The sequence below is a fragment of the Sphingobacterium sp. GVS05A genome, from assembly GCF_019969845.1.
Lineage (GTDB): Bacteria > Bacteroidota > Bacteroidia > Sphingobacteriales > Sphingobacteriaceae > Sphingobacterium.
This window is the reverse complement of record NZ_JAHXYR010000001.1, coordinates 807,398-922,740: the sequence shown is the minus strand read 5'-3', so window position 1 is coordinate 922,740 and position 115,343 is coordinate 807,398. Positions and strand designations below refer to the sequence as shown.

Annotated in this window: 100 protein-coding genes, 3 tRNA genes and 1 riboswitch (2 of these 104 running past the window's edge); of the genes, 52 read left to right on the top strand and 51 right to left on the bottom strand. The window is 40.8% G+C overall.

All coding sequences use genetic code 11. The annotated features are described in order from the left end of the window. The 8 genes from LC454_RS03970 to LC454_RS03935 form a co-directional block, all read left to right on the top strand. Window positions 1–2,206, top strand: the 3' portion of a protein-coding gene (locus tag LC454_RS03970; RefSeq protein ID WP_223579776.1) for a hypothetical protein. It extends 170 nt beyond the left edge of the window; 2,206 of the gene's 2,376 nt are visible here — the last part of the coding sequence; the start codon falls outside the window, past its left edge; its stop codon occupies window positions 2,204–2,206. 721 nt (window positions 2,207–2,927) lie between these two features. After that, the gene (locus tag LC454_RS03965) at window positions 2,928–3,770 is read left to right on the top strand and encodes a DUF3347 domain-containing protein (protein WP_223579772.1); all 843 of its coding nucleotides are present in this window, start codon (window positions 2,928–2,930) and stop codon (window positions 3,768–3,770) included. Between the two features lie 287 nt (window positions 3,771–4,057). After that, complete coding sequence (locus LC454_RS03960; RefSeq protein ID WP_223579769.1) at window positions 4,058–4,990, top strand: TIGR01777 family oxidoreductase; 933 nt, start codon at window positions 4,058–4,060, stop codon at window positions 4,988–4,990. Between the two features lie 58 nt (window positions 4,991–5,048). Next, entirely contained in the window at window positions 5,049–5,909 is an 861-nt protein-coding gene (locus LC454_RS03955; protein ID WP_223579766.1) for a fumarylacetoacetate hydrolase family protein, read from the top strand. 165 nt (window positions 5,910–6,074) lie between these two features. Beyond that, window positions 6,075–7,094, top strand: coding sequence for a methionine ABC transporter ATP-binding protein (locus LC454_RS03950; RefSeq protein ID WP_223579764.1), 1,020 nt, complete (start codon window positions 6,075–6,077; stop codon window positions 7,092–7,094). After that, on the top strand, window positions 7,087–7,740 hold the full coding sequence (gene metI / locus LC454_RS03945) for a methionine ABC transporter permease MetI (protein WP_223579762.1): 654 nt from the start codon (window positions 7,087–7,089) through the stop codon (window positions 7,738–7,740). The genes LC454_RS03950 and metI overlap by 8 nt, the downstream gene beginning before the upstream one ends. 103 nt (window positions 7,741–7,843) lie before the next feature. Beyond that, window positions 7,844–8,704, top strand: coding sequence for a methionine ABC transporter substrate-binding lipoprotein MetQ (gene metQ / locus LC454_RS03940; protein WP_279634401.1), 861 nt, complete (start codon window positions 7,844–7,846; stop codon window positions 8,702–8,704). A gap of 11 nt (window positions 8,705–8,715) precedes the next feature. Next, window positions 8,716–9,096: a YchJ family protein gene (locus LC454_RS03935; RefSeq protein ID WP_223579760.1), complete on the top strand. Its 381-nt coding sequence runs from the start codon at window positions 8,716–8,718 to the stop codon at window positions 9,094–9,096. An 81-nt stretch (window positions 9,097–9,177) separates the two neighbouring features. On the opposite strand, the gene LC454_RS03930 is transcribed toward LC454_RS03935, so the two are convergent. Both LC454_RS03930 and LC454_RS03925 read right to left on the bottom strand, forming a co-directional pair. Then, window positions 9,178–10,614, bottom strand: a complete 1,437-nt coding sequence (locus LC454_RS03930) for a dicarboxylate/amino acid:cation symporter (RefSeq protein WP_120258056.1) — start codon at window positions 10,612–10,614, stop codon at window positions 9,178–9,180. Window positions 10,615–10,789: 175 nt separating this feature from the next. Then, window positions 10,790–11,140, bottom strand: coding sequence for a 4Fe-4S dicluster domain-containing protein (locus tag LC454_RS03925; protein ID WP_046672889.1), 351 nt, complete (start codon window positions 11,138–11,140; stop codon window positions 10,790–10,792). A 157-nt stretch (window positions 11,141–11,297) separates the two neighbouring features. On the opposite strand from LC454_RS03925, the gene LC454_RS03920 reads away from it, so the two are divergent. The 6 genes from LC454_RS03920 to LC454_RS03895 all read left to right on the top strand — a co-directional run bounded on the left by LC454_RS03920 (window position 11,298) and on the right by LC454_RS03895 (window position 16,031). Next, window positions 11,298–12,311, top strand: coding sequence for an acyl-CoA reductase (locus LC454_RS03920; RefSeq protein WP_223579758.1), 1,014 nt, complete (start codon window positions 11,298–11,300; stop codon window positions 12,309–12,311). A gap of 55 nt (window positions 12,312–12,366) precedes the next feature. Next, entirely contained in the window at window positions 12,367–12,570 is a 204-nt protein-coding gene (locus LC454_RS03915) for a hypothetical protein (protein WP_046672891.1), read from the top strand. Between the two features lie 5 nt (window positions 12,571–12,575). After that, window positions 12,576–13,256 (top strand): cell division ATP-binding protein FtsE, encoded by a 681-nt coding sequence (locus LC454_RS03910; protein WP_120258059.1) that lies wholly within the window; start codon window positions 12,576–12,578, stop codon window positions 13,254–13,256. A 158-nt stretch (window positions 13,257–13,414) separates the two neighbouring features. Next, a complete protein-coding gene (locus tag LC454_RS03905; RefSeq protein WP_120258060.1) occupies window positions 13,415–13,963 on the top strand; it encodes a nucleotide exchange factor GrpE in 549 nt (182 codons plus the stop codon). Between the two features lie 10 nt (window positions 13,964–13,973). Next, the gene (gene dnaJ / locus LC454_RS03900; RefSeq protein ID WP_223579756.1) at window positions 13,974–15,131 is read left to right on the top strand and encodes a molecular chaperone DnaJ; all 1,158 of its coding nucleotides are present in this window, start codon (window positions 13,974–13,976) and stop codon (window positions 15,129–15,131) included. Window positions 15,132–15,443: 312 nt separating this feature from the next. Beyond that, a complete protein-coding gene (locus LC454_RS03895; protein ID WP_223579754.1) occupies window positions 15,444–16,031 on the top strand; it encodes a porin family protein in 588 nt (195 codons plus the stop codon). A 68-nt stretch (window positions 16,032–16,099) separates the two neighbouring features. On the opposite strand, the gene LC454_RS03890 is transcribed toward LC454_RS03895, so the two are convergent. Next, complete coding sequence (locus LC454_RS03890; protein WP_223579752.1) at window positions 16,100–16,873, bottom strand: C40 family peptidase; 774 nt, start codon at window positions 16,871–16,873, stop codon at window positions 16,100–16,102. 73 nt (window positions 16,874–16,946) lie between these two features. Here LC454_RS03890 and LC454_RS03885 point away from each other — a divergent pair, with 73 nt between their 5' ends. Continuing rightward, window positions 16,947–17,420, top strand: a complete 474-nt coding sequence (locus LC454_RS03885; RefSeq protein ID WP_223579739.1) for a universal stress protein — start codon at window positions 16,947–16,949, stop codon at window positions 17,418–17,420. A 90-nt stretch (window positions 17,421–17,510) separates the two neighbouring features. Here the strand turns inward: LC454_RS03885 and LC454_RS03880 are convergent, their stop codons facing one another. From LC454_RS03880 to LC454_RS03855, 6 genes are read right to left on the bottom strand one after another with little or no spacing between them, the layout of a single operon-like run. After that, the gene (locus LC454_RS03880) at window positions 17,511–18,686 is read right to left on the bottom strand and encodes an RsmB/NOP family class I SAM-dependent RNA methyltransferase (protein ID WP_223579737.1); all 1,176 of its coding nucleotides are present in this window, start codon (window positions 18,684–18,686) and stop codon (window positions 17,511–17,513) included. A gap of 7 nt (window positions 18,687–18,693) precedes the next feature. Next, the gene (locus LC454_RS03875) at window positions 18,694–19,977 is read right to left on the bottom strand and encodes an ABC transporter substrate-binding protein (protein WP_223579735.1); all 1,284 of its coding nucleotides are present in this window, start codon (window positions 19,975–19,977) and stop codon (window positions 18,694–18,696) included. After that, window positions 19,934–21,484: a glutamine-hydrolyzing GMP synthase gene (guaA, locus tag LC454_RS03870; RefSeq protein ID WP_223579733.1), complete on the bottom strand. Its 1,551-nt coding sequence runs from the start codon at window positions 21,482–21,484 to the stop codon at window positions 19,934–19,936. The genes LC454_RS03875 and guaA overlap by 44 nt, the downstream gene beginning before the upstream one ends. Before the next feature lie 42 nt (window positions 21,485–21,526). Next, window positions 21,527–22,363 carry an orotidine-5'-phosphate decarboxylase gene (gene pyrF, locus LC454_RS03865; RefSeq protein ID WP_223579731.1) on the bottom strand — a complete coding sequence of 279 codons (837 nt, stop codon included), beginning with the start codon at window positions 22,361–22,363 and terminating at the stop codon, window positions 21,527–21,529. 19 nt (window positions 22,364–22,382) lie between these two features. Then, window positions 22,383–22,976 carry a TlpA family protein disulfide reductase gene (locus LC454_RS03860; RefSeq protein ID WP_223579729.1) on the bottom strand — a complete coding sequence of 198 codons (594 nt, stop codon included), beginning with the start codon at window positions 22,974–22,976 and terminating at the stop codon, window positions 22,383–22,385. A gap of 19 nt (window positions 22,977–22,995) precedes the next feature. Further along, the gene (locus tag LC454_RS03855; protein ID WP_223579727.1) at window positions 22,996–23,739 is read right to left on the bottom strand and encodes an RluA family pseudouridine synthase; all 744 of its coding nucleotides are present in this window, start codon (window positions 23,737–23,739) and stop codon (window positions 22,996–22,998) included. Between the two features lie 83 nt (window positions 23,740–23,822). On the opposite strand from LC454_RS03855, the gene panB reads away from it, so the two are divergent. From panB to LC454_RS03825, 6 genes are all read left to right on the top strand, one after another. Continuing rightward, a complete protein-coding gene (gene panB / locus LC454_RS03850) occupies window positions 23,823–24,638 on the top strand; it encodes a 3-methyl-2-oxobutanoate hydroxymethyltransferase (RefSeq protein ID WP_223579717.1) in 816 nt (271 codons plus the stop codon). A 10-nt stretch (window positions 24,639–24,648) separates the two neighbouring features. Then, window positions 24,649–25,251: a hypothetical protein gene (locus tag LC454_RS03845; RefSeq protein ID WP_223579715.1), complete on the top strand. Its 603-nt coding sequence runs from the start codon at window positions 24,649–24,651 to the stop codon at window positions 25,249–25,251. A gap of 85 nt (window positions 25,252–25,336) precedes the next feature. Then, on the top strand, window positions 25,337–25,492 hold the full coding sequence (locus LC454_RS03840) for a 30S ribosomal protein THX (protein ID WP_223579713.1): 156 nt from the start codon (window positions 25,337–25,339) through the stop codon (window positions 25,490–25,492). Between the two features lie 185 nt (window positions 25,493–25,677). Next, window positions 25,678–26,739, top strand: a complete 1,062-nt coding sequence (locus tag LC454_RS03835) for an efflux RND transporter periplasmic adaptor subunit (RefSeq protein ID WP_223579711.1) — start codon at window positions 25,678–25,680, stop codon at window positions 26,737–26,739. Window positions 26,740–26,745: 6 nt separating this feature from the next. Then, window positions 26,746–29,829 carry an efflux RND transporter permease subunit gene (locus LC454_RS03830; RefSeq protein ID WP_223579709.1) on the top strand — a complete coding sequence of 1,028 codons (3,084 nt, stop codon included), beginning with the start codon at window positions 26,746–26,748 and terminating at the stop codon, window positions 29,827–29,829. A 7-nt stretch (window positions 29,830–29,836) separates the two neighbouring features. Continuing rightward, complete coding sequence (locus LC454_RS03825) at window positions 29,837–31,138, top strand: TolC family protein (RefSeq protein ID WP_223579707.1); 1,302 nt, start codon at window positions 29,837–29,839, stop codon at window positions 31,136–31,138. A 118-nt stretch (window positions 31,139–31,256) separates the two neighbouring features. Here LC454_RS03825 and LC454_RS03820 read toward each other — a convergent pair whose 3' ends face one another. Beyond that, a complete protein-coding gene (locus LC454_RS03820) occupies window positions 31,257–31,523 on the bottom strand; it encodes a hypothetical protein (RefSeq protein WP_223579705.1) in 267 nt (88 codons plus the stop codon). Between the two features lie 323 nt (window positions 31,524–31,846). Between LC454_RS03820 and LC454_RS03815 the strand changes: the two genes are divergently transcribed. Next, window positions 31,847–32,572 (top strand): acyl-[acyl-carrier-protein] thioesterase, encoded by a 726-nt coding sequence (locus LC454_RS03815; RefSeq protein ID WP_223579696.1) that lies wholly within the window; start codon window positions 31,847–31,849, stop codon window positions 32,570–32,572. A gap of 58 nt (window positions 32,573–32,630) precedes the next feature. Here the strand turns inward: LC454_RS03815 and LC454_RS03810 are convergent, their stop codons facing one another. The 16 genes from LC454_RS03810 to LC454_RS03735 form a co-directional block, all read right to left on the bottom strand. Next, window positions 32,631–33,260: a gluconate 2-dehydrogenase subunit 3 family protein gene (locus tag LC454_RS03810; protein WP_223579694.1), complete on the bottom strand. Its 630-nt coding sequence runs from the start codon at window positions 33,258–33,260 to the stop codon at window positions 32,631–32,633. Between the two features lie 19 nt (window positions 33,261–33,279). Then, entirely contained in the window at window positions 33,280–34,713 is a 1,434-nt protein-coding gene (locus tag LC454_RS03805; protein WP_223579691.1) for a Gfo/Idh/MocA family protein, read from the bottom strand. A 19-nt stretch (window positions 34,714–34,732) separates the two neighbouring features. Further along, a complete protein-coding gene (locus LC454_RS03800) occupies window positions 34,733–36,418 on the bottom strand; it encodes a GMC oxidoreductase (RefSeq protein ID WP_223579688.1) in 1,686 nt (561 codons plus the stop codon). A 42-nt stretch (window positions 36,419–36,460) separates the two neighbouring features. After that, complete coding sequence (locus LC454_RS03795; RefSeq protein ID WP_120259249.1) at window positions 36,461–37,705, bottom strand: MFS transporter; 1,245 nt, start codon at window positions 37,703–37,705, stop codon at window positions 36,461–36,463. 94 nt (window positions 37,706–37,799) lie between these two features. Continuing rightward, a complete protein-coding gene (locus LC454_RS03790; protein ID WP_223579685.1) occupies window positions 37,800–38,723 on the bottom strand; it encodes a hydroxypyruvate isomerase family protein in 924 nt (307 codons plus the stop codon). Between the two features lie 15 nt (window positions 38,724–38,738). Further along, complete coding sequence (locus tag LC454_RS03785) at window positions 38,739–39,761, bottom strand: FAD:protein FMN transferase (protein WP_223579671.1); 1,023 nt, start codon at window positions 39,759–39,761, stop codon at window positions 38,739–38,741. Window positions 39,762–39,774: 13 nt separating this feature from the next. Then, window positions 39,775–41,088: a Gfo/Idh/MocA family oxidoreductase gene (locus tag LC454_RS03780; RefSeq protein ID WP_223579650.1), complete on the bottom strand. Its 1,314-nt coding sequence runs from the start codon at window positions 41,086–41,088 to the stop codon at window positions 39,775–39,777. 28 nt (window positions 41,089–41,116) lie between these two features. Next, complete coding sequence (locus LC454_RS03775) at window positions 41,117–42,085, bottom strand: formylglycine-generating enzyme family protein (RefSeq protein ID WP_223579648.1); 969 nt, start codon at window positions 42,083–42,085, stop codon at window positions 41,117–41,119. Between the two features lie 240 nt (window positions 42,086–42,325). Further along, window positions 42,326–42,916 carry a hypothetical protein gene (locus LC454_RS03770; RefSeq protein ID WP_120258085.1) on the bottom strand — a complete coding sequence of 197 codons (591 nt, stop codon included), beginning with the start codon at window positions 42,914–42,916 and terminating at the stop codon, window positions 42,326–42,328. Window positions 42,917–42,921: 5 nt separating this feature from the next. Next, complete coding sequence (locus LC454_RS03765) at window positions 42,922–43,665, bottom strand: hypothetical protein (protein ID WP_223579646.1); 744 nt, start codon at window positions 43,663–43,665, stop codon at window positions 42,922–42,924. A gap of 291 nt (window positions 43,666–43,956) precedes the next feature. Then, complete coding sequence (gene rpmA, locus LC454_RS03760) at window positions 43,957–44,220, bottom strand: 50S ribosomal protein L27 (protein ID WP_046672918.1); 264 nt, start codon at window positions 44,218–44,220, stop codon at window positions 43,957–43,959. A gap of 43 nt (window positions 44,221–44,263) precedes the next feature. After that, window positions 44,264–44,575, bottom strand: coding sequence for a 50S ribosomal protein L21 (gene rplU, locus LC454_RS03755; RefSeq protein ID WP_028068281.1), 312 nt, complete (start codon window positions 44,573–44,575; stop codon window positions 44,264–44,266). Between the two features lie 148 nt (window positions 44,576–44,723). Beyond that, window positions 44,724–46,766 carry a M13 family metallopeptidase gene (locus LC454_RS03750; protein ID WP_223579643.1) on the bottom strand — a complete coding sequence of 681 codons (2,043 nt, stop codon included), beginning with the start codon at window positions 46,764–46,766 and terminating at the stop codon, window positions 44,724–44,726. Window positions 46,767–46,834: 68 nt separating this feature from the next. Next, window positions 46,835–48,343, bottom strand: a complete 1,509-nt coding sequence (locus LC454_RS03745) for a carbon-nitrogen hydrolase family protein (RefSeq protein ID WP_223579640.1) — start codon at window positions 48,341–48,343, stop codon at window positions 46,835–46,837. A 151-nt stretch (window positions 48,344–48,494) separates the two neighbouring features. Next, entirely contained in the window at window positions 48,495–48,836 is a 342-nt protein-coding gene (locus LC454_RS03740) for a DUF3467 domain-containing protein (RefSeq protein ID WP_223579637.1), read from the bottom strand. A gap of 36 nt (window positions 48,837–48,872) precedes the next feature. Next, entirely contained in the window at window positions 48,873–49,991 is a 1,119-nt protein-coding gene (locus LC454_RS03735) for a M42 family metallopeptidase (protein WP_120258090.1), read from the bottom strand. Window positions 49,992–50,153: 162 nt separating this feature from the next. On the opposite strand from LC454_RS03735, the gene lgt reads away from it, so the two are divergent. From lgt to LC454_RS03715, 4 genes are all read left to right on the top strand, one after another. Then, window positions 50,154–50,969 (top strand): prolipoprotein diacylglyceryl transferase, encoded by an 816-nt coding sequence (gene lgt / locus LC454_RS03730; RefSeq protein ID WP_223579634.1) that lies wholly within the window; start codon window positions 50,154–50,156, stop codon window positions 50,967–50,969. A gap of 661 nt (window positions 50,970–51,630) precedes the next feature. Further along, on the top strand, window positions 51,631–52,821 hold the full coding sequence (gene trpB, locus LC454_RS03725; RefSeq protein ID WP_223579630.1) for a tryptophan synthase subunit beta: 1,191 nt from the start codon (window positions 51,631–51,633) through the stop codon (window positions 52,819–52,821). Between the two features lie 116 nt (window positions 52,822–52,937). Then, complete coding sequence (locus LC454_RS03720; RefSeq protein WP_223579627.1) at window positions 52,938–53,480, top strand: murein L,D-transpeptidase family protein; 543 nt, start codon at window positions 52,938–52,940, stop codon at window positions 53,478–53,480. A 162-nt stretch (window positions 53,481–53,642) separates the two neighbouring features. Further along, on the top strand, window positions 53,643–54,215 hold the full coding sequence (locus LC454_RS03715) for a helix-turn-helix domain-containing protein (RefSeq protein WP_120258092.1): 573 nt from the start codon (window positions 53,643–53,645) through the stop codon (window positions 54,213–54,215). Between the two features lie 85 nt (window positions 54,216–54,300). Here LC454_RS03715 and LC454_RS03710 read toward each other — a convergent pair whose 3' ends face one another. The 7 genes from LC454_RS03710 to LC454_RS03680 all read right to left on the bottom strand — a co-directional run bounded on the left by LC454_RS03710 (window position 54,301) and on the right by LC454_RS03680 (window position 65,573). Continuing rightward, window positions 54,301–56,481, bottom strand: coding sequence for a DUF4954 family protein (locus tag LC454_RS03710; protein WP_223579624.1), 2,181 nt, complete (start codon window positions 56,479–56,481; stop codon window positions 54,301–54,303). Window positions 56,482–56,489: 8 nt separating this feature from the next. Further along, window positions 56,490–58,331: a glutamine--fructose-6-phosphate transaminase (isomerizing) gene (gene glmS, locus LC454_RS03705; protein WP_223579621.1), complete on the bottom strand. Its 1,842-nt coding sequence runs from the start codon at window positions 58,329–58,331 to the stop codon at window positions 56,490–56,492. Window positions 58,332–58,481: 150 nt separating this feature from the next. After that, a complete protein-coding gene (locus LC454_RS03700) occupies window positions 58,482–61,622 on the bottom strand; it encodes an efflux RND transporter permease subunit (RefSeq protein ID WP_223579618.1) in 3,141 nt (1,046 codons plus the stop codon). 65 nt (window positions 61,623–61,687) lie between these two features. Next, complete coding sequence (locus LC454_RS03695) at window positions 61,688–62,743, bottom strand: efflux RND transporter periplasmic adaptor subunit (RefSeq protein ID WP_223579604.1); 1,056 nt, start codon at window positions 62,741–62,743, stop codon at window positions 61,688–61,690. A 14-nt stretch (window positions 62,744–62,757) separates the two neighbouring features. Further along, window positions 62,758–64,101: a TolC family protein gene (locus LC454_RS03690; RefSeq protein WP_223579602.1), complete on the bottom strand. Its 1,344-nt coding sequence runs from the start codon at window positions 64,099–64,101 to the stop codon at window positions 62,758–62,760. A 28-nt stretch (window positions 64,102–64,129) separates the two neighbouring features. Further along, window positions 64,130–64,729: a TetR/AcrR family transcriptional regulator gene (locus LC454_RS03685; RefSeq protein WP_120258098.1), complete on the bottom strand. Its 600-nt coding sequence runs from the start codon at window positions 64,727–64,729 to the stop codon at window positions 64,130–64,132. Between the two features lie 172 nt (window positions 64,730–64,901). Then, complete coding sequence (locus LC454_RS03680; protein ID WP_120258099.1) at window positions 64,902–65,573, bottom strand: NUDIX hydrolase; 672 nt, start codon at window positions 65,571–65,573, stop codon at window positions 64,902–64,904. 185 nt (window positions 65,574–65,758) lie between these two features. Between LC454_RS03680 and pfkA the strand changes: the two genes are divergently transcribed. The 6 genes from pfkA to LC454_RS03650 all read left to right on the top strand — a co-directional run bounded on the left by pfkA (window position 65,759) and on the right by LC454_RS03650 (window position 69,073). Continuing rightward, window positions 65,759–66,736: a 6-phosphofructokinase gene (gene pfkA, locus LC454_RS03675; RefSeq protein ID WP_410528652.1), complete on the top strand. Its 978-nt coding sequence runs from the start codon at window positions 65,759–65,761 to the stop codon at window positions 66,734–66,736. 18 nt (window positions 66,737–66,754) lie between these two features. Then, window positions 66,755–67,606, top strand: a complete 852-nt coding sequence (locus LC454_RS03670) for a hypothetical protein (protein WP_223579600.1) — start codon at window positions 66,755–66,757, stop codon at window positions 67,604–67,606. A 4-nt stretch (window positions 67,607–67,610) separates the two neighbouring features. Continuing rightward, window positions 67,611–68,609, top strand: coding sequence for a type I glyceraldehyde-3-phosphate dehydrogenase (gap, locus tag LC454_RS03665; RefSeq protein ID WP_223579598.1), 999 nt, complete (start codon window positions 67,611–67,613; stop codon window positions 68,607–68,609). A 176-nt stretch (window positions 68,610–68,785) separates the two neighbouring features. Beyond that, window positions 68,786–68,858 (top strand) — tRNA-Phe (locus LC454_RS03660). Between the two features lie 52 nt (window positions 68,859–68,910). Then, a tRNA-Gly gene (locus LC454_RS03655) sits at window positions 68,911–68,983 on the top strand. Between the two features lie 5 nt (window positions 68,984–68,988). Next, window positions 68,989–69,073, top strand: a tRNA-Leu gene (locus LC454_RS03650). Window positions 69,074–69,116: 43 nt separating this feature from the next. Here the strand turns inward: LC454_RS03650 and LC454_RS03645 are convergent. Beyond that, on the bottom strand, window positions 69,117–70,070 hold the full coding sequence (locus LC454_RS03645) for a hypothetical protein (protein ID WP_223579596.1): 954 nt from the start codon (window positions 70,068–70,070) through the stop codon (window positions 69,117–69,119). A gap of 126 nt (window positions 70,071–70,196) precedes the next feature. Here LC454_RS03645 and LC454_RS03640 point away from each other — a divergent pair, with 126 nt between their 5' ends. From LC454_RS03640 to LC454_RS03625, 4 genes are read left to right on the top strand one after another with little or no spacing between them, the layout of a single operon-like run. Continuing rightward, window positions 70,197–71,414: a hydroxymethylglutaryl-CoA reductase gene (locus LC454_RS03640; protein ID WP_223579594.1), complete on the top strand. Its 1,218-nt coding sequence runs from the start codon at window positions 70,197–70,199 to the stop codon at window positions 71,412–71,414. A 1-nt stretch (window position 71,415) separates the two neighbouring features. Further along, the gene (locus LC454_RS03635; RefSeq protein ID WP_223579592.1) at window positions 71,416–71,997 is read left to right on the top strand and encodes a CDP-alcohol phosphatidyltransferase family protein; all 582 of its coding nucleotides are present in this window, start codon (window positions 71,416–71,418) and stop codon (window positions 71,995–71,997) included. A 2-nt stretch (window positions 71,998–71,999) separates the two neighbouring features. Next, window positions 72,000–72,710: a phosphatidate cytidylyltransferase gene (locus LC454_RS03630; protein ID WP_223579589.1), complete on the top strand. Its 711-nt coding sequence runs from the start codon at window positions 72,000–72,002 to the stop codon at window positions 72,708–72,710. Window positions 72,711–72,762: 52 nt separating this feature from the next. After that, window positions 72,763–73,434, top strand: a complete 672-nt coding sequence (locus LC454_RS03625; protein WP_223579586.1) for a diacylglycerol/polyprenol kinase family protein — start codon at window positions 72,763–72,765, stop codon at window positions 73,432–73,434. Between the two features lie 251 nt (window positions 73,435–73,685). Here LC454_RS03625 and LC454_RS03620 read toward each other — a convergent pair whose 3' ends face one another. Beyond that, complete coding sequence (locus tag LC454_RS03620) at window positions 73,686–76,325, bottom strand: alpha-L-rhamnosidase (protein ID WP_223579583.1); 2,640 nt, start codon at window positions 76,323–76,325, stop codon at window positions 73,686–73,688. A 235-nt stretch (window positions 76,326–76,560) separates the two neighbouring features. Continuing rightward, window positions 76,561–76,656, top strand: a riboswitch (TPP riboswitch). Window positions 76,657–76,716: 60 nt separating this feature from the next. Between LC454_RS03620 and thiS the strand changes: the two genes are divergently transcribed. The 8 genes from thiS (at window position 76,717) to LC454_RS03580 (ending at window position 83,971) form a co-directional block, all read left to right on the top strand. Beyond that, window positions 76,717–76,923 carry a sulfur carrier protein ThiS gene (gene thiS / locus LC454_RS03615; protein WP_223579580.1) on the top strand — a complete coding sequence of 69 codons (207 nt, stop codon included), beginning with the start codon at window positions 76,717–76,719 and terminating at the stop codon, window positions 76,921–76,923. A 47-nt stretch (window positions 76,924–76,970) separates the two neighbouring features. Further along, entirely contained in the window at window positions 76,971–78,785 is a 1,815-nt protein-coding gene (gene thiC, locus LC454_RS03610) for a phosphomethylpyrimidine synthase ThiC (protein WP_223579577.1), read from the top strand. Further along, window positions 78,782–79,396, top strand: coding sequence for a thiamine phosphate synthase (locus LC454_RS03605; protein ID WP_223579573.1), 615 nt, complete (start codon window positions 78,782–78,784; stop codon window positions 79,394–79,396). Before thiC ends, LC454_RS03605 begins: the two co-directional genes overlap by 4 nt. After that, on the top strand, window positions 79,345–79,980 hold the full coding sequence (thiE, locus tag LC454_RS03600; RefSeq protein ID WP_223579570.1) for a thiamine phosphate synthase: 636 nt from the start codon (window positions 79,345–79,347) through the stop codon (window positions 79,978–79,980). The genes LC454_RS03605 and thiE overlap by 52 nt, the downstream gene beginning before the upstream one ends. After that, entirely contained in the window at window positions 79,977–80,747 is a 771-nt protein-coding gene (locus LC454_RS03595; protein ID WP_223579562.1) for a thiazole synthase, read from the top strand. Before thiE ends, LC454_RS03595 begins: the two co-directional genes overlap by 4 nt. 9 nt (window positions 80,748–80,756) lie before the next feature. Further along, window positions 80,757–81,881, top strand: coding sequence for a 2-iminoacetate synthase ThiH (gene thiH / locus LC454_RS03590; RefSeq protein WP_223579559.1), 1,125 nt, complete (start codon window positions 80,757–80,759; stop codon window positions 81,879–81,881). A 4-nt stretch (window positions 81,882–81,885) separates the two neighbouring features. Further along, entirely contained in the window at window positions 81,886–82,596 is a 711-nt protein-coding gene (locus tag LC454_RS03585) for a HesA/MoeB/ThiF family protein (protein ID WP_223579556.1), read from the top strand. Window positions 82,597–82,729: 133 nt separating this feature from the next. Then, window positions 82,730–83,971: a YaiO family outer membrane beta-barrel protein gene (locus LC454_RS03580; RefSeq protein ID WP_223579553.1), complete on the top strand. Its 1,242-nt coding sequence runs from the start codon at window positions 82,730–82,732 to the stop codon at window positions 83,969–83,971. Here the strand turns inward: LC454_RS03580 and LC454_RS03575 are convergent. The 9 genes from LC454_RS03575 to LC454_RS03535 form a co-directional block, all read right to left on the bottom strand. Next, window positions 83,968–87,390, bottom strand: a complete 3,423-nt coding sequence (locus LC454_RS03575) for a sulfatase-like hydrolase/transferase (RefSeq protein ID WP_223579550.1) — start codon at window positions 87,388–87,390, stop codon at window positions 83,968–83,970. The genes LC454_RS03580 and LC454_RS03575 overlap by 4 nt on opposite strands. Beyond that, a complete protein-coding gene (locus LC454_RS03570; RefSeq protein ID WP_223579547.1) occupies window positions 87,384–88,451 on the bottom strand; it encodes a hypothetical protein in 1,068 nt (355 codons plus the stop codon). Before LC454_RS03570 ends, LC454_RS03575 begins: the two co-directional genes overlap by 7 nt. Before the next feature lie 9 nt (window positions 88,452–88,460). Then, entirely contained in the window at window positions 88,461–88,817 is a 357-nt protein-coding gene (locus LC454_RS03565) for a response regulator transcription factor (protein WP_223579544.1), read from the bottom strand. 4 nt (window positions 88,818–88,821) lie between these two features. Beyond that, window positions 88,822–92,736, bottom strand: coding sequence for a response regulator (locus LC454_RS03560; protein WP_223579541.1), 3,915 nt, complete (start codon window positions 92,734–92,736; stop codon window positions 88,822–88,824). A 334-nt stretch (window positions 92,737–93,070) separates the two neighbouring features. Continuing rightward, a complete protein-coding gene (locus tag LC454_RS03555) occupies window positions 93,071–94,225 on the bottom strand; it encodes a TIGR03364 family FAD-dependent oxidoreductase (RefSeq protein WP_223579538.1) in 1,155 nt (384 codons plus the stop codon). 18 nt (window positions 94,226–94,243) lie between these two features. Next, window positions 94,244–95,584 (bottom strand): DUF5690 family protein, encoded by a 1,341-nt coding sequence (locus LC454_RS03550; RefSeq protein ID WP_223579522.1) that lies wholly within the window; start codon window positions 95,582–95,584, stop codon window positions 94,244–94,246. A gap of 187 nt (window positions 95,585–95,771) precedes the next feature. Further along, complete coding sequence (locus tag LC454_RS03545; protein WP_223579520.1) at window positions 95,772–96,350, bottom strand: helix-turn-helix domain-containing protein; 579 nt, start codon at window positions 96,348–96,350, stop codon at window positions 95,772–95,774. A 143-nt stretch (window positions 96,351–96,493) separates the two neighbouring features. Continuing rightward, window positions 96,494–97,318: a glycoside hydrolase family 16 protein gene (locus tag LC454_RS03540; RefSeq protein WP_223579516.1), complete on the bottom strand. Its 825-nt coding sequence runs from the start codon at window positions 97,316–97,318 to the stop codon at window positions 96,494–96,496. A 113-nt stretch (window positions 97,319–97,431) separates the two neighbouring features. Further along, window positions 97,432–97,908, bottom strand: a complete 477-nt coding sequence (locus tag LC454_RS03535; protein ID WP_223579513.1) for an ester cyclase — start codon at window positions 97,906–97,908, stop codon at window positions 97,432–97,434. 503 nt (window positions 97,909–98,411) lie between these two features. Between LC454_RS03535 and LC454_RS03530 the strand changes: the two genes are divergently transcribed. From LC454_RS03530 to LC454_RS03520, 3 genes are read left to right on the top strand one after another with little or no spacing between them, the layout of a single operon-like run. Beyond that, window positions 98,412–99,344, top strand: a complete 933-nt coding sequence (locus LC454_RS03530) for a ring-cleaving dioxygenase (RefSeq protein ID WP_223579499.1) — start codon at window positions 98,412–98,414, stop codon at window positions 99,342–99,344. 35 nt (window positions 99,345–99,379) lie between these two features. Beyond that, entirely contained in the window at window positions 99,380–99,679 is a 300-nt protein-coding gene (locus tag LC454_RS03525; protein WP_223579496.1) for a GNAT family N-acetyltransferase, read from the top strand. 11 nt (window positions 99,680–99,690) lie between these two features. After that, window positions 99,691–100,311, top strand: coding sequence for an alpha/beta hydrolase (locus LC454_RS03520; RefSeq protein WP_223579493.1), 621 nt, complete (start codon window positions 99,691–99,693; stop codon window positions 100,309–100,311). Window positions 100,312–100,489: 178 nt separating this feature from the next. On the opposite strand, the gene LC454_RS03515 is transcribed toward LC454_RS03520, so the two are convergent. Continuing rightward, window positions 100,490–101,776, bottom strand: a complete 1,287-nt coding sequence (locus tag LC454_RS03515) for a Gfo/Idh/MocA family protein (protein WP_223579490.1) — start codon at window positions 101,774–101,776, stop codon at window positions 100,490–100,492. 403 nt (window positions 101,777–102,179) lie between these two features. Between LC454_RS03515 and LC454_RS03510 the strand changes: the two genes are divergently transcribed. Further along, a complete protein-coding gene (locus LC454_RS03510; protein ID WP_077434921.1) occupies window positions 102,180–102,371 on the top strand; it encodes a cold-shock protein in 192 nt (63 codons plus the stop codon). Window positions 102,372–102,567: 196 nt separating this feature from the next. Then, the gene (locus LC454_RS03505; protein WP_223579486.1) at window positions 102,568–103,692 is read left to right on the top strand and encodes a DEAD/DEAH box helicase; all 1,125 of its coding nucleotides are present in this window, start codon (window positions 102,568–102,570) and stop codon (window positions 103,690–103,692) included. Between the two features lie 71 nt (window positions 103,693–103,763). On the opposite strand, the gene LC454_RS03500 is transcribed toward LC454_RS03505, so the two are convergent. The 3 genes from LC454_RS03500 to LC454_RS03490 all read right to left on the bottom strand — a co-directional run bounded on the left by LC454_RS03500 (window position 103,764) and on the right by LC454_RS03490 (window position 107,659). Continuing rightward, window positions 103,764–106,034 carry a cation:proton antiporter gene (locus LC454_RS03500; protein WP_223579483.1) on the bottom strand — a complete coding sequence of 757 codons (2,271 nt, stop codon included), beginning with the start codon at window positions 106,032–106,034 and terminating at the stop codon, window positions 103,764–103,766. 175 nt (window positions 106,035–106,209) lie between these two features. After that, window positions 106,210–106,935 carry a LytR/AlgR family response regulator transcription factor gene (locus LC454_RS03495; RefSeq protein ID WP_223579479.1) on the bottom strand — a complete coding sequence of 242 codons (726 nt, stop codon included), beginning with the start codon at window positions 106,933–106,935 and terminating at the stop codon, window positions 106,210–106,212. Next, entirely contained in the window at window positions 106,925–107,659 is a 735-nt protein-coding gene (locus LC454_RS03490) for a histidine kinase (protein WP_223579476.1), read from the bottom strand. The genes LC454_RS03495 and LC454_RS03490 overlap by 11 nt, the downstream gene beginning before the upstream one ends. Window positions 107,660–108,051: 392 nt before the next feature. Between LC454_RS03490 and LC454_RS03485 the strand changes: the two genes are divergently transcribed. Further along, window positions 108,052–108,270: a hypothetical protein gene (locus tag LC454_RS03485; protein ID WP_046672939.1), complete on the top strand. Its 219-nt coding sequence runs from the start codon at window positions 108,052–108,054 to the stop codon at window positions 108,268–108,270. A 96-nt stretch (window positions 108,271–108,366) separates the two neighbouring features. On the opposite strand, the gene LC454_RS03480 is transcribed toward LC454_RS03485, so the two are convergent. Continuing rightward, the gene (locus LC454_RS03480; protein ID WP_223579473.1) at window positions 108,367–109,545 is read right to left on the bottom strand and encodes a thiolase family protein; all 1,179 of its coding nucleotides are present in this window, start codon (window positions 109,543–109,545) and stop codon (window positions 108,367–108,369) included. Between the two features lie 383 nt (window positions 109,546–109,928). Here LC454_RS03480 and LC454_RS03475 point away from each other — a divergent pair, with 383 nt between their 5' ends. Further along, entirely contained in the window at window positions 109,929–111,107 is a 1,179-nt protein-coding gene (locus LC454_RS03475; RefSeq protein ID WP_223579470.1) for an acyl-CoA dehydrogenase family protein, read from the top strand. Between the two features lie 31 nt (window positions 111,108–111,138). After that, window positions 111,139–113,253: a 3-hydroxyacyl-CoA dehydrogenase NAD-binding domain-containing protein gene (locus LC454_RS03470; RefSeq protein ID WP_223579467.1), complete on the top strand. Its 2,115-nt coding sequence runs from the start codon at window positions 111,139–111,141 to the stop codon at window positions 113,251–113,253. A 218-nt stretch (window positions 113,254–113,471) separates the two neighbouring features. Here LC454_RS03470 and LC454_RS03465 read toward each other — a convergent pair whose 3' ends face one another. Both LC454_RS03465 and prpC read right to left on the bottom strand, forming a co-directional pair. Further along, window positions 113,472–114,923 carry a bifunctional 2-methylcitrate dehydratase/aconitate hydratase gene (locus LC454_RS03465; RefSeq protein ID WP_223579464.1) on the bottom strand — a complete coding sequence of 484 codons (1,452 nt, stop codon included), beginning with the start codon at window positions 114,921–114,923 and terminating at the stop codon, window positions 113,472–113,474. A gap of 152 nt (window positions 114,924–115,075) precedes the next feature. Then, window positions 115,076–115,343, bottom strand: the final stretch of a protein-coding gene (gene prpC, locus LC454_RS03460) for a 2-methylcitrate synthase (RefSeq protein ID WP_223579461.1). 884 nt of this gene lie beyond the right edge of the window; 268 of the gene's 1,152 nt are visible here — the last part of the coding sequence; the start codon falls outside the window, past its right edge; it ends in the stop codon at window positions 115,076–115,078.

Here is a 115,343-nt window from a genome sequence, read left to right as displayed (position 1 = left end):
TATCATACAGGAGAAGATGATCCCCTACCTCCAAAAAGCACTACTGGTAGAGCCAGAAAATGAAACAACGCTCTATCACATGCTCAATTATGTCTTAGGCAACCAGGCTAGCTTAGAGCAGATCAATCGTCCAAGAAAACACATCAACGAGAACAACAAAGACCAGTTTATCGGTTATGCCAAAAAGTTGATCGAAATACCTAAAATGACTCCCTATGGTTACGGCTTCCTTGCAGATATTTATGAGAGTCTCCAGGATGACACCGCCCTATTAGCTTTATTGGATGAGGGGATCGGTTATTTCAATGAAACTTTTAAAGACAATCGCGAAGCTGCCGATCAAAATTTCTCCATATTCTGGATGAAAAAAATACACCTTCTGGACCGTACCAAACAGATTTCGGGTACAGCGCTAACCACTTTAATTGGAGAGCAATTTGATCGCTTCGTCAGCGGCAGCGAAATGCAATATGTGGACCTTGCAGAGATCGCTTATGAAAACAAAGAGATAGATCTAGCCTTAAAAGTATTATTAAAACTTATTAAGGGCGAAAATTCAGCTGCCCATATCCATGCAGAACTGGTCAAATGGCATGGTCGCTTTGAAGAGCTTATCGCTGACGGCTATGAAAACCCTGAGGTATTCTATTACCAGCTTATCATTGAACGCAATTATTCCGAAGATATCGGGATACCACTAGATTATTATTATCTACACGCACTAAAACTGATTGACGAATATCCAGACTTATATGCCGGCTACCATTTTACAGCCGCATACCTTTATGACGATGGCCAACATGAAGCTGCGTTACCTTACCTCCAACAATTGGGCGAAAGACAGTGGAATGCAACATCTTGGCGCCGTCTTGTCGAATGTACGTACTTAACAACAGGCATAGTTTATGCGCACGTTCCGACGTTCGATGACTTACCACGCGAGCTCTATAATGAAGCAATTAACCTATCTGACTTTATCGATGAATTAGATAACCTGTCAGCTGAAGACACACTGGCCCTGAGACAGCTTTACCTTGCTGTTTATCGCCAGGCCTATGATGCCTTTGCAGCTTATTTCGAACAGGGAAAATATGAAAGTGATTATTTCGGTGGCAGCCACAATCGTGCAATGAATTGCAATAACCTGGCAATTGCATTAAAGAATGTGGATCTCCTCGAAGAGAGCTATCAAATCGCAACTGAAGGGCTAAACTACTCAGACTTTGAAGAACTACATCAGACGCGAACAGACGCATTGTCGAAATTGGAGGATTATGAACGTTTAAAAGACGCCCTCGCACTATATTTCGACACCTACCAAGTCACTTTGAGCGACCTTGATGAAATGCGCGATGAGGAAATGGAAGAACAATCTACTGAGGATGAATCAGATCTGGTATTTCCAAGTTGCTATCAAATGTTTGTGTATCAGCTTGAAGTGAATTATCATCTGGGACTTTCTTCCGATATACAGGCAGAAGCACAATATCTTCTGGAGCACATCTATCAGTTCTACATCAATCACCCTACGTTAAACGACTATCATTATAGGGATTTTGAGGCCGCTAAAAATGGTGTCGAAGGTATTATTTATGATATCCTTGAGCCTAACGATCGTGATTACCGTATTCACTATTATGCGGATATGGCACAGCAATACCCGCATGAAGCACAACCGCAATATATCCTAATGCAGCTATACAATGAAATATCCGACTATAGCGCTATTGTTACTGCAGCACAAACTTACCTCAAAAATAAAAAGGAATTTATCATCGATGACTTTGATAAAGCAAAAACCTTATATCTGATTATCAAAGGTCATTACTTCCTCGCCGAATTTGGATCAGGTGCAGAAGTATTTCAACATCATGATGCTTGGGTTGCCACCGTCATGGATCCCGAAGATTATGTACTTTGGTTAAAATTCGGAATCATGTTGCTTGCTGAACAGGAAAACCTAGCCGAAGTCAACCGCAATGTAATGATCTTTAACGGCATCTATGCACAAAATGAATGGGGCTATGATGACGACTGTGAATCCGTAAAGTTGGCTGAAGCACTTGTTAATTACAAAACGGGAAACCTAAAAAAAGCACACAGTTTACTCAATGAAGTACTGGCTTATTCAGACCATAGTGCACTAGCAGACGAATATAAAAAGACCTGGAAGAAACCGGGTTTCTTATCAAACTTTAAGTTCTAGCGAGCTCCTCGCCCAACTTAAATAATAACAGAAGCGTAGTAAACCGTTTGATCTGTTTACTACGCTTCTATATAATAACCCCTCCCCTTAATACTCAGATTCTCCGCCCATAACACGCATTTTCCATACTGCAGTCAGGAGCCCTACAAACTCCACACCTGGAATAAGAAACAGCCATCTCGATGGTGGATTTAATACTTATTCAAAAAAAGCTATATTTGAACTGTGGTAGCACTAAAATATCTCATCGGACTAATTCTTTTTCTTGGCTTATGGGCCAAGCCGACTGCGGTATTTCCCTGCCATCAAAGTAAGGCAAAAACCTGTCCTATAGACAGTCAGGATCATGCAAGCAAAAAACATAATTGCTACCAAAAAGCGAAGAAAAAACAGCTATGTCAGCACCACAAGCAATGCCGGGATTGTAGTTGTCATTGCGCATCAGCGACAAGTATATTGGCTGTCTCTCCTCTTCCCGTTCAGCTGCCAAAAATTTCCTTTTCAATCTTTAAAAAATTATATAGTGGTCTATTGTCCGTCTATCTTTCAGATGGCTATTTTTACCCTTGGGTTCCCCCTAAAATAGCCTAGGTAACACAGAGAACGCTTTTTTTGAAAAAGTAAATCTCCCTATTAATTTAAAGCACCTGCCCTATCCCGATCAACGAAAACAGATCGTATTCCGCAGGGATCCATACACGTATTACAACATTTAGAACACATGAGACTTCTCAATAATATCATAACAACCTGCCTTTTAGCTACCAGCTTATATACCTATGCACAGGATAATACCATGACAACCCAAACCGTCAAAATCAGCGGCAATTGTGGGATGTGTAAAAAAACAATAGAAAAAGCCGGAAACTCCGCGGACGCCAAAGTAGATTGGAACGAGGATAACCAGACAGCAAATGTCTCTTTTAATGCCGAAAAAACCTCTCTGGATGCCGTTTTGAAAAAGGTCGCATTGGCGGGTTATGACAATGAAAAATACTTGGCGCCGGCAACGACTTATGCCGACCTGCATGGCTGTTGTCAATATGACAGAACCTTAAATGCCCCTCTGGCCAACCCTGAAAATACGCCTGAAAGCAAAGAAGAAAGCACAAGATCGTCATCTGTCGCTAAGGCAGGCAACTTCCAGCCGATTTATGATCAGTATTTCCAATTGAAAGATGCACTGGTTGCCTCCGATCACAAGACAGTAGCGACAGGTGCTGCAAAACTTTCAGGCCTACTGACGACTTTAAAATCGTCTGACTTAACTACTGCCGAGCAACAAGCATGGAAAGCACAGGCAAACAGCATAACACAGCACAGCAAGGCGCTCCAGGAGGCAAAAGATCTGGCAAAACAACGTGTGGCGTTTGTGTCGCTCTCCGAAGAGGTCTATAAACTGGCAAAAACTTCCAAACCTGCACTCCCAGTTTATCAACAAAAATGCCCCATGTTTAACGGTGGCAAAGGAGCAACTTGGTTGAGCCTCAATAAGGACGTCAAAAATCCATACTATGGCGCCCAGATGCTAACATGTGGAAGTACAATCCAAACGATACAATAAAAGAGACCAATATCTCGAAGAGATCGGTCGCCATACCAAAAGGTTCGTCCGCAACGCAGACGGACCTTTTTTATGACATATCCCATTTGGCCACTCCATCTTGACAGGAAAATATAAATTACCAACGAAATCCTTAAAAACTGATTCTTTTGAAGGATAAACCTTAAATTATACCTTCATTTATTGATTCAAAATAGTATATTAGGAGGAGCATCAAGCTAACCAGACAAAAGATAATTAAGGAGAATAATAAAGATATCGAGATCAAATAAGTTGAGATTTAATCCATGGAAAAAGTAATCATTACAGGAGGAACAGGTGCCATTGGCCTTCATTTGACCAAATTACTGGTCGCCAACTTCTATGAAGTGATCATCTTCACAAGGGATCCAAAGGCTTATCCTCCACAAGCTAACGTTCGGTATGTCCATTGGAATCCCAAAAAACAGGTCATCGACATAAAATCGATCCAGGAAGCGGATTATATCATCAATTTAGCTGGCGCCAACCTCAATGGATCTCGTTGGACCAAGGCTTATCAACAAGAAATTATTTCCAGCCGGGTGGAAAGTGGACAACTGCTTTATCAGACGTTAAAACAGATCCCAAACCAGGTAAAAGCCGTTATATCAGCATCCGCAACGGGCTGGTATGGCGCCGATGATAGTTATCAGAAAAAGCCCTTCGAAGAGGGAGATCCCCAGGGTGGTGATTTTTTATCCTGGGTCTGCAATCTTTGGGAAGACAGTGTAAAACCCATTGAAACCTTAGGAAAAAGACTCGTTGTCTTCCGATTCGGTGTGGTGATCAGTAAAGACCAAGGGTTATTGAAAGAAGTCAACCAATTGCTACGTTTTCGGGTCAACCCTATTCTGGGCTCAGGCAAACAGATGTTAAGTTGGATCCACATGGAAGACCTCGCCCGAATGCTGCTATTTGCGATACAAAACAATCCCCTCGCGGGTGTATACAATGCCTGTTCCTCCGATCCGATGTCCCTTGGACAGTTTACCAAACGTATTGCTAGGCGGCGGTACGGAATATTCTACATACCTTTTCCTGTCCCCGCATTCTTGATTAAGCTGCTTCTTGGAAAAAAAGGACAGGAAATGGTTCTTAATGGCACATGGGTGAGTAATAAAAAGATACTTCAGGAAAAGTTTCCCTTTAAGTACCCGACTTTGGACAATAATTGTATAGATAATTTACACATCGGTTAATTGTTAATTCGCCTTAATTTCGCCCCTTTTCGGGACAAAATCCGTATATTTGCGGCTTATGAAGATTTTTAGATATGGCGCAAAGGGCTCCGAAAAAGCGGGAGTCATTTTAAATGAAAAGAAATATGATGTTTCAGAAGGAAATTTTCAATATAACCGTGATTTCTTTGCAAATACGGCAAATTTGGAGAAACTTCAAGTATATGTAGAACAGAATCGTGAAAGTCTAAAAGAGATCGGTGCGGATGAACGTATCGGCACTCCTTTGGAAGCTCCCTCCAAAATTCTTTGTGTTGGACTCAACTTCGACGATCACGTTAAGGAAACCAAATTGCAGCAAGCAGCAGAACCTATTGTTTTCATGAAATCTGTTTCGGCATTTAACGGTCCTTTCGATGGTATTACACTACCTAAAAACTCCGTGAAATCCGATTGGGAAACCGAACTTGCTATCGTTATAGGTAAGAAAGCTTCCTATGTTAGTGAAGAAGAGGCCCTGGATTATGTTTTTGGCTATGTACTACATAACGACGTAACTGAACGGGAGTTTCAGATCGAAAGAGGCGGTACCTGGGACAAAGGTAAAGGTTGTGATACTTTCGCTCCTATCGGTCCTTTTATCGCTACAAAAGATGAAATTCAAGATGTCGATAATATGAGAATTTGGCTTAAATTAAATGGCGATCTGATGCAAGATGGCAACACAAGCGATTTTATCTATCGTGTTCCAAAGCTTATATCGTATTTAAGTCAGTTCATGTCCCTACTTCCGGGTGACATCATCTCAACAGGCTCACCAGCCGGTTCGGGTATGGGAAAATCCCCGCAACGCTTCCTTCGCGATGGCGATATTATTGAATACGGTATCGAAGGACTTGGATCAGGGAAACAAGTGATATCTGCTCACTCCCTATCCTAACATCCTGCCGATATAGATCGATCTTTCCTGTCTTTATTTTTTACCCGGAAAGATCGGTTTACGGCTTTTTTTTCGTCATTTCATTGTAATTTATCAACCGCATTTGTGTACATTTATATCGACATCCACTTTGTTAACATAAATGCATAAATCCCTATAGGGTCAATGATTCAACTAAACAACATATCTAAATCATTCGAGGTTAAATCCAAACGAATAGATGCATTGAAGAGTCTCACCCTATCCATTGGCAAGGGTGAAATATTTGGCGTTATCGGGGCTTCGGGTGCCGGCAAAAGCACATTGATTCGTTGTGTCAATCTCTTGGAAAGACCGGACACAGGTCAAGTCATTATTGAGAATGAGGATCTGATGTCGATGTCTTCCAAAGATTTAATGATGAAACGAAGAAATATAGGAATGATCTTCCAACATTTCAATCTCTTGTCGTCACTAACAGTCTCTGAGAACATATCTTTTCCATTACAACTGGAAGGTAAATCGAAGGCATTTATCCGTCAAAAAGTTTCGGAGCTGCTAAGCCTGGTTGGACTGGAAGATAAAGCGGAGAGTTATCCGGCAAATCTATCCGGAGGACAGAAACAACGGGTCGCTATAGCTCGTGCACTGGCAAATGACCCCCATATCCTACTCTGTGACGAGGCCACCAGCGCCCTGGATCCAGCAACGACAAAATCTATCCTCACCTTATTAAAAAAAATCAATAAGCAACTTGGACTGACCATCTTATTAATCACCCATGAAATGGATGTGATCAAAAGGATATGTGATCAAGTAGCCGTATTGGATCAGGGAACTTTAATTGAGAGCGGTTCTGTTGAAACCATTTTCGCAAATCCGCAGCAGGAAACTACCAAAAACTTTATCCAATCTTCTTTGCAGGTAGATATCCCCTTAGGTTTTCAGGAGCGGTTAAAAGACAGTGGCAATCCACTTGTCGAGATTTACATGACCTCCAGTGAAGATTCTATTCCGTTTATACAACAATTGGAACGCCAATATCAGGTCAAAACAAATATTATTACCGCACAGATCGATTACATTGGCGAAATGAAGTTTGGTGTTATATTAGCCGAATTGTCAGGTGATACCGACAACATAACGGCGAGTCTCTCCTATTTAAAAGAACAGCATCCGCAAACTAAAATATTAGGTTATGTCTGATCAAGTACTAGATTTACTATTATCAGGAACACTCGAAACATTAATGATGACTTTCCTGTCAGGTTTCTTTGGTTTTGTGCTCGGACTTCCGCTTGGAATCTACTTATTCTTGACCAGAAAACATCAGCTGTTGGAAAACAAAACTATGCACCAGATTGTTTCCTTGCTGGTGAACGTGTTCAGATCTATTCCATTCATTATTCTCATTGTATGGATGATTCCATTTACACGTCAGCTTGTAGGAACATCCATCGGTATGTCAGCAGCATTGGTCCCTTTAAGCATTGGCGCAGCTCCTTTTATTGCGCGATTGGTAGAAAACAGCTTATTGGAGATCCCCCACGGATTAATTGAAGCTGCCAGAGCCATGGGCGCGAGTACACAGCAGGTGGTCTTTAAAGTGTTGCTTCCGGAGGCATTACCCTCACTGGTAAACAATGCGACAATAACGTTGATTACACTTGTAGGTTATTCGGCTATGGGTGGTGCTGTTGGGGCCGGCGGACTAGGACAGATTGGCTACCAATACGGCTATGTTGGTTATGATACCTTCATCATGAATGCTGTCCTTATTTTATTAATTTTAATTGTATTCCTGTTGCAATATACAGGCGATTACATATCTAAAAAAGTAAACCATCGTTAACATTAATTGTATCATATGAAACCATCATGATTTATTCGATCATACTATGGAGTGAATAATCGAACAAAGCGAACTCATGAATGCCGCTTAAAACATACACTCGATGAATAAATCTGATAGCTTCATCACAACTGAAAAACAAATTAAACAGATGAAAAAATTGAACTATGCATTTGCAATTCTAGCCTTTAGTCTGACGACTATTGTAGCTTGTAACAACAGGGAAAAGAAAGAAAACACCCTTAAAGTTGGTGTGGTGACGGGTCCTGAAAAGGAACTTGCGGAGACGGCTAAGAAAGTTGCAAAAGAAAAGTTCAATCTGGATGTGGAACTGGTTGCCTTCAATGATTACGTCGTTCCCAATGAAGCCCTGAATCAAGGGGATATCGATGTGAATGTATTCCAACATCAACCGTATCTTCAGGAACAATCCAAACAACGCGGTTTCACCAAACTGACCATTGTGGGAAATACATTTGTATTCCCGATTGTCGCCTATTCCAAAAAGATCAAAACCATCACCGAACTTCAGCCAGGTGCCACTATCGCTATCCCAAATGACCCAACAAACGGCGGGCGTTCGCTGTTACTTCTTCAGCGTGAGGGAATCATTGGTTTAAAAGAAAATGTTGGCATACAACCAAAAGTAACAGACATTGTAAGCAACCCAAAACAGGTTAAAATCATCGAAATGGAAGCCCCTCAGCTACCTCGCGTACTTGACGACCCTCAGGTTGTTGTTGCGATCATTAATAACAGCTTTGCTTCACAGGCTGGATTGGATCCTGAAAAACAAGGTTTATTTACCGAGGATAAAGAATCTCCATATGTCAATTTAATTGTTGCACGGGCAGATAATAAAAATGATGAAAAAGTACAGCAGTTTATACAATCCTATCAATCACCGGAGGTAGAAGCAACAGCAAAGAAAGTATTTAAAAACGGAGCCATAAAAGGCTGGTAACCCCAGAAAGCATGATAGCAGCAACTCATTCATGCCCATGTGGTTCGGGTACAACTTTTGGCGAATGCTGCCTACAAATTCATAGCACCCATGCCAAGGCAACAACAGCCGAAGCGCTTATGCGAGCTCGCTACAGCGCTTTTGCCGTGGGAAACATTGACTTTTTGTATAACACATTCCACCCTACAACAAGAAGATTCCAAAATAAGAATGCTATTGAGCAATGGGCTAAGGAAAATAAATGGATGCAGTTAAGTATCCTGAAAGCTACCTTTTCAACAGTGGAATTTGAAGCCCATTATCTGGATGCAACAATGGAAGTACAGATCCATCATGAAAAATCTACATTTAAACAGCAAGGTAACCTTTGGTATTATGTAGATGGACGATAAGTTTCTGGCTTCAATCCCAAAAAAAAGCTGCTCCAATACATTATGTATTGGAGCAGCTTTTTTATAAGGTGATTGGCTTTATTAAACCAATTCTTCCGTATCTTCTCGATAAGGTGCTTCTTCATCAAACTCACCCTCCCATTTGGCGACAACGACCGTTGCAAGACAGTTACCAACAACGTTAACAGAAGTACGCGCCATGTCCATCAACTCGTCAATACCCAAAATAGCTGCGATAACAAAGGTTGGCAGACCGAACTGATCAGCTGTTGCTATTAGGATAATTAATGAAGCACGTGGCACGGCTGCTACCCCCTTAGAGGTAATCATTAATGTGAAAGCAATCATGAGCTGTTGTCCAAACGTCAAGTGAATACCAGCTGCCTGCGCAACAAAAATTGCGGCCAATGATAAATAAAGAGATGTTCCATCCAGATTGAAGCTATAACCAGTTGGGATAACAAATGAAACGATTTTACGCGGCACGCCAAATTTCTCCATTGCACTCATGGCTTTAGGCAAAGCAGCATCCGAACTTGTCGTTGCAAAAGCAATAGATACCGGCTCCTTGATCGCATTGATAAAACGCTTGACAGGAATCTTTAAATAAAGTGCAACAGGAAGCAACACCAGCGTCAAAAAGCAAAACAAGGCAAAATACAAGGTTGCCAACAGCATAAATAAGTTTTTCAAAATATCAACACCGAGATGTCCCACGGTGTATGCCATTGCTGCTCCCACCCCAACCGGAGCAAAATACATGATGATGTTTGTGAATTTAAACATCGTCTCAGACATACTTTCGGTAAAATCCACCAGAGGCTTCCGCTTCTTCTCATCGACCATCGCTAGGCCGATTCCGAATAACACCGAAAATACAACAATTTGTAATACCTGATTGTCAGCAACTGACTTTACGATATTCTCAGGAAAAAGATCACGGACGAATGCAGTGAATTTATAAACTGGATGTACATTATCCGGAAGGGATTTCAATACATGCTCGTCCATACTTTCTTTAGGCACTGGCAGCTCTTCATGTGGCATATGAGCAACATCTACACCTACCCCTGCCTTTGTCAGATTGATTGCACCTAAACCAATAAAAATAGCACAGGTCGTTGCACAAAAGAAATACAACATGGACTTCCAGGCCATACGTCCTACTTGCTTCAAGTCAGAGTGCCCTGCGATACCATAGACAAGCGTTGCAAAAAGAATAGGTCCAACAATGGTCTTTACCAATTTGATGAAACCTTTACTCAGCGGTTGCAGGGAAATTGCTAGATTGGGAAAATCCAGTCCAACAAAAATGCCCAGGATCATACATGTTAAAATCCATGTGGTCAAATTTTTCTTATAAAGCGCATTTACAACCAAAACGGTGGCAACTATCCAACGGACAGCCATTAGAAATTCATGCGAAAAGCCCACAACTTTAAATTCGTACAATACTGCAATGATACAAGCTAATGTAACTGTAATGAGGGTGATTAACCCTATTTTGGTTTTTAACATTTAAAAGATTTTAATGGTCAAAAGAACAAAAATAAAAAAATACTATGCTTTTGCAAATATTATTATTTAAATAGCCCAACTTTCGCAACAAAATACCGATTTAACAAAAGCTATCGTGCAAAAAAAAAGCAGGATAATTTCTTACCCTGCTCTATATTTTAACGGAATGAAAAAATTATTCCGCGTGTAACCAAGCTTTTTTCGCTAATAGCTCATCATTGGACTCACGTACATCTTCGTCATCCACACAACAATCTACCGGACAAACAGCAGCGCATTGTGGTTCATCATGAAAACCTACACATTCTGTACATTTATCCGAAACAATATAATAAACTTCATTTGAGATCGCTTCCTGTGATTCATTCGCATCAAGCGTAACGCCATCACCAAAATCTATAACACCGTCCAAAGCAGTCCCATCTGAGAATTTCCAAGTTACACCAGCATCGTATATTGCATTATTTGGGCATTCCGGTTCGCAAGCACCACAGTTAATGCATTCGTCTGTAATTTTAATCGCCATTTATAACCTCACAATTATGATAAATAAACTATTTTTGCATTATCAATATGAAAACAAAGTCTGATTGTACAATAAGGCTAGTTGATTCACGTTGATTAATGTTAACAGCACAAATATAACACAAATTTGTGTATTCATCTTTTAAAAATTTAATATTTTGACAAAGCAACAACGAATAAATGCGTTTGTAAAACTGGGTGAACTATTGAAAAAGCAACCTGAAGATCTTACTCAGATCATTCAACTGGCGCAACATAAAAACCCTTGGTATACCGTAAAAAATGTCGAAAGTGCCCTTCACGCGATTTTATCCAACTTAACAGAAGAGAAGCTCAATCATTGGCTATACAACTACCCGGATCTCGAATCTACTAAAACCGTAGGTTTGATTCTCGCTGGAAATATTCCGTTGGTTGGTTTTCATGATATCCTTTGTGTATTAATCAGCGGATTTAAAGCAAAAATTAAAGTTTCCTCGGATGACGCAGGTTTAACAACTTATGTACTCAATAGTTTAAAACAAATCGAACCCGCTTTTGGAGCAGCTTTTGAAATTGTTGATAAACTCAAAGGCTTCGACTTGGTCATTGCCACTGGCTCAAACAATACAGCCCGTTATTTTGACTATTATTTTGGCACAAAACCCCACATTATCCGACGGAATAGAAATAGTGTTGCTGTCATTACAGGACAGGAATCCTCAGCACAAATGAAGGCCTTAGGTCACGATATCTTTGATTACTTCGGCCTTGGCTGCCGCTCAGTTTCCAAACTTTTTACTCCAAAAGATTATGCCGTAGCACATTTTTTTGAAGGAATAGCAGATTTTAAAGATGTATCCGAACACTATAAATACAATAATAATTACGACTACAATAAATCCATCTATCTGATCAATGGAGACAAGCATTTTGATAATGGGTTTCTGTTACTCAAACAGGATGAGCGTATGGCCTCTCCACTATCCGTGGTTTATTACGAGGAATACAATCGTCTTGAAGATGTCGAAAACGAGCTGAATCAGCAAGCTGAAAATATTCAGTGTGTTGTCTCCGAAGTCCAATTGAACATACAGTCACCGGTCTTTCATTTTGGAGAAAGTCAATGTCCGGCCCTGGATGATTATGCAGATGGCATAAATACGCTGGACTTTTTATTTGCAAACCAGTAAGCTTCCGGTAAATTCATAGTAAAGAAATTGCATTAAAAATACTAACTTTGAAATCATGTATATCATTAAAGTAAAAGGTGTCGCCAAAATTCCCGACTATGTTCAGCTGCGAGATGATGCCTTCACCTTGTTGGCATATTTTAGAGTAGATCGACCTGACAAATCCCTTGACAAGATCGGATTGGGAGAAAAGGCTGAATATATCATGCAATTGGTAAGAGAAATGCCTTTTGGTCAAATTAAAAAATTAGAGTTTTAACGCCCATGATTGAAAATAAAGTAATTACATTAAAGAACGTTGATATCTTTCAACAGAAACATTTAGTATTATCCAATGTCAATTTAAACATCGGGAAGGGAGAATTCCTCTACCTTATCGGACAGTCTGGCAGCGGAAAAAGTAGTTTATTAAAAATCATCTATGGCGATCTATATATCGGTAATGGTGAGGGAATGATCGCTGGGTTTGACCTCAAGAAACTTCACGAAAATGATGTTCCTTACTTACGCCGGAAATTAGGTATTGTTTTTCAGGACTTTCATTTGTTATCCGACAGAACGATCGAGAAGAACCTCGAGTTTGCGTTAAAGGCTACAGGCTGGAAAGATAAAAAAATGATTGATGGACGTATCTTGGATGTATTGGAAAAAGTTGGACTTCGTTCCAAATTAAAGAAAATGCCCCATGAGCTTTCCGGTGGTGAGCAACAGCGGATTGTAATTGCCCGTGCCCTACTGAATAACCCAGAGATTATCCTTGCGGATGAGCCTACTGGAAATTTGGATCCTGCCACCTCCGAGGAAATTGTCCTATTGTTGCGCGATATCGCCAATTCTGGAACAGCAATTTTAATGGCTACCCACGATTATACAATTATTCGTAATATGCCTTCGCGTATTATCAAAACTGGAGATGGTATCCTACAGGATGATGTCAGCATCTAAACGAAAAACTGACAACTAAAAAGACATTTTTGCAAATTCCGACAAATTGTTAGGCTTTTTTAATAAAATCTGACAAGCTGTCGGAATTTTATTGTTTGGCAAAAACTTTGAGAAAAGAAGATATAGTAAATTTTTGAATCTATTTTAGCATTGAAGATATGAATGAGCAAGATAATTATTATGATGAGAGTCAAGATCAAGTAGAAACTAATTCTTCTGATCAACAAGAGCAGCCTTCGGATAATCAGGTAGAATTGTCTACCGAAGAGAAGTTGGCAGCAGAATTGGCAGAGGCAAAGGATAAATACATTCGTCTTTCTGCTGAATTTGACAATTATAGAAAACGTACAAGCAAAGAACGTGTTGAATTGATTCAATCAGCAGGAAAAGATGTGATCAGTAAATTATTACCTACGTTAGATGATTTTGACCGAGCATTAAATGCGATGGAAACAGCTACAGACGTAGAATCCGTTAAAACAGGGATGGATATTGTCAACAACAAGTTAAGACAAACCTTGTCTCAATTGGGATTAAAAGAAATGGAAACTGCTGGCCAGGCATTTGACCCTGAATTACAGGAAGCTATTACATCTATTCCGGCACCTACAGCAGATTTAAAAAACAAAGTAGTAGACGTAATCGAAAAGGGATACTATTTGGGTGACAAAGTGATTCGTCACGCTAAAGTAGTTATAGGTCAATAATATTAAGACGATGTCAAAAAGAGATTATTACGATATACTTGGTGTCGCGCGTTCAGCGGACGAGAAGGAGATTAAATCATCCTATCGCAAATTAGCGATTAAATATCACCCGGATAAAAACCCTGGGGATCATGAAGCGGAGGAAAAATTTAAGGAGGCTGCTGAGGCATACGATATCTTGAGCAATCCACAAAAACGTCAACGCTATGACCAATTTGGCCATGCTGGTAATTCAGCAAGTGGTGGCTACGGCGGTGGTGGTGGCATGAATATGGATGACATATTTAGCCAGTTTGGTGATATCTTTGGTGGCGGACACCCCTTCGAAAGTTTCTTCGGTGGCGGTGGCGGAGGTCAGCGTGGTGGCCGCCGCGTAGCACGTGGAAGCAACTTGCGTATTAAAGTTAAATTGACTCTTGAAGAAATCGCTAAAGGTGTTGAGAAAAAAGTAAAGGTCAACAAACAAGTTTCCTGTCATAGCTGTGATGGCTCTGGGGCTAAAGACAAATCTTCTTTCCATACCTGTAAGACCTGTGGTGGCTCTGGATCTGTACGCAGAGTAACAAATACCATTCTTGGCCAAATGCAAACCACCAGCACCTGCCCTACCTGTAATGGTGAAGGTGTTGAAATTACCGCGAAATGTACAACCTGTAGAGGTGAAGGATTAGAGCGTGGTGAAGAAACAATCGCAATCAATATCCCTGCCGGCGTAAGCGAAGGAATGCAACTCTCTATGAGTGGCAAAGGAAACGCTGCCCCACGTGGCGGTATACCAGGGGACCTCATTATATTAATCGAGGAGGTTCCACACGAAAGCTTAAAACGTGATGGCCTTAATGTGATCTATGATCTGTATATTAATTTTGTCGATGCCACTTTAGGTACCAGCGTAGAAGTTCCGACAATTGATGGAAAAGCTAAAATAAAAATCGAACCTGGAACACAGGGTGGTAAAATATTGCGTCTGAAAGGAAAAGGTATTCCTGAAGTCAATTCTTACCATAAAGGTGATCAGCTTGTCTACGTTAATATCTGGACACCAAAAGCTGTATCCAACGAGGAAAAAGAACTATTAAATAAACTCAAAGAATCACCAAACTTTAAACCTCAACCAGGTAAAAGTGAAAAATCATTCTTCGAGCGAATCAAAGAATATTTCGATTAAAATCTGTCTTTCAAATACAAAAAAAAGCCATTTGTCTGCTATTGACAAATGGCTTTTTTTTATCTTCTTACTTGAAATTGACAATTAAAAACAAAAAGTCAGCTTAATATCATTATTGTTAAATAGAAACGATAAAAATAAAAATACATCAAATTTTAATCAATTGAAACACTATAATTTACAATAATGACAAAACATCTAGACAATCCAGTGACAAAAAATCAAAATAAGATTTCGATATTTGACTAACAAATTTAAAAAGTCAGGAAGTAATTACTGGCAAATTAAAACAAACTATTAAATAAAAAAGACATGAAAAAAGTTTTACTAACATTGACTGCCATTGCAGGTTTAACAATAGCAGCACAAGCTCAAACTGAACAAGGAAAAATTATGGTTGGTGGTCAACTTGGCTTCGAAACATCAAAAGTGAAAGATACTGACCATAAAAATAATTCATTCTCAATCAACCCAACAGTTGGTTACTTTGTAAGTGACAACTTGGCAATTGGTACTGGAATTGGTTATAACTGGGGAAAAACTGAAACAAGTAAAGATAATAGTGTTAAAAACGATGCTTTTCAGGTATCACCTTTCGCTAGAAAGTACTCTGCAAACGGCCCGGTAAGATTCTTTGCTCAATTATCAGTTCCAATGGCATGGGGTACAACTACAACTGAAGTAAATAACGTAGAGACAAAAAATAAATTCGAATCATATGGTGTGGAACTAGCTCCAGGTTTAGCTTACTTCCCGACAAGCAAAATCGGTATCGAATTAAAAGTCAGAGGTTTGTACTACAACTACAATAAAGATAAAACTCATGACGTTGCAGTAAATACATTTGGTTTGAATGTTAACTCATTAGCGCCAACTTTAGGTGTACAATTCCACTTTTAGTCAATAAGGCGTTTGACAATAGAAAAGGCTATAATTATTTATAGCCTTTTTTTATATGTCCACCTTTATCAATTATACCGTTTAACAATCCGGAGTTTGTGTGTATAACGATTCTGTTCAGCATTAAAAATACCTTCCGTATCCATCCGATCAACACGGACTTTCGCTGAGGCATGGATAATCGTATCGCGATCCAGCATAATCCCTACATGGGTAATCCTTCCTTCGGCATTGTCAAAAAAAGCCAAATCGCCTACTTTTATTTCTGAAATAAAATCTACAGTCTCCCCGATTTCGGCCTGCTGATATGCATCCCTTGGCAGGTTAATCCCAAAGCAACTATAAATCAGTTGAGAAAAACCTGAGCAGTCTATCCCCCATTGGGAGCGTCCACCCCACAAGTATGGCGTATCTTTATAACTCGTGGCGAGTTCAGCAACCCAAGTCTCGAAATCAGACTTGGAAAAGGGATTGACACTGCCTTGGTAAGCCAGATCTAGCTCACCTAAAGTAAACCTATTGGCCTCGTTTAAATAAAGTTTTGTGCCGTGGCATAAATGAAGTCTATTCTCATCATTAAAAAGCAATCCGCCTTCCCTTCCGACCAAACTTGACGTCCCTGCAAAATAGTGTTCAATTTCTACTGGATCAACTACTATAAACTGACCATTCTGGATCCAGCCCAGATAATTGGTTTCCAACATCCTTATCGCTGTCCAGTCAGTCTCAAAATTCAGAATTTCAAATAATTCCCCAAATAACACTTGGGAAACCATCTCACTTCGATGTGCCTGCTCCGAACGCAAAGGAACCAAAGCAAGTGTACAAATACCATATTTCATTGGCCAAATAAAACAAAATTGTCAAATCTATGATTATATATTATAAAACGAAGATAAATTAATTATAGTAGATATGGAGAATACAAATTTAAAATTCAAAAGAATACTCGTTGCAGTCGATGATGCTCCATGTTCAGAGAAAGCCATTCTATATGCTAGAGAAATGGCTCAGGTCTTCAGTGCTTCTGTCGCCCTTGTCACTGTTATCCCCCCGACCTCACCAACAAATTTCGGAGCGGATCCACTATTGGGCCAGCAGCCCATTATCGTACCGGAAGTATCCGAAATGGAACAGGAAAATGCGCAAAAATATCTTGAAAAATTAAGTCGGGAATTTACCGGTTCAGGAGAAGTATATCTTTTCAATCGAATTGGATCAATCAAAGAAGAAATTCTTGCGGCTTCACATGAGTGGTCGGCAGATCTAATTATTATGGGATCGAATGGGAGAAGCGGATTTGATCATTTTATTTCAGGTTCTGTATCTGAATCCGTGATTCGCAAGGCAACCTGTCCTGTATTGGTCATACCAAGCAAATGTGATTAATGGATATGTGATGACGAAATAGTTGGAGATAAAATAAAGCGCCTATTCTTAGAAAAAAAATAGGCGCTCCTATATTTTAGGACAATCTGGTTATTTTTTGATCAACCTGGCAACAAACATGCTATCTGCTCTTTCTGTATAACCTTCCAGACAGCGCATGCTTTCCAGTTCAAATCCTAAATTGTTTAAGATATAGTCAACAACATCTTCGTTCTCTGCTTTAAATACAGAGCAGGTTATATAAACCAGCGGCTTACCTACTTTCACATATCCCGCAACATGGCTAGCGATAGTTTTCTGCAATGCACTAAATTCCTCAATCTTAGACGTTTTAAATTCCCGGATCATTTCCGGTGTACGTCCCCAGGTGCCCGAGCCTGTACAAGGTGCATCTAATAATACCCCATCAAATTTCTCGTTCCCCAATATCGGATAAGGGTCTTTTGTCAGATCCAATATTTTCTTACGGTAATGTTTAATACCAGCATGATCAAATCGCTCGTCCAGGTTACGAAGGATACTCATGCGAAGATCAGACACCAATAAATTAACAGAAGGGCATGCATCCATTAATAAAAGAGATTTACCTCCCGATGCAGCACAAGCATCCCACCAGGATTCTCTATCCTCTGGTTTCATAAATTCAAGCGTACGCTGTGAGGATAAATCCTGTACTTCAAGCAATCCCTCGAAGTTTGAAAAGCGTTGTAAAGAGGTGCCATTGGCCAAAGAGATGGTCTGATCGCTCAATTCACTATAAGGAATCTGATTCTCGTCTAAAATCGCACAAACGACCTTATTTTTACCTCGCTTTACCCGGATATACAAATGGGGCTGAACCAATTGGCTCTTCAAAAATTGTTTGGTATCAATCTGAGACGAAAAATAGCTTGTAAAAGGAAATAGATCTTCACTTTTTAGTAGTCCTTCAGATTCAAGAAAAGCAATCTTCTCATCTAAAGATAAACCCAGCTTATCACTGTAGGTAGGTTCAAGTAGATTGACCAAAGGACTCTCGTTTTCACATAAAAACTCCGCAAGTACCAATCGTCGTTGCTGTGACAACTGTGAAGCTGCTAGCCCCAAGCGGAAATAGTTATAGCACAGACGGGAAGTGGACCTACGATCCGAAGAGCCCATCTGTTTATTCACCTTAAAAAAAGTCGTTAAATACCGCGAAAATGGTTGATCTCCTTCGAAACCATCCATCGCTCGCTCAAAATTACGCATTTGTTGGTAAACACGTTTTTCACTGAATTCAGCCATTCAAAGATTATTTTCTTTCAAATTTCTTGTTGTGATACACCATGATTCCCAAAGCTCTATTGGCATAACCCCACTTCGGATAGAACTCAAATCTATAATCGCTATTCAGTCCCGAGAATTTCTCCTGGGTCATATGGCTTACATAATCAACACCGTATTTATGAAGTAAACGGCCAAAATAAACTGCAGCATCATATCCCTTATAAGAAAACTCAGAAGGATCTACTTTATACAGTGATTTGTAATTTGATATAAACTTTTTCGTATCACCGTCAGAATCATTGGCTAAGCTCGAAGAAGTAACCGTCAAACTATAAAAATCCATGTTTTCAAAATTTTCAAAGGAAAGTTTTGAAAGATTTGGATGGCCATATAGCTTGAATTGATTGCCAGGATTCAAGAAACGTTCATCCATAGCATCCAACAAGCCTTTTACCAAGTTCTTATTAGCGGTTCCGGATACAACATGATTTGTTCCTGTCAGGACCAGACTATTATTGAGCTCGTTTAGGCTCATAACCGTTTTTACCTTTGCCTGTGCATTCGCTTTTGTGACCTCGCTGGCAAAATTAACCAAAAATTGTTTGCTTTCATCATCTCCGGCATCATAGATCAAAATCTGATCTCCATTATAATACTGATCAGCGACATATTTTGCCATTGTTTCGGAATGCGTCCGTATCGATGGTGTCATGGACACCAAGTTTGGAACACTAAATTCCGAAGCCATAGTAGCCGCCAATGGGGACACCTGGAGGACATTTTTATTCGCAAAAGTCTGTGCAAAACTTCTGATTTCCCGTGGGTAAACAGGACCTACAACAAGTGCAGCATCCTTTACCGTAGCTGCTGTTCCCAAAGACGCATTGTAAGCTACATTATCGCGCGAGTCGATGACCTGCAAATCAAACAGCATTCCATCCTTGGCGATCTTGTCTAGACCTGCTTGAAAACCTTGGTAAAAGTCCAATGCCAAAGCAGATCGCTCGACATCTTCAGTAGTCACCGTTTTAGCAATGCTATTTAATTCAAACGGCAAAAGAAGTGCAATTTTATTATTTTTAACCGAATGGCCATTTACATTTTGCACATCGCCTACTTTTACAGCAGGCTTATCTTTCTCACTGCTTGGCTTGGTGACAGCAGTTTGCTGTTCGCCCCGACTAGAAGAGGGCGAACGCAATACGGTGCTTTTTTTGGTTGTACAGCTGGCGAGGCATAATGCCACGAGTGCTGCAACCCATATTTTATTCCCACTCAATCGTAGCGGGTGGTTTTGAACTGATATCATATACAACTCTGTTTATTCCTTTCACATGGTTGATAATTTCATTTGAAATTTTTGCCAACAGGTCATATGGTAGATGTATCCAATCTGCAGTCATTCCGTCAAGAGACCCTACAGCTCTTAAACTCACAACATGCTCGTAAGTACGTTCGTCACCCATTACCCCTACCGAACGCACAGGTAAAAAGATTGTACCAGCTTGCCATACTTTATCATACCATCCTGATTCCTTCAAGTTACTGATAAAGATTGCATCTGCTTCCTGAACAATTCTTACTCTTTCGGCTGTAATATCACCTAAAATACGAATGGCCAAACCAGGACCTGGAAATGGATGTCTGCCTAAAATCGTCTGATCTACCTCTAATGCCTTCCCAACTCTTCTGACTTCGTCTTTAAATAAAGTCTTTAAGGGTTCAACAACTTTCAGTTTCATAAAATCAGGCAAACCGCCGACATTATGGTGTGATTTTATTGTTGCGGAAGGTCCTTTAACCGAAACTGATTCAATGATATCGGGATAGATTGTACCTTGTCCCAACCATTTCGCTTCGATGCCCTCTGGCAATTCTTTTTGAATTTCCTTCGCAGCTTCGTCAAACACATCAATAAAGGAATTACCAATGATCTTACGTTTTTCCTCAGGTTCAGAAACTCCAGCCAAGCGACCATAGAATAGGTCTTTTGCGTTAATTCCCTTAATATTTAAACCCATATTTTTGTAAGAATCCAATACTTGCTCATATTCATCTTTACGAAGCAAGCCATGATCCACAAAAATACAATGTAATTTCTGTCCGATTGCATGGTGTAATAATACTGCGGCAACAGTAGAATCTACACCTCCAGATAAAGCCATGATCACATGGTCATTACCCAACTGCTCTTTCAATGATGCTACAGTAGTCTCCACAAATGCATCTGGAGTCCAGTCTTGCGCACAACCACAGATACCAACAACGAAGTTTTTCAACAAGATAGCACCATCTGTACTATGTGTTACCTCTGGGTGAAACTGTATACCAAAAGTACGTGTTCCTTTAACCTGGTATGCTGCAACACGCACTTTGTCTGTGCTGGCAATGATATCAAAATTTGCCGGTACCTCTTTGATCGTATCGCCATGCGACATCCATACCTGAGACTGCACAGGTACCCCTGCCAATAATTCATTTTCACTATTGACAAATTGCAGATTTGCACGACCATACTCGCGGATTTCAGATGGTAATACATCTCCGCCCGATTGTTGAGCAATGTATTGTGCACCATAACACACGCCTAAAAGTGGGAAACGCTCCTGAATAGCGACAAAATCAATTTGAGGTGCATCCGCTTGTCGAACGGAAAAGGGACTTCCTGAGAATATAACACCTTTCACAGATTCGTCAAAATCTGGCAATTTATTAAACGGGTGTATCTCACAATACACATTTAGTTCTCTGACACGTCTTGCAATTAATTGCGTGTACTGAGACCCGAAGTCTAGAATGATAATTTTTTCTGGCATGCTGCAAAGGTAAGTATTACGAATGAATTATTAAATGTCAAATCAGGAAATAATACCTGCTTTTAACAGTTCAATTTCCATTTCTTTTTGTAGTTTTAGAGCCTCTTCACGTGCGCGTTCCGCAAAATCACGTCCTTTTGAAGCATATATAATTCCTCTTGTGCTGTTGACCAAGAGTCCACAGTCTTTATTCATACCATATTTGCACACATCTTCCAATGAACCACCCTGTGCACCGACGCCCGGTACCAATAGGAAATGTTCTGGAGCATGCTCACGAATTTTAATAAAGCCTTCCCCTCTCGTTGCACCGACCACATACATTAAATTGTCGGTACTGCCCCAGGTATTTACTTTATCAATGACTTGTTCAAATAACTGAAGACCTTCCTTGTTTTCAAAATTCTGAAAATCTAAACTTCCCTCATTAGAGGTCAATGCTAATACAATAGCCCATTTATCTTTGAACTCCAAAAAAGGAGTAACCGAATCTTTCCCCATGTAAGGAGCAATGGTTATGCTATCAAATCCTAAACCGGAATTTGGCTCATCAAAAAAAGCCATGGCATAACGACCTGAAGTATTTCCAATATCACCACGTTTGGCATCAGCAATACTAAAACAATCTTTCGGTAATGCTGCCCAAGTTTTTTGAAGCGACTGCCATCCTTTTAATCCGTAACATTCATAAAAGGCAATATTAGGCTTATAAGCGACACATAGATCAGCTGTAGCATCAATAATTGCTTTATTGAAACTATAGATCGGATGCTCATCATCCAAAAGATGCTCAGGAATCTTAGTAAGGTCTGTGTCCAGTCCGACACATAAAAACGAACGTTTCTCTTTAATTTGATGAATAAGTTCTGCTCTGGTCATGCTAATGTATAGATCGTAATTATTTATTGATTAAATCTTGAATAAAGGTTGCCACATCAGGCGTGGAATAATCTGCCATACCTTCGTGTCGTGTAGCAAGGTTACCCTCCTTGTCCAAAATAACGGTACTTGGTATAGATTCTGAAAGCCATTCTTTGGGAATATCACTGTTCGGATAACTGATCGGCAGGGTTAATTTCTCATTCTTGACGAAAGTAGCAGCCTTCTCTTTATCACCCTCTATCTCCACAATCAGAAAGACAATATTCGGGTTGTCCTTAAATTTATCGTAAAGCACATTAATAGAAGGCATCTCGGCTCGGCATGGCCCACACCATGTTGCCCAGAAGTTGATAAAAACCACCTTGCCTTTTAAATCTGCTACCTGAACGGTTTCGCCCAGATGGTTAACAAAAGAAACGGTGTTGCTGACAGGTTTCGCTCCAGCATCAATCGGCTCGGCAACCCTTTTTGGCACTTCCAATGTCGGTTTAAATAAACCAATTTTCATCAGCATCTGTTGAAAATAGCTCCTACTCGTCGGCCATATTAATAAACCAATGAATAGTACAAATACAACATTTCCGATTATCTTTTTTGTTTTTGGATTCATAAAGAATAATTACGGTAGGTTAAGCGTCAAATTTGTCCAACAATTTGAGCAAAGTCGCGAAGTCTTTTGGATAAGGTGCCTCAAACACCAGCTTCTCACCGTTCAATTCAAACTCCACATGTTTGGCATGTAGGGCAAAACGTTTCATGATCGGTTGCTCCTCCTCATCCTTGGATAAGGTATAGCCTCTTTTCTTTATTTGTGACAAATAAACAGGCTTCCCGCGGTACATGCTATCCCCCACGATGGCAGCGTGCTGCGTTGCCAGGTGGATACGGATCTGGTGCATACGTCCGGTGATCGGTTTACACTCCACTAAGGTGTAATTCTTATAGTATTTAAGCGAATTAAAGATAGTCTCTGCAGGTTTACCATTGGCGCGGTCAATAGAGACACTTTTATTACCCTGATTCAAAATCGGCAAATCAACAACAAGATCTTGGAAAGTGTGTGTACCACCAATGATCGCATGGTAGATCTTGTTGACTCTCCTCCTTTCGAATGCGATGGAAATCGAGCGATAAGTTTCCGGATTTTTCGCAATCAACAAAATACCCGAAGTCTCCTTATCCAAACGATGGCAGACTTGAGCGTCAGCATGATATTTCTTTGCCAAACGGAGAATGTTAATCTCTCCCCCCTCTCTTTCATCCAAAGAAGCAACAAAAGGTGGTTTATTTATAACAATCAAATTTTCATCCTCATGGATTATTAATTCTGAAAATTTGGGAAATTTAAATAGACGGGTTTCATTCTGTATCATTTTACAAAAATACAAAACACAAGGCAGAATATTGGCCAATGTATGATAAAAACCTTACTTTTGGGCATATAATATAAGTTAAGATGTCTGTAAACAAAGAAATAAAACGAGTAAGCACAGCGATGCTACAAGCAATGAAAGACCGTAAAGAGAAGATTTCTATGCTGACGAGCTATGATTACTCCATGGCCAAAATGGTGGATAGCGCTGGTGTGGATGTCATTCTGATCGGAGATTCTGCAGCCAATGTATTCGCTGGTTATGAAACCACCCTGCCAATTACCCTTGACAATATGATCTATCACGCAGCAGCAGTGACCCGGGGTACCGAACGCGCCATGGTCTTAGCAGACTTACCTTTTGGAAGCTATCAAGGCTCAGCCAACGAGGCTTACAATGCTGCTGTTCGCATGATGAAAGAATCCGGTGCCCATGCCTTGAAATTAGAAGGTGGCTTGGAGATCATCGAAAATATCAGAAAAATTATTTCCGGCGGAATTCCCGTTTGTGGACATTTGGGCTTAACGCCACAATCCATTAATAAATTTGGAAATTTTGGTGTACGTGCCAAAGAAGAACAAGAAGCCGCTAAACTTATTGAAGATGCCTTAGCTTTGCAAGAAGCAGGTTGTTTTGCCATCGTATTGGAGAAAATCCCAGCTGCTCTGGCAAAGACAGTAACCGAAAAATTGACCATTCCAACCATTGGAATCGGTGCTGGCGCCGATTGTGATGGGCAGGTGCTTGTGATCAATGACATGCTGGGCATGAATGCCGACTTTAAACCGAAGTTTATGCGGCATTTCGCCAATCTACATGAGCAGATCACTACGGCAGTAAGCAATTATGTAGCTGAAGTCAAGGCAGTGCAATATCCAAACTCTGAAGAACAATACTAAGTAAAGCGCTATGAGATTGTTGATCATAGGACTAATTCTCCTTGTCGCCTATCTGATGCTTCGAAAAAAGTTTAATTTTTTTGAAGCATCAGATACGAATTCCAAAAACTTAAAATCGGGTTTTCAATTGATAGAAGCACCAGCTGCTCTTATTCAATCCACCTTAAAGAAAACAATCTCCAATGTCATTATGGGCCTGGTGCTGATCCTCATCACGGTATTACTCTTTGTCAAAATTAAAATTGTGTTGCTTCTCCTCCCAATTGCCTTCTTTTTAATTGGATACCTCTTTCTTTTCAACAATCACTTCAGCAAGATCAAAAGCCAACAGATTTGGTTTAACGCCAAAACAAATGAAGTTTTTGTTGAACAGCTTAAGGCAGAAAACTATGCTTTTAACATTTTCCAAGATGTACAAGCTGTGCAAAAGATTGAATCTGTCCAAACAACAAGAGGTTTACTCTATGGCTATTATCGGATAAAACTAAAAGATCAGCTCTTGGAAATACCCTATTTGCTCGCTGAAAACAAACCGACCAACAATCTGTTTTTTGATACCCTCACCCAAAACTTTAAAATTGAAACACAGAAAAGAATTTTCCCAATCATTTAACACTTAGCAGATTGCAAATACAAAATAAAAATGGTACATTTAGGTTAATCAAGAATACATTGTTAAAACCAAAATATTTTATACTATGGGAAAAGGTGATATCAAAACCAGAAGAGGAAAAATATCAAATGGTTCTTTTGGAAAAAGAAGGCCACATTTATCGAAAGCTTCCATCAAGCCAAAAGTAGGTGATGCAGCGCCAAAAGAAGTTGAAAAGAAAGCAGCTATAGCGAAAAAATAGTACGCATAAAGCTAGAACATGTTTCTAGCTTTTTTTGTTGCATGTGGTCCCGTTAACGGATATGCGGTCAAATTCATTCTTATCTCGCAGTCTGTATTGTAAAATCCTTTTGACAACCGGTATCATCATTAGAATAAACCTATCTTTATCCGTCAAATCAAAAAACCACATAAGGACTATACCGCATGAATAAAAAAACGACCCTCTACATCATTTTAGCCTGTGCTGTCATTGGAGGGGGATATTTCCTCTTAAATCCAAAAAAAGACAAGAAAGAAAGCGATAAATCTGCTATCAGAAAGGATGCCCCTATCCCTGCACAGGCGATTATTGCAAAGTCATCTGTAGCGGATCGTTCCATCAATTTGTCTGGAAGTATTGATGCCGAAGAAAAGGTGGAGATCAGAAGCGAAGTCAGTGGTCGAATTACAAAAATCTACTTTTCTGAGGGGCAGCGAATCCAACAAGGACAGCCCTTGATCAAGATTGATGATATCGAGCTACAGGCGCAGCTTAAACAGGCGCAAACAACAAATCAGTTAAATGCCGAAAATGAGCGTCGCGCAAAACTTTTGCTCCAAAAGGGCGCGATCAGCCAGGAAGAATTTGATATCGCCAGTGCAGCACTTAAAACTTCGCAGGCCCAGATCCAGCTGATCCAGGCGCAGATTTCCAAAACAACCGTCCGCGCTCCATTTAGCGGAATGATCGGCTTAAGAAATATTTCCGTTGGCGCTATCGTCTCATCCAATACACTGATCGCAAATTTGGTCAAGGACAATTCAGTGAAGATTACCTTCGCTATTCCAGAGAAATACAGTAACGTCGTCAAACTAAACACTCCCATCGAATTTAGTGTTGCCAATGACCCTACAGTCATCAAAGCAAATATCTATGCGATAGAGCCTGAGGTATCGCTGAGTACGCGTACCTTAACTGTTCGTGCGCGGGCAGCAAACGAACAAGGACGCCTTCGCGTAGGCTCTTTTGTCAATGTCATCCTTCCGATCGAAGTGGAAAATGATGCCATTGCTATCCCAACAGAAGCGATCGTTCCGGTCCAAGATGGCAAGAAAGTCTTTATATTACAAAATGGGATGGCTAAAGAAACCAAAGTTGAAACTGGCGCCCGCACCGATAAGGAGATTGTTATCCTATCGGGTATAAGTGCTGGAGATACCGTATTGACAACAGGCGTTCTCGCATTAAAAGATGGAGTGAAGGTTAAAGTATCATTAGCTAACTAACTGTACATGAATTTATCTGCCGTTTTTATTAAGCGTCCTGTGCTAACCATTGTCGTCAACATTACGATTATTCTATTTGGCTACATTGGCTTTAGCTTTCTGGGTGTGCGTGAATACCCTTCTATTGATCCGGCAATCGTATCGGTGCGCACCAACTATGCTGGAGCCAATCCCGATATTATTGAATCCCAGATCACCGAACCTTTAGAGAAAGCAATCAACTCCATCGATGGTATCCGCAACATATCATCCTCCAGCAACCAGGGGTCCAGCAATATCACCATAGAGTTCGATTTAAAGAAAAATCTGGAAGAGGCTGCCAATGACGTCCGCGACAAAGTATCCCAGGCAGTAAGAAGTTTGCCCCAGGATATCGATGCTCCTCCCGTTGTGTCAAAAGCCGATGCGGACTCCGATCCCATCATCACACTCACCTTGCAAAGCGAAACGAGAGATAAACTTTCCTTGAGTGACTATGCCGAAAATGTTATCTCCGAAAGATTACAGACCATCCCCGGCGTCAGTAGCACGCAAATCTATGGTCAAAAACGATATGCCATGCGGCTCTGGCTCAACCCCGACCGGATGGCGGCCTACGGCATTACCGCCTCCGATATCCGTACTGCACTAAATAACCAAAATGTTGAATTGCCTTCTGGTAAAATTGTTGGTAATACCACCGAATTAACTGTAAAAACAGTAGGAAATCTTTCAACACCAGAGCAATTTAACAATATTGTCCTAAAAGCGGATAGCTCACGCTTGGTTAAGTTTATCGACATTGGCCGCGCCGAAATTGACGCAGAAAATTTAGAGACCAAAATGGTCAGTAATGGCAAACAACTAGTCGGCGTTGCCATTATTCCACAGCCAGGTACAAATTACCTTGATATAGCTGACAATTTTTACAAGATGCTCGATCAGATGAAAGAAGATATCCCACAGGATATCAGTATCAATATCGCATCTGACAACACTAAATTCATCAAAAAATCCGTTGTAGAGGTTGCTGAGACCTTACTGATTTCCATCATCCTGGTTACGCTGATCATCTATTTCTTCTTTCGCGACTGGGGAATAGCCTTGCGACCGCTATTGGATATCCCAGTTTCATTGATCGCGACTTTTTTTATCATGTACATTTTTGGCTTTTCGATCAATGTACTTACCCTGCTTGCAATTGTATTGGCCACAGGGCTCGTAGTCGATGATGGGATTGTCGTTACCGAAAACATTTTTAAGAAAGTTGAAGAAGGCATGTCTCCTATTGAAGCTGCGTTAAAGGGCTCAAAGGAGATTTTCTTTGCTGTTATTTCCATTTCCATTACACTTGCTTCTGTTTTCTTACCTGTCATATTTCTGGAGGGATTCGTCGGCCGACTGTTTCGGGAATTCGGTGTGGTCATCGCGTCGGCCGTACTGGTATCAGCCTTTGTTTCACTGACCTTGACACCTATGCTTAATGCTTACCTGATTAAGGGCGGCGGTCACAAAAAGACCCGCTTTTATGAATGGACTGAACCGATGTTTGTAAAAATGAACAAAGGTTACGCCAATTCCCTGGATAAATTCATGAAATTCAAATGGATAAGCTTCCCCATCTTATTGATCTGTTTTGTCATCATTGCGGTGATTTTCTCCTCGATCAAAAAAGAAACAGCTCCTTATGACGACCGGAGTGCCATAATGGTCAATGTTACTGGACCCGAGGGAGCAACCTATGAATACATGGATCGTTATATGCAGGAACTGGATAAACTGGTTTACGATTCGATTCCGGAAAATAAGATCAGTTTGAATATCACCTCTCCGGGTTTTGGAGCGAGTTCTGTCAACTCTGGGCGTATTCGGATGACCCTGGTCGATCCGGAAGAACGCACAAGGTCACAAGATGATGTTGCAAAAGAGCTGACCAAATGGACAAAAAAATACGATGGGGTACGTGTCAATGTATCGCAGACGCCAACCATTTCAATGAACCGTCGAGGCGGTTTACCAGTGCAATATATTATTCAGGCACAAAACTTTGAAAAGCTTCAGGAAAAAATACCGGAATTTATGAATGAGGTGAATAATGATCCGACATTCTCAACAACAGATATCAATCTGAAGTTTAACAAACCCGAACTTCATGTCGAGATCGATCGCTTAAAAGCCTTAAGTATGGGCGTATCTGTACTCGATGTATCCCAATCCCTTCAATTATTGTTAAGCGGTCAGCGTTTTGCTTATTTTATGCGTGATGGCAAGCAATATCAGGTGATTGGGCAGGTTGATAACAATAGACGGGCAACACCAACAGATCTGACCTCAATTTATGTACGCAATAATATCGGACAGCTCATACAACTCGATAATGTTGTCAATGTCAAAGAAGAAAGTAGTCCGCCTCAACTATACCACAATAATCGGTATATGTCTGCGACAGTGTCTGCAGGCTTGGCTCCGGGCATGAGTATGAGTGACGGTATCGCTGCAATGGATCGTATCAAGGAGAAAGTATTGGATCAAAGTTTTACCACTGACCTCAGTGGCGAATCCCGTGATTTCGTCGAAAGTAGTTCCAATACTCTATTTGCTTTTGGATTGGCCCTACTGTTGATCTATTTGATATTAGCAGCTCAGTTTGAAAGCTTCCTAGATCCTTTTATCATCATCCTTACAGTCCCAATGGCTGTCGCCGGTGCACTGATCAGTCTATGGTTATTTGATCAGACCTGGAATATATTCAGCCAGATCGGAACCATTATGTTGATAGGTCTGGTGACGAAAAACGGGATCTTGATTGTTGAATTTGCCAACCAGATGCGGGAAGAAGGTATGGAAAAATTTGAAGCGATCATGCACTCGGCCGAATCACGCTTGCGACCGATCTTAATGACCAGTCTGGCCATTGCACTCGGTGCATTACCCATTGCGATGTCCCTAGGTGCGGCCTCTACGAGCCGTATAGGTATGGGGGTTGTCATCGTCGGTGGTACCATATTCTCGTTGATACTGACCTTGTTTATTATCCCTGCAATTTATTACATGTGGTCAAGACCAAAGAAACACAGACCTGAATTTGATAACATAAAAAGCTACGAATAGATCAGACATGAAGAGAAATGTAATCATAACACTGCTGCTTAGTTTCATCCTAATTCAAGCCCATGCACAACAAATGTTGACGCTAGAAGAAGCATTGACAACCACTTTGAGCAACAACTTTAATATCCTTTTGGCCAAAAATGACAACAAAATAGACATTGAAAACACAAGCCTCGGTAGTGCTGGAATGCTGCCTGCAGTCACCGGAACTTTTAGCAGGAGCAATTCTATCCAAAATTCCCGGCAAGTAAGAAATGACGGGCAGGTGCAGCAGATTTCCAACGCGAAAAACGACAACATGTCCTATGGAGTCAATCTCAACTGGACAGTATTTGACGGATTCGGTATGTTTGCCCGTCGCGATAGGTTCAAAGAAATACAGCGTCAAGGTGAGGCCGAAATCAAATTTGAGGTAATCAGTCAATTGAGTGAAGTTATCGCTACCTATTACGGTTTAGTGCAACAAAAGCGTTTATTGAATGCTTTAGATACGACCATTACCCTGTCTCAATATCGCGTTACCCTAGCCGAGAACCGTTTGGAGATCGGAAAGGGATCTAAATTAGATTTACTGAATGCAAAAGTAGATCTAAATACTGATCAGACCAATTTGCTACGTCAACGGGAGAGTTTCCAAAATACCAAGACCTACCTGAACCAGCTCATGACCCGTGATCTAGGCATAGATTTTCAAGTTGAAGACGAAATGAAATTGGATACCGACCTTAAACTGGGCGATCTGATCCAGATCGCGGATCAACAGAATCCGCAGGTACAGCTCGCGCTTATAAACAGACGAGTTGCCGAACTAAACCTAAAAGCAGTAAAAGCAGAACGTTATCCCAAAATAGGCCTGAATACAGGCTATAACTGGAATGAATCCCACTCCTCATTGGGTTTCTCCACTGAGAACAAAAATAAAGGTCTCAACTATGGCGTTACTGCTTCCCTGAATATCTTTAATGGATTTATTCAAAACAGAAATGAAAGGATTGCCAAATTTCAGGTACAAAGCACCGAAATACAGATCCAACAACAAAAGCAGAGTATACAGGCACAAGTTAGGACACTATTTCAAACCTATATCACTAACATCGAATTAGCGGACGTAGAAAAAAAGAATGAGGAGCTCGCCAAAGAAAATCTAAATATCACCATGGATAAATTCCGTATAGGAACAATCACGACCCTTGAGGTTAGAACGGCGCAACTAAATTATATCAATGCCATGACACGAAGCTATACTGCACAATACGATGCAAAGGTTTCGGAAATACGCCTGAAAGAATTAACAGGAGAAACATATTAGTTTTCATGAATTATTTTGCTGCAAGTGAGCAGCAGAACCAATCTGTTCACATTGGAAATTGACTATTAAAAAAGCTCCTGAAAAATTTCAGGAGCTTTTTTATCGGAAGTCGTTCTTATTAATAGTCAATTGCAATAATAGACCGAAGTGGGATCAATACGCCACTTTTGATCTGGATATATCTATCGGTTAATGACCACACTGTGGTTTCGATACGCTTTGGTCCGGAATCTGTTTGAAAGGCTATTTCAGTCTTGGATTTAAATTCGTTTCCCAACCGAAGGGCCCCTTTCAATTTATCCATAAAACTCGATGACTTATCTTCACTCGCAGGGATAAATTTAAATTGAGGAATTTCCTCTTTAGCTATTAGTTCTCCAACCATAATATTAGCATTTAATGTATAAATTTAATGTTTCGCGTTACACTAGATATAACGTGATAAAGCCAATCTTATTTTATTATTTTATGCCATTGGCTTATTTAAATCTACCTAATCCGATGATAATAATCAATTAAATATTTGAAAACTATCATTTATTTTACAATAAAAAAACGATTAACAGCTTTCCGCTTTTTTGTCTATTTATGCCCAAAAACTGCCCAACAGTTCATATTATCGGAATATCTTAAAATTTTGTCATTTCATTTTGAATTTAAGCCACAAATCAGTCATATTGCCTAATTTTGCAAAAAACTAAACAACAGATGGAAAAATCAGTCTTTGAGAAAAACTGGGAAATTTATTTCACACAATGTTACTCCAATGGTCGTATCCGTTTCTCCGACTTGTCAAATATTCTTCAACTTACTGCTGGCGAACATGCGACCAATGTTGGTTTCGGTTTTAAAGAAATGGCCAAACACAACCAAACTTGGGTGCTCAGTCGAATGCGTATTGAAATCAACAGATTACCCAAATGGATGGACATTGTCCAGGTAAAAACATGGATACAAGAACTGGAAGGTGCGCGCTCTACACGTAATTTCGAAATTTTAGTGAATGGGCAGGTGTATGTCACGGCGACAAGCTATTGGGCGGTAATCAATACCGTAAAAAGAAGTTCCGAAGATCTGGCTATTTCGGCTGCGGGCTTTACAACTTACCCCGATCGCCCTGCAACACAACGACCATTCTCAAAGTTGGATATTTCTCAGCTTGTCAAAAATATAGATCAATATATTGTCAAGTTATCCGACCTTGATATTGTCAATCATGCCAATAATGTCAAATACCTGGATTGGTGTATGGATAGACTCCCAATCGAACTCGTGCTGACCAATCAGATCAAATCGTTGGAGATGAATTACCTCAGAGAACTTCGTTACAATGACACAGTGGACATTAACGGCGATTCAACGGATAAAGGCTATTTTATGACCGTGACAAAACAACAACGTATTCATTTTGCACTGGAAGTAGAAACTAAATAACAATAAAATAAAAAAGGAGGCTTGGGCCTCCTTTTTTATTTTGCGCAAAGCATATGTACTATGCAAATGCCTTGTCTCCTTTTTTGTAAGGAAAGTTCCCGTCATATTTTCCAGGAATTTTGACAAAACGTAATGCTTTTGTACAACCCAATTCTGAGTTAAAGAAACCTGTCAACGTCAATTGCTTAAACATCGTGAACCAGTGTGGTGGATCATTTTCTACGTAATTATACAATTGATTTTGTTTTTCTTTGTTTTTCTCCAGGATGTCCTTTTGATCTTCAGCTTGTTTCTTATTAAACTCATTTGCTTCTTTATCCAAAGCTGCTGCTACCGCTGTGCGATCTGCAGCCGAAAGCTCAAGGAAAGGTTTTCCTTTGACTTCTTTTGCTTTATTATCCAAGCTTGCAAGACCAGTTATAAATGCTTTTTGTTGCTTTTCAGTGTAACAGTCACGGACCATCACAGGAATAAAGCTTCCTACACCAGCTTCTTTCGCTCCAGGAGTAGCTGTCGCAGGTAAAATAGCCTCAGCTAGATCGCCCAACAAATCTGTCGTTTTTGCTTCAAATAAGCCTTCCACATCCTTTGTAGCCGAACGCGTACAGCCTTCCAAAAATAAATTGGCGCCGATAACGGTACCTCCTAAAATCAAGGCAACCCGTTGTAATGCTTCTCTTCTATTCATACTACTAAATATCTTAATTTTAGAAATTATATTTCATTTCCCAACCTTGTCTGTAATTACGTTTGACATACTGATTCACATGATCAAAGTTTGTCACACGCATATTGTCATTATCCCATAACAATTTTAGATTACGTCCTGGATATTTTCCATCTAAACGTAAATCAGCGCCTCTAATTGCTAGGTTAGCCATCAACAAAGCTTCAGTTAATGGGCCAGCAATTTCAAATGGTGAACTTACTTCTTTTTTACCATAACCAGCTTGACAAGCTTCCACCCATTGTGCATAGTGACCTGACTCTTGTCCCGGTACACGTGCATATTTCTGAGCAACTTGATCTTTTCTTGATGTTGGTAACAAACGTGCATTTTGACCGTAAGTATCCGCAAGGATCTTACCTTTGGTACCGACTAACAAGATACCGTTACCACCATCACCGAAGATTTCATTTGGTCCCAGTTCATCCGGACGTGCAGGTTGAATACCGCCATCCATCCAATGTAATGTTACAGGACCATTTGTACGCGGTGTTTTAGGGAATGTTAATGTCGCATGACTTGATGGCGGGCAGCTCTCAGGGAAATAACCACGTTTGAACTCATCCACATAAACAGAACCTACAGTTGCCTGTACATCTTGCACATAAGTCAGACCTAAGGTACTGAAAGGAACTTCCAACAAGTGACACCCCATATCACCCAATGCACCAGTACCGTAATCCCACCAGCCACGCCAGTTGAACGGCACCAATTTATCTACATACTCCTTGTGAGGAGCAGTTCCCAACCAAAGATCCCAATCCAATTCTTTCGGAATTTCAGCCTTACCTGTAGGCCATGCAATACCGGAAGGCCATACTGGACGGTCAGTCCAGCAATATACTGTATGTACATCACCGATTAAACCAGCTTCGTACCATTCACGGACAAAACGTGGCCCATCGTTGGATGCCCCTTGGTTTCCCATCTGGGTTACAACTTTATATTTCTTCGCGGCATGCGTCAGTGCTCTTGCTTCCCAGACATCATGAGTCAATGGTTTCTGAACATAGACGTGCTTGCCCAATTGCATCGCTGCCAAGGCCTGAATCGCATGTTGATGATCTGGAGTAGAAACAGAAACAGCTTCAATGCGTTTATGCTCTTTATCCAACATCTCACGATAATCTTTATAATATTTTGCTTTTGGGTAACGTTTCAACGCACCCGCAGCACGACGATCATCCACGTCACATAAGAAAGCGAGATCCGCTTTACCTGAATCATGAAATGAGTTAATGTCGCTGAACCCTTTACCACCTACACCAATACCAGCTATTTGTAACTTATCACTAGGAGCGGTGAAACCATTTCCTCCTAATACATGACGAGGAACGATCATAAAGGCTGCCGCAGCGGTTGCCGCAGTCTTTAAGAAATCTCTTCTACTCGACTTATTTGAGTTATTTTCCATTGTTATCAATCTTTAGCTATTAGATATTACCTTTTTTCAATTCACTAACTGCATAATCGACCGCACGCGCAGTAAGTGCCATATAAGTAAGTGAAGGGTTCACACAACCAGCAGAAGTCATACATGCACCGTCTGTAACAAATACATTTAATGCATCCCAAACCTGGTTATTACCGTTCAATACAGATGTTTTAGGATCGAGACCCATACGCGCTGTTCCCATTTCATGGATACCTTGGCCAAGTCCATATACGTTGTCATATGTATAGGTATCTTTTACGCCAATACTTTCCAGCATTTCCTTCATTTCATTTTGCATGTCAGCACGCATCTTCAATTCATTATCTTTGATTTCGGCATCAAATGATAATACAGGCAAACCCCATTTATCTTTTTTGCTTTTATCAAGCGTAATTTTATTTTCATGGTACGGTAAGGTTTCTCCGAAAGCCGTAAAGCCCACGTTCCAGTTACCTGGTTCACAGATAGCATCTTTCCATGCACCACCAACTTCCATCTCTGCAACAGCACCAGACCAACGGCCTCTACCTGCAGCACCTTGATAGCCAAATCCACGAACGTAATCACGTTTCTTCGTATCGCCATCAACGTTGACAAAACGTGGCACATATAAGCCTGTTGGACGACGTCCAAAAACATAGCTATCCAAATATCCTTCCACATTACCACCGGCACCACAACGGAAGTGGTGATCCATTAAATTGTGACCAAGCTCTCCACTGCTACTTCCAAGACCACCTTCCCATACGTCGGTAGCTGAGTTCATCAATACCCAAGTCGAATTTAGTGCCGATGCGCACACAAAAATAACCTTAGCAAAGAACTCATAGGTTTTGTTTGTTTCAGCATCAACAATTTCAACACCCTTCGCTTTTTTCGTATTTTTATCGTAGATAATCTTTGTAACAATAGAAAACGGACGTAATGTTAGGTTGTTCGTTTTTTTCGCTGCCGGTAAAGTTGCCGATTGTGTACTAAAATAAGCACCAAAGTTACAACCTAACCAACATTGATTTTGATATTGACAGTTGACACGCCCCTCATGTGGCACGGTGATATTCGCTGTCCGTCCCATAATGAAATGACGCTTGCCACCGTATTGTTTTTTCAATCGTTCAGCCAAATCCTTTTCAACAATATTCATCGGCATTGGCGGCATATAATCACCGTCAGGAAGCGAAGCAACCCCGTCTCTATTCCCAGAGATACCAGCAAATTTTTCCGCATAGCTATACCAAGGTGCAATATCTTTATAACGGATCGGCCAATCTACCCCATGCCCATCTTTCAAGTTAGCCTCGAAATCTAGGTCACCAAGGCGATAAGATTGTCTACCCCACATTAATGATCTACCACCTACATGATACCCACGATACCAATCAAAACGCTTCACCTCTGTATAAGGGCTATCTTTCTCATTCGCCCAAAGGTCAAGGTTCTTTTCGTTCAATGGATAATCTCTGCGCAATACTGGATAATCCTCAATCATTTGCTGGGTACGACCACCAGCATGAGGCCATTCCCATGGCATTTTGTTTGGCGCAGTATAATCCTTAATGTGTTCGATGTTACGACCACGCTCTAGCATAATTGTTTTCAGTCCTTTTTCTGTCAATTCTTTCGCAGCCCATCCACCACTTATCCCAGAACCGATTACAATCGCGTCATAAGTATTTGTTGCCATCTCTCTTCTAATTATTTGTTTTTAAATAGTTATTTTTTCTGTTTAGTGTGCAGCCTTGGCATTATCTACTTTCTCATCTTTAAAGAGAGCTAGAAAGATAAAAAACACCACTGCGGCAATAATTGCGGGAACGACCCAAGTATGATTCCAAAATGCAGCTAAATCTGTTGCTTTCAAATCTTTGTATTTATCACCTACATAACTTGCAACCCAGAACCCGATCAACTGACCTACACCGTAAGTTGCCAATGTTATCAATCCTTGTGCTGCAGATTTGTATTTAATACCAGCTTTGCTATCTGTATAAATCTGTCCCGAAACAAAGAAAAAGTCATAACAGATTCCGTGTAACGCGATACCGATAAGCAGCATGAACGAAAGTTCACCAGCATTGCCATAAGCAAACAATAGATAACGAATCACCCATGCCAACATCCCTACCAAAATCGTCTTCTTGAATCCAAATTTTGTAAAGAAAACCGGAAGCGCCAACAAGAACAAGACCTCTGAAGCTTGACCAATCGTCATCTTACCTGTTGGGTTTTCCAAACCGATTTCTGTCAGAAATAGGTTCGCATTTGAATAATAGAATGCTAAAGGAATACAGATTAATACGGAGGATACAAAAAAGATCAAAAAGTTTTTGTCTTTCAACAATTTGATGGCATCCAGACCAATAATTGATGCAAATGATGGTTTCTCACCTTCATCCAGTTTAACCGGAGGTGTTTTTGGTAAAGCAAAGGAAAATACGCCCAATACCAAAGAAGCTACACCTGACATCAGGAATGTATTCTTCAGTGCACCATCAGAAGCCGCCGCATCCCATTTGAAGATATAGCTAATTGCTAAACCTGCCACAATCCAACCAATTGTTCCCCAGATACGTATAGCCGAAAACTGCTTCTCCGGATTGGTCAATTGACGAAATGATACCGAACTTGCTAAAGCTAATGTTGGCATATACAAAACCATATAAGCCAATACATAAGGATAAAAAGTAGACATATCGGCCGCACCATACATCTGATACATTAATACGGCACCGACCAAGTGCAAAACACCCAAAATACGCTCGGCATTAAAATAACGATCGGCAATCATTCCTACAATAAAGGGAGCGATAATCGCACCCAATGACTGTGTCGAGAATACATTGGCCATTTCGAAATCTGTTGCATGCAGATTCTTACTCAAAAAAGTGCCTAATGTGACAAACCATCCCCCCCAAATAAAAAATTCAAGGAACATCATGAAGGATAGTTTAAATTTTATTGTTGATGAAATCATAAATAAATGGTGTTTTACAATACTACTAATTGGTTTTACCTGCTCAATTTAAGAAATTAAATCTAATTGTCAATAGTACACTATTAAAATATTACAAAAAGCTATCGACCTCACGGTAGGCAGTTACCAATCTGTCTTCTCCCTCTTTACCGGGCTTAGAATTACCATGTTCCATACCCATTATACCCCTATATCCTTTAGTATGAATATGTTTGAAGACATTTTTATAATTGATCTCTCCTGTAGTGGGTTCTTTACGGCCCGGATTATCACCAATTTGAATATAGGCAATTTCATCCCAGCAACGGTTCATGTTAGCAATCAAATCCCCTTCTGTACGTTGCATATGGTAGATATCGTACAATATTTTACAAGAAGGACTATTGACAGCCTTACACATCGCATAGGTTTCATGCGTCTGTTGTAAAAATAATTCCGGCGTATCACTTAGAGTCTCTAGCACCATCACCAGACCATGTGGTTCGAAGATCTCTGCCCCTCTACGCATCGCCTCAAGGATATTGCTGAATTGATTTCCCCAAGGTAATCTCCGTTCATAAAATCCAGGGACTACCGTAAGCCATTTTGCATTACAGCGCTTGGCCGCTTCTACAGACTTATGACAGGTTTCGACAAATTTGTCTAAGAACTCTTTTTTACCTGTCGCTAAGGAAGGCATCCAATTTTGACCGCCATCAACGACAAATACACCCATCGTCATTCCCAATTTAGCCAATAGGTCTCCTACTTTCTTTTGCTCGTCCAATGTACGACCGAGGTAACCGTTATCTTCAATTCCCCTGAAACCCAAATCATGCATATAGCGGATTTCGTCCAGAAAGTTGTCCCCTGCGTGGTTCTTGAACATCCCTTGATGTGGTGCATAATTTAGATTGAATGTCTTTCCTTTATCCATCATATTGGTCGCATTTTGGTTTGTTGAGGCAAATGTATGCCCAGATAATCCGGCTCCAGCGGCCAAAAGGCCACTTTTTATAAAATCAGATCTTTTCATTTTGTTTATAGTTGATTAATTTTTAAATAATTTACCAAATCCATCTGAATAAATCGTCTGAATGGCTTGGTTTTTATTCTTATAAATGACAAAAACTTCCACGTCTTTCAATTTCCTGGCCTTCGCGATAATCTCTGTCGGTTCCATTCCCATAAAGTAGTTGTCCAAAGCATCAGCATCCATGGCAGTTCTGGTATATACAGTAACACTTAATACACTGGTTGTATAAGGGAATCCTGTACCCGGATTGATATGATGCCCTAGTTTTTTATCCTTATATTTAATAAATTTCTCAAAACTACCAGCTGTGGTTAGCGCACCGGAGTTGAGTTGGACAACCGCTGTCATGATATCCTCCTGCTTGTTTTCGTCGGGCTGGACAATCCCAATGGAAAAGCCCTTTTGTCCTGGTGGAGTTCCCGAAGCTCTAATTTCACCACCTACTTCCACCATATAATTGGAAATTCCTTTATGTTCGAGGTAATCAGCCAGCACATCGACGGTATACCCTTGTGCGATACCATTGACATCAATCTTAACCCCCTGCTTTTTCTTGATTAGCTGCTTGCGATTGACTTTAAGATGATGCATGCCTACAAATTGTTTCGCGGCGTAAACTGTTGCCGAATCCGGAGGAACCTGACTTTTTTTAATACCAAAGCCCCAAAGGTTGACCAGTGGGGCAATAGTAATATCGAATTGGCCTTTAGATAGTTTGTTGTATCGGAATGAAGCCGCAATGACATAGGCCATATGCTTATCCATTTCAATCTGCATAACGCTGTCTTGGTTGAACAAGGATATTTTCGAATCCTTGCGATAGATCGACATCGATAGATCGATAACTTTTAAGATGCTATCAATCTCCGACCGCCTGACAAGACTATCTGAAGCGAAATAAGTAACGTGAAACTGCGTGCCTTGTGCGGGGCCTTCCAGGCGAATCTTGCTTAACTTTTTTTGACCAGTTTGTGCCTGTAAACCAAGCGCCCCAATAATAAAAAAGAATATACAGCAGATTTCCCTATTTAGCCCCATCACTGCACTGCTATTATATATAAAGGCTTGTATTTTGACCGGGGTTTGCTACAGCGTAAAAACCCTCTGTATCAGGAAGTAACTTCGGTTTAGCATCCCACGCCAGTACATCTGGCCCCAATTTGATTGTTGATTTCAATGCCTCATCCCATTTGATAACCTTACCTGTATAACAAGCAATACGTCCGATGATCCCCGTTAACGTGCTATAAGCGCCATATTCTGCATTGTCAAACTTATACTCACCTTTAGTGATCGCTTCAAAAAGTTCTTTGTGTTCTTGTTGGTAAGGATTTGGATTACCTTTCGCGTCATGGCGATAGATCTCTTTACCTTTCCAATCATACAATACAGCCTGTCCACCAGCCGAAAGATATACGCGACCTTTTGTCGCCTGAAACTGCTCATCAACGCGATTTTGTATTCCTTCAAAATGTCGACATTGGCTATATACCACACTGTTGTCTGCATAGGTCAGTTCGAGCGCAAAATTATCATAGATTTCGCCGTATTCTTTACCAGTACGGTGTGCTCTACTTCCTGTACCTTGGATCGATACTGGATAAGAACCTTTCACCCAGTTGGCAATGTCAATGTTGTGTACATGTTGCTCAACGATGTGGTCACCACACAACCAGTTGAAATAATACCAGTTACGCATCTGATATTCCATTTCAGATTGTTCTGGTTTACGTGGGCGTACCCATACCCCGCCCGAATTCCAATACACCTGTCCTGAAGTAATATCACCGATTGCGCCGTCATGGATACGCTTGATCGCTTCACGATAGTTGGTCTGATAGCGACGTTGCAAACCGACGACAACATTCAATTTTTTGCGTTTAGCCTCAGCAGCCGCACGTATAACTTGTTGCACACCTGGAATATCAACAGCAACAGGTTTCTCCATAAAAACATGTTTTCCCTGACGGATTGCTTCTTCAAAATGTGTCGGTCTAAACCCTGGAGGCGTCGCTAAAATAACAACATCAGCTAATTTAATAGCCTCTTTATAAGCATCAAATCCTACAAATTTATGGTTATCGCTGACATCGATTTTATCTTGCCATTTCTCTTTAAGCGTATTATATGTACTATCTAAATTATCTTTAAATGCATCAGCCAAAGCAACAACTTTGATGTTCGCTCCTGAGCTTAGGGCGTCAAATGTAGCACCGGTACCTCTACCTCCACAGCCAACTAAAGCCACTTTGATGACATCAGAACCAGCAGCATAGGCTCCGGATAAAGGCAGTGAGCTTAACATGGCACCGCCTGCAACCATGGCAGAAGTTTTAATAAAATCTCTTCTTTCTAGATTTTCCATAACAGTTTTATATTGATTATTTTATTTTTTAAAAATCTTTAATTGGTTTTTTATCATAATAAGCCATAATTTCTTCATGACTAGGTGGATTCAACGGTCGTACTAAACGCATACCGACAAATGGTGCTTCGGGAAACCACCAATTACTTTTTGGAACCTGAGGGTCCAATTGTTTCCAAATTGGGTCTGAGGCTCCACGGGCAGCCGAACGAAGATCTGCTGCAGCATGATCGAACGCTCCACCACGGACAACATGCGGATACAAAGTCGTTGGAACGACAACTGGATTCGTTAACACCTTATCTTTACCTTCAGTATAGCTATCGGCTTTGTATTGGTCATAGGTCCATTCCCCCACATTACCATAAATATCATAAAGGCCCCAAGGATTAGGTTTCTTCTCTCCTACAGCATGCGTTTTTTGCTCCGAATTATCTTTAAACCAGGCATAATCACCTAATTGAGCCTCTTTATCTCCAAAAAAATAAGCGGTCTTAGCCCCGGCACGTGCAGCATATTCCCATTCCGCCTCCGTTGGCAGACGATAGAATACACCTGTACGTACATATAACCATTTACAAAATTGAATCGCATTATAGTGCGTCATGGCAAGTGCAGGATGCCCTTCTTTACCAAAACCAAATGTCATATCAAGGTAGGGTTTCGTGGGTCTGGTGACGGCGTCTATTTCCGGCGCAACCTTACCATCTTTGCTTTTTGCGATTTCGTAATCTTTGTACAAAAAAGGCTCAAACAAATCCCAGGTCACTTCATACTGCCCCATCCAGAACGGATCAAGTTTAACCTCATGTACCGGCTTTTCATCATCCTTCCCGCCAGTGACAGATCCCATTTTGAAGCTTCCGCCCGGGATTGCTACCATTTTAAACGAAAGATTGGTCCCTTCAATGGTCTGCTCATAAGGATCAAACTTCTTTTGAGCAATAGCATGTACCCCGGCAAACAGCAAAACAGGAATTAAGAATCTTTTTAACATATTTAGGTTTCTATTTAAAGACTAAAATATAAAATAAGGTGTATACTTTACACTTTGACATTATAACTTTTTTATTACAGTTTAATTCTTACACAAAGGAACCTTTTGTAATAACGGTTTAGCAAGCAGACTTGCCCATCTCCACAGGGAGGTTAAGGTTAGTCAAAAAAAGTTCCATCAATAAAAAAGGTTTTCCATTCGCATGGGAAACCTTTTTATCTTTTTACTGATCCGTACCCCTTATAGCAGGATTTTTCGGCTCACCGCCTTATCTATGGTAATATATCCAGGATAGAATACCGATTGGCCAGCAATATTGATCGAAGGTTTAATTTTTAACGTAAATATTCCCTTTTTATTCTCGTCGCTGGACATTAAAAAATTTTGCAGATCCGAATTCACCAAAAGATCATAAATATTGGTTGCAATACGTACATTGGCCACAGTAGACTCACCAGGTTCAATTTGCAAGGATTGATTGACAATTCCTTCGACAAGCTGCTGGCCACCATATAGAATGATATATTGAAACTTATTGATGGATGCTTTCTTTAGTGTTGGATTATCTATTTTAAGACGAATTACGGCATCCAAAGGAATATCCTTTCGTAAGTAGGCCAAAGCCAGACTCGGTGCCGCCCCGAGGTCAATCTGATTATTTTTAATCAGACGCTGCAGCGACGTCCCTGCCAATCGAATACTGTCCACTGATTCTACGTCAAACTTACATTTCGCCAAGTTCTCGATCTGTGCTTTTTGTCTATTTACTCCGCATCCGGAAATGAATAAGCCCAAAAAGACCAAACATCCAAATAAAATTTTCTTGCTCATAGCCGCTATTTTCCTCCAAATTTATACAAAACTCCCAGTGTAAACAATGGGTAACCAGCTTTTAAATATGTATTGCTTTTAAAACCGAAAACCATACCATTTGTGTATTGCAACTTCCACCCTTTTCCAAGCCCCATCCTGGTATAAAACACAGGCTCAATAAGCATATTATCTTCTTTCTCGACTGGAAGGCCATCTATCGCAAAGTTCTTCATACGCATATTGCTCAGTCTAATGATTGTACCGTAGTCAATATCATGTCTATTACCAAACAATTTCAGGGCATCCTTCTTTTCCGATGAAAAATTCACCTGCACGAAAATCTTGTCAAAGTCCATGTCTTGTGTCTCCACAATTGCCTGCCCCATCGTTGACGATCTTTTATCAATTACACTTGTGGTCCCTAACCCATAACCACCATATACTTCAAATACCCGATTATTTTTTTTACCAAAACGTGTATAGTAACCTATCCCCGCTTCCCCCATTTTCTGCGCGTAGTCCTTGGTATTGGATCCATTGTCTACATAGGATCCATTAGCAATCACAGCAACGTGATCCGTCACTGCTACACCCAAATTTGCGGATACATTTGCCTTTGTATTTATATTTCCGGAGACATAAACCTCACCAGCTTCTGTAAACATAGGTGCCGAAGGAACATTGGGCATATAGATCGAACTACAGGAATATAGAGAGCAGGCAAACAATCCAGCACACAGACCATATCCAAACTTGTTGTATTTCATAAATCGGTATTTATCTTAAAAACACATATCCTTTATAAAAATTGTACCAAAGCGGTTACATTTAACAGAAAATAACAATTTACCTCATAAATAAAGACCCGTTTTTTTCCCTTATGAGAACATCCACGAGTTTTTCGAACCAGCAAACAACTCTGATCCAATCAGATGGAACATTCCTTGATTTCGGCCGAATCATTGAATCTGTTAAAAATAAAATTTGGCAACAAAAAGTGATATACACAAAAAAAGGCATCAATTGCTTGATGCCTTCTTCAAATATTGTTGCAAACCTTATGCTTGTTCTGTAGGAACTACAGATACATAAGATTTATTGTTAGCTTTTTTACGGAAAACTACTTTACCGTCTACTAGAGCGAACAATGTGTGGTCTTTACCAATACCAACATTTGTGTCAGGATTGTGTTGTGTACCGCGTTGGCGTACGATGATGTTACCAGCGATTGCTTGTTGACCACCGAAGATTTTGATACCTAAACGCTTGCTATGTGACTCACGGCCGTTCTTAGAACTACCCGCACCTTTTTTGTGTGCCATTTCTTTATCTTAATTTAAGACTAATGTCTGATTAAAAATTCAATTATAACGTAATACCAGTGATCTGGATTTTAGAAAATTGTTGACGGTGACCGTTTTTCTTTTTGTAGCCTTTACGACGTTTTTTCTTGAAAACGATAACTTTATCGCCTTTTAAATGAGACAAAATTTTAGCCGAAACTTTTGCACCAGCAACGCTAGGTGTACCAATGGTAAATTTACCACCGTCTTCTGCTAACAATACATTGTCAAATTCAATACTAGCGCCTTCATCTCCTTGTAAACGGTGTACAAAAAGGAACTGGTCTTTTGCAACCTTAAATTGCTGTCCTGCTATATTTACTATTGCGTACATTGTTAATTAATTAAATGTGTTATTAAATGAAGGGCAAAAGTAATTAGTTTTTATCACAATTCAAAGATAAATCTATCTTTTTCCCTTCATTCTTCATCAACCAGTGTGTCTCTCCATCGGAAATAACAGACTAGCAAGTATTAACCTCTTACCAAACTAAAATTCTTTTTTCCGGTGCAACGTACATTTTAGCTGTAGGCTGCACATTAAATGCCTTATAAAATGCTTCCATATTATAGACAGGGCCATTTACACGGAACTGTTCCGGGCTATGTGGATCAACTTTCAAACGTAAACGCATGCGCTCATCGCTGCTTTTCACCCGCCATACCTGTGCAAAACTCAAAAAGAAACGCTGATCACCTGTAAAACCGTCAATCTTATCGTTCCCCTGCCCTTGTTTGGTCAGTTTAAATGCATCATAAGCAATGTTCAATCCACCAATGTCAGCTAGATTCTCCCCAAGGGTTAATTCTCCATTGACATGTTGATTATCCAATAAGGTGAAGCTGCCGTACAATTTCGTTACTTGATTTGCACGTTCGGTAAACTGTTTGGCATCTACTGCTGTCCACCAATCATTCAAATTACCGGCCTTATCATACTGTCTGCCCTGATCATCAAAACCATGTGTCATCTCATGACCTATGACAGCACCAATAGCACCATAGTTGATCGCATCATCCGCATTGGCGTCAAAGAATGGAAATTGTAGGATTCCCGCTGGGAATACAATCTCATTGTAGGGTGGATTATAATAAGCGTTTACGGTAGGTGTTGTCATGAGCCATTCCTTTTTATCAACAGGCTTGCTTATTTTACTGACCATCTCCTTATAAGCATGCTTAGCTGAAGACTGCAGATTCGCATAATACGTATCTTTTGCAACTTCTACATCGCTATAATCTTTCCATTTTTCTGGATAACCGATTTTCTTGACAAAAGCTTCCAATTTTTCGATTGCCTTTTTCTTGGTTTCCGGTGTCATCCAGTCTAATTTCTCGATTCTGGTCTTGTAGACTTTTTGCAAATTATCGACCAATTCCATCATGCGCTGTTTTGCTTCAGGTTTGAAATAGTCATCGACATAAAGTTTACCGACAATCTCACCCAGGTTTTCATCAGCAGAACTAACCATCAACTTCCAACGTTCTTTTTGCTGCTTTTGTCCATTGAGTGTCTTGCCGAATAGTTCAAATTTTGCATCACGAAACTCCTTACTCAGCGCAGTCGCAGAAGCATTTGCCAAATCAGCCTTTAGTTTTGTTTTCCAAATATCTACAGGCTGTGATTTCAACAAATTATTTAAGGCGAGGTAGAACTTAGGTTGCTGTACCAAAATTGTATCAGTCTTCACCTCCAGTCGCCCAAGAATATCTTTCCAATTCAAATTTGGGGTTTGTTTCTGGAAATCCTGAACGGCAAATTTATTATAGTTTTTGATTGGATCCCGCAATTCAACGGGCGTTACATGGGATTTCGCGATTTCCGTTTCCAGTTTTAGTACCTCTTCAGCAGATTTCTGGGCATTTGCTCCCTCACCGATCAATCCAAACATTTTAACCAAATAGGCCACATAAGCTTCCCTGATCTTTTTCGCTTTATCATCCTGATCCAAATAGTAGCTAGCCTCTGGCAGATTCAAACCACCTTGAAAAAATTGAAGTGCATTTTTACTGCTGATCCGATCATCGGCAGCCACATAAAAACTAAAAAGGTCACCATCGCCATCTTTAAATCCATCTGCCGCATAGGCGATCAATTCATCGACAGTTTTCAATGCATTGATTTTCTGAATCGTTCCTTCTATCGGCTTGGCACCAAGTTTATCAATGGTTACGGTATCCATACCGCTCGCATAGAAATCACCAGCTTTCTGTTGATCTGATCCCTTCTTGGCGTTGGACTGAGCAGCATTTTCCAATACTGTTTTTAATTTCTGCAAATTTTCATCTGCTAGAATATAAAATGAGCCCCAGCCCGTTTCGGAAGCCGGTATCTGGGTATTTTTCATCCATGCACCATTCGCATATTGGAAGAAGTTGTCACCAGGATTGACTGTTGTGTCCATGCCAGAAACATCAAAAAAATTGGTTCTGACTTCTTGTGCACCCTCTTTGCTCTTATTGGACTGACATGACAGCATCATTAAGACGATCGAGAGCGTCCCCCATTTGACTTTTTGTATCATACTTTATTAGATTAAAGAATATAATTAAAGCTAAGCATATTTTGAAGCGCTTCAAAAATACAGCGTAATTATTTCAAAAGTTTTACTTCATACAGGTCTTTGCGTCGATCTTTTTTGACTTTTACGGTACCATATTCATGTAGATCACGCAATGCATAAAGATCCACATCAGCGATCAGCACCATTTCGGCATTGGGGGTAGCTTCTGCTTTAATGGCATTATTTGGAAATGCAAAATCAGATGGCGTAAAGACGGCGGATTGCGAATATTGAATATCCATATTATTGACGCGTGGCAAGTTACCCACAGACCCCGCAATGGCCACATAACATTCGTTTTCGATGGCGCGGGCCTGTGCACAGGTTCTGACCCGAATATAACCATTCTGTGTATCGGTCATAAAAGGTACAAATAGGATCTGCATTCCCTGATCGGCCAGAATGCGGCTCAACTCCGGGAACTCGACGTCATAACAGATCAACAGGCCGACTTTCCCACAGTCTGTATCGAATACCTTTACCTCACTTCCCCCGACCATACCATAGTATTTAAATTCATTTGGCGTGATATGAATTTTCTTAAATTCATCCAGTTTACCATTTCGATGACAGAGATAAGAAACATTATAGAGTTTCTTATTTTCCATCAGTGGCATAGATCCTGCAATAATATTCACGTTATAGGAAACCGCAAACTGCTGAATACGATCAATAATATCGGAAGTATGCTGCGCCAATCTTTCCATCGCCAATCGTTCGGGAAGGTCATTGTAAGGGCTCATTAGCGGTGTATTAAAAAACTCTGGAAACATGATAAAATCCGTTCCATAATCACTAACAGTATCCACAAAGAATTCGATCTGGTCATAGAAAGCTTCAATATTATCGAATAAGCGCATCTGCCACTGCACCAGTCCTAAACGGATGGTCTGTTTTGTTGTCGAAATCGAACGGGTCTCCGATTCATAATAAATATTATTCCATTCCAGCAAGGTCGCAAATTCCATCGACTCGGCATCCTCTGGCAGATAATGTTTCAGAATCTTTTTGACATGAAAATCATTGGAAAGTTGAAATGTCAGTGTCGGATCATAGATTTCCTTGCGTTTTACTTTCTCAATATAAACCCTAGGGCTCATTTTGTCCGCATAATTATGGTAATTGGGGATCCGGCCACCAGCAACGATACATTTTAAGTTCATCTGCTCGCATAGCTCTTTTCGTGCATCATACAAACGGCGCCCTAAGCGTAGTGCACGATGTTCTGGATGCACAAATACTTCGATACCATACAAAGTATCTCCGTCATTACTATGTTTGCTGAATTTACCATCGTCAATAATATCATAATAACTATCGTAGATGTTATTCTTTTTAGAATTGAGGATAATAGATAAGGCACAGGCAACGACTTGGCCATCTATCTCCACACATAATTGCCCCTCAGGAAATATTTCAATCAAATCCTGAATATTTTCCTTTGACCAGGTCTCCCCCACACCATCATAAGCTTGCTCCATTGATTTCTTCAAACCAACATAATCCTTCTTTGTCAAGTTGCGCACTTGAATATCCATATAAATCTCCTTTTGAAATAAGTTTTTCTAAAAATAGCAAAAGTCGGGCCCAAGCCCAAACATCCGGGCAGTCCTGTATCCACAAATGGAGACAAAAAAAGGCGCCAATTGTTTTATTGGCGCCTTAATTATCGATAGATTATGCTATTGACTATGCTTGACCTTGAGGAGTTCCGAAAGGAAATGCTACTGTTGGATCACCACCTTGTTGCGGTTGTTCAGCAGCACCCATATCCATTTTAATTGGACCGTTCAATGCTTCGAAACGATTCACGTTATCAACCAATGCACCTAACAAGCGTTTTGCGTGCTCTGGAGTCAAAACGATTCTTGATTTCACTTTTGCTTTTGGCACTCCTGGCATCACACGGATAAAGTCAACCACAAATTCTGTATTAGAGTGAGTGATAATCGCAAGATTTGAGTAGATTCCTTCTGCTACTTCTTCTGTCAACTCAATGCTCAATTCGTTTTGATTTTGGTTATTTTCCATAATAATTCTAAATGTAAGTTAATATAATCCTAAATTTTATTTTGTAAATGTTCTAAAGTCCTGTCCATCCTCGATATTCAACAATGTTTGATAGATCAAACGGATCACATTGTCAACATCTTCTTTATGCACCATCTCAACCGTTGTATGCATATAACGCAACGGCAAAGAAATCAATGCTGAAGGCACCCCGCCATTGCTGTAAGCAAAAGCATCTGTATCTGTCCCTGTATAACGTGAACACGCCTGACGTTGGAATGGGATATTGTTTTCCTCAGCAACTTTAACCAACAGTTTATTCAAATTGACCTGAACTGCTGGAGCATAAGACAATACCGGACCTTTTCCGGAGAATAAATCTCCCTGTGTGATCTTGTTGATCATCGGCGTTTGGGTATCGTGTGTCACATCTGTAACAATGGCAACATTCGGTTTTATGCGGTCTGCAATCATTTCAGCACCACGCAATCCAATCTCTTCCTGCACCGAATTTACGATATATAATCCAAATGGCAATTTCTTTTTATTCTCTTTTAGCAGGCGCGCAACCTCGGCAATCATAAAGCCACCAGCACGATTATCCAGGGCCCGTCCGATATAGTAACGGTCATTCAAGATTGAAAAGGTGTCTTCATAGGTAATCACACACCCCACATGTACCCCCAAGGCTTCTACCTCTTCTTTGCTGCTGCAACCACAATCCAAAAAGATATTTTTTAGGGAAGGATTTTCTTCTTTCTCGCCCGAACGTGTATGAATGGCAGGCCAGCCAAATACCGCCTTAACGATTCCTTTTTCTGTATGAATGTTCACTCGTTTGGAAGGTGCAATCTGATGATCAGAACCACCATTACGCACCACGTAGATCAATCCATCTTTTGTAATGTAATTAACAAACCAGGAGATTTCATCAGCATGTGCTTCGATGACTACTTTATAGCTCGCTTTGGGGTTGATAACACCAACTGCGGTACCATAGTTATCCACGAATGTTTCGTCCACATAAGGTTTCAGATAATCCAGCCATAAACGTTGACCTTCCCATTCAAAACCTGTGGGAGAAGCGTTGTTTATATATTTTTCAAAAAATGAAAGCGAATCTTTTGTCACGACCGCAGTCGTTTTCTGTTCTTTTTTCTTATTCTTTTCAGCCATCTTTTCCTTTTCTATTTACTTTCGTCAAAATATGAAAATTTCAATGAAATGCAAAAGTAAAAATGTTTTTTGGAATATTCCTTTTACATTTAACTTTGATTTTATTGAAAAATAAGATTAAACCTTATCTTTACCATGGTAATTTAAACAGACATAAAATATATGAATTCAATACTAAGTGCTATACATTGGAATATTGATCCCGAGATGTTCAACCTTGGCGCATTTGCCCTCCGTTACTACGCCTTATGTTGGCTCCTCGCTTTTTTTGTTTCCTATGTTATTATGTTGCGTATTTTCAAAAAAGAAGGCCGCTCGCAGGAACAACTGGACCAACTTTCCATCTATATCTTTCTCGGCACGCTGATTGGCGCACGACTTGGTCATTGTCTGTTCTACGATTTTGACTATTATAAAGACCATATTCTGGAAATTTTCCTACCTTTCAAATGGGATAAAAACGGATTCCAGGTCACAGGTTTCGCCGGATTGGCTTCTCATGGGGGGGCTATCGGTATCCTCACAGCACTTTACCTCTTCTGCCGCAAAACAAAAACAGACTTTTTATGGTTGGCAGACCGATTGGTTGTGGTTGTTCCTATTGCTGGTGCGCTGATCCGTATCGGAAATTTTTTCAATTCAGAGATGGTCGGCACCCCTACGGATTTACCTTGGGCAATCATTTTTGACCGTCATGACAACATCCCTCGCCATCCGGGTCAGCTCTATGAAGCCATCGCTTATATTATCATCTTTATTATTATCGGTTCCTTATTCAAGTCAAACCCGAATCGTCAAAAAGGGAAATTATTCGGCATTTTTATGGTCTTGCTATTTGGTGCACGGATGGTACTGGAACATTTTAAAATCGATCAGGAAGATTTTGAGCAAAGCATGCTACTAAATATGGGGCAATTGCTGAGTATACCCTTTATTTTGGTGGGTCTCTATTTTATCTTCCGCAAACCAAAAGCGTAAAACAGGCTGCGATCGACTATTATTCGCAAAACATATATTTAACAAGGCATCTTTTCTGAGAAAAATGCCTTTTTTCATAGTCCTATTCGAAAGCTATGTACGCTTCGTCAATGCTTCGGTTTCTGTTTGACCACAGTAGCTACCTGCTCCTTCACAGCGTCGCATCGTGGTCGTCATGAATCTGTGTTGAGTCCGACATCAGTCCGTGTTGAGTCCGTGTTAAACACGGACTCAACACGGACTGATAGTGTTCGCACTATGCTCAGACCTGCTTCTAGGGGCGAATCAGGCACGAATCAGTCTCAGATAAGGTGCAAACAATTGTCAAATAACGCTTGGAACACGGACTATATAAATAAATTATATATAAGTGAAAATAATAAACAAACATTTATATACAAATACAATTCTTTTGAATAGAAATAAAATATATAAAATATATATTATTTAGCTTTTCTATACAAATAGATAGCATATAATTCTCACTAACATTATATTGAAATTTCTAAAATCGTTGTGATGTGAATGAGCCTGATCCAACTATCTACATCCAATTCATAAACAATATTTTGTTGTTTTTTATCCAAAACCTACAAAGATTGCTATATTTAGGCTTCTATTATTATCAAACATTTTTACAACAAGAAAACTTAAGCCTAAAATGAGTCTAGAAAAGTGTGCATCTGTCGAAGCGAACGAAAACATGCTTCAATACAATGGTAAATATGGCGAGTATGGTGGATCGTTTATCCCACCTGTTTTGGAAAGTCAGTTAAACAAGTTAGCCGAATTTTTCGATAGCCATGTACAGAAAGAAGAATTCCAAAACGAATTTATTTCTATCCTTAAACACTATGTTGGACGTCCATCACCTTTGTATTTTGCCAAGAACCTAAGTGATTATGTTGGTTCTAGGATCTATTTAAAGCGGGAGGATCTAAACCATACTGGTTCACATAAAATAAACAATTGTATCGGTCAGATCTTATTGGCCAAACAAATGGGTGCTACCGAGATCATTGCGGAAACCGGTGCAGGACAACATGGTGTTGCAACAGCCACAGCGGCGGCATTATTAAATATCCCCTGTAAGGTATTTATGGGAGAGATTGATGCTGCCCGTCAGGCGTTGAACGTGAAACGAATGGAACTACTGGGTGCTCAAGTTGTCACGACAAACCTAGGAAGCCGCACACTCAAAGACGCTGTTGATGCAGCCTTGATGTACTATGTAGAAAACCCAACTTCTTATTACCTTTTGGGTTCGCACGTCGGCCCCCATCCTTATCCAAAAATGGTTGGCTATTTTCAGAGCGTTATCGGGAAAGAAGCCAGACAACAGATCCTTGAACAAGAAGGACGTCTTCCAGATAGTATCTTTGCATGTGTAGGCGGTGGATCAAATGCCATTGGATTATTTTCAGGCTTCCTAGAAGACCAGGAAGTTGAAATCAACGGTGGCGAAGGTGGTGGTTCGGGAACATATCCGAAAACGGCTGCGACCCTGTCATTCGGTAAACCAACCGTCTTTCAAGGCACTTATTCCTACTGCCTGGTCGACGATGAAGGCAATCCAATTCCTTCGACCTCGGTGTCTGCAGGACTGGACTATCCGGGTATATCACCCCAACATGCAGCTTTAAAGGACAGCAATAGAGCAAACTATTACCCAGTAACAGATGATGAAGCCATCGCAGCTTATAAACTGCTTTCAAAATTAGAGGGAATTATTCCGGCAATCGAATCATCACATGCTGTTGCATTAGCAGTTAAGCTGCTAAAAGATAAAAATAAACTTGCTATCGTCAATTTATCCGGACGTGGCGACAAGGATGTGGATCGTGAATTTTAACAACTGACCATTTCAAATAGCAATACAAAGTCCCTTATACAGGGACTTTGTATCTTAATTAATATGAATTAGGCACTTGCCAAATACACAAAACAACGATATTAAATATAGACCTTATGAAGCGAAGTAAAAGTCGTAGCAGCTGGCTAAAAGTTGGTATTGCCGTATTCCTCCTATCCATTTTGGCGTTGACGGTCTACAACCGCTATCCAGAATCCCGTTTATCAAAAAATACTGTCATTGACAGGCTTGTGGTGTATAAATCCAAAAGGGCCTTATTGGCTTATGCACACGGAAAATTACTCAAATCCTACCGTATTTCACTCGGTGGAAAGCCCGTAGGTGCAAAAGAAATTGAAGGTGACCTAAAAACTCCAGAGGGATTATATTATATCAACGATAAGAATCAACACAGTGGGTACCATAAAAACTTAGGGGTCTCCTATCCCAATGAGAAGGATATCGCCCATGCTAAAACTCTAGGTAAAACTGCTGGTGGTGATATCAAAATTCATGGACTGCGAAACGGAATGGGCTTCATTGGCAAACTACAACGTTGTGTAGACTGGACCTTCGGTTGCATGGCATTGACCAACACAGAAATTGATGAGATCTACCGCGCTGTTCCCATAGGCACCCCTATTGAGATTAATCCATAGTGTCACTGCTGTACACCTTAGTGATCAAGACATACGGCATCTCAATCATTCCGTTTTACCGCACCAAAACTCTACAACATAAGTCCCAAATCTTACAACAGAATGTCCGATTAATTTGCGATTTTTGGGTTTAGATTTGTAACTTGTATTAAAAAAAATCGAATGAAACTCGCAATAAAGAATATGGTATGCAATAGATGCATCATGGTTGTCGAAAACGAATTGGCCAAGCTTAATCTTCACATTAAACATATTTCTTTAGGACAGGTCGAAATAGAAGAAACGTTGAACAGAGAACAATCGGCACAATTGGCCGAGAGCTTCTCTGCCCTTGGCTTTGAATTGATCGACGACAAGAGAACAGTACTTATTGAACAGGTCAAGCATTTGGTGCTGGATCTAATCCGCAACCAAAATAATAACACCAATCTCAATTTATCAGAAATAATAAGTAATCAAATTTATCACGATTACAACTATATTTCGAATCTATTTTCAGATGTGGAAGGCATGACAATTGAGAAATATTTCATCAGCCAAAAAATCGAATATGTTAAGGAATTATTGGTCTACGACGAATTGACTTTAAGCGAGATCGCCTATCAACTGAATTACTCCAGTGTCGCCTATTTGAGCAATCAATTCAAAAAAGTAACTGGGCTGACTCCAAGTCATTTTAAGCATATCAAGGAGAATAAAAGGAAACCGTTGGATAAGATTCAAGATGCTGGATAACTATCATGCATGCGCTGAATTGATCAGATCATGATTTGGCACCTAAAGATAAAAAAGAAAAGGCTTCCGAGCGGAAGCCTTTCTTTTAAAATTGCCCTTTCAAATTAGCAACCCTTATTTTAAATATCTCTAGTTCTTTTTGCTGTTGATTGATAAAGGAGTTTTCTGTCAATTTCCCAACCACTATATCGCGTTCTTCATCATTGGCATACACCATATTCTTAAACGGATTTTTGTAATCTTTAGCGCGGGATTTATAGATCTGCTCGCCTATCCAGATTCGGTGTCCCAAAGCCTGATCCAACAAAGATACAATTTTATCTCTGGATATTTCCATACCTTCCAAAGTCAGAATTTCAATCAGTGACAATAAGGCATGCTTTCGTTTATCCAATGGATAGTCCTTGCTACGCTCATGATAAAACTCATGAATATCGTCCCAGGAGTCTATCTTTTTGGACTTGATATCATCCAGAAAAATCTGCAATGCAGTACTTTCGATAAGCTGTCCACCGATATTTTCCCAGTTTGTCCGTTGTTCACCGGCAAGGCTCGCAATGATATCATCTAGTGATCGTCCTTCCTCCAATGCATCCATCAAGTGCAAAACACCATAATACTTGATAAATGAACGATAAAGATGATAGGCCTCACCAACTTTTTGAATCACTGTAGGTCGGCGTGAATTTTCCGCTCCGGATAAAACAATCGTCTTATCTTTTAGATCAATATTGTTGGCAAGCAAGGCTCGCCCTGCCACAATGCGTTCCTCCCTTGTCTTATCCTCTTCCTGTTGAAGGCTTTCCGATACTGCAAAGGCAAGTGTTTCCATTCCGGCAAACATCTCATTGACGGTATCAGGAGCCAACATAGCGTACTCAAAATATTGATTTTTAAAATGTCTATTGTCCCGAGCTTCATACTTATTAGCATTACGCACTAAGGCGTACATATTATACATAAACCAATACCCTGGGATAAGTACAAGCCGATCGTGCTGTACATCGTTGCTTACCAACGTAAAAGGCAGTTGGATATCCAGCTCGTGTAAAAAGTCACCCTTTACAATCAAACAGTAAGAGGCAAATCTCGAGTTGTGTTTGAGGCTCACACATAAGCCCGGCCAGAAACCGCGTCCTGCGATAATCTCACCATCAGCTGCCCTAGAATTGTGGTTTGACCCGACAGTAGCCCCAGCCGCCATATTACTTTGCCCCATCACCAATGCGGCACATAGGAATGAATTATTATGGTGTTGTTCATGTGCAGGAAAAATTAGGGAATTGAGCACTTCACAACAGGATATCGTCGAATTATCACCCAGATAAGAATTGATCAACCGCGCGCCATATTTCAGTTGCGAATAAGAGGCCAAAATAAAACGTACCGCTTTGACTCCATAGAATATACGACAACCGTAGCCAATAATACCATTAACCAGCTCACAGCCCTCACCAATTTGGGTATAGGATTCCTGTGATGAGTTAACAGTTACATTCTTCAGCTTATTCACCCCTTTGATGTAGGCATCGGTACCAATCTTCACATTTTTGATCGTGAATGTATTTTTGATAACGCAGCGATCACCGATCTGACTATAATATCCCCGTTGTGTACCGATTTTTTGGTCGGTCAGCTCTTCAAAACGATGTTGTAGCTCCCGATCATGGCGATTTCGTGTCCACAGATAGACATCTGCCGCCTGCATCCCATCAAAAGGATACACCGAGCGTGCACCGTTTTCGTTGCAGAGCTCCAATTGAATACGTTTACCCGATTCTTCACCATCACGTAGAATTCCATTTCCAAATTTAGCGGTGCTACCGGTCTCCATCTCCTTGATTTGACTCAACAGCACTTCATTACCCACAATAAAATAGGATAAATAACCGATATGATGTACAGCCACATCATCGCCAAAATCAGAACTGATAATGGTCGAATGATATAAACCGATGGGAAGTTGCAGGTTACGGTATTCCAAATAGCTGGGGTTGAGATTTCCGATGCGCACCAAACCATAGAATTTACAACCTTGGATTTGCTTGGGATCGAAGACTGCTGACACCTTTACCCTGGACCAGTCGCTCGACCAATTGCCATTGGCGATCAGCTCCTGAATCTCATTTGCTGTAAGGTCACGGTAATCATTGCGTGGATTCTGCTGAAAACGCAGGGTGTACTCATCCTGCCCTTCCCGGAGAAATTCATTTGGGATAAAATCATATCCCAAATGCTCCAAAGGTCTTTTCTTTAACACACTCATACGCCTCCCTATTCTACTGTGACAGATTTGGCGAGATTACGAGGTTTGTCAACATCTAATCCTAACTCCACGCCAATATAATAAGACAATAACTGCAAAGGAACAACAGAGATTAAAGGAGCAATAATCTCATCTGCCTCTGGAATTTCCATAAAGTCATCCGACAGCTCTTCGGAAACGGCGTCACCTCTTGTGACTACAGAAATAATCTTCCCTTTCCTTGCTTTTATCTCCTGGATGTTGGAGACAATCTTTTCATGATAGGCATCCTTCGTTGCGACGAATACAACAGGTAGATTCTCATCGACCAAAGCAATAGGGCCATGTTTCATCTCTGCTGCAGGATAACCTTCGGCATGAATATAAGAGATCTCTTTGAGCTTTAGCGCACCTTCCAGGGCAACCGGGAAGTTATACCCTCTACCAAGAAATAAGAAATCCCTTGCGTCTTTATATTTTTTTGCAATTTGTTGGATCTTTTCGATCTGCGTATCCAATATCCACTCAACCTTTTCAGGAACTGCATGCAATTCCTCCGATAGTTTCAGAAAGCGTTCTTCCGAAATCGTTCCTTTTAAGGCTGCAATTTTTAATGCGATCAGATTTAGGACAGTTAGCTGTGCGGTAAAAGCTTTGGTACTTGCCACACCGATTTCAGGTCCAGCATGTGTATAAGCTCCTGCATCAGAAAGACGGGCGATTGAAGATCCAACGACATTGACGACACCAAGAATGATGGCACCCTGCTTTTTCGCATTTTCCAGCGCCACCAACGTGTCCGCAGTCTCACCACTTTGTGAGATGGCCAAAATTACATCTCCAGGATGGATCACAGGATTCCGGTAACGGAACTCCGAAGCATACTCCACCTCAACATTAATGCGGCATAATTCTTCAATCACATATTCGGCAATCAAGCCAGCATGCCAACTCGTACCACAGGCAACAATGACAATACGATTGGTGCTGCTAATTTCATTCGCATACTTCTCAATTCCACTCAGAATAATTTGCTTCGCTTGCAGATCCAGGCGCCCACGCATCGAATCGTAGATGGTATGGGGCTGTTCGAAGATCTCCTTTAGCATAAAGTGATCGTAACCACCTTTTTCAATAGCCGATAACTCCAGATCCAATTTTTGGATGTACGGTGTAATCCGTTCATTTCCCAAATTCTTGAGGATTAGTTCATCGGGCGTGATAATCGCAAGTTCATAATCATTGATGTAAACAACTTCTTTGGTATAAGCTAACATCGGCGAAGCATCTGAACCCAAGAAATGCTCATTTTTACCTATTCCAATTACCAGGGGACTTCCCTTTCTTGCCGCAATAATCCGATCTGGATGACCAGCCTCCAATACAAGGATCACATACGCACCAACAACCCTTTTTAAGGCAATACGGATCGCCTCCTCCAGGGAGCATTCATTTTGTAACTGGATTTCTTCGATAAAGTTAACGAGCACTTCAGTATCCGTATCACTTTTGAATTGGTAGCCTTTGCTTATTAATTCTGCTTTTAGGGAAGCATAGTTTTCGATGATACCATTATGGATCATTGCAATGCGTCCACTATTTGAATAATGCGGATGGGCATTGCGGTCAGAAGGTTCACCATGGGTGGCCCAACGCGTATGCCCTATTCCTGTTGTTGATTGGAGATCCTGACCGTAAACGAATTCTTCTAGATTCACTACTTTGCCCGTCTTTTTGTAAACATCAACCTGTTCACCTTTGTGCAGTGCCACTCCCGCACTGTCATATCCACGGTATTCTAATTTTTTCAATCCATCAATGACGATACCATACGCCTGACGGTAACCTGTGTATCCTACAATTCCACACATGCTTGTCTCAATTTTAAGTATATATATTTTGTTAATGCGGCCGCAATGTAATAAAAAATATTTACGCAATCGATTGATTAACCTAAAATTAACACAAAAAAAAGGAGGCCAATGACTTAGCCTCCTTTCCTTTGTAAAATTGATTTATGTTTAATGTTCTGCTACATCAACATGATCATAATCCTCTACAATCAATGCCTCATAGTCAGTTTTCTTCTTTTTACCAAAGCGGTCAAAGATCGAATATACGACCGGCACGACAACTAGGGTCAAGAATAGGGACGACAATAGACCACCAATGATAACGATTGCCAGACCTCTGTTCATATCGGCACCATCACCAGTAGCAATGGCAATTGGAATCATACCGAATACCATGGCAATTGTCGTCATCAAGATCGGACGAAGACGGGCATGGTTAGCAGCAACCAGTGCATCGTGTGTACTATCGCCAGCTTCTTTTCGATGGTTCGCAAAATCGACGAGCATGATCGCGTTCTTGGCCACCAGACCAATCAACATGATAATACCCAAGATGGTAAAGATGTTCAACGTCTGGTTACCCAATGCAAGGAACAACAAGGCACCAATAAAGGACAATGGAATGGAGAACAATACCACAAAAGGTGTGATAAAGCTATCATATAGCGCCACCATCACAAGATATACCAAGATAATTGAGGCCAATAATGCAATTCCCAATGTACCGAAACCTTCAGTCTGATTTTCCATGTTACCACCCCAAATGAAAACAATTCCGGGTTTGCGTGGGAGCTTCTCAAATTGAGCCTGCCATTCCTGTGCTACGGTACCCATTGGTCTACCGATTGCCTGACCTTGGATAGATACCGCCGGCGATTTATCGCGACGCTCCAATAAGGTAGGTCCTGAACCATAAGAAACTGTTGCAAATTGTTCCAATGAAATTGAAGCACCTTTATTATTGATAAATTTCAAATCGCGAACATTCTCGATGCTGGCACGACCACTTTCTGTATAGCGAATATTGATATCATACTCATTATCACCCGCTCTATATTTATTGTCTGTATTTCCAGAAAATGCAGTCTGCATCGTCATACCGACTGTGGATACGTTCAGTCCCAAAGACGTCATTTTATCACGGTCAATTTTCACATTGATCTCAGGGTTACCAGCCTCAGAAGTTAACTTCACTCCTGCTGCTCCCGGGATCTTACGCAATTGATCTGCCGCTTTCTCCGCAAATTCCTGTGCATCTTCTACCGAAGAACCGATGATGGTCAACTTCAATGGCGCCTGCTCAGCTCCCATGATACCGACATTTACAGTCTTAATCTTCGCTCCGATCAGCTTGTTTTCCAATTCGCGTTTTAAAGTCGCAGAATATACCTGAGAGTTACCTTCAAAATTCTCCTTATCCAGAATAACGTGGATTTCGGATTTATAACGTGAACCTGTTGTGGAAGCCATACCATCCGAAGACTGTCCTACAGTGGTGATGATTTCTTTGACATCTGGCTTAGATTTGATATAGGCTTCAGCCTTTTGCGTCAATAAGTTGGTCTTTTCCAAAGAAGCATCCTTGTCCAATTCCAATTGGATGAAAAATTCCTTACGGTCTATGCCAGGAAAGAAGTCCGAACCGATATACCCTTTGACCACAAGCATAAAAGAAGCGACCAATAAGCCTACTGCAAGTCCCAATGTTGCCAATTTATTCATCCGGCTTTTTAATGCCCAGACCAACAATCCAGATACCCAATGAGTAAAAGCTGTCAAACCACTTTCAAATCCATGAATTATACGTCCGAAGAAAGAAGTTTTGCTCAAATGCTCCAGTTTTCCGAAACGGGAATATAACCAGGGAACAACTGTAAATGACACAAGCAGGGATAGCAAAGTGGAAATAATTACGGTCACACAAAATTGAGCAAGGATGTTTGCCACCAAACCGGTAGACATCGCAATCGGTAAAAACACCACCACGATAACCAAGGTAATCGCCGTTACGGTAAAACCGATCTCCGAGGCTCCATCAAATGCCGCACGCACTTTATTTTTCCCCATCTCCATGTGACGGTGGATATTCTCGATAACAACGATCGCATCATCCACCAGAATACCGACAACCAGTGATAGCCCCAATAAAGACATCAGGTTTAGGGTATAGCCCATCAGCAGCAACCCAATAAATGTCGCAATCAGTGATAACGGAATCGCAACCATGGTAATCGCAGCATTACGCAAACTCTGCAAGAAGAACAACATGATAAAACCTACCAAGGCAATCGCAATCATCAAGTCATGGATTACGTTATTGGCAGCATTCAATGTAAAGTCAGAAGAGTCATTTGCAACAAGAATTTTGATCTTGTTGCTTGCATAATCTTTTTCCACCTGCCCAATTGTCTTTTTAACACCTTCAGATACCGCTACTGCATTGGCATCCGATTGTTTAAAGACCTGTAACAAGATGGTGTTCTGACGATCCAAACGAGCCACCTTCTCAATTTCTTTGATACCATCCTGCACATCGGCGATATCGCGCAAATAGATCTGTACCCCTGCTGGTGTCGTAATCGGTAGATTACGTAATTCTTCGATCGAAGTTACTTTACCCGCCAAACGGATTGTTGTTCTGTTGTCACGTGTACTTACGTTACCTGTAGGAAAATCAAGATTTGAAGAGGCAACAGTCTGTTGTACCTGAGCGATTGTTAAGCCATAGCCTTCAATTTTCTTAGGATCCACAGAAATCTGAATTTCACGCTCCTCGCCCCCGATCATATCCACTTTGGCTACTCCATTGATCCGTGCGAAAACTGGCTGAATCTTGTTATCTAATAAGTCATACAATTCTTTTTCGGATAAGTTGGACGTTACGGCTAAACTCATGATAGCAACGTCATCCAATGAGAATTTGGACAACGATGGCGTTTTCACATCATCGGGTAGATCGTTGACAACGGCATTGATTTTCCGTTGTGCATCGGTCAGCAGGAAGTTGACGTCAGCCCCGTTATTTAAGGTAATCATCACAATGGATACACCTTCCAGGGAAGTCGACTCTACTTTCTTAATACTCTCCAGCGAGGAAATTGCATCCTCAATTTTTTTGGTCACTGAGCTTTCCACCTCAGCAGGCGATGCCCCTGGATAGACCGTCTGCACCGTGATTACGTTGATCTCAAATTTGGGGACTAACTCGTACCCCAATTGAGTATAGGAAAACAACCCGCCTAATGTCAGTATTATAAATAATACGATAATTATACTGGGACGTTTTATCGATATTTCGGTAATTTTCATTAGAATTATTTGTTTTTAATGGTAATGAAACCACGACTTCATTTGCTACTGTTTTTCAGTATACATTATTTAATAATTTCAACAGGGCTTTGATCAAACAAGTTGATTTGACCCGAAACAATCACTTGATCGCCATTTTGTAGACCACCCAAGATTTCAATGTGATCACCAAAGTTTCTTCCGGATTTCACATTGGTTTCGATTGCTTTACCATTTTTAAGAACGAATATTTTATTATCACTCACACTACCGACAAATGCATTGCGAGGTACGATCAAAGTATTACCGGCAACCCCTTCCCCAAACATTGCTGTACCATACATACCGGCACGCAATTGATTCGATGAGTTATTGACTTCAATTTCTACCGGGAAATTCAAGCTTCCATCAGATTTAGGAGCAATAAATGTTACCTTACCTGTGAATCTTTGGTCTGCATATACACTTGCTGATACATCAACAGACTGACCTACTCGTAACGTAGCCACATTTTTCTCATCAACATTGACACGTAATTTTAATGTTCCAACATTGACGATATCAAAAGCCGCTGCTCCAACAGTCAAATAAGTTCCTGGTTCAATTTTACGTGCATTAACCACACCTGAAACAGATGTCTTAATGGTTACATCACCGGCATTCAATTTTGATGCTCTTAAATTATTTTTAGCGTTTTCAAATTGCAATTTCACCTGATCGAGCTGTTGTTTGGTCACACCACCTGTAGAAAAAGCACTTTCAAAGCGATGTAAGTCCGCCTGTGCATTCGTAAATGCTGCTTGCGCATTAGCTACGTTTACATTCAGCTTGTCACCTTCGATAATTGCGAGGGTTTGCCCAGCACTTACATGGGAACCTTCGTCGACCAACACCTTCACAACTCTACCCGCAGTTTCCGCAGATACGGTGACCTCTTGCTTTGGCGCAAAAGTTCCATTAGCGGTGTAACGTAGGTCCATTGAGCTTACTTTCGCCGTATCAATACGGACGGCAATTGCTGCATTTGTTTTCGCAACCTCAGCTGTTTCCGCTTCGTTTTTCTTTTTATTCTTATTTAACACAAAAAATATTCCTGCAAGACCAGCAGCAATAATAAGTAGGGTAATAATTCCGCGTTTCATATTGTATTAGTCAATTATTCTTTAATTAGTGATTTGAGATTTCCGTTCGCTTTAATCAGTTGGACTTCTGCCACCTTGTAATCAAGCAACGAAGTATTTAAATTGTTTTGCGCGTCAGCATAAGCTTTCTCTGCATCCAATAGATCTGTTAACGTCGCCAAACCATTCTTATAGTTATTATTGGTATCCTCCAACACAGACTTTGCCAAGTCCACGTTCTTTCGGTTCGACTCGATCGTCAAAAGTGTATTTTTGATTTGCACTTTAGAATTTTCCGCAGCCATACTTAGTGCCAATTTTGTATCAGCTATATCGACCTGTAGTTTATCAATATCGATTTGGGCTTGACGTACTTTCGATCTTGTCAAAAAACCATTAAAAATGGGGACAGATAAATTCAGGCCAATACCGGAAAAACTAGACCAATTTACACCCTCAGCTTTTGAAAATAACGGGAATACCGGGCCTAATCCCTGACGTCCATAATTAGCTGTCAACGACAATGTTGGATAGTATTTAGAAATCTCGGCTTTTTTATTGAGCTCCAATAAATCATTTTGCTTTGTTAAAACCTGAATTTCTGTTCTATTTGAAACATCAATCGGATTATAAACCGCATTTAACTCGACGGTTTCAAAAGTAGAGCTTGGCATGGCAATCTGTTCATCCATTGACATACCAATCACAAACTTAAGCGCATTTTCCTTTAGTTGAACTGCATTGATCAACTGTTGTCTGGATGCTTTTAAATTTGTGACCGCTACATTTGTCCGGTCTAAGTCAATTTTCTTTGCCAATCCATTGTTATACAGACCTTCGATCACATCCCTTGTTTTAGTGGTGCTCTCTAAGTTATTTTCAACTGTTTTTAATTGTAATTTTGATTGATAGACATCATAATAACTGTTAGCTACCTTCTCAATTAACTGTTCATCTGTCAATGTCTTATTAATCAAGTAAAATTCGCGAGTAGTTTTCGCTGCTTTTAATCCGGTAAATACAGTCTGATTAAACAATTGTTGATTCAAACTTATCGAATTTGTTGACTGCCATTTTTGTCCGAAAGCGGCCATTACCGTCGTTCCAGGTTGACCAACAAGCTCCCCTGGTAATGCAACTTTTTGGATCATAGGATTGTACGTGATTCCTCCATTAAAAGTGACCTGTGGCAATGCACCTGACTTAACCTCAGCAATCTTATGCTCGGCGTTTACTACATCAAGATTCGCTTTCTTAGCATCGGCCTTATTCTGTAAAGCAAATTTGATCGCATCACTTAGGCTTAATTGCTGCTGTGCATGACTTTGGAAAACCATCGTACCTAATAAAAGGCTGGCTAGTATTCTGATTGTTTTCATTCCTAATTTATTTGTCCTAATTTTATATCTACTTTTTATTTATACCATTAAAAAACAGCTTAGTAGCCAGTTTTTGTTTCTGTAAAACTTCATCAAAACGATCCTGATTTGGAATTCCAGAAATAATATCGGAAATATTGCACATCAGGGATAAACTCTTCATCAGTTCCACATAGATTTCCGCTGTTTCATAGAGATGCTCTTCATTGAGTTCTCCCTTCTCTGCACCTACCTTGAGTATCTCATAGAGCGCCTGTACGTCGCGATTGTGGAGACACTGAAAAAACTCTTGCATCGAAAGTCCTTTAATCCATTCCAGGTTCTCATTCATATGCAACATATAATACTTGCGTACAAAAGCATCCCGTAATTCCAAAATCTTCATGATCAGATCGTAGGTTGTGCCTTTATGCACAGCTACCAACTTCTCCTCCTCTTCCCTGTACTCATCTGTCAAACGTATAATAACATCCCGTATAAGCGCATTCTTCTCCGAGTAATAATAATATAAATTCGCTTTGGTGATTTTTATATCCTCCGCAATCTCATTCATCGTTGTCTTACTAAAACCATAATGCATAAAGCGTCTTATAGCGGCATCAATGATCTGGTCTTTTCTATCTTCCATTCTTCAAAAAACTCCTTTCTACTTTCTGACTTTTATCAAAAATTGTTCAAAAATATAAAAAGTAACTTCTCGTACAAAATATATTTTGAAATCGCTATTAATTTGATATTTAATTGACAACAAAAAAAGGCAAACTTTGGAAGTTTGCCTTTTCTTAATAACTCGGATTTGACTAAAACGCTACAGTATTCTGGAAATGTTTGAGGAATTTTCTTTTGTCCAGTTTATATAACCTCGCGGCCCGATAAGCAACACCAGTCTGCACTTCATCCAACTCCTTCAGAAAGCCATAATTCTGCATTTTCTTTCGAAAATTGCGTTTATCCAATGTTTTATTTAATATGCCTTCATACACCAATTGCAATTGGGTGAGGGTAAATTTTTCAGGTAACAATTCAAAAGCGATCGGTTTGTAAGCTAAACGACGCTGCAATCTTTCCAGGCATAAATCCAAAATCTGCTTATGGTCAAATGCCAATTCTGGAACATTTCTAACAGGAAACCATTTCGCCTGCTTCATGTAGTTTGTAACAGGCTTTGTTTTCAGTTTTGTACTATCAAGCTGGACCAGGGCATAGTAAGCCACTGTCAAAATACGTCCTTTTGGGTGCCGTTTCAAGCCCGCAAAAGAATGCAATTGATCCATAAATACATCCTTCAAACCTGTATTTTCATACAAAATTCTCTTTACGGCATCTTCCATCTCTTCGTCATTATCCACGAAAAAGCCTGGCAATGCCCACCAATCCTTAAAAGGATATTCATTTCTTTCAGCCAAAAGAACCTTTAATTCTCCTTCATGAAAGCCTAATATGACACAGTCTACGGTAAAATTACTATACAAAACTTCTAAATTTATTTATGTGCAATATACTGAGCTAAATTTATTGGCTACTAATCATCGGGTTACCTGTAACAATTATACGCTTCCTAAACGTGATGCGCAAAAAAATAATGAAAAATTTATTCAAAGTGTAGAATATACACTATAAAAATCTTATATTCGTAGAACCTAAAATATAGAGTGTGATAAAAGAAATAAAAAAAATAGGCGTATTAACATCTGGCGGTGACGCCCCCGGCATGAATGCTTGCATCCGTGCAGTTGTCCGTACAGCGCTTCACAAAGGCCTTCAGGTCACTGGAATTTACCAGGGGTATCAGGGTTTGATTGACGCAAATTTCAAAGAAATGGATACCCGCTCTGTGAGCAATATCATACAACGTGGTGGTACAATATTAAAAACAGCACGTTGTCTTGAGTTTAAAACAACTGAAGGGCGAAAAATCGCCTACGACAATTTAAAAGCAGCAGAAATAGATGCGTTGGTGGTGATTGGTGGTGATGGGACTTTTACTGGTGCAAATTTTTTCTCCAAAGAGTTTGAGATTCCCATTGTAGGAATCCCCGGAACGATTGACAACGACCTTTACGGATCTGACTATACCATTGGTTATGATACAGCCAACAATACCGTTATCGAGGCTATTGACAAAATTAGAGATACAGCGGCATCACATGAGCGCCTCTTCTTTGTTGAAGTTATGGGTAGAGATTCAGGATGTATCGCATTAAACGCCGGAATTGCTGGTGGTGCTGAAGCGATCCTGCTTCCAGAAAAAGAGACTGCTATAGATGATTTAATCAGCCACCTGGAAGATGGAGCTATCAAAAAGAAATCTTCTTCCATTGTTATTGTGGCAGAAGGTGATCAAAACGGTGGCGCCTATTATGTCGCAAAAAAAGTAAAGGAAAAATTTGATCATTACGACACGAAAGTTAGTATATTAGGGCATTTACAACGTGGTGGATCTCCAACGAGTTTTGACCGCGTGTTGGCTAGTCGATTGGGTTTTGCTGCCGTTAATGAAATTTTAGCGGGCAATACACGGATCACCGTTGGTCTCCGTGGTAATGAAATCAAAACTACTCCGATCGAGGAAGCTATCAGCAATAAGGAAATTAAACTTAGCCCTGATCTATTGGAAATGGCTGAGATTTTATAATATAAAATAAAGCAGACTATGATAGCAGTAGTATACAGTGGATCTCGATTCTCAGACTGGCGGTTGGCTGACAAAGGCCGGATAACCACCGGGTTTCGCATGAATGGTATCAACCCCTATCTCCAGGATGAACGATCCATACTACAGCATTTAAATAGAAACACCAATTTGATCAATAATGCTGAAAAAATTAAACGTATTTATTTTTTCGGTGCCGGTTCTTCATCAAAAGAACGTAAAGATAAGATCAAAAATGTTTTCGAGCGTTTTTTCGTCAATGCCCGTGTTAAAGTAGACCATGATGTTATTGCTTCTGCTATTTCAACTTTTGGAGATGAAAAAGGGATCGTAGGTATTATCGGAAGTGGGTCGAATGCCGCTTATTATACCGGAAAGAAAATCATTGAGAACAATTATGGTCTGGGCTACATCCTCGCAGACGAAGGGGCTACCAACTGGAATAGTCAGCAATTGCTGAAACATTATATGACAGACACCCTTCCCGTTGATTTGAAGGATAAATTGGAAAAAGAGTTCACCTTAGACAAGAAAAGTATTTTGGAGAAGGTATATATTGCACCTCAACCAACCAACTTTTTAAATTCATTTACCGATTTTGTACTTGAAAATAAGGAGCATTTATTTATCAACCAATTGATCAAAAACGGGCTACGTATTTTTATTAAAACTTATATTAAGCCATTAATGAAAGAGTATCCAGACAGCGATGTGAATTTTACTGGTTCGGTAGCTTTCAATTATGAAAACATCCTGCGAGAAGTAGCAACAGAAGAATTTAATATCAGTATTGGCACCGTGGTCAAGGAGCCGATACATAATTTAATTAAATATTATATCAATAAAAATTAAGAATATGAAAATTGGAATTAACGGATTTGGCCGTATTGGTCGTTTAGCATTCAGAGCTGCTATCAATCGTCCAGAAATTGAAATTGTTGGTATCAATGACTTAGTTGAGCCGGATTATATGGCTTATATGTTGAAATACGATTCAACACATGGTAAATTTGACGGTACTGTTGAAGTTAAAGACGGCAACTTGATCGTGAATGGCAAAACAATCCGTGTAACTGCTGAAAAAGACCCAGCAAACTTGAAATGGAATGAAGTAGGTGCTGAAGTAATCATCGAATCTACAGGTTTCTTCTTGACTCAAGAGTTGGCTCAAAAACACATTGATGCAGGTGCGAAAAAAGTTGTTATGTCAGCTCCAGCAAAAGATGACACACCTACATTCGTAATGGGTGTAAACCACAAAGAATTAAAAGCAGATCAACATATCGTTTCAAATGCATCTTGTACAACAAACTGTTTAGCTCCTATCGCTAAAGTATTAAATGATAAATTCGGTATCGTTGAAGGTTTGATGACTACTGTACACGCTGTAACAGCTACTCAAAAAACTGTGGATGGTCCTTCAGTGAAAGACTGGAGAGGTGGCCGTGGTGCTTACCAAAACATCATCCCTTCTTCTACAGGTGCTGCTAAAGCTGTAGGTTTGGTTCTTCCTGAATTGAAAGGTAAATTAACAGGTATGTCTTTACGTGTTCCTACTGCTGACGTTTCAGTTGTTGACTTAACAGTACGTTTAAATAAAGGTGCTTCTTACGAAGAGATCAAAACTGCCATGAAAGAAGCTTCTGAAGGCGAATTGAAAGGTATCTTGGGTTACACAGAGGATGAGGTCGTTTCTTCAGACTTCTTGGGTGATGCTCGTACATCAATCTTTGATGCTAAAGCTGGAATTTCTTTAAATGATAACTTCGTTAAAGTTGTATCTTGGTATGACAACGAGTGGGGTTATTCTAACAAAATCGTTGATTTAGTATTAGAAGTTGGTAAATTATCTTAATAAGATCCACCTAGACAATATCAAAGGGCTATTCAGATCGAATAGCCCTTTATTTTTTCCACTTAGGAATCAGCGGGTTGGCGTTTAAACGCAAAAAAAAGCACTTTCGCCTTTTGTATTTCAAATAATCCCTCTATATTTGCAGCATCAATAAGGCAAACAGCTACTATTGAAAAGGTGCCATAGCTCAGTTGGTAGAGCAAAGGACTGAAAATCCTTGTGTCGCTGGTTCGAATCCAGCTGGCACCACCGAAAGAGACAGAACGCGATGTGCTGAAATACTTTGAAAAATAATTCCAATGCGAAAATAGCTCAGCTGGTAGAGCACAACCTTGCCAAGGTTGGGGTCGCGAGTTCGAATCTCGTTTTTCGCTCACCTGCCTAGGTGGTGGAACTGGTAGACACGCAGGACTTAAAATCCTGTTCCCGTTAAGGGAGTGCGGGTTCGATTCCCGCCCTAGGTACAAGAAAGCTCATCAGTCGATGGGCTTTTCTTGTTTATATGCCTTAAATTTCATTCACTGCTATTACGCGCGCTTTATAAAGATCTATTTTCTGATAAATCTTGTTAAAAAACATTTTCTTGTCCCGTGTTCCGGCCGTATTTAACAACCTGGAGTTTTTAAGTTGATGCTGATAAAAGGTTGACGCATGCTGGCAAGTGTCTGTATCGTTTGTAATGAAATACCCAAGCATCGTATGGGGAACAAATAGCGATTTTCTGTCCTTGTTTCCAACCAAAACATTATTGTTTAAGATCAATAGCTCGTGGTAATATAGTTGATACTGATCGTTATTTGGAACGCATTTTTTTTCCAATGAAAACACCAGTTCCTTTATCTGGTCACAGAGGATCTTCCCATTGTCAGCTGTCAATAGGCCCGCTTGGGAAAAATACATAATCTGCTGCAGCGTACTATTGATTGTCGTATCATTCCAGATCTCTTTTACCCTGATGGACGAATAATAATCATTCAGTTTTTGCCCCCGATTATCCGTCGGTGTTTTTGACAAAAAAGACTCAAAAGGTACCTCCAACTCATCTGGGCTCAATAAATTGAGCCAAACATACCGCTTAAAACGAGATAATAATCCTGTATTTATCGTATAGAAGATCGGTATATCCTTAGCAGAATAATACAAGGACGTTTCCAGCTTGGGTTTAAATTCTGTTAACGACTTAAAGGAATTCTCTAGGTAATTTGACAGGTCATTGAACGACTGGATTTCCGTTGTCCTTTTCACTAAAACATGATCACTATTCTGAAACATCTTGTCCAAAGAAAGTGAAAAGTGATTCGCCAGTTGTACCGTCTCCTCTATTGAAAATTTACTCTTCATCGAAATCCGCCGATGCGCCGCATCATAGCTAATATCAAGAGCACCTGCTATGGCCTCGATGATAGACTTCGTTGCATCTATTTTTCGTTGTATTTCCTGGATCAGCTTTTCTTGATACATAGGCCTATTGGTTTTGCGATTATCACAAAAATAAAAATATTTTTTATTGTTTACCACAATTTAGAATGCGATTATCACAATAACTTTGGTAAACAAAACAAATAGTCATTTTATTAAAAGCTGAATATGAAAACATTATTGAAAATACCTGCGCGATCTGTTGATCAAACTGAAAACTTATGCACTTTACCCCTTTCATCGGAAATTAGCACCGAAGGAACGCAAAAATTACGAAGCTACCTAAGCGAAAATACGAACCAACAATTTCCTACATTGACCGATACCAACATCGACCTGTCGCTACTAAATGGAAATATTGAGAACTTCATTGGTATGAGTCAAGTTCCAACAGGGATTATTGGTCCATTAAAAGTCCAGGGAACCGCAGCCAACGGTGCATATTATGTTCCATTGGCCACCAGTGAAGGGGCACTGGTCGCATCTTATCATCGTGGAGCTAGAGCATGTTTGTTGGCGGGAGGAATCACATCGATCTGCCTAAAAGAAGGTGTCCAACGAAGTCCGGTATTCAAATTCGAAAACTTAAATGATTTAAGCCTTTTCGTGTCGTGGTTCCTTGCTGAGAAAGACAGTCTTCAAGATATCGTTAAGAAAACAAGTCGCTTTGCAAAATTAACGGACACAAGAATCCAGATCGAAGGCAATCACTTGACCATATCATTTGAATACTTCACCGCAGATGCGGCCGGACAAAATATGGTCACCATCTGTACAGATGCCATCTGCCGCTTTATTGTCGAACTCTGTCCGGTCAAGCCTACGCACTGGTTTATTGAGGGGAACAGTTCCGGCGACAAAAAGGCAACAGCATACTCCTTCAACAACGTTAGAGGTAAGAAAGTAACGGCAGAAATAGAACTATCAGCCAGCATTGTATCGGAAGTACTCAAAACATCATCCGAACTGATGGATAGATACTGGCGCAGCTCCACCATGGGGATCATCCAAAGTGCTGCTATAGGTGCACATGGTCACTATGCCAATGGCCTGGCTGCACTATTTTTAGCTACCGGCCAAGATGTTGCCTGTGTAGCCGAAGCTGCAACCGGCATCACAAGAATGGAATTAAATAAAGATGGTTCGCTATATGCCAGCGTCACCTTGCCGAACCTGATCATAGGAACTGTCGGCGGAGGTACAAACCTCCCAACTCAAAGGGAATGTTTGGAGATCATGGACTGTTACGGAGAAGGAAATTCAATAAAATATGCTGAGATCGCCGCGGCTCTTGTACTTGCCGGAGAACTATCTATTGCTGCGGCCTTGTCAGCCGGTCAGTTTACGAAGGCCCATCAAAAATTCGGCAGAAAAAAAACGGTATAAAATGGAAGCGAAAAAAGAAAATAGATGGAATGTGCCAAATGCACTTTCCACCTACCGCATATTGGCATTACCTTTTATTAGCTATGCCATATTAACTGAAAACAGGGATCTCTTTATAATATTATTATCTATAAGCCTTATAACGGATATCCTCGACGGATTAATCGCCAGACTATTTAAACTTCAAACAAAATTTGGTGCTAAACTAGATTCGGTCGCGGACATAGGGACATACCTGATGGCCTTCATGGGAATGATAAGACTGGAAAAAGCTTTTGTAGCAGCATATAAAGTCGAATTTATCCTGCTTATTGTCTTATGGATCGCACCCCAGGTATATGCACTTATCCGATTTCAACGGTTCCCCAGCTTTCATTTATGGTCTTATAAAATAACTGGCTACCTACAGGGCATATTTATCTTTAGCTACTTCGTTTTCGGATTTCATGCAATCTACTTTCACCTGATGTTAATCGTGAGTTGTCTGGCTTATCTGGAGGAATTAATTCTAGTGATTACCCTACCGAAGCTGCAATCTAATTTGAAGAGCATATTCCTTATCCAACAGCAAAAAGGAGGTTAATAATGTATCTGTTTATTGCGAATATATTGCTATTATTTTTTGGAATAGGTGCTTTAGTGACACTGTATCTCAATAAGGATAGTCAAGCTGATCGAGCCAAAGAACGTTGGTTAAAACTGGGAGTTTATTTTCTGGTACTGGCCCTGGTGTTGTCGTCCATTTATTTTGGACAAATAAAACTTCTGGCTATTTGCATTGGAACAGTCGGTCTTTATGAAATTTTTAAAGCCCAATCATTTTCCAGACAACCAGTTCTTTTCTGCTGTTTTGTGTTATTCATTTACCTCAGTATCCTATTTGCATTCGTTAAGTTCAGCCATCAGATACCAACAGAGCACATATGTTTTGTCTACTTTACAGTCGTCACCTTTGATGGGTTTAGCCAACTTAGCGGTCAACTGTTGGGAAAACGAAAACTGATTCCCAAGATTAGTCCCAACAAAACTTTTGAAGGTTTGATCGCTGGTATAATATTGACAATATCGGCCAGTCTTTTCCTTTTTCATTATATCCATCTCTCAATCGGATCAACAGCATGGACAGCAGTGCTCATCTGCATTTCTGCGCTCATCGGAGATCTCTTAGCTTCTTGGTACAAGCGCAAATGTCAAATTAAGGACTATAGCCGATTAATTCCGGGACATGGTGGGATATTGGATCGCTTCGACAGCTTTATATTCTCCGGAGCAATGTATTGGTTAGTTTATTTATAGCAACGTAAATACCCTAATCTTAAAATAATTGATGAACAAATAATTTATACAGATGAAAAACGACTTATCAAATATGCTCCTATTGGCAATGATCTTTTTGCTTCTATTTGCACTTTCTGAAATATTATACCATCGCTTTAAGATTAGAGTTGAATTCACGAGAAAACTCGTGCATATAGGCACGGGCATTATTTCACTGTTATTCCCTATTTTACTTATAAGTCATTGGTCCGTATTGTTGCTTTGTGGATTATTTGCAGTGATTTTGGTCTTATCCCTAAAATTTAATTTATTGCGATCTATCCATGCAATTGACCGGAAATCCGCAGGTAGTCTAGCCTATCCTGCCGCAGTCTACCTTTGTTTTGTAACTCAGGCCTATCTGGATGATCGCTACATTTTCTATTATCTACCTTTGGCTACCTTAGCGATCTGTGATCCTATGGCCGCATTATCTGGCAAAAAGTGGCCATTGGGACCTTATATAATCTTAGGCGCAAAAAAAACTGTGTTAGGAACTATTGTTTTCTTTATCAGTGCTATTATTGTAAGTTTTTTGATCTGGAAATACACGCATGATTCGAGTCTCGGCTTTCAGGAACTCAGCATAATAACAGCAATTGCGCTGATGGCTACACTCGCTGAAGCACTGAGCAAAGATGGTTATGATAATTTAACCATTCCCATAAGTACAATTGTAGGTTTATATATCTTACTGCCTTAACCTTACCCCTTTTGTTCGTATCAAATGCATACCATATGCGCCAACAGCCAGACAAGAGACAGTCCCGGATCGGACTCTGACCAGACTCAGAACAGGAATTGTCTGGTCAGCATCTGGTCAACATTGGACTTTACTTTGGTCAGCACCGCGGGCGACCCGAATAAGATCCGAAGACAACACAAAGAAATACGAGGCGAATAATAATAGTTTATAGATTTCTTCAACTGTTCAACCGAAGTTAACCAGACCAATTATTTCAACTCCAGATCCATTTGATATTTCCCTGCTTCCAATTGAACTGCGTTGCTATTGCGGATATTCTCAGGCGGATAAAACGTTGCCGTGGCATTTGCCGGTATCTCCACGGTATATTCAACCTTGTTCCCCTTTACTTTCCAACTGGACAGGATATTGCCATAGGGAGACTGATAAGAAATCGAAGACTCCTTGAGTTCCTTCGGAAAAATAGGCTTTAACAAGACATTTTTGAAGCCAGCCTGTGTTGGATCTGGCAGGATACCGCCAATGGATTTAAAAAACCAGCCACCGATCTCACCAAACATCATGTGGTTATCAGAGATATCTCTGGTTGCTTTCAGATCCCAGTTTTCCAGCAATGTGGTCGCCCCATTGACGATCCACCAGCCCCAGGAGGGATAGGTATCCTGTACCGCAACTTTATAGGCTGTCTCCCCATAGCCGTTATCTTTGAGCGCATTCAAAAGTGCTTTTGCCCCCAATACGCCAACATCTAAGTGAAAATTGGTCTCTTCTACCCTGCTATTTAAATTGGCTGCAACTTTGGCTTTCATCGCCTCAGGTACTACGCCCCAATATAAGGGCACACTCAACTCTGTCTGCGTCCCGGTACTATAGATCCCTTTTGAACGATCCAAAAACTTCGCATTGATGGCATCTTTGATCTTCTTGCCCAACATTTCGTATTTCTGCTGATCAGCTGTTTTTCCAAACATTTTTGCGGCGGAGGCCAAAATTGTTGCGTCAACATAAAAATAAACAGATGAGGTAAGTTCGAGATTAGATTGCGATTTGACCGGTACCCAATCCCCCCGACCGAAGGTTGTTAAGCCATTGGGACTGATTCCATCCACGTAATCCACATAACGTTTAATATTGTCATAACATTCAGCTAGCAAGCTGGCATCGCCGTAAAACAAATAAGTTTGCCAAGGAATAATGGCAATGGTGCTTGTCCAGTCTAAACCATTTGCTGTGCCATAGCCCCAACCTCCTGTTGGTATGATATCAGGCAACACGCCGTTTTCCTGCTGTTCGTCCTGATGATCCGCCATCCACTTCTCATAGACAGTGATGCCGTCAAAATTATAATAGGCTGTTTCGATTGCGAGATGACCATCGCCGGTCCAGCCATTTTTCTCCCGTTGCGGACAATCCGTGGGATAGCCCATTAAGTTGGACAGATAGGCATTATTGGTTGCTTCCCATAAACCGTTTATTAAGGTGGATGATGTTTTCAACTGTCCAATGGAACGTACATCGCTATGCATGAAATAAGCCGTAATAGTCGATTCGTCCAATACAATCGGATCGCTGCTGCTCACTTCGACATAGCGAAAGCCTTTATAGCCAAATTTCGCCATAAATTCATCCTCTTTCCTACCACTCAACGTCAAGATGTCGGTCTGAAAGGGTTCCAGTTCTTTATTCCCACGATAATATACATCAATATTGGACAGATCCAAGCGTCCATTTGCCTGCAATCGTTCGCCATGCTTGATTTTGATCACCGTCCCTGCCTTACCACCAATCTTTATCTTTGTCACACCGGCCATATTCTGTCCCATATCAAAGATGTAGGTTTTCTCATCCATCTTTTTCATTAATTTCGGCGAATACGATCGAACCAGGCGGATGGGCACCATCTGTTGGGAAACAATATTTGTAGAAGGTGGGTTCCGATACTGAATGGCATGCCACTGTGAATCGTCAAACTGTGGAGTATCCCATGCCGGCATCTCCAGACGGGCATCATAATGTTCGCCGGTGTAGATATTATTATAACGGATAGGTCCCGCCGCCGTCTTCCATTGTTGGTCTGTAGTTAACGTCTCCTCGCTGCCATCCTGATAGACAATGCGCAGGTTCAAGCAAAATGTGGGACGATTACGCCAAGGGGCTTTATCAAAATCCCATACCGCTAATGGTTGATGATTATACCAACCATTTCCCAATACGACAGCAACGGCATTGTTTCCCTGCTGGATCTGAGGGGTCACATCCTCCACCACATATAGTGTACGTCTATCAAATCGGGTATACATTGGATCCAGACGATGGTCTCCTATTTTTTTGCCATTTATTGAAAGTTCGTAAAGTCCCGCCACAGCAATATAGGCACGGGCAGACTTAATCGGCTTGGTCGTTTTAAATGCTCTTCTGAAATACGGTGCCGCCTGATCGTGAATATCCTGATTATCACTGATCCATTTCCCTTTCCAGTTCTCCATCCCCATCATACCAGTCTCAAATGAAGCGATGGAAGATGTACTTTCACTCGCATTTTTGTCCCAGACACGCACTTTCCAATAGTATTTTGTCTGCCGTTTCAAGCCAGTACCGTTATAATGAATCAACATCGCTGAACTCAGTTGCTTTCCGCTATTCCAGCTATTAGCTTTATTTTTTACCAATGCAAGTGAATCACTGCTTACCAAGATTTGATAAGCAGATTGCTTCGCTCCCTGTCGCTTATCGGCCAGTCGCCAACTTAAGCGGGGATTTGATTTATCCACACCCAGCGGATTCACAAGATGCTCACAGTTCAATTCAATTGGCAGACATTCTTTTTGTTTTTGTGCATACAGCATAGAGCTTACACACAGCATCGTTGTCAGTAAAATTTTCCGCATGTTTAGTTTATACTTCGTTCAGCTTTTTGCGTTTCCCATCGTAGCATTTCGGTTATATCCTGGGTGACAATGCACACATTCAATAGGAATACAAAAAGTGTTAAATTGTTTTAGTTGATTCAAAAACGAATATATCAATTATTATCAAGATAATTAAACTGTACTGTCCTGTTATCCTGCTGATGAAAATTAACAGCAATGTTTTGGATTATTCATCAAAATAATCCTATATTAGTCTCGACTTTAGGGGTGTCCGCATATGCGGGCTGAGATTTTACCCTTATAACCTGATCCAGATCATACTGGCGTAGGGAAAAGTAAGCTATCTTCCAGATACATTACCGTATCTTGTTGTGGCCATTCCTAAAGTTTTACCAAAAAAATAAAAGGAATGGAACTAACAATCAATCATCAAATCCGATTTTTCGACCCTGCGCCGGGCTCTTTAGCCGAACTTTTACAGACGGAACTATCCGGTAAAACCCAAGGTATTGCCGTGGCCCTCAACAACTGCGTTGTTCCCAAAGACAACTGGACCGCAACGGTTTTACAACCCAATGATCATATCCTACTCATAACCGCTACACAAGGCGGATAATATCGTATGGAGCAGATTCAATTCAATATACCTAATTCCCCATTAACATGACAACAGAAAAAATCACACAAACCCCTTTTCCAAATTCGACCAAAATCTTTGTTCCCGGTACACTCTTCCCTATCCAGGTGGCCATGCGTCAGATTTCATTGAGTCCGACCAAATTGAGCAATGGACAGATCGAAGTCAATCCGCCCATCAGTATTTATGACACTTCTGGCCCCTATACAGATGGAACACAAGAGATTGACATCCGTAAAGGACTTCCCCGTCTTCGTGATCAGTGGATCCTGGACCGCGAGGATGTCATACAGCTTGAAGGCATCAGTTCACAATATGGTCAAAAACGTCTCGCAGATACCACATTGGACGAACTTCGGTTTGCTTACAGCCATAAACCTAAAGTTGCTGCACCGGGCAAAAATGTGACGCAATTACATTATGCCAGAAAGGGTATCATTACACCAGAGATGGAGTATGTTGCCATTCGTGAAAACCAACGGATAGAGCAGCTTGCTGATAGTACCCCGGGCATGGATCATCAGCATCCGGGCGAAAATTTCGGTGCCCGAACTGTCGGAAAATATATTACACCAGAGTTTGTCCGTGAGGAGATCGCTGCTGGTAGGGCAATTATCCCCAATAATATCAATCATCCGGAAAGTGAACCGATGATTATCGGTCGTAATTTTCTGGTAAAGATCAATGCCAATATCGGTAATAGTGCAGTGAGTTCAAGTATCGAAGAAGAGGTTGAAAAGGCTGTTTGGGCCTGCCGCTGGGGTGCCGACACGATCATGGACCTGTCTACAGGCAAGAATATCCACGAAACCCGCGAATGGATTATCCGTAACTCACCTGTTCCAATAGGTACAGTTCCGATCTATCAAGCGCTGGAAAAGGTCAAAGGTGTTGCCGAAGATCTCACCTGGGAAATATTTCGGGATACACTGATCGAGCAGGCCGAACAGGGTGTGTCCTACTTCACAATACATGCTGGGGTTCTTTTGCGTTATATCCATTTAACAGCACAGCGGGTGACGGGGATCGTGTCAAGAGGTGGATCCATTATGGCGAAATGGTGTCTTTTCCATCATCAGGAAAACTTCCTTTATACCCATTTTGAAGAGATCTGTCAGATCATGAAACAGTATGATGTTGCTTTTTCGCTTGGTGATGGGTTGCGCCCCGGTGCGATTGCCGATGCCAATGACGCCGCACAATTTGCAGAGCTGGAAACTTTGGGTGAGTTAACCAAGATTGCCTGGCAGCATGATGTACAGGTGATGATCGAAGGACCGGGCCACGTTCCGATGCAGCTTATCAAAGAGAACATGGAAAAACAGCTGGAATGTTGTGACGAGGCTCCATTTTATACCCTTGGTCCGCTGACAACCGATATTGCGCCGGGTTATGACCACATTACTTCCGCTATTGGTGCGGCAATGATCGGCTGGTATGGCTGTGCCATGCTCTGTTATGTAACACCAAAAGAACACCTCGGACTGCCCAATAAAAAAGATGTGAAAGATGGTGTCATCACCTACAAATTGGCTGCGCATGCTGCAGACCTAGCCAAGGGACATCCTGGGGCACAGTATCGCGACAACGCCCTGAGTAAGGCGAGATTTGAATTCCGCTGGGAGGATCAGTTCAACTTGTCATTGGATCCCGACACTGCACGTGAATACCACGACGAAACTTTACCTGCAGACGCTGCCAAAGTAGCACATTTCTGCTCGATGTGTGGCCCAAAATTCTGCTCCATGAAAATTACACAGGAAATCAGGGATAGCGCAGCGCAGGGTATGCTTGAAAAATCACAGGAATTCATCGCCCAAGGAAAGGAAATATATTTATGATCATTGCGTTGACAGCAGCGGAAGAATTCGCTGCAGAACTTCAGACCATACATGCACTGTTTGAACAGGGACTTGATCTTTTGCACTTGCGAAAATATCATTTTTCAGATGAGCAAATGCAGCGATATATAGCATCAATAGATGCTACATATCACGATAAACTGGTTCTGCATTCTCATCCGCAGCTGTCAAATGCACTTCATATTAACAGAATTCATTTAAATGAACATCATCGGCGAAACGGCTCTTTTGATCCGCAGCTGACGAACTGCATCTGCTCGACATCAGTCCATCATATCAATCAGTTTAATGCATTGGACAAATGCTGGAATTATGCCTTTTTAAGTCCATTATTTCCAAGCATTTCCAAAGCAGGTTATGGGCAGCACAATCCTGTACTGGATCAATTACAGTTTCGTTCCAATTTTGATGTTCATTTAATCGGTCTGGGTGGGATAAAAGCTGAGAACTGTCTGCTTTCAATAGAAGCTGGAGCAGATGGAATAGCTTTACTTGGCGCTTTATGGCAAGCCCCCAACCCTATTCAACATTTTATTACATGCAAACAACAACTATGCTCGAAAGACTACAGTATATCTCGCAGGGACTGACACGGACAGAACAGAAGAACAACATCCTAAAGGCATTGGATGCTGGCGCCAGCTGGATCCAAATAAGGTGGAAACAAGCTGACGATCAAGATCTCATTCGGCTTGCACAGCAGATAAAACCGATCTGTGAACAATTCGGAGCCAAATGCATTATCAATGACCATGTGAAGCTTGCCAAGGAACTGGATGTCGATGGGGTACATCTTGGACTAACGGATTGTGGTATCGCCGATGCGCGTCGGCTACTGGGGCCATCCAAAATTATTGGCGGGACAGCAAATAGACTGGAAGATGTGCAAGGTCGAATAACAGAACAATGTGATTACATCGGACTCGGCCCCTATAGACATACCGATACAAAACAAAAGCTCAGTCCATTATTAGGCCTAGCGGGATATGAAAATATCATAAACCAAATCAGTCAACAGGGACTTCCGGCTGTTCCGATTTTCGCCATCGGTGGGATCAGCAGTCTTGAAGACATTCAAAATCTGTTGCAGACAGGAGTTTATGGTGTAGCGGTATCAGGATTGATCACCCAGACACCAAATATTATTTCATCCATTAAAAATCTTTTACCATGAGCACATTACAAATAGCTGACCGCAGCTTTGGGTCCAGATTATTTATGGGGACAGGCAAATTTGGCAATCTGAACGAAATGAGTGCGGCCATTCAGGCTTCTGGCTCACAACTGGTTACCGTTGCACTCAAGCGGATTGATCAGCTTGCTGCACATGACGAATTAATCGCCGCAATTGATCTAACGACAATAGATTTGCTTCCCAATACTTCGGGAGCAAGAACAGCAGAGGAAGCCGTTTTGGCAGCCCAACTTGCCCGAGAGGCTCTTGAAACAAACTGGGTCAAACTGGAAATCCATCCTGATCCGCGCTACCTGTTACCTGACCCGATTGAAACATTACGGGCAACAGAAGCACTGGCAAAATTGGGTTTTGTTGTCATGCCCTATATCCATGCAGATCCTGTGCTCTGCAAACGACTGGAAAATGCCGGGACAGCTGTTGTTATGCCTTTGGGGGCACCCATTGGTAGCAACAAGGGGCTCCGTACATTGGACTTCCTAGAGATCATTATCGAAGAAAGCAATGTACCGGTAGTTGTTGATGCCGGAATTGGCGCCCCTTCCGATGCAGCTAAGGCCATGGAAATCGGTGCTGATGCCGTATTGGTCAATACTGCAATTGCCGTTTCCAATAATCCGCTTTACATGGCAGAAGCCTTTAAAGAGGCCGTCATTGCAGGACGTAAAGCTTATGAAGCTGGTTTGGGCCCTATCAGTTCCCGAGCTGTCAGCTCGAGTCCGTTAACCTCATTTTTATTCGATTAATATAGAGCCATGAACGATTTTAAAGAGATACTTGACCAATACAGCTGGGAAGAAGTCCAAACAAAGATCTATGGCGCCTCGGATCAAGATGTACATCGTGCATTAAACCGGGCGAATTTGACACTCAACGATTTCATGGCACTTATTTCTCCCGCTGCAACCCCTTATCTGGAGCAGATGGCACTTAAAGCACAACAGATCACGCAGCGACGATTTGGCAAGACCATCCAGCTTTATGCGCCTCTGTATCTCAGCAATGAATGTCAGAATATCTGTACCTACTGTGGGTTTAGCATGGACAATAAGATTAGACGAAAAACACTGAACAACACCGAATTATTACTCGAAGCAATGGCACTCAAATCCATGGGTATCAACCATGTATTGCTGGTCAGTGGGGAAGCAAACAAAACGGTGGAAATCAATTATTTCTTAAATGCAATTGAGCTGCTGAAACCTCATTTCTCCCAAATATCGATCGAAGTCCAACCCTTGGAACACGAAGAGTATCAATTATTACAGACTGCTGGGGTATATGCTATTTTAGTCTATCAAGAAACTTATCATCGGGAGGTGTATAAGAAATACCACCCGAAAGGGAAGAAATCCAATTTTGATTATCGTCTTGATACCCCCGACCGCATTGGGCGGGCCGGCATTCATAAAATTGGATTGGGGGTATTACTCGGATTGGAGGATTGGCGTGTAGACAGCTTCTTTACGGCTACCCACATCAGTTATTTGCAAAAACAGTATTGGCAGACCCGGTATTCAATTTCCTTTCCAAGGCTGCGACCAGCCGAAGGCTCTGTAGCACCCAATTTCCACCTCTCGGACAAGCACTTGCTCCAATTGATCTGTGCTTACCGCTTATGGAACGAAAATCTGGAAATTTCAATTTCCACCCGGGAAAATGAAAGCTTCAGGGATCATATCATTCCTATCGGGGTGACAACAATGAGTGCAGCCTCCAAAACAAACCCCGGTGGCTATGTGGTAGATCCACAAGCCCTGGAGCAATTTGAGGTCAGTGACGAGCGGGATATGGAAACCATAAAAAATCAAATCCGGAAAATGGGATATGACCCCGTGATGAAAGATTGGGAAAGCAATTACTCAGGGTTAGTACGTTAGATAGATGAAAGAGGATCTTATTTTCGAACGGTATAGCCGACAGATTTTTATCGAGGAAATCGGTGTTGTGGGGCAACGAAAAATCATGAATTCCAAGGTACTTATTGTGGGTGCTGGTGGATTGGGAAGCCCTGTATTACAATATCTAGCCGCCGCTGGCATCGGTCGTATTGCCTTAGTTGACTTTGACCAGGTAGAATTACATAATTTAAATCGACAAGTGATCCATAGTGAAAAGCAGCTACATGTCAGCAAAACAAAAAGTGCAGCCGATTACATCAAACAATATAATAGTACCATTGACTTTCAACCGATACAGCTGAAACTCGAGGCTGACAATGCAACAGAAGTCTTAGCACCCTATGACATCATTGTGGATTGCTGTGACAACTTTAAGACGCGTTATCTGCTCAATGAAACCTGCATCAGACTGAACAAGCCTTTAGTCTATGGGAGTATATATGGATTTGAAGGGCAATTGGCCGTATTTAATTATCAAGGAAGCAAGCACCTCTTGGACTTGTTCCCAACAGCTCCCTCTCCTGAACAGGTACCCAATTGTGATAAAAATGGTGTACTGGGTCCATTACCGGGGATAATAGGGAGTATGATGGCTATGCAGGTACTCAAAATGGCTGCCGGACTGCCCGTAGACTGTAATCAATTGACTCTTGTCGATACCTATCACTGGCGCTTTACGAAGCTTTCTTTTTAAGATATAACTTAACGAGCTCTCCTATCTGCGGAGAGCTTCTTCTTAAAATTCATTTAAAACAAGCATTGGCAAACAATATTTTCTAATTTTAGTTTATATATTAGCAAGCTAAATGTCAACTATACAATCTGGAATGAAAAAAGTAATCTATCCATTACTATCACTCGCTTTATTACCTTTATTTTCAATTGCCCAAGAGACAAAAATCACCGCTGATGATCTCTTTGCCAAAGCACGTAAGGTCGCTTTTGATTCAAAAGACTATCCACAGGCCATCCAATTATCGAAACAGGCGCTTGTACAGGCACCAGAGTATACCGACATCAGCATCTTTCTGGGGCGTCTTTATACCTGGTCAGACAAGATTGATTCAGCCCGGACGCTCTTTCATGAGCTAGATAAGAAAAATACAAAAGATGAAGACTTCTTTTTAGCTTATGCAGCGCTGGAGTATTGGAATGGCCAGGCTAAGAAAGCAAGCCAGCTGACCGACAAAGGGCTGGGTTTTCACCCGCAATCACAGGATCTCCTGTTGTTGAAAGCCAAGATCAACTATAGCGCCAATCACTATGAGGTCGCCGAAAATGCGGTGCATCAACTCCTAAAAATAGACCAAAAAAATGCGGAAGCACGGTCTTTGGCCAAAAACATTGAGGAATATACCGCTAAAAACGCCATTGGTTTAACCTATAATTTCGTCTATTTTGACAAACAGTTTGACAATAACTGGCATATCGTTGGCTTAAGCTATAAACGTGCTACTCCCATCGGATCTGTGATCTTTAGAACAAATTATGCGAATAAGTTCGCAGAGAACGGTGTACAGTTTGAAATGGAAGCTTATCCACGTCTATCCAAGATATTTTACCTCTATGTTGGAGCAGCTTACTCCAATAATGTAGGCATATTTGCCAAATATCGTACAGGTGTCTCCTTATACGCCAACTTACCACATAGTTTTGAAGGGGAAATCGGATACCGACAGCTTTATTTCAGTGACAATATCTGGATGTATACAGCTTCGGTCGGAAAGTATTACCAAAACTTCTGGTTTAATCTCAGGACATACCTCACACCCGGCGAGAAGAATATTTCCCAATCTTATACCGGCACAGTGCGTTACTATACGAAAGGTGCAAACGATTACTTCGGATTTAGTGCCGGAACAGGTTTGAGCCCCGAGGAAAACCGAAATAATCTATTGGATAATGCACCATACAAATTAAAGACATTCAAAGTAGGTGCTGAGTACAATTTTTCTGTCAAACAAAGTAATCTATTTTCGATCTCCGGCACCTATTATAACCAAGAATTCAGACCAAAAGAAAAAGGAAATCAATTGGATATCATCCTAGGGTATATCCGCAAGTTTTAGTCTTTCTTCAGGGGCCTAAAATAGTTGACATAAACACTGTCTGGTAACAGTCGCTTTTGAGTATAAAACAATTTGTTCTTGCGCTTAAACAATTCAAAGCGCTTGGACAATTCTTCTTTTGCATTATCCGGGGCCATATCTTCATTGAGCGTGCCATCCAGTTGATATAATTGGCCCTCAGAAAGGTGATAATTACCACGCACGAAGTCAATCAGTTGGTTCTTGCTCTGCATCATGGCGATCCCCTCTCCTTTTGCTGATGCACCTTTATCAAGACCCTGACCTATCCAGGTCACTTGAGTTGGAGTTTTTAGGGCAAAACTTTCCCTATAATAAGCCAGTACCGAAGGAGCAATGTCAAAATGGCTCACAAAATTGTGAAAGGTCTTTGCTTCTTTTAGCAGTGGCGAATAAATCAATAGTGGCACATGATAACGGTCTATTTTACTTTGTAAAGGTATCTCCGGCATAGCATGGTCTCCCGTGATAATAAAAATGGTATTCGCAAAATCCGGTCTTTTTTTATATTCCTTAAAAAACTGTGCCATCGCATCGTCCAAATTTAAAACTGAAACAAGCTGTGTACGGTTCTCCAGGGCCCACTTTTTTTGCATCGGAGACAGCTCCATAGATGCGATTCGCTGATCAAATAACTGCTCATAATGGGCTGCATTATTAATTAAAAAAGGATTGTGTGTCGATAGCGTCAGCAGGACATGGAAATAGGGATTCTCCTGCACTTTCTGTACTTCAAGCAATTTGCTAAATACGGCCTGATCTTCATACCCCCAACTTTCGCCTCCTTTTTCCGGTAACTTCTTATAGGGCGGACCAAAAGCCTCCTGGTCAATGAGCCTATCAATTTTGTTATAGTCCATAAATTTTTTCATGAAATCGAAATTAGAATGACCACCATAGAAAAATCCTGTATTAAACCCGTTATGCTTTAGAATGTTGAACAGATTAAAGTTATCCGGCAAGGTATCCTGCTCAAGGAAACCATGCATGGCGAAAGGCAATGAGCCCGTTAATGTAGGCAATACCGAAAATGTCCTTCCCGAGGAGCTCATATTATTATCCCAATACAATGATTGTTTTTTCAACGCACCTATAAATGGCGTAAAGTTGCCGATATAACCATTTTCCGAACTATAGGCATGTCCCAAACCTTCAATAACAAGAATGACCAAATTCGGTGCCTTCGTTGTCTTATTTAAATAGGCTCCCAGGAAATCCTTGGTATCTTCAGTTTTCAGAAAAGGAAATTTACTATTCAGTTCCTTGGGATCCGCATCATCTTGACCGAGTACAGCCAACATTCCGGGATGCTCCATCACATAATTGGATAAATTGGAATCAAAAAAATAACGCCACTTACTTCGACTTGCATTGGCCACAAATTCATCTTTTGCTGAAGCGCTTCCCAAGATTGAAGCCGAAGAAATAAAGCAAGACACAAGGCCTATCAACAAGAAAGCAATCCCCACATAAGCCTTTTTAAAAGTCTGCTTATTGGCTATCCAAAGCGGAACCCAAGCGATCACAATCAGTAATAAAAGTAAAGCGATATTCGTAAAACTCAGCATGCCACTGGCTTCCAAAATCTGTTTCATCTCTTCGGAACTGTAATAAAACATGTCCGCGCCAAGCAGATTTCGCGATTCCGCGAAATACAGAAACAGAATAAATTGAATGACAACGATTGCTGATAATGATACGACCAGCAGAAACTTCGACCAAAAGCTACTGAGAAACTGAAGCAATACATACCCTAGTCCCACACAACCCAGCACCTGAAAGGCAAAGAGCAGGTTGTCTCCAAGAAGGTATTTCCCTGCACCAACATCTGCAAGCTGAGCAAAACGTCGGCCATACCACCACCATTCTATTCCGATGGACAACATGTACAACACAAAGAAAACAGCCATGACCGGACCGATTCCTTGCAATGCTAGATTTAATCGCTTACTCAAGTATTTCCAAACGGACTCATTCGCCTCTTTTTGCTGAAACCCTTGTCTCGTCATTTCGCCCCAACCATGTTGCTTACGAAAGTAATCTACTACCCCCTGCACACCGGCTTTGACAACAATGGGATGAAAATATAAAGGTTCAAGAATGGCGGTTGTAAGCAAGGTTGAGAGATCCCGTTTTTTTGTATAGACCTGATGGCTGACAAGATCAACCAAGATGGCATAGATTGAATAGAGAATTCCAGAAGCGATGACCAGCGCAAATAAGGCAAAGAAGAAGGGCCAGTTGATGATTCCTAGAATAAAAAAGATCACAAAGACAATGTAACCTGTAAATTCAACTAGAGGTCCCAAAAACTCAAAGAAAAACCAGTAAGGCATACTGATCATACCAAAACGACCGTATTTGGGATTAAACATCAGTTTTCGATGCTTCCATAAGGTCTCCATGGTACCTCTCATCCAGCGATTGCGCTGTTTGCGCAGTACCTCTTTTGACTCCGGCACTTCCGTCCAACACAATGGATCCGGAATATTAACGACTTCATAGGCTTGCTTTTGCTCTTCCATATAACGCCGCATACGTACCACGAGCTCCATATCCTCACCCACCGTATTTCTGTCATAACCACCACAAGCCAAAACGATCTGACGATCAAAAGCCCCAAATGCACCAGAAATCAAAATCAATCCAGAAGCCCTGGACCAAGCCATTCGCCCCAAAATAAAGGCACGGATATATTCCAGCGCCTGCGTGCGGCCCAACCAGGACTTCGGAAGATTTACCTCCGTCACAGCCCCATTGACCACATTGCAATTATTTGCCAAACGTATTACGCCACCACAAGCAATGACACGTTTCTCTGTTTGTTCCAAAAAGGGTTTCGCCAATTTTAAGATCGCATCCTGTTCCAGAATACAGTCCACGTCGATACAGACGATATAATCACCAGCAGAAATGTTAACACCAACATTGAGTGCGTCAGCTTTACCGCCATTCTCTTTATCGACAACAATGAGTTTTTTAAAGGCTGGATTTTTACTTTTATAGATTCCCCGAATTACCTTGGTTTCAATATTTCCCTGTACAAAAAAAGAAGTAAGTTCGAGTTCATAAGCCACGATCAATTTTTCCATAGAATCATCCTTACTGCCATCATTCACAATGATAATTTCCAAATTATGGTAATACAAGGATAATAGAGAGCGTACATTCTCGATAATGGTCATCCCCTCATTATAGGCTGGCGCGATCAGGCTAAAGGTGGGTGCATTGGGATTTGTAGCAATAATACTATAATCGGTAAATGCGTTTTTATGTTTATAACGAAAGACTGCTCCATAAGCATATAATCCGATCCACGTATAGATAATAAATACGGCAGCAGAATACAGTAAAAATAGCCAAACTGCAATTTCATAAACAATATGGGAAAATTCTAACATTTTTTCTCTTGCAAAGCGTGTTTAATAATCTGTATGAGTTGGTCGTAGGTATCCGCTGTTCGCGAAATTTCGTGCAAATAGTCTACTTCACCTAGAACGACAAGTACCTCTGCCGCCGAGATTTTAATCGATACCTCAGCATGATTCCACAATTGTTTCTTCAAAAAATCTTCACTTTCCCTGCTCCGGGCCACTTTCATGGATTTAAGGATTTCAAGCTGTACTTCAATTGGCTGTTGATCGAAGCAGGTAATAAACTGTCTAATGGTCGTGTTGTTTTCTATGGCTTGCAGCGTCCGTATAGCTTGTACACGAACAGGTATGGCTGGATGGTCAAGCAAGTCATGGACTGCTGCATACATTGGCATCAATCTAAATTTTCGGATCAGACGCAAGGTAAATATAACGACATAATCATTTGTACTCTTTAACCAACTGTAAAACTGCACATCAGAAAGTTCAGGTATATGATGAATAGAGTACAGGAGTCGCAATTGTTGCCAGTCTGATAGCGGTTTATCAAAATGCTCTAAAAATCCCAGACCTTCATAGCCCTGAAAACTTACCATAGCGTACTGTGCTTCCTGATAAACCGCCGTACGATCATCATTCAGTTTAGCCTTTATCTCCGGAATTGCCGCTTCAACATTCATCGCAGCCAATTCCTGTATACCACCGGCAACGAGGTAGGCTTTTCTTTGCCTTAGCTTTCGCCAAGCCTCATCTTCCAATTTGAATTGATAAAACAGGCCATTGATGGCTTTTTTTGCCGCGCCGGAAAATTTACGGTCCGAAGCAACCAATACATCCAAGAAAAGTGCACGAAATGAAGGTTCCTTGAGATATTTGCCGAATTCCTGATCGTGTTCAGTATTCTTATCAGTCCCCACAATCGTCTCTATAATTTTATACTCGATAATCTGTCTCCAGGAATGTCGATTATGTAAGATCCTATAACTGTAAAAACTGTAGCCCAGCACGGCAATAATCAGCAATAGCACTAGAACTAGGACGGCGATTATTGCTAGGATAAGCTCATGTAGGACGATATGCTGGGACATAATCTAAGTCTATTTATTTGTTAAGCGTTTTATTCTCAGGATAAGCTCGTTTGGACTAAATGGTTTCACCATAAAATCTGAAGCCCCAAGGTCGAAGGCGTCTACAACAACTTCCTCCTGCCCCATACTTGACAGCACAATGACTGGAACTTTCTTTCCAATACGTTTTATCGCAGCAAGAATTTCGATTCCTGAAGCAAATGGCATCATAATATCGGTCACTACCAGATCAAATTCCAATTCTCCGATCTTTTCAATAGCTTCCTGACCATTTCTGGTCAAAACAACTTCGTGTCCTTCTTTTACTAATTTGTGTTCTACGGTGCGCAAAATTAACTCGTCGTCTTCGGCAATTAAAATCAACATACTCTTATTTATTTAAAATTTTTGTAATCAAATCCAAGCCGATCTCCATTTCTGCTTCGATAGCAGTAAAGGCTTTTGACAGATCGGTATCGAAGGAAATGCTGGCTTCCAGCTCTTTGGTTAGTTGAGCCAGCTTAATAAGCCCAGCAGTCGATGAAGTTCCCTTCAATTTATGCAATAGCTCCTTGATAAGCTTCAGATCGTTTTCTTTTTTTGCATCTGCAATCTGCGCCCTCGATGCTGTAATTTCTTTGATGACCAAGTCGAGGAAAAAGGATAAAAATGCGGGATCATCACCCGCCTGTTCATTCAAACGCTGCAGATCCAAATGGGTTGCCAAATCTGCAGCCTCGATCTCCGGTTGTTGAGAAGAATCCATCGATAACATTGCTTGCTGCAAGGCATTAAACAAATCCTGTTGTCGAATAGGTTTAGCTAAAAAGTCAGACATTCCAGCAGCTAAACAGCGCTCTTTTTCACCCGAAACATTCCCGGCAGTGATACCGATAATAGGCGTATCTTGATATTGTTTCATTTGACGGATCTGTTTTGTAGCTTCGATACCATCAACTTCCGGCATTTGCACATCCAGCAGGATAAGATCAAAATTCACTTCCTCACATGCTCGAATCGCCTCGGCTCCATTTGACACCTCTGTCAAAATTGCATCCGGCATAATACTGGCCATCATTCTTAAATTCAATGCCATGTTGACCGCATTATCATCTGCCAACAAAACCTGAATTCCTTTACCATAGACATCCGTAGGTAGGGATAGATTTACTTTTGCCTGTCCGGCCTCTTCTTTATTTTGTTGGATAGCCCTACGCAAGGTTTGATACAGTTCATCCGATTTAATCGGCTTCAGTAGGCAAAACGAGCGTTCTTCCTGTCTAAACGCTGAAATTACTTCGTGCTCCTCAGAAGATGTATGTAATACAATCAACGGAATCCCCTCTCCCTGTTGCCGAAACAGTTCCTTAATCTTTTCAATGGTTTCAAGTCCCGATAAAATAGGCATATGATAATCCATCAAGATCACATCGAAGCGCTCTCCTTTCATCAGCAATTGCAATGCCTCCATACCATTTTCCGCCAATACAGACTCAACCTTTTTATAAGCCAACATGTGTTGTAGGATAACCCGATTGTTGGCATTATCATCCACCACAAGTACCCTATTTAAGGGTAGATCGCCATCTTCCTGCTCCATCATTTCGCAGGATACCTCAATATCAAAGTAGAACGTCGATCCTTTTCCCAGTTGGCTGGTCAAATTCAACTTGCTCCCCATATATTTTAACAAATTATTGGAGATGGTCAGTCCTAGCCCAGTTCCACCGTACCGTTTGCTAACAGAACTGTCTTCCTGCGTAAAAGCATCAAAAATACGTTGCTGTTTTTCCTCAGGAATTCCGATTCCTGTATCGCGCACTTCAAAACGTAGGCTTAACTTGTCGCTATCATGATAAAGGCGACTTATTTTAAACTCGATCTCCCCTTTTTCGGTAAACTTAACCGCATTGCCCAGTAAATTAATAAGGACTTGTTTAATACGGGCTTCGTCAACCCATATAAAAGCCGGCAATCCTTGCTCGATATTCAAAAGCAATTCAACCTCTTTTCGCTGAGCTTGGTATAATACCACATTGATCACCTGATTTGCGATATCGTATACATTATATTTATCGACAAACAGTTCCAGTTTTCCAGATTCAATCTTAGAAAAGTCCAGAATGTCGTTGATGATATTTAATAAACTGTTCCCAGATTCATTAATATAGCCCAAATATTGCATTTGCGTATCATTCAGCGGAGTTTTCAACAATAAATCTGAGAACCCGATCACACCATTTAGTGGTGTCCGGATTTCGTGACTCATATTGGCTAAGAATTCCGATTTGGCTTTACTTGCCAAATCCGCCATTTTTTTTGCATGTTTTAATTCCTCATTTATTTGGACAGATTCCGTGATATTTTGCGTGAAAATAATAATCCCACCGATGCTGCCATCGGTTAGATGCCATGGCCGTACCTCCCAGTTGAAGTGCTGCGGCTCGGCTATTCCGCCGACCTGAATGACTTCATCTATATTCTTATAAGGCATTCCCTGCAACGCATCCTGATAGATTTTTTTTCTTTGATCCGGAATATCCGGAAAAAGTTCAAACAGGTTCTTATTAAGTAATTGACTTTCATCTTTATGAAAGTCTTCAATCCATTGATTGCTCAGCGATACATAATTAAAATCTCGGTCGAACATCGCTACCGATGCAGGCACATAATTTACAAAGGCACGTAACATGGATTCTTTACGTTCCAATTCGAGATACAGGGATTTACTCTTATCAATATCCTGGATAATACCAAATACCCGTTTACAAACATCATTCTCAAATTCAGGAATACCTTTTACCCTGACCCAGATTGTTTCCCCATTCTGTTTTAACAGGCGCAATTCTGTATCATAAGGTTTTCTGCTACGGATCGATTCTTCGAATATATGTCGTAGCGCTATTTGGCTTTCGGGCTCATAAAAACCAATAGCATGCTCAAAATCCGGCGTAAAATTTGGTTCGACACCGTGAATCAATTTTGTTGAGTCGGACCAATACACCTTATTTTCCGCAAGGTTTACTTCCCATCCGCCGACCTGAGCGACAGCATTGGTCTGTTCGAGGATCTGTTTGGTATGCAGCAGATCGTTCTCCAAGCGCATGCGATCGGTCATATTCAATGCTGTACTGACCACATAGGGCTTGCCCTCTTCATCCAATTCGACCATATTATGATAAAGCCAGGAAATATTTTCACCATCCTTTGTCTGTAGAACCATCATGGCAGAATCCTCTTTATTTAGCGCGATGCGTTTTAGGTATTCTTCCACCAATCCTACATGATGTGGTGGGACCAATTTCTTTAGATTGAGTGATTTAACCTCCTGCTGTTCATATTTCAGCACCGCCCGTCCTTTTTCATTGACAGCCAAAATATTTCCTTCCATATCATGCATGCTCATCAAGCCAATTGCATTTTCAAAAAAACTACGGAAACGACGCTCCGAATTTTCCAGCTTCAGTTTTTCCTGCCGCTCCTTTGTGACATTACGACCAAAGGCTAGAATTTCATGATTGATGGCATCGTATTTAAAATGCCATTCAATTATGACCTCACTGCCATCCGCTACAGGTGTCGATGATGTGGATTGAATCCCATACTCTGCATCCACGATCTGTTTTAAATCGGAGGCCAATGTATTTGTATCATCTTGCAATAAACTAAACAGGGGCTTACCCATACTATCTGATCTTGAGATCCCTAATACGCTGGTAAAAGCGGGGTTGACATCTTTGATCTGACAACTTTCATCTAATACACAAATAACATTATTTGTCAATTGGAAGATCTCAGAGAAATATCCAGCCTGTCGCTTTCTTTTCTTTCCAAGGAGAATCTTAGTCACTCCTTTTCCCAATTCTTCCAATAAATGTCGCTGCTTATCAGAAAGTGACTTGGGTTGAAAATCTATCACACAAATGGTTCCCAACACATCACCATCCTCATCCATCAATGGTACTCCAGCATAAAAACGAATATTACCCTCCCGAATCAACGGATTAGCGGATGAACGCGGATCTTGGAAGGTATCCTCAATGACAAGTAGCTCCTTACTTAGAATCGTATACTGGCAAACCGTATTTTTTCTTTCGACCGTATCCAGTTCCATGCCTACACAACTTTGTATACGTTGCGTTTGCTCTTCCATCATGGCAATCAAAGCGGCGGGACAATCGGTAATCAGGCAAGCCGCCTGCGCAAATACATCCAATTCAGGATCTTTCCCTACCCCCATTAACTCATAGGATTTTAATTTCTCAATCCTTCGCCATTCATTTTCAGGGAAATTTTGGTTTGCCATATATTGCTGTTCGTTATTTCTGGTCTATTATGCCTGTGAAGTTAATAAAAACATTGTTTAACACATAACCAATAAGGAAATATCATTGAATTAACCTATCTTAAACAACAATGATCATCCTAAATTGTTGACTTGGATTACAGAAAATCTGCTAACAACAACTGCAAACTGCTATTAGAAATTCTTAATAATTAATTTTCTAAAAATATCAATCCATACCTCTGTCTGACTATTTTTTTTTCCTATATGAACTTCAGATAGAAAGACTAGACCTGTATAAAGACAAGAGGCCTACTATTTCTAGTAGACCTCTTTTACTCAAAAAATAATATTCTTAAAACAGCTTCTCAATACTTTGCTCAGCATATCCGGCACTCGCCGTCATTCCTTTACCACCAATACCGGTGCGCACGTGAATACGCGGACTGATATCAACTTCAAGAATATGATCTTTATGCTGTGAATAGAAGCCTGACCAAGAGGAAGCAATCCAATCTTTCTGCATCGGAATAATACGGTTGGCTTCAGCAATCATGAGTTCGTTAATATAAGTATCAACCGCAAAACCCAATTCATCCAACCGATTACCAGCTGCATACTCATGGGAATCTCCGACAATAATACTACCATCTGTAGCCTGTTTAAATAAAATATGTATTCCATATTTACGCAATTCATTATAATGCTCAGGTACAGGAATAGCGCCAAATGAAGGGCAGTATTCTTCAAAACTTTCATAACGGCGAATCGTCAATCCCGTCAAGATATTTCCCGGCAACTGGATCTGATGCAAAGGCTTCGTACGCATCATTTGCAGTTTACTGATTTCTAAACCACTATCATTAAACAAGGAGCGATACAGGATCTTAAATTCGTAACCATTACAAATAATGATTTTCGCCCCCTCGAATACATCCAGACTGCTTGTTGTTAAACGTGCCAGTGTATTGCAATCTTCACAAGCGATGACTGTTGTGTCATATTTCAGCGTATACTTTTCAAATTTTGCTTGCATAAAAACATGCAGCTGACGAATCATTGTTTCGGGCTCTGCACTCAATTCCTGCTCAAAAACAATAGCCTCTTTGACGTAATCAGCATTCAAGGCAGGATATTTTGCCAGAACTTGTTCTTGGGACCAGAGCGCATGATCATAACCTTTCGTCTGATAATGTGCTGAAAGTTCATGAATAACCTGTACCTCGTCGGCATCCGAAGCGATATAAATACTGCCATTCTTCCGAATGGAAATATCCATTTCCTGCTGAATGGATTGATATATTTCTAATCCCCTTACACCATAATCAAACCACTCTCCCGCCATTCCTGATGGAACAACCTGACCAAAGTTGCGCACAGTAGATCCTACGGGAAAATTATCTTTTTCAAGCTGGAGTACACGCAATCCTTTTTTTAATGCGTGATACGCATGAAAAGTTCCCAGGATCCCCCCTCCAACAACAATTAAATCGTATGTATTTGTTTTCATTCTTTAAAAATATTTGCGTTAACTTATTTGTACTTCGCCACTGGATGCCTGCCAGGGCTGAACCAATTCATCACCTTTTTTCGTTTTCATCTGCTCTTTCTTGCGAACGAAATAAACGAGCGAAAAGATCGCCAGAATAGCGCCTATAATGGATGCAAGATAAACCAGCTGAATAAAATAGGCTCCCCAGGTAACTGAATTTGGCAAAAATTCTTTATTCATTAAAATCAAAAAGCTTCCTAAATAACCAACGGAGTCCGCCATATACATGACAAAACCGATATTACTTTTCATGCGATAGGTTGCGATCATCCGTTCAAAAAAGATGGCGTTATAAGGAATATAAGCCATGTAAAGTCCCAAACCGACCAACAACATCCAACTGAGACCTCCGATCCAGTGCATAGTAAATAAATAGGTGGAAATCCCGGCCGTAAGAAATCCCAAAATAATCATATAATGAATCAGTTTAAATGCTTTAAGATTGTCTTTTACCATAATCAGGCAGCCTATTAAAATTAAGACAATTAATGCTATCGTTCCATCAACTTTCGCAAAAATACCAGCCCCTTTCAGATGAAGCATTTGCCAGATTTCTATCTCGAAATTATCCCGCACATCACGTAAGATCGTCAACATCGTATAAATAATAATGGTTAAAATAATGCCTGGCATAAATACTTTAAAAAAATGTTTGCGCATCGTTGCATCCATTGCCACACGTTCGGTCCGCAAACGCTTATCTTGTGCTGTTGGTCCAGGTGCGTTTTCTAAAATCCAGACACAAAGCATAAAGGGTAAGAAAAAAAGCATTCCTGTCAAAAAAGGCATCCAAAACTCATCAACCTGAAATGTAGACATTAACCAACGACCAACGGTCTTGATAAAACCTGAAGCAAAAATTAGACTCACAGACATGACTGCCCCCATGATTTCTGTATACCGACGTCCTTCGAGGAAACTGAACACCAAGCCCCAGACCATTCCCAACGGAAAACCATTTATAAAAAGAAAAATGACATTCCATGGTTTAGGCACAAGCGCAAAAGCCAACAAACCGGCCCAAGAAATACAGATCAATGCGATCAGGTAACGCCCTCTATGACGCTGCTTGCTTTCGGAGATAAATTTAATTCCGTAGAATTTTGAAACCAAATAACCCAACATCTGAATAATAACCATACAGACTTTATAATCTATACCTAAAATAGATTCATTGGCAAAAGCCGAAGCGGTAAATGATTTCCGGAATGAATACATACTTGTATAACATAAAAATGCTGTAATAGCCAGTAGTATGGCCACCGAACGCTCATCTAATCCCGCTATACGTCTTTTTATTCGCTGGTTCAAATCCATGATTTAGAATTGTTGACGGACCTCATTGTCCGCAATCAAAAGTAAATTCTGGAAATTAACATAATACTAAACTTTTGTTAAGTATTTATAAACAAATATAAATAATCGAACCGATAATTGGGCGCAGAAAAAGAAAGCATCATTGAAATAATCAATGATGCTTTTATAATGCTCCGATAGAATGCTGTTAGCGTTTATTCTCAAAAAAGTAAACAATTAGCATAAGGGCTTTTTCTTTTCCTACATTGCGTGGTGTATGCGACAATCTCCCATTAAAAAAAATGGAATCACCTTCTTCAAGTCTAATCGTTTGGTCCTGGAATACATATTCCACCTGTCCACTGATGATATATTTATATTCATAAGCTTCTGTTTCCACCATTGGACGCTGCGCATCGGGAAGCAATTCCAGCAGCACAATATCCATAGTAGAACTTTCCATTGCGGAGGTATAGATACGTTTATAGTTAAATCCAACAGCATGCTCTTTTTCAAAGGCTGTATAGCTATCTTTTTTTCGAACAACTACTGGCCCCGCATCGAGGTCGGAATTAAAGTCTTTGAAGAATTCATTGAGGTCGACATCCAGCGCGTTAATGATATTAATCAACACCAGCAACGAGGGTATTGTTCGATTGTTTTCAATCTGTGATATCAGGCCCTTACTTACACCAGCTTTATCAGCCACTTCCTGTATCGTTATCCCCTTCTCCTTGCGGATTTCCTTTATTTTATAACTTATCTTAAATATTGTATTATCTTCCATAATTGGGTTCAAAAATAAACATTATTTTCCCGGTCGGTATGTTAAGTTTTTGTCACTTAATTGGTCCATTGGTTACCATTGAATCTCTACACCATGTTAAATAGTGCCCGGGTTATGTATTATAGGTGGTAACCAAAGCCAGCTTATTGATAAACCTTAACCCAGTCCACCCGTATTTCGACAGGTAATTGTTTCTGGTCTACTTTTCCCACCCAGCTACCGCCAAGCTGCTGGTCTATCAACAGGTAAAAAGGCTGATCATAAGGCCACTGGGATGCATCAACACCACTTATTCGTGGATAAGTGAATGTATCCTCGCCATTGAGCTGAAATACAATTCGATCTGGATACCAGCTGATACCATAGACATTATACGCTCCGGCGTTGACTTTAGCTGTCCCCGAATGCTTAGGGTTATCCTTTTGTCCCAAATTCAGGGTATAATGCGAATGGGTTGTCTGATACATAATATCATCAAAATTGAGGTGTTCCATGATATCAATTTCGCCATTTCGAGGGTATTGACCATATTTATCCAACTCTGCCAGCATCCAGATTGCCGGCCAGGCGCCTTGAGCACTCCCCAACTTCGCTCTTATTTCAATACGCCCATATTGAAAGGCAAATTTCCCCTTACTCCATATTCCACCAGTCAGGAAGGGTCTTTCGTCCTTCTGTCTATCCGTATTATTGATACCTTTCAGAATCAATTCCCCTTTCTCCCAACCAAAACAGGCATCATCCAAACTCATGTGCCGGTTCCAGTCTGCCCCACCAGCAGGAATCCGGGTCCACTTGGTCGTATCCAACTTGGGTAATTTAAAATTATCTTCCCATATGAGTTTCCATTTCTTCGTTTCTCGTCCCGGATTCTGTAGGTATACCTGTGGATTTTCCTTTGGATTGTGATGAACACTACAAGCTGATATAAGGATATAAAACAGGCCTGCGCCTAAGATTCGCTTCATTTAGATTAATTATTTTCTATAGTCAATACAAAACTACCCAATTTATTGATAGCGTATTAAATATAAGGCCTTTTTTAAAAAGGAACTAACATTAATATAAAAAACAGTCTTAATTAAAACATCGGATGCTCATTTGCAGATTGTTTTGGCACATCTTGCTGTGCATCCCAATGTTCAACAATCTTTCCATTTTCCAACCGGAAAATATCTATTGTGGAGGTGAGGCTCCCATCAGGGTTTTTATTCTTAATATGGATAAATACAAGGTCACCATCTGAGGCAATACGTTGCACATCTACCTTGGTTTTCGGCTGCCCTTCAAACCACTTTGCAGCTGCGGCTTTAAATGCGGCTGCGCCATCTGCTACTTCAGGATTATGCTGGATATATTCCGGCGCAATATATTTGTCCACTGCCGACAGATCCTTGTCACCGAACATCTGTTGATAAAAGTCCAATACGATCCGCTTATTCTCTTTATTAATGTCTAGCTGGGTCTGATCCTTTTCCCCGGACTTATCATGCTGACTTTTTTGTTGGCATCCGGTAAATAAGAGACATATTAGTGCCGCCAGTATAGTAAAATTCATGTTTTTTTTCATTTTTTTCAAACCGCTATTTTGTACAATAAAGAGCTTATCACAAACACACTTCTTTTTTTATGATATAATAGGTAAACAACATTTAGTCGCAGTATTTTGTTTTGATACGACAATCTTTATGAACTGTTAAAAATAAAAAAGATGGCATGATAATTGAAAATGTTTCGATAGTATAATATTCAGAAATATACATTTCATAAATTTAGGTTAATAATTGGTTAGGTTAGAAACACCTGAAGTCCCCAACTTCAGGTGTTTTTTTTTCTGAAAATATCTGTTTTCTATTGATCAGAAAGAACCTTCAGTTGATTTTCATGGCTGTTGGTGCTTATAAAGAGCATGAAGGTTTTGTTTAAAGACCTCTCCTTTCTAAAAGTTACCAACAAACTAAAACAAAAAGTTCATTTCCTGTTTTTATTAATCTAGTTCAATGATTTTTTTTCTTAGCTGCCGTAATTTTACATCAGTTAAGAAAATAAAAAACAACAACCATGGACAATAACATATTAGGACTGCATCATATTACAGCGATAGCTGATAACGCAAAACGGAATCTCGATTTTTACACCGGTGTACTAGGGCTTCGCCTGGTAAAGAAAACCGTCAATTTTGACGACCCAGGCACCTATCATTTTTACTTCGGTAATGAGCAGGGAGATCCGGGCACTATACTGACCTTTTTCCCTTGGGAAGGTATTGGTAAAGGTAGACAGGGCGCTGGTATGGCTACCCATATCGGTTACGCTGTCCCTGAAGGAAGTCTGGACTTCTGGAAAAATAGGTTAAAAGAACATCAGGTAGCTTTTCAGGAAGACGAAATTTTTGGTGAGAAATTGATTTCATTCACAGATCCTGACGGATTACAAATACAATTTATTGAGCCTTCGACCAAGGATAATAGAAGTGTATGGACCACAGCGCAAATAAAGGACGAAAACGCATTAAAGGGTTTTCATAATATTACACTTTCTCTGAAGGAAGCCGACCCCACTTTACGGGTTTTGACAGATATCTTGGGCTACACTGTACAAGGACAAGAAAACGGACGTTATAGATTGTCTACTGATAGTATCGGGACCGCCAATATTGTGGACATTCTTGCAGACGCCAATTTGTCTTTTGGTCGCAATGCTGCTGGCACCAATCATCATGTCGCCTTTCGTGTAAAAGATGATAATATCTTGATGGACTACCGCGAAAAAGTACTTTCGGCAGGTTTGGATATTACACCAAAGATTAATCGGGACTACTTTTTCTCCCTTTACTTCCGTGAGCCGGGCGGTGTTTTATTCGAGATCGCAACCGACAATCCCGGATTTACCATAGACGAACCTTTGGAAAGTCTAGGGACAGACCTCAAGTTGCCAAAACAATACGAGAACCATCGGTCAGAGATTGAAGCATCACTACCAAAAATAGATTAGGATCAAAGTAAGTTAATATAAAATACAGTAAAACTATGGAAAGAACAGAAATTGTACTGGATAAGAATCAGCGTGGCGAACTTCAATTGTTTTCCGAAGAGACAAAAGCTGGCTTAATGAGCATAGCCATTATCGATGGCAAACTGGTTGTTTACCATACAGAGGTCGACGAAGCATTTGAAGGCAGAGGATTCGCAAAAATACTGTTGGAAAGACTGGTTTCCTATGCTCGGGAAAATACCATGAAGATTGTCCCACTATGCCCTTATGTAAATGCGCAATTCCATCGTCATCCCGACATATATGACGATGTATGGTTTAAGAAAACAGTATAGGAAAAACTATAATGAGTCACTCAAGTAATATTAAAACAGCTGGACACAGTTTAGAAAATACAGAAAAAGCACTGATCATGATTCATGGCCGTGGCGGAAATGCAACGGATATCCTGAGTATGTCTGCTTATCTGAATGTGGGGGATTACGCACTACTTGCACCGCAGGCCGACAATTACACCTGGTATCCACATTCATTTATGGCCCCTGAACAAAGCAATGAACCCTGGTTAAGTTCGGCAATTCAAGTCATTGAAAATACGGTACAACTTGCTTTGGATAAGGGGATCAAGACTGAAAACATCTATTTCTTCGGATTCTCGCAAGGGGCTTGCCTTACGCTTGAATTTCTGGCACAACACGCCAAACGTTATGGTGGCGCTGTTGCCATTATTGGCGGACTTATTGGCGAAGAGATAGATTTAAGTAAGTATAGCGGAGATTTTATGCAAACCCCGATATTTATCGGTACAAGTGATCCCGATTTTCATGTTCCGCTGGAACGCGTCAATGCGACGGTGAAAATGTTGGAAGCACAAAATGCAGACGTTAAACTAGCCGTTTATCCAAATTTCGGTCATTCCATTAATCAGGAAGAGATTACTATTGCCAACCAGTTTGTCTTTCATTAGGCGTCCGCAAAAGCTGTACAACCAACAGTAGGCTATCAATCAGCCCTTTGACGGAAAAGCGATGTATATGCTGACTTTGAACTGCGTTAATTTTAACGGCTCAAAGTCAGCATATTTTTTTAGAAATCATTAACTCCCGATTGGTTGCGGCCTCGATAGCAGGTCTTATCAGCAGCTATCAAACCTTGGGATACTTATACCCATTATGATATACTGAAGCTAAGTATTTATTTGCCTTTTCGTCATTAAAACGTTGTTTTTCCTTATTCCAGTAGAGCTTCTGCCCAGTTCTATAGGCAATATTCCCCATCTGCGAAAAAATAGCAATATGCGCACCGGCTTCAAGCGGGGCATGCAGCAGCCTTGGATTTTTTTGTCGAATAGCATCCACGAAGTTTGCCATATGTTTCTCCAGTCCATTGTCAACGGATGGTCGCAATGCAACGGCCTCCATCCTTCCCTTCTCGGGTATGACTTCCCAACCGTTACGGTTTAAGACTAAGGTTCCATTATTTCCAATAAAGGCAACACCATGGTTACGGTTGTAAGGTCCTAAATCTATTCCTTTGGCATGTTCCCACTGGATATTGAAGTTGTCAAACTCGTAGACCGCAGTCATGGTATCCGGTGTTTCCCCAGCATCATCCGGGAAGGCAAATTTTCCACCCGAAGCCATAATGGATTTCGGATCGGAGACTTTCATGCCCAGCAGAGCATAATCGAGCATATGTACGCCCCAGTCTGTCATCAGACCGCCTGCATAATCCCAAAACCACCTGAAATTAAAATGAAAACGGTTGATATTAAAAGGTCTTTTTGTGGCCGGACCCAACCAGTCCATGTAATGTACTCCCGCAGGAATAGGTGCATCTGGTTCAATAGGAATACTATTTTTCCAGCCCAGGTACGACCAAGCCTTGACCAAACGTATTTTCCCTAGCTTACCTGAATGTACAAAATCAATCGCATCTTTAAAATGCTGTTGGCTCCGCTGCCATTGCCCTACCTGAACAACAGCATTACTTTTCTTTGCTGCCGCCAGCATCAGCTGACATTCCTGAATAGAATTCCCGATAGGTTTTTCGATATAAACGTGCTTCCCCGCCTTCACGGCATCGATCATCTGTAGACAATGCCAGTGATCAGGCGTTCCGATAATTACAGCATCCACATCCGAACTGCTCAACATCTTTTTATAGTCAACATAGCTGGCCACCTTGATATTTCTTTCCTGAAGTTCTTTCACCCTTTTGTTCAAGATTTTTTCATCAACATCACAAAGTGCCGTACAGATTACCCCTTGTTGCTTTAGCAAAGCATTTAGGTCAGACCAGCCCATCCCATTGACCCCGATAACCCCCACTCGAATTGGTTGTTCAAATAGACCGGATGCATGGCTTTTGCCTATGAATGATGCTGCGGCTAAAATACTGGAAGTCCGGATAAAGTCTTTTCTATTCATCATATGTTGGTTTATATGCTCTTGATTTAAGTTTCCGATGAAAATACAAAATTCAATTTAAGCCCTTAACAAAATCATTGTAAAATATATATCGACATTAAAACCAATAAAGATAACCGCCCTGGTAGAGGATCTCCAGGTGAAAGATGACAGAATAAGTTTGTTTCCACTCGTTCATGTTTCCATTGATTCCTGGGGATATGTATCCGGATTCATCTGTTACAGAGCCATATTAAAGACACTTCACTAACTGGCTTTCAACACAATAGAAAAACACGCCCTACACCCCTTGAAGGTTGATTATCATTAAATAAATGTTAAGAAAGAAAAAAAACTTTGTTATTTCAACGAAAAATAAAAGATTAATCATTTATTATCCCTACCTTGCAGGACTTAATTAAAAATAATGAATACAGGTAAAATTAAATTTTTCAATGAAACTAAAGGTTTTGGTTTTATTACACCAGAGGATGGTAGCGCAGACGTTTTCGTACACGTTTCTGCTCTTAAGAACCAAGTATCTGAAGGCGACGTTGTAACTTATGATGTAGAAAGAACTCCAAAAGGAATCAACGCTACAAACGTAAAATTGGCGTAATCCAAAAAATACACTTTCTTGTTAATGGGGTAATTCATAATGATTTATCCCATTTCTTTTTCGTATTCTTCCCTTGTTATTTTCAATACACTTATTCATATTCAGGCGACACAACAATGCCCCTAATCAATCATTGAATAGAATTGAAACAACATAAAGGGTTTTAGTTTAAGCTTATTTTCCTACTTATATTTTAATGGAATTCAAACAACTCAATTTAATTTCTCCTCTTCTCCAAGCAATCTCAGAAACAGGATATACAACCCCTACTGCAATCCAACAAAAAGCTATCCCCGTTATATTAAGCGGTCAGGATCTTATTGGATGCGCACAAACGGGCACCGGAAAGACGGCAGCTTTTGCTTTACCTTTGCTACAGCGTTTGTCTGAGCACAATGCACATGGTAAAACGATGCCTATCCGCGCCTTAATCCTCACACCAACACGTGAACTTGCAATACAGATCGGTGAGAATATCAATTTATATCGCAAACATCTTAAACTAAATTATTGCACCATTTTTGGCGGCGTCAATCAAGACAGACAAGTCAAAGAAATAAAAAAAGGTGTGGATATTTTAGTTGCTACACCGGGTCGTCTATTGGACCTGATGAATCAAAAATTGATTTTTTTGGATAAAATTGAAGTCTTGATCCTTGATGAGGCTGATAATATGCTCGACATGGGCTTTATCCACGATATCAAAAAGATCTTGGCAAAAGTACCGGAAAAAAGACAGACCCTGTTTTTCTCAGCAACAATGCCGCCCAATATTCGCAAATTTGCACATGGTATACTCCACAAACCTGTTGAAGTAGACGTAACTCCAGTGAGTTCAACTGCTGAAAAAGTAAATCAATCGGTTTATTTTATAGAGAAAAAAGAGAAAATAAAACTACTCACAAATCTGCTTAAACAATTTAAGCAAGACCGTACGATTGTATTTTCACGTACAAAACATGGGGCAGATAAAATTGTCAAGTTACTGGCCAAGAATGGCCTTCGTGCTGCAGCAATTCACGGTAATAAATCACAAAATGCACGGCAAAAGGCATTGGGTGAATTTAAAGAAAACCGCCTGAAAATTCTGATCGCGACCGATATCGCCGCACGCGGAATAGATATTGAACAATTACCTATGGTCATCAATTACGACCTACCCAATGTACCGGAAACCTACGTACACCGCATTGGTCGGACAGGTAGAGCGGGTTTAGAAGGTAATGCCATCTCCTTCTGTGATGTCGAAGAAAGACCTTATTTAAGTGATATTGAAAAATTGATCGGATTAAAAATCAAAGTGAATAAGGTAGGAAAATAACTTCCATCCTTATTATATTATATACAAAACGCGCCGCAACTAAATAGTTACGGCGCGTTTTGTATAATCCCTTATTTTTTTCGGTCTGCAAGAAGCAAAGTGGATGGTGTAAGATGGAGCCAGTCCATCTTTTTATTGACAATCTTATGCCAGCAAGGCAAACTAATGAGCATCAGATCTTGTTGCCCCCACAAGTCAACATCGAGATTCTTCTCCTCCATTATTGTCAAATGATTGGGTACAAGTTGCTCCAGATGTCTTAATTTCTCCCGAAAGCTTTCATGGGTACGTAAGATCTGATCAAAATCCCATACTATCACCTGCGCATCCGAATGGTGAATTAATCGCTGTATGAGTGCGCACAGGAATTCATCGCTTTTCAATAGTATCGGGACGATAACACGACGGGCCTTGACAAAGTTTTTGTCAATCAAAATTCCCACCATCGCATTAACTTTGGCATTGATCTGTTGATTTCTGTCGAAGGTAGCAAACGGTGATTCGGCGTTTGTGACCGTATGAAACAATTTCTCCGGATTGATAATCCGCGAGGTGAAATCCAAAAAGCGTCCCAAAAGACTACCTTCATAGATGGATTCACTGACACCCAGCAACAGCAGATCCTGACTTTGTTCATTTGAGGTCTGCACAATTTCACTGTCAATGTCACTGGAAATTTTGAAAATCGTCTGAATAGGTTGTTCCAAATCCTGTGCAACCCGCTTTATTTCCCGAAAACTATCCTGCTCCTGTGTTTCTACTTCATAGTGATGGAGTTCATTGGACGGTTCGATATGCAATGCGGTAATTTCCGCCGTATTTTTTGATTTTAATGTAAGCGCATCTGCGAGATGAAGCAATGAAATCCCGGTATTGCTTTTAGCAAATGATAGGAGGATTTTAAATTTCGATTTATTCTGGATTTCTTCCTGTAACGAGCGTTTCTTGGGTCGGTATAGATAATTGATCAAGTCCAACGAAGGACCGGTCATAAAAGTGGTGATCAATGCCATCACAACCATCATAGAGAATAACTCAGCACTTAATACACCGAGATCGTAACCGATATTCAATACGATCAGTTCCATCAGTCCTCTTGTATTCATCAACGCACCTATACTCAAACTATCCTTCCAGCTCTGTCCGACAAAGCGAGCGGCCAATGCGCTACCGGCAAACTTCCCGATTACGGCGACCAAAATAATCACAATGGTGATCATCCATAGTTGTGGATCATTCAATAGACCGATCTGTGTACGCAACCCTGTATACACAAAAAATAACGGTAATAGCAATAAGGTGGATACATCTTCGATTTTTTCGATAAATGCTGTACGAAAACGGCTGCTTTCGGGCATAATCGCTCCGGCCATAAAAGCACCAAACAGCGCATGTATACCGATTACTTCGGTTGCGTACGCAGATAATAAAAGGACGATAAAAAATATCGCAACAACAGGTTTGTTCAGCCCCTCACGCGTCCCCTTCACTTCCCCTACACGCATCAGAAAGGGCCGTACAATTTTGATCATCAGCAGCACATAAGCAATAGCGAGCGCGATCGTATACAAAGCACTTGCAAAATCGCCGGCCTTCACGATCGCAATCACCACAGCCAAAATACACCAGGCTGTAATATCATCTGCTGCAGCGCAGGTAATGACCATCGACCCAAGTTTACTTTTCTGCAATCCGCGCTCCTGTACGATCCTTGCCAGGACCGGAAAAGCAGTAATACTCATCGAAATACCGATAAACAAACTATACGATAAAAACTCCACATTCGCCGGCGGATGGTACATGTATAAAAAGTAGGCTAAGGAAATTCCCAATGTAAACGGTATAACGATACTCGCATGTGAAATCACCACTGCATCGTGTGCTTTATTTCGCAGCACATTGAGATCCAGTTCCATTCCGATAATAAACATAAACAGGATTAAGCCGATCTGGCTCAGAAACTGTAGGTTGCTCAGGGATTCAACGGGAAACAATGTATGGGAGAATTCAGGGAAATAAAGCCCCAATAAGGAAGGCCCCAATATAATACCGGCAAGCATTTCACCGATCACAACGGGTTGCTTAATCTTGATACATATCCACCCCATTATCCGGGCAGCAATAATAATCGTCACAATCTGTGCTAGCAATATTGCTAATGGATGTTGAAGGCTATGTAATAAGGTCGATTTAAAATCCTGCCAAGCACCCTGGCTTATCTTTTCACCACGGAGCATCTCTTGGCTTTGCAATTGTGCTCCCAAATGGATAACCCAGTACATCACCACGAGCAGCGTACCAATTAAGGTCACATAAAAAATCGTATTCTTGTATTTCTTCATCTTTTTCGCTTTAAATAATATCAGGTGATAACAGCATGTAAAAGTCTATCCCAAAGTCGTCAATGCATCAATTTTGGGAAGAGAACTACAACAAAAATAGAATTCTACAGGAGTTTTAAACCTTACTGTGTAGTAAGAACAAGAAAATATGTAATGAACTCCTCGAATTTTGTAATCAAGCGAATTTTTCGAGGAATGATTTTTTATAAGACTCTCCTAAGCTAAAAAGAATAGCTGCATCCTGCCCATCGACCAGACTGCTGGTGATCACATCAGCTGAAAAGAATTTCACAATTTTCAGCGCGATAATTTCCTTTTTGTTGATACGGATAAAATCCTGTTCCGGCAACAGCGTGAGTAACCTATCGAAGCTGATATTTTTTAATAAAATGGTAGAACCATCCCCCAGGAATACAGTTTTGTCGCGGCTATCTACTTCCGCAATCTGGACATAGTTGATCTGACTGAAGTAAAGTATTGCCTTCCCCTTATTGGTATTGAATTGAGCAAAGGGGGAATACTCGGCTGACCGGCTATTGATAACCTGTTCTACTTTCAATACCGCTTGCTGTAGACGTGACAGCGATATTGGCTTACGCATATAATCCACCGCATTGATATCAAAAGCATCGCTGGCATACTGTTTATAGGCAGTGGAGAAAACGATGGGATAGTCTTCCAATTCCTTCGCGACATCAAACCCATTAAACTGAGGCATTTCAATATCCAAAATACAGAAATCAAAGTTTAAACTTTTATACTCTTTAAGTAAAATGACTGGATCATTAAATGCTTTAACCACCTCCAGACCCGAAATTTGTTCACAAAGCATCTTCAAAAACCGCAAACTCGGCAGCTCATCATCCAGTAAAATGCATTTCAGCGTTTTTTCAATTCTCATACAATCGGATCTGAAGGTAAGCATTATAGACATCATTTTCTACAAAGCGCTTTAATTCGTGCTTATCTGGATAATATAGCATCAGCCGTTCCTCCAATGTCTTACTGCCTATTCCACCTTTGGTTTTATACAAGGGTGAGCGCTTCGATATTTTATTGCTGACAGTCAATTCTAGCAGACCATTGCGAAAGCTAAGTACAATTGAAATAAAAGAGTCAGGATGGTGAAAATCCGCATGCTTAAATGCATTTTCGATGAGGTCTACAGTCATCAATGGCACCAGTGAAGGGCGTTCCAATAATGATTCGTTCAATTCATCAATATCAAATTTAACCCGCATATCAAACAAAGGACTCAACTTTACCTTATTGACTTCAATTAAATTACGGGCAAACTCGATCTCCGCTTTTGGAGATACCAGCTCCTCTTCACTTTCATATAACACATAATCCAACACCATAGCCAGTTTATCCATCGTATAGTAGGTTTGATAAGCGTGGGAAAGGATACCATTGAGCGAATTTTTGAGCAAATGTGGGTTTAATCGATTGCGATGCACATGATCCATCTGCTCATTATCCATCCGTTTAAAAAGTTCCTGATGCCTTCGCTCTTCCGCCCTGAGCTTTTTGTATTTCTGTATTAATAATAAATACAAAATCAACAGGACAACGACTGCTACAAGCAGCAATATGATAATTATATTGGAAAGTTCAGTAGTCATGATTCCGCTCAAACTTAATTAAAATTTTATTAGCAACGAAAAATGAAACAGGATCTAAGTGATCTTCCTTCTATTAGCTGCAGGTTTCTTTCACACAAGTTCTACTTAAATCCGTTAAGAAGATTCCCTTATACAAAACTTGGGTAAACCCGCCTTTCAGCCGACAATACCACTCAAAACACAGCACAAAAAATGCGATTTATTAACTACAAAATTTGCAGGTATTGATTACAAAAATTAACAGTTTCATTACAATTTAGTCACTTTAAACTATTAATTTCAGATTATTCTTCTTATATTGAGAGTATTGTAATTAGCCGATCAAATGATTGTCTACGCTATTTTGGTTAAACCTGCCTGATTTGTTCTAATCGGGCCTAATATGAAACACGATGGAAAAGCTCATTTTCGAAACTAATGCACAACATCCCAGTCTTGTGGACAAGATCAAACAAGCTGTTGAAAAATTAAATGGTATCCATGAATGGAAAATAGATCTGGATTCTATTTACAACCTGTTAACCATTGAAGGCATCCGACTCAATCCGACCGAGATAGAGTCTGAACTTGCACTTCATGGCGTTGAGGCAAGTCGCCTTTATGAGGAATAACCTCAATCAATGTTCTGGCACATTGTCATCAACCAAACAATAGACTTCGTCCAGATAAGTACTTACTTTAAAATAAATACCTATCTGGACAAAGCATTATAGTTTTTTTATAATCATTCCCGAAGCACCACCTCCACCGTTGCAAATTGCAGCAAGGCCGATTGTCCCGCCTTCCTGTTGTAAAATGCTCGTCAAGGTGACGACTATTCTCGCTCCGGAACAACCCAATGGATGACCGAGCGAAACTGCCCCCCCATAGATATTCACTTTACGCATTGGAATATCCAGAATTTTAGCGTTTGCGAGTGCTACAACAGAGAAAGCTTCATTAAATTCAAAATAGTCAATATCATCTTTGGTTAGTCCAGCCTTTTTCAAGACCTTTTCCGTTACTATAGCGGGACTTGTCGTAAACCATTCTGGCGCTTGTTCTGCATCAGCATAGGCTATGATTTCGGCCAATGGTTGCAACCCCAGTTCTTTCACCTTCTCAGCACTCATTAATAATACCGCAGCCGCCCCATCGCTTAATGTGGATGCATTTGCGGCCGTTACTGTTCCATCTTTCTTAAAAGCAGGTTTTAATTCGGGGATCTTATCAAAATTGACCTGTGAAAACTCCTCATCCCTGGAGATTATCTGCTCACCCTTGCGCCCTTGAATAACGACGGGAATGACCTCCTTGATGAATTTATTCTTCTGCCAAGCCTCCAGGCTCCTCTTATAGGAATTAATCGCATACTCATCCTGTTCGGCCCGACCAATAGCATATTTCTCGGCACATAATTCAGCAAAATTGCCCATTGGTTCATTTGAATAGGCATCACTTAAACCGTCCCTTTGCAAGCCATCAACGAAACTCTGGCCACCGAACTTGGCGCCCCAACGCATCGTGTTCGCATAATAAGGAACTTTACTCATGTTTTCCATACCTCCGGCAATGACAACATCGGCATCCCCCAACAAAATAGATTGTGCGGCTAAAGCGATGGCTTTCATTCCACTGGCACAGACTTTATTTACTGTAGTCGCTGTTACTTGATCAGGTAAGCCGGCAAGCCTTGCAACCTGACGGGCGGGAGCTTGCCCCAAATCGGCCTGCAGAACGCTACCGATCAGAATTTCATCTACTTGATCTGCAGCAACCCCAGTCTCATCCAATACAGCACGTACAGCATGAGCGCCCAGCGCTGTCGCCGCAACCGATGATAACCCACCTCCAAAACTTCCTATTGGCGTACGCTTTGCCGCAACGATAAATACACTTTTTGACATGTTATTCTGTTTATAATTGTTTTTTCTTGAATTCAATAGACTTGCGACCCGATTCAACTGAGGATTCATCAGCCAAAACTGGTATCATTCCTTTCCTAAAGATAAAAAATATAACACAAACAAGCGAACCCTCTTATTTTATTTTTTAGGCCAAAACAAAATAAATAGAAAAAAAACAAGGTAAAAAGTTCCCTACATAATCTATTTTATAAAAAATAAACAATAAATATTTGCAGAAAAGCCAACGCTTTTCGCTAAATTCGGTTAGACATTCCGCTCTTTTTAACGAGGGCGATGTTATGCCAAGATAAAGCAAAAGACAAATCGTTTTCAGTCCGCAATCATGTAACTGAAACCAATAACCAAAAGTAAAATAAACAATTATGCAGGCAAGCAAACTCACAGCTGAACATCAGATTTTTCGCGAAACCATTCGGGCATTTATTCACAAAGAAATCATCCCTCATGTAGATCAATGGGAACAACAGGGTGAAATAGATCGAAGTATTTGGAAGAAAATGGGTGACATGGGTTTTATGGGACTCAACTACCCGGAAGAGTACGGTGGCCTGGATCTGGATTTTTACTATTCGATGATTTTGTGCGAAGAACTATCTCATTGTTTTTCGGGGGGATTCACGATATCTGCTCTGGTCACCCAATACATGTCAGCTCCCTATCTATTAAAATATGCATCTGAGGAACTCAAGCAACATTACCTTAGACCGGTGATCTCCGGTGACATGGTGAGTGCCGTTGCTATCACCGAACCTGGGGCGGGGTCTGATGTCAAACAGATCAAAACGACTGCCGTCCGATCGGGCGATCATTATATTGTCAATGGCTCCAAAACGTTTATCACCAATGGTTACTACGGCGACTTTTTTATTACTGCTGTTAAAACCGATCCGGAAAAAGGAACAAAAGGCATCAGCCTGTTACTGATAGAAAGACATGCCGAAGGTGTTTCGGCAAATAAAATCAACAAATTAGGCTGGCATGCCTCGGATACTGCCGAATTAGGTTTCGATCAGGTCAAAGTACCTGTTTCCAATCTGATTGGAAAGGAAGGTGATGGTTTTCTTTATTTAATGGCCGGATTGCAATTGGAACGTTTGACCGCTGCCATACATAGTCTGGCTACAGCGGATTCCGCATTACAGTACACCCTTGAATATATTGGTCAGCGGGAGGCATTCGGCAAAAAGATCCAGGAGTTTCAGACGATTCGTCACCGTATTGCCCAGATGGCAGCCGATATCGCAACTACCAGGGCTTTTGTCTATCAGTGCTGCGATCTCCAAAATCAAGGTGAATATGCTGTTCAGGATTGTTCCATAGCCAAACTGCAAGCCAGCGAGCTTGCCGTACAGGTTGTAAGCCAATGTCTTCAGTTATTTGGGGGCTATGGATTCACCGAAGATTACAAAATCGCCCGTCTATATCGGGATGTACGGGTCGGGACAATCATTGGTGGGACATCCGAGATTATGCTGGAAATCATTGCCAAGATGACGATTGACAAGGTTAACTATCAATCAAACAAACCCAGCTTAACTTAAACATTTTCAATATTAAACGCAGTTCAGCATAATGAATTATCAGGTACACCCATTTTTTCATATCGAACAGGACAATCAACATATTGTCACCATAAAACCATTGACAGATGCAGCGACCGAGGAGTCAACAATTCTTGACCGTATACAGGAGTTTGTCGACCTGGTGGCTCGTGTACTAAATGAAAAAGAAGTCCGCGGATTGATCTATACCTGTCCGCTAAATAACAAGCAGACCGATTACATCCGATTATTTGATCAGGTTTCCAATGGTCAACTCGATCCCGAGATCATACAGAAAACCACCTGGAAGGCATTGCAATGGAAGACTTTGGGCAAACCTATTGTATCGATCTTGGATAACAACTGCACGGGCATCGGTTTAGCAACAATGCTATGGTCAGACTACCGTATTGCAGGTCCACCGATAAAACTGGGCTTCCCAGAGAGTAAATTCGGCCTATTTACCGGCTTTGCGGCGACCATTACCTTAGCTCAACTTGTAGGTTCTACTGCGGCGTTGAACCTGTTGACCCAAGCAAAACTGATCTCAAAAAAAGAGGCTCTTGAACTGGGTTTGGTGAATGATATAACAACAGATAGCGAGCAGAGCCTAGTGCTGGCAAAGAACTGGATTCTTGAAAATTCAAAAACCAGCATTTCCACCCCCAGCCCAACAGCAGTCTCCGCCGAATTTGAAGAAGCTTGCGCTGCTGTTTTAAAGAAAACAAGAGGATTGTTACCCGGCACCAATGCTGTTATACAGTTATTAAAAACAAGCCAATCGCTGTCTTTAACAGAAGCTGTGGAGGCCGAGGCAAAGCTATATCATAAGGTATTAAATACCCCTGAGCCGCTGCACATGGTCAGGACACTGCATGAAGGCATACTACAGGCACAACATCGTGACCGTATCAAATCACTCGGCACCTATGCAATCAAAAAAATAGGAATCCTGGGTGCAGGTATGATGGGATCCGGCATAGCCTATGAAGCCGCCAGAGCAGGCATTTCCGTTGTTTTAAAAGATGTGAACAGGACTCAGGCGGAGCAGGGAAAAGCTTATTCTGCCAAACTTTGTGATAAATTACTTGCACAGGGCCAGATAAATAGCTTACAACAACAGACGCTTTTAGCCAATATTCAACCCACTGACCAAGTTGCTGATCTTGTCGATGCTGACCTTATTATTGAAGCGGTATTTGAAGACCTGGAGTTAAAAGCTGAAGTAACCCGACAAAGCCTTCCCTATCTTGCCCAAAATGGCTTTTTCGCATCCAATACAACGTCGTTGCCCATTACTACTTTGGCAGCCGCAACGGATCGGCCAGAGCGTTTTATCGGCATGCATTTCTTCTCCCCTGTGGATCGCATGCCATTGGTCGAAATTATCTGCGGTACTCAGACCGATCAGGTAACATTACAAAAAGCAATTGCAATCGCTTTGCGTCTCAGTAAGATTCCTATTGTTGTACATGACGGCCCCGGATTCTTTACATCCCGTATTTTCTTCAATTACCTACTAGAGGCGATCACCATGTTGCTGGAAGGTATTCCTGCAAGTCAGATTGAAGACGAAGCAATACAGGCCGGATTTGCTGTTGGTCCATTAGCGGTACTCGATGAAATTTCATTGGAACTGATGCTGCATGTCTACGATCAGTTTCCAGCATTGCATAACAGTCAGCGACGTGCGTATGCCCATTTAAGCAAAATGATTAAAAATGGCAGAAAAGGTAGAAAATCCGGCCATGGATTCTATGATTATGATGCAGCTTCCAGAACGAAAACAGTCTGGCAGAACCCCGCACTACCTACATCAGGAGAATCCCCTTCCTCTGGAATAATACAAAAAAGGCTCCTTCATGTCATGGCCCTTGATAGCTACCGTTGTCTCGAAGAAGGTGTATTGGAACAACCCATTGATGGTGATATCGGCTCTATCCTCGGTGTAGGCTATGCAGCACATACCGGTGGTGTATTTGGACATATCGACCTTACAAGCCTTCCTGTCTTTGTACGGGAATGCCAGTCATTTCTACACCTGGGTGAACAATGGGAAGTCCCCCGTTCGTTAATAGAATATGCTGACAGTAATTTTAAATTTTATACAGGTTTTTATTCCAATTGGCTAGGAAAGAAATCCTAAACTGAAACAGTTATATATTCACCAAGAAGCAAGTGTATATCAGACACCGTTCTCGAATAACCAGGAAACAATTTCTAAATTGAACCGAAGCACTTTAGCACGAACCTCGGAGATCAAACAAGTCGTTTGTATTTGCCTAAAACTCATCCATTAAATAAGATATCTAAGAAAGTCATTGATCGATAGTAGTGAGTACTATCGATCAATGACATTTTTATTTAGCGGGCAAGGAGATCCATCAGTTCGGATACATCCAGGTCAATAAAGGTATCGTAATCCAAAGTTACCTCAAGCAATTGTTTTTGCTGTTTTTCAGAAAATACACGGGCAAGATTCGTTTTATACTTTTCAATCAATTTAGGAATTCCCTCCTGCCGACGTCTCGGATGTCCAATCGGATATTCCACCACCAGCTCCGGCAATACTGTTCCATCCTTTAATACCACCGTCAGGGCATTTGAGATCGCTCGTTTTTGTGGATCATGATAATCAATTGTAAACTGAGGATCTTCAACACAGAAAATTTTGTCCCGCAGTGCATCAATACGTGGGTCCAGTGCAATATGGTTTTCATAATCCTCCGCTGTCAAACGGCCAAAGATTAAAGGTACGGCAACCATATATTGGATACAGTGATCCCGATCAGCCGGATTATGCAACGGTCCCTTCTTGTCGATGATTCGAATTGCAGCTTCATGTGTACGAATGGTAACACGCTCAATATCATCACTGCTTTTTCCAAATTCTTTTAACTGCTGGTGCAACTGCATTGCTGCTTCGGCTGCGGTCTGTGCGTGAAATTCAGCCGGGAAAGAAATCTTAAATAGAATATTCTCCATCACATAAGATCCATAATCGCGCTGAAATTTAAATGGGTTGCCTTTAAATGAAACGTCATAGAAACCCCATACCGGTGCTGTTAACACCGATGGATACCCCATTTCACCCGTTTGTGCAATTAAAGCAAGGCGTACGGCACGCGAAGTTGCATCTCCGGCAGCCCAAGATTTACGACTCCCTGTATTAGGCGCATGGCGATAGGTGCGCAAAGCCTGTCCGTCGACAAAGGCCAATGAAACCGCATTGAGCAATTCGTCCCGACTGAGGCCCAAAAGCTTACCAACAACGGCTGTAGAAGCCACCTTTACCAAAATTACGTGATCTAACCCCACTTTATTAAAGGAATTTTCAAGTGCTAATACGCCTTGAACCTCATGTGCCATAATCATCGCTTCAAGCACCTGTTTTGCCTTTAGGGGTTTCTCCCCTTTCGCAACCTGTGTTCTGCTCAGCCAGTCCGCAGTAGCCAAAATACCTCCAAGATTGTCCGATGGATGTCCCCATTCCGCAGCTAACCAGGTATCGTTAAAATCCAACCAGCGAACGATGGCACCAATATTAAAAGCCGCCTGTATGGGATCCAGTTGATAATTCGTTCCGGGTACTTTTGCGCCATTGGGAACAATCGTACCGGGCACAACAGGCCCCAGTAATTTGGTACAGGCCGGGTAGGTCAGCGCTTCCAACCCACAGCCTATGGTATCCAGAAAACAGTAAAAAGCTGTATTCCATGCAACTTTACTTTCGATCTTGTAATTTAACACGTAATCCACAATAGCCACCAGAACCTGATCTGGCTGTGGTCTTTCATTTGATATCGTTGAACTCATTATTTTATTTCTTATAAGGCTGTTGTTCTTTTCAATTTATTTTTTCTGGAAGCATTTGCAGCAATGATCAAAAAAACACAACACTGTTCCTTCAATGCGAGATGCAAGCGATTTCTTTCCGTTTTATTTTTCACACTATACGTTTTATTGTACTATCTCGCGGAGATGGGTACGAAAGGTCGGTCATCGGGACCGATATAATTTGCACTCGGCCGAATGATTTTTCCATCTTGACGTTGTTCAAAGACGTGGGCAGACCAGCCCGTGATACGCGAAAGCACAAACAGCGGTGTGAACATTTCGGTCGGAATCCCCATCAGGTGATAAGAAACTGCTGAATACCAATCTAAATTGGGGAACATCCGTTTTTCTTCCCACATCACCTTTTCCAGCCGCTCGGCAATCAGGTAAAGCGTCATA

Bases quoted from the DNA above. Each gene is read 5' to 3' on its own strand.
- LC454_RS03965 (WP_223579772.1), top strand. From the start codon at position 2,928: ATGAGACTTCTCAATAATATCATAACAACCTGCCTTTTAGCTACCAGC.
- LC454_RS03960 (WP_223579769.1), top strand. From the start codon at position 4,058: ATGGAAAAAGTAATCATTACAGGAGGAACAGGTGCCATTGGCCTTCAT.
- LC454_RS03955 (WP_223579766.1), top strand. From the start codon at position 5,049: ATGAAGATTTTTAGATATGGCGCAAAGGGCTCCGAAAAAGCGGGAGTC.
- LC454_RS03950 (WP_223579764.1), top strand. From the start codon at position 6,075: ATGATTCAACTAAACAACATATCTAAATCATTCGAGGTTAAATCCAAA.
- metI (WP_223579762.1), top strand. From the start codon at position 7,087: ATGTCTGATCAAGTACTAGATTTACTATTATCAGGAACACTCGAAACA.
- metQ (WP_279634401.1), top strand. From the start codon at position 7,844: ATGAATAAATCTGATAGCTTCATCACAACTGAAAAACAAATTAAACAG.
- LC454_RS03935 (WP_223579760.1), top strand. From the start codon at position 8,716: ATGATAGCAGCAACTCATTCATGCCCATGTGGTTCGGGTACAACTTTT.
- LC454_RS03930 (WP_120258056.1), bottom strand. From the start codon at position 10,614: ATGTTAAAAACCAAAATAGGGTTAATCACCCTCATTACAGTTACATTA.
- LC454_RS03925 (WP_046672889.1), bottom strand. From the start codon at position 11,140: ATGGCGATTAAAATTACAGACGAATGCATTAACTGTGGTGCTTGCGAA.
- LC454_RS03915 (WP_046672891.1), top strand. From the start codon at position 12,367: ATGTATATCATTAAAGTAAAAGGTGTCGCCAAAATTCCCGACTATGTT.
- LC454_RS03910 (WP_120258059.1), top strand. From the start codon at position 12,576: ATGATTGAAAATAAAGTAATTACATTAAAGAACGTTGATATCTTTCAA.
- LC454_RS03905 (WP_120258060.1), top strand. From the start codon at position 13,415: ATGAATGAGCAAGATAATTATTATGATGAGAGTCAAGATCAAGTAGAA.
- dnaJ (WP_223579756.1), top strand. From the start codon at position 13,974: ATGTCAAAAAGAGATTATTACGATATACTTGGTGTCGCGCGTTCAGCG.
- LC454_RS03895 (WP_223579754.1), top strand. From the start codon at position 15,444: ATGAAAAAAGTTTTACTAACATTGACTGCCATTGCAGGTTTAACAATA.
- LC454_RS03890 (WP_223579752.1), bottom strand. From the start codon at position 16,873: ATGAAATATGGTATTTGTACACTTGCTTTGGTTCCTTTGCGTTCGGAG.
- LC454_RS03885 (WP_223579739.1), top strand. From the start codon at position 16,947: ATGGAGAATACAAATTTAAAATTCAAAAGAATACTCGTTGCAGTCGAT.
- LC454_RS03880 (WP_223579737.1), bottom strand. From the start codon at position 18,686: ATGGCTGAATTCAGTGAAAAACGTGTTTACCAACAAATGCGTAATTTT.
- LC454_RS03875 (WP_223579735.1), bottom strand. From the start codon at position 19,977: ATGATATCAGTTCAAAACCACCCGCTACGATTGAGTGGGAATAAAATA.
- guaA (WP_223579733.1), bottom strand. From the start codon at position 21,484: ATGCCAGAAAAAATTATCATTCTAGACTTCGGGTCTCAGTACACGCAA.
- pyrF (WP_223579731.1), bottom strand. From the start codon at position 22,363: ATGACCAGAGCAGAACTTATTCATCAAATTAAAGAGAAACGTTCGTTT.
- LC454_RS03860 (WP_223579729.1), bottom strand. From the start codon at position 22,976: ATGAATCCAAAAACAAAAAAGATAATCGGAAATGTTGTATTTGTACTA.
- LC454_RS03855 (WP_223579727.1), bottom strand. From the start codon at position 23,739: ATGATACAGAATGAAACCCGTCTATTTAAATTTCCCAAATTTTCAGAA.
- panB (WP_223579717.1), top strand. From the start codon at position 23,823: ATGTCTGTAAACAAAGAAATAAAACGAGTAAGCACAGCGATGCTACAA.
- LC454_RS03845 (WP_223579715.1), top strand. From the start codon at position 24,649: ATGAGATTGTTGATCATAGGACTAATTCTCCTTGTCGCCTATCTGATG.
- LC454_RS03840 (WP_223579713.1), top strand. From the start codon at position 25,337: ATGGGAAAAGGTGATATCAAAACCAGAAGAGGAAAAATATCAAATGGT.
- LC454_RS03835 (WP_223579711.1), top strand. From the start codon at position 25,678: ATGAATAAAAAAACGACCCTCTACATCATTTTAGCCTGTGCTGTCATT.
- LC454_RS03830 (WP_223579709.1), top strand. From the start codon at position 26,746: ATGAATTTATCTGCCGTTTTTATTAAGCGTCCTGTGCTAACCATTGTC.
- LC454_RS03825 (WP_223579707.1), top strand. From the start codon at position 29,837: ATGAAGAGAAATGTAATCATAACACTGCTGCTTAGTTTCATCCTAATT.
- LC454_RS03820 (WP_223579705.1), bottom strand. From the start codon at position 31,523: ATGGTTGGAGAACTAATAGCTAAAGAGGAAATTCCTCAATTTAAATTT.
- LC454_RS03815 (WP_223579696.1), top strand. From the start codon at position 31,847: ATGGAAAAATCAGTCTTTGAGAAAAACTGGGAAATTTATTTCACACAA.
- LC454_RS03810 (WP_223579694.1), bottom strand. From the start codon at position 33,260: ATGAATAGAAGAGAAGCATTACAACGGGTTGCCTTGATTTTAGGAGGT.
- LC454_RS03805 (WP_223579691.1), bottom strand. From the start codon at position 34,713: ATGGAAAATAACTCAAATAAGTCGAGTAGAAGAGATTTCTTAAAGACT.
- LC454_RS03800 (WP_223579688.1), bottom strand. From the start codon at position 36,418: ATGGCAACAAATACTTATGACGCGATTGTAATCGGTTCTGGGATAAGT.
- LC454_RS03790 (WP_223579685.1), bottom strand. From the start codon at position 38,723: ATGAAAAGATCTGATTTTATAAAAAGTGGCCTTTTGGCCGCTGGAGCC.
- LC454_RS03785 (WP_223579671.1), bottom strand. From the start codon at position 39,761: ATGGGGCTAAATAGGGAAATCTGCTGTATATTCTTTTTTATTATTGGG.
- LC454_RS03780 (WP_223579650.1), bottom strand. From the start codon at position 41,088: ATGGAAAATCTAGAAAGAAGAGATTTTATTAAAACTTCTGCCATGGTT.
- LC454_RS03775 (WP_223579648.1), bottom strand. From the start codon at position 42,085: ATGTTAAAAAGATTCTTAATTCCTGTTTTGCTGTTTGCCGGGGTACAT.
- LC454_RS03770 (WP_120258085.1), bottom strand. From the start codon at position 42,916: ATGAGCAAGAAAATTTTATTTGGATGTTTGGTCTTTTTGGGCTTATTC.
- LC454_RS03765 (WP_223579646.1), bottom strand. From the start codon at position 43,665: ATGAAATACAACAAGTTTGGATATGGTCTGTGTGCTGGATTGTTTGCC.
- rpmA (WP_046672918.1), bottom strand. From the start codon at position 44,220: ATGGCACACAAAAAAGGTGCGGGTAGTTCTAAGAACGGCCGTGAGTCA.
- rplU (WP_028068281.1), bottom strand. From the start codon at position 44,575: ATGTACGCAATAGTAAATATAGCAGGACAGCAATTTAAGGTTGCAAAA.
- LC454_RS03750 (WP_223579643.1), bottom strand. From the start codon at position 46,766: ATGATACAAAAAGTCAAATGGGGGACGCTCTCGATCGTCTTAATGATG.
- LC454_RS03745 (WP_223579640.1), bottom strand. From the start codon at position 48,343: ATGGATATTCAAGTGCGCAACTTGACAAAGAAGGATTATGTTGGTTTG.
- LC454_RS03740 (WP_223579637.1), bottom strand. From the start codon at position 48,836: ATGGAAAATAACCAAAATCAAAACGAATTGAGCATTGAGTTGACAGAA.
- LC454_RS03735 (WP_120258090.1), bottom strand. From the start codon at position 49,991: ATGGCTGAAAAGAATAAGAAAAAAGAACAGAAAACGACTGCGGTCGTG.
- lgt (WP_223579634.1), top strand. From the start codon at position 50,154: ATGAATTCAATACTAAGTGCTATACATTGGAATATTGATCCCGAGATG.
- trpB (WP_223579630.1), top strand. From the start codon at position 51,631: ATGAGTCTAGAAAAGTGTGCATCTGTCGAAGCGAACGAAAACATGCTT.
- LC454_RS03720 (WP_223579627.1), top strand. From the start codon at position 52,938: ATGAAGCGAAGTAAAAGTCGTAGCAGCTGGCTAAAAGTTGGTATTGCC.
- LC454_RS03715 (WP_120258092.1), top strand. From the start codon at position 53,643: ATGAAACTCGCAATAAAGAATATGGTATGCAATAGATGCATCATGGTT.
- LC454_RS03710 (WP_223579624.1), bottom strand. From the start codon at position 56,481: ATGAGTGTGTTAAAGAAAAGACCTTTGGAGCATTTGGGATATGATTTT.
- glmS (WP_223579621.1), bottom strand. From the start codon at position 58,331: ATGTGTGGAATTGTAGGATACACAGGTTACCGTCAGGCGTATGGTATC.
- LC454_RS03700 (WP_223579618.1), bottom strand. From the start codon at position 61,622: ATGAAAATTACCGAAATATCGATAAAACGTCCCAGTATAATTATCGTA.
- LC454_RS03695 (WP_223579604.1), bottom strand. From the start codon at position 62,743: ATGAAACGCGGAATTATTACCCTACTTATTATTGCTGCTGGTCTTGCA.
- LC454_RS03690 (WP_223579602.1), bottom strand. From the start codon at position 64,101: ATGAAAACAATCAGAATACTAGCCAGCCTTTTATTAGGTACGATGGTT.
- LC454_RS03685 (WP_120258098.1), bottom strand. From the start codon at position 64,729: ATGGAAGATAGAAAAGACCAGATCATTGATGCCGCTATAAGACGCTTT.
- LC454_RS03670 (WP_223579600.1), top strand. From the start codon at position 66,755: ATGATAGCAGTAGTATACAGTGGATCTCGATTCTCAGACTGGCGGTTG.
- gap (WP_223579598.1), top strand. From the start codon at position 67,611: ATGAAAATTGGAATTAACGGATTTGGCCGTATTGGTCGTTTAGCATTC.
- LC454_RS03645 (WP_223579596.1), bottom strand. From the start codon at position 70,070: ATGTATCAAGAAAAGCTGATCCAGGAAATACAACGAAAAATAGATGCA.
- LC454_RS03640 (WP_223579594.1), top strand. From the start codon at position 70,197: ATGAAAACATTATTGAAAATACCTGCGCGATCTGTTGATCAAACTGAA.
- LC454_RS03635 (WP_223579592.1), top strand. From the start codon at position 71,416: ATGGAAGCGAAAAAAGAAAATAGATGGAATGTGCCAAATGCACTTTCC.
- LC454_RS03630 (WP_223579589.1), top strand. From the start codon at position 72,000: ATGTATCTGTTTATTGCGAATATATTGCTATTATTTTTTGGAATAGGT.
- LC454_RS03625 (WP_223579586.1), top strand. From the start codon at position 72,763: ATGAAAAACGACTTATCAAATATGCTCCTATTGGCAATGATCTTTTTG.
- LC454_RS03620 (WP_223579583.1), bottom strand. From the start codon at position 76,325: ATGCGGAAAATTTTACTGACAACGATGCTGTGTGTAAGCTCTATGCTG.
- thiS (WP_223579580.1), top strand. From the start codon at position 76,717: ATGGAACTAACAATCAATCATCAAATCCGATTTTTCGACCCTGCGCCG.
- thiC (WP_223579577.1), top strand. From the start codon at position 76,971: ATGACAACAGAAAAAATCACACAAACCCCTTTTCCAAATTCGACCAAA.
- LC454_RS03605 (WP_223579573.1), top strand. From the start codon at position 78,782: ATGATCATTGCGTTGACAGCAGCGGAAGAATTCGCTGCAGAACTTCAG.
- thiE (WP_223579570.1), top strand. From the start codon at position 79,345: ATGCAAACAACAACTATGCTCGAAAGACTACAGTATATCTCGCAGGGA.
- LC454_RS03595 (WP_223579562.1), top strand. From the start codon at position 79,977: ATGAGCACATTACAAATAGCTGACCGCAGCTTTGGGTCCAGATTATTT.
- thiH (WP_223579559.1), top strand. From the start codon at position 80,757: ATGAACGATTTTAAAGAGATACTTGACCAATACAGCTGGGAAGAAGTC.
- LC454_RS03585 (WP_223579556.1), top strand. From the start codon at position 81,886: ATGAAAGAGGATCTTATTTTCGAACGGTATAGCCGACAGATTTTTATC.
- LC454_RS03580 (WP_223579553.1), top strand. From the start codon at position 82,730: ATGAAAAAAGTAATCTATCCATTACTATCACTCGCTTTATTACCTTTA.
- LC454_RS03575 (WP_223579550.1), bottom strand. From the start codon at position 87,390: ATGTTAGAATTTTCCCATATTGTTTATGAAATTGCAGTTTGGCTATTT.
- LC454_RS03570 (WP_223579547.1), bottom strand. From the start codon at position 88,451: ATGTCCCAGCATATCGTCCTACATGAGCTTATCCTAGCAATAATCGCC.
- LC454_RS03565 (WP_223579544.1), bottom strand. From the start codon at position 88,817: ATGTTGATTTTAATTGCCGAAGACGACGAGTTAATTTTGCGCACCGTA.
- LC454_RS03560 (WP_223579541.1), bottom strand. From the start codon at position 92,736: ATGGCAAACCAAAATTTCCCTGAAAATGAATGGCGAAGGATTGAGAAA.
- LC454_RS03555 (WP_223579538.1), bottom strand. From the start codon at position 94,225: ATGAAAACAAATACATACGATTTAATTGTTGTTGGAGGGGGGATCCTG.
- LC454_RS03550 (WP_223579522.1), bottom strand. From the start codon at position 95,584: ATGGATTTGAACCAGCGAATAAAAAGACGTATAGCGGGATTAGATGAG.
- LC454_RS03545 (WP_223579520.1), bottom strand. From the start codon at position 96,350: ATGGAAGATAATACAATATTTAAGATAAGTTATAAAATAAAGGAAATC.
- LC454_RS03540 (WP_223579516.1), bottom strand. From the start codon at position 97,318: ATGAAGCGAATCTTAGGCGCAGGCCTGTTTTATATCCTTATATCAGCT.
- LC454_RS03535 (WP_223579513.1), bottom strand. From the start codon at position 97,908: ATGAATTTTACTATACTGGCGGCACTAATATGTCTCTTATTTACCGGA.
- LC454_RS03530 (WP_223579499.1), top strand. From the start codon at position 98,412: ATGGACAATAACATATTAGGACTGCATCATATTACAGCGATAGCTGAT.
- LC454_RS03525 (WP_223579496.1), top strand. From the start codon at position 99,380: ATGGAAAGAACAGAAATTGTACTGGATAAGAATCAGCGTGGCGAACTT.
- LC454_RS03520 (WP_223579493.1), top strand. From the start codon at position 99,691: ATGAGTCACTCAAGTAATATTAAAACAGCTGGACACAGTTTAGAAAAT.
- LC454_RS03515 (WP_223579490.1), bottom strand. From the start codon at position 101,776: ATGATGAATAGAAAAGACTTTATCCGGACTTCCAGTATTTTAGCCGCA.
- LC454_RS03510 (WP_077434921.1), top strand. From the start codon at position 102,180: ATGAATACAGGTAAAATTAAATTTTTCAATGAAACTAAAGGTTTTGGT.
- LC454_RS03505 (WP_223579486.1), top strand. From the start codon at position 102,568: ATGGAATTCAAACAACTCAATTTAATTTCTCCTCTTCTCCAAGCAATC.
- LC454_RS03500 (WP_223579483.1), bottom strand. From the start codon at position 106,034: ATGAAGAAATACAAGAATACGATTTTTTATGTGACCTTAATTGGTACG.
- LC454_RS03495 (WP_223579479.1), bottom strand. From the start codon at position 106,935: ATGAGAATTGAAAAAACGCTGAAATGCATTTTACTGGATGATGAGCTG.
- LC454_RS03490 (WP_223579476.1), bottom strand. From the start codon at position 107,659: ATGACTACTGAACTTTCCAATATAATTATCATATTGCTGCTTGTAGCA.
- LC454_RS03485 (WP_046672939.1), top strand. From the start codon at position 108,052: ATGGAAAAGCTCATTTTCGAAACTAATGCACAACATCCCAGTCTTGTG.
- LC454_RS03480 (WP_223579473.1), bottom strand. From the start codon at position 109,545: ATGTCAAAAAGTGTATTTATCGTTGCGGCAAAGCGTACGCCAATAGGA.
- LC454_RS03475 (WP_223579470.1), top strand. From the start codon at position 109,929: ATGCAGGCAAGCAAACTCACAGCTGAACATCAGATTTTTCGCGAAACC.
- LC454_RS03470 (WP_223579467.1), top strand. From the start codon at position 111,139: ATGAATTATCAGGTACACCCATTTTTTCATATCGAACAGGACAATCAA.
- LC454_RS03465 (WP_223579464.1), bottom strand. From the start codon at position 114,923: ATGAGTTCAACGATATCAAATGAAAGACCACAGCCAGATCAGGTTCTG.